Here is a 115343-nt window from a genome sequence, read left to right as displayed (position 1 = left end):
AGGAAATCGTCGACATCGCCTATGAAGCAATGGAAAACCTCGGCATCAACCCTATTGTCAAACCAATCCGCGGCGGCACAGACGGTTCTCAGCTAAGCTATATGGGATTGCCGACACCGAATATTTTTACAGGCGGTGAGAATTTCCACGGCCGATTTGAGTACATCTCTGTGGATAACATGATTAAATCGGTCGAAACAATCGTGGAGATTGCAAAACTATTTGAAGCAAAAGCATAATGAGTAGACACGCAGCCAGATTCTAATAAAAGAATCTGGCTTTTTCTTTGAATGACTAGAACTAAATCAGCCTCAGGTCCTATCCATTTTTAAATCCGTGGTGCATTGGGGGCAGGAATGATTTGCCTTATTCTGAATATAAGAAAGAGTTGGAAGGGGATTTTTAAAAATGCAGCGGGTTTTAATGATTTTTCTCGTGATTACCGGGGCCTATATTGTCTGGAATTACATGTTTGATGGTGATGGACTGAATTTTGCCAGCGTTGAAGACTCTATGAAGGTGACCAGTGATACGGAAATGATCACAGTTGATGTTTCAAGTATCGAGACAAGAATTTTGCCGGATAAACGTCAGGATGTGAGCGCCGAACTGGATGGCAAAGGATTAGTAAAAGTGAAGCGGCACGGTGATGCAATTGAGGTTTCTGCTAAACGGAAAGGCTTCTTAGGGTTCAATTGGATGGAGAGGGATCAGGCTTCCCTCACTGTTTATATTCCAGAAGACTATGAGAAAGATATGAATATCGAACTCGGTTCTGGGAAGGTTGTTTTCAAAGGAGACTCTGGCGATAATCCTGTGAAGCTAAGAAATCTTGCTCTCAATATTGGTTCAGGAAGAGTCACACTGGAAAACTTTGATGTGGAAAAACTCGAAAATCAAAGTTCATCCGGAGAAGTTGAAATGAACTCGATTGCCGCTAAATCCGGTTCGTTTGAAGTCAGCTCAGGAAGCGTCCATGTCAAAAACTATTCTGGCAAGCTTGAGGGTGATGTTTCTTCGGGTGAGCTGGAAATCCAGATGGACCAGTTAATGAATGACGTCAACTTGAACGTCAGCTCCGGCTATATGGAGTTAGATTTGCCTGATAAAGCAGATTTTGTTTTGAATGGGAAGGTAAGCAGCGGAAACATAACAAGCGACTTTCCGCTTGAAGACAAAGAGGAATCAAATAACCGCCTTCACGGTACATATGGAAGCGGGAAATACAAAATCCACGCTGATGTATCAAGCGGGAATATCAAAATATTTTAACCTCTGGCGAACCGGAAAAAGTCACGCATAATTTCCAGTTCGCCAGTATTTTTTTATTTTGGCCAGCAAATAAGAACAATGCATTTTCGGAAATTTAATTGTTAACTTTGCCAATAAAATACCCACTTTCCCAATTCTAGACTGATATTGATCCACCCACCGCGTTTTTGTCATTTAATCCTTTCTAATCCAGAACGATATTTTTCACTTAAAGGGGCAATATAACAAAAAACACCTTTTTACCAAGGAGTATCATGGAAACTATTTTGATTACTATTTTGAGAACCCTTTTAGGCTTTGCTGTATTATTCTTGCTTACCCGTGTACTTGGCAAAAAGCAGCTCAGCCAGATGACCTTTTTTACTTATATCACCGGAATTGCACTCGGGAATATAGCCGGTGATATGGTTGTGCATAGAGATATTAAACTAATAGATGGTGTTACCGGTTTGGCGCTCTGGGCTTTTTTAACCCTGACCATCGAATACATCGCTCTTAAATCTCCTAAAGCAAGAATTTTGCTGGACGGAGAACCGACAATCATTATTAAACAGGGAAAAATAAATGAAAAAGCGATGAAATCCAATAAGCTAAATATGGACGACCTCACCATGCTGTTAAGAATCAAAAATGTTTTTTCAATAAAAGAAGTGGATTACGCAATCCTTGAACCAAATGGACAGATTAGTGTCTTAAAGAAAGTGGAATATGAAAACGTTATAAATAAAGATACTGGTATTCCCCTTACACCAAGAAAGTACTTGCCTTCGGAACTCGTTGTCGATGGCCGTATCGTTAAAAAGAATTTGATCGAGTTGAGCTTAAGTGAAGACTGGCTGGCAAATGAATTAAAAAAGAAAGGGATCAGCAGATTTGAGGAAGTTTTTTATGCTGAGCTCCAGAGTGATGGAACAGTAGTTGCAGAAAAACGCTCTAAGTAACCTTCCCACCTTGTGCTGGAAGGTTATTTCTTTTGTTAGCCACTGGCCAGCGTTAGCTCATACTCTTTTACTTTATTTCTCTTTCTATTAAAATGAGTTCAGATATCATTTTACTTCCAAGGAGAGCGGGTATGTTTGAATTGCTCATTGCCACGCTCGAACGGCTTGGCATCATTGTTACAATTGCCTTCATTTTAACAAGGTTCCGCTTTTTCAGGGGAGTGATTTACCATGACTCGCTCAACCGAAGGCAGCAATATTTCGCCACCATTTTTCTTTGGTTTCTTTGGGATTATCGTTTATATTCAGGCATGAGTTTCTCTGCTGATAATTTGCAGTTCAATCCATGGGCAGCAGACCTGGCATCAGATGAGGTGATCTCCAGTTGAAACAAACTCATTTTTCTGATAGTTTTAAAACAATAGCTGTGCACGCTTAAAACAAGCGTGCACTTTTACGTAGGCGGGAGGTTTAAAAGATGAAGATATTAATTGTTGGTGCCGGTGCCATTGGTGGCTATTTCGGCGGAAGGCTATTGGAAAAAGGAGAAGATGTCACATTTCTGGTCCGGGAAAAACGGCAGAAACAGCTTAAGGAAAACGGTCTGGTTGTTTCCAGCATCCATGGGGATCTGCATTTTCCGAATCCACCGACAGTTGTTTCAGGTTTGGATGCACAACCATATGACGTTATTCTCGTCTCCACCAAGTCTTATCATTTGGATGGCGCGATTGAGAGCATCCGTCCGTTTGTCGGGGACAGGACGATGATTCTCCCTTTACTGAATGGCGTCTCCCATCTCAATACCTTAACAGAAGCATTCGGTATAGAAAAAGTGATCGGTGGGCTATGTTTTATCGAAACGACTTTGGATGGCAGTGGTAAGATAATTCAAACCAGCCCAATTCATGATTTAGTATTTGGAGAACGAAACGGCGAGCGTTCAGAAAGAATCGTTCAGCTCCAAGCTGCTTTTGACGGCACAAAGGCTAACTTCCGTCTTTCTGAAAAAATTGAACAGGAAATGTGGCAGAAATACTTATTCATCACATCATTAAGCGGCATCACCTCCCTTTTCAGGTCCCCCATCGGTCCAATCCGGGAACAGGAGCACGGCTGGGTCACACTTAAATCCTTGGTGCATGAGGCTGCATCTATTATGGAAAGAATGGAAGCTCCCCTTGCAGACGGAGCAATCGAGGCCACCCTCGGCAAGCTAAAGGAAATCGGCTATAATATGAAATCCTCACTGCAGCGTGATATGGAAAAATCACTCCCGACTGAGGGCGACCACCTTTTTGGTTATTTGCTTAAGATAGCGTCAGAATGCGGGATTGAAACACAAACCCTTCCAGCGATCTTTGGTAATGTGAAAATCTATGAAGCTGGGATTCATTCTGGGAAAAACCCGCGATAATTTCCAGTTTGCGAATAAGAGGAGATTTTTTTGCGATTAAAGGTTATTCTTTGCGAATAAAGGTTATTTTTTGCGAATAAACACTTGTATTTGCGTATAACCTTTTGTTTTTTGCGAATAAAGTTTATTTATTAATAAAGAAACTTATCTTTCATGAAAATACCTGTTATTTCTAGTGAATATCTCCTTCTCCATATTCAAATAAGTGCCTGAGCCCTTATGTGTTCTTCAAGACACATGAGGTTTAGGCCTTTTTTTCGTGATTATCCGCCTCGTCCCTCCCTGTCAATACCCTTATTCTCCTTCTGGGAGCACGAAAACACTCCTGTAAACTGAATGACTCTTGGAGCCAGCGTATAATCCCTAGAGAATGGGCGATTTGCCCTGGAAATGCCTTCACATCCATAACCGGATGCGCGGGAGGTCCCCAAAATTCATTAAAAAGGCTGTTTTCGTAAAGATTGTTGTTAACGTGATAAAAGCCATTTTGCAGGTCGGTAATAAGTTTGCAAGCTCTTAATAAGCGTTAATTTTTTGTAAAGAAACTCAGGTATTTCCATCCTATTTTGTAGTCAATAGCAGCAAAGTTTGAGAAAAGAGCCTTAAAAAAAGAACCAAAGCCAAAAGCTTTGATTCTTATAACCCTAAAATACTATTGCACACCCGGGAACCAGCCTGGAGTGTTCACGATTGCCTGCCACAATGGGTCTGGCACGACCAGGCGAGCCTGAGCAGCTGTATCAAGCTTCGTTTCGATATCATTTTCACGTCCATTTTCGACCTTTTCGACCCAGTCAGGATCGATGATCAGTTCACGGCCAAGGGCAAGCAGCGGCACTCCGGTTCCGAAAGCCTTGATCACGTCTTCTGCACTATAAAGAGAGCCTACACCAATGACAGGTACTTTGCCGCCAACACGTTCGTGGATGATTTCTATCCTTGAACGGTTATCTTCTATCCCTCTTCTCGGCTTGGACCAGAAATCATTCAGTGATACGTGCAGGTAGTCGAGTTCTTTTTCTGCAAGAGCATCGATCAGTTCCAGTGTATCAGCCATCGTAATTCCCGGCTCCTCTGGCTCTTCCGGGGAAAATCTGTAACCCACGATAAATGGTTCCCTGGCATGCTCGGCCGTAATTCTTTTCACCTCATCTACAACCGCAAGCGGGAAGGCCATCCTTTTTTCAAGTGACCCTCCCCACTTGTCTTCACGCCTGTTCGAGTGAGGGGAGAAGAATTGCTGGATCAAATAGCCGTTTGCCCCATGGATTTCAACTCCATCGAAGCCTGCCTCGATCGCCCGGCGGGTTGTCTCTCCAAATGCTGCTATAATCTCCTCTACTTCTTGCCCCGTCAATTCACGGGGTGCTTTTGCGCTGTTGCGTTCAGATTGAACGTTGCTAGCGCTGACAATATCACCATCTGGCACTTGCTCAGGAGGACACTCGCGTCCGCCATGGAAAATTTGCAGCACTGCTTTGGCGCCTTCTGCTTTGATCGCAGAAGCAAGCTTTTTCAGGCTTGGAATCAATTCGTCACTATCTGCGCCGAATTCTCCGTGAAACCCTTTCCCGTTCCTGGTCACGAATGTACATGCTGTAACTACCATACTGACTCCCTTTGAGCGGCGGGCATAATATTTAACCTCGGCATCTGTTACGGTTCCATCATCCTTTGATGAAAAATTTGTCATTGGAGCCATGATAAGCCGATTTTTCAAGCTGACTCCATTCGGAAACGAAAAGGAATCAAATAACGGACTGAATTTTTCGTCCATACTAGATCTACCACCCTTCTTTAGTATACGAAAGCTAATAACCTAATCTGTCACCAGCTAAACATCTCCGTTATTATTTGTATGTTGGCCGAAAAAAACAGCGTAAATTATTTTCCGCTGTCAGTTTTTAAAGGTTGTTTAATAGATACCTCCTGCATTTTAATCTAACGATGATAAAATTGAAGAAGAGTTTTCAAAAAGCCGCCATTTTATAAAACAGGCCCGGAACTCATTATACTTTTACAAACGGACATGGCTTGAAAATAAACACGCAGTGGAATATTCTTAAATGTATAATTCAAAAGTTTAAGGATGGGATGAACCTGCGTATCAATAAATTCATCAGCGAAACAGGAAAAACGTCAAGGCGGGGCGCTGACCGTCTTATTGAGGAAGGCCGTGTAACAATCAACGGCAAGGTCGCAAAAATTGGCAGCCAGGTTGAACCTGGTGATGTAGTCAAGCTCAACGGTGAAGAAATAAGGGTTGCACATAATTATGTATACATTGCCTTAAATAAACCGGTCGGCATAACCAGTACAACTGAAAGGCATGTCAAGGGGAATATCATCGATCTCGTGAATCATCCACTGCGTATCTTCAACATCGGGCGTCTTGATAAGGATTCGGAAGGTCTGATCCTGCTTACCAATGACGGGGATATTGTCAATGAAATTCTGCGGGCTGAAAACAAGCATGAAAAAGAGTACATTGTTTCTGTAGACAAGCCAATCACACCTGAATTCGTCAAGGCGATGTCCGAAGGTGTAAGGATTCTCGGAACGAAAACACTTCCTGCAAAGGTCGTTCAGCTCTCAAAATACGAATTCAATATAATCCTTACACAAGGATTGAACAGACAAATCCGCAGAATGTGCGAAACCCTTGGCTACGAAGTCCTCAGGCTGCAGCGCATCCGGATCATGAACATCCATCTTGGCAGCCTGCCCATCGGTCAATGGCGCGACTTGACCAAAAAGGAGAAGAACCAGCTGTTCAGCGACTTGAATTACGAACCGAAGGAATGGTAAAAGGATGAGCATTTTCTGCTCATCCTTTTCATTTAAATAGATGACGCTCTTGGCTGGTCTTCATCCTTCAGGAGCTTTAGGAACATTTTTTCACGGTAAAGATAGACGACCATAGCCAGGAGGCTGAGTCCACAGACAGCCAGCAGCAGCCAAACAGGCAATTTTTCCAATAGAAAACCAAAGAGAATGAAACCTAATGGAGTCATAGCGCTGGCACCAGTTTCGAGAAGAGCCATCACTCTTCCACGGTATTCATCAGGGGTGTTTTTTTGCAGAAGTACACTTACTGGCGTGTTGATGAACATGATGGAAACAGATAGAACCAGGACTATGGTGATCAAGAACCCAAAAACAGCTGCATTTGGCAGGTTAATGAACCCCGGGATGGCGGGCAGACCCGTCAACATCAAGGCCGCTGAAAGCAGAACCATGCCTCCGGTGATCGACAGCTCTTTTTTTCTGATTTCCTTCCTCGCAGACAGGAGCAGTGCCATGATCAGCATGCCTACAGAGAATGCCCCTTCAATCACCCCAAGCTGGATGGATGACATTTTCCTGACTGTCAAAACTAAATAAGGCATAGCGACTGGAAAGACTGCAAACCAAAAGTTTAACCAGACGCTCAGGATCACAAGGTGAAGGATAAACGGCTGTCCTTTGATATATGAAAGACCCTGCCTCAGATTTTCTGACATACGAGAGGTTCTCTTATTATGCGATTTCTTAGAGAATAAATTGTAATCTATGAAGATGCTTGCAAAAGCTGAGATGAGGTAAGTAAGTAAGTTCAACGCCATGAAGAGGTGAATGTGAATCATTCCGAAGAACACTCCGCCAAGCACTGGCCCCAGAATAGTGGAAAGGGAGATGGCAGCCTGGTTCAATGACATGGCTCTTTGCAAATGATCAGGACCGACCATGTTGTAAATCGAAGAGGTAACCGCTATGGAGTAAAAGGTACCGATGATGCCCAAACCAGTCGTAGCGACGTATAAGACCCAGATTTCCTGTGTAAAAAACAGGAAGGATGCCAATATGATGCCCAGCCAGAAAGCACTCGCAAAGTTTGAAAAAATAATGATTTTCTTTCGGTCCAGGCGGTCGCTCAATGTACCTGCCACCGGGGCGAGCAGAATCCGCGGCAGCATGCTGAGCACAAGTGTAACAGCAAAATTGAGGCTCGAACCAGTTTCCGCCAGTATATATAGCCCGATGGCGAATGCATAGATAGATGAACCAAGAACAGATGTCACCTTCCCAACTAAAAACAGGACAAGATTCTTCTTAATTGAGCTGTCCATATTAACTCTCCTCCTCAATTTCTCTTTTTAAGGAGAAATTAATTTCATATGAAACTTTGTCCCCGCCGCTTTTCTCTGCTGATTTTTTTACATATTTTAAAAATAATAAATCGATATCCTTCTGTAATTCCTTCCTGTCTTCTTCCGTCAAAGAAACGTATGTCCCCTGACTCATGACTTTTTCATTGCCAGGCTTCGCATCCCCAGTTTTCAGGTTGAAATGGGTGGCTTTCGATCGGTAGTATTTTTCGATGATTCCCCTGTTCTCTTTCGTCTCCTCCAACTCTATGATTCCGCCATTATAAAGCTGCTGGATATGGTAATGAATGCTTCCAGCTGTTTTCCCCAGTTCATCCGCAACCTGCTTTGCGGTCATCGCTCTTGTTGCAAGCAAATAAATGATTTTTACGCGCAAAGGACTTGAAATCAATTTTTGCTGTTCCAGGCTCACTTCCATTGTTTTCTTTATATAATCCAACTCGATTCACCTTCCAATATATTCATATGTTCTAATTTTATTTTACGTTCTAAATTTTTAGAATACAATGTTTTTTTGGAATGACAATATTCACTTTCATTCCCCATTACTTGAAGGACATCAGGTGTTTTTGATTGATTGATATTCCTCTTTAAGATTCCAAGTTTCTTTTCGCTCAAAAAATAGTTTGTATACAAATTATATTTACACTAATTATTTTACGTGATAAAATAATCTAAGTTAAATAAGGAGGACACAATAATGGATATGTCCATGGATAAAGCAATCGGCTCTGCATCGGTTCGTTTAAGCAAGAAGCTGACCAGAATCATTAACTATTACTTAAAGCCTTATCATATTACGACTGAACAATGGAGTGTGCTGCGGACCTTGAGTGAGTCAGATGAGATATCCCAAAAAGAGTTATCGATTCGTTCAGATAAAGATCAGGCAACATTGACGAAAATCCTGGATCTCCTTGTAAAACAAGAAAATGCAGAAAGAGTCGCCAATCCTTTAGATCGCCGCTCGTTTTTGGTAAAAGTCACTCCAAAGGGTGAAAAAATCGTGTCTGAAGTGACTCCGTTGCTCGAGCAAATCTTCACGAAAATTACCATTGGAATTGACGAGAACAGACTTACGATTTTCAGGGATGTTTCGCTTACATTGGAAGGCAATATTGAAAGGCTTCTGGAGGAAAACAAATAGAAAGAAGGCTAATAATGAACACTACATCCAAGTTGTGGACAGCAAAGTTTACAGCCATTGTCATAATGGCTTTTTTATTTTTCCTATGCCTGCAGCTTTTGACTGCTGGCTTCCCCGCTTTCATCACTGACCTCAAAAATAATCCTGCACAGGGCGGCTTGATGACAACGGTCTTCATGGTTGCCGCAATCGCTACGCGTTTTTTTGTCGCTTCCTTGATGCAAAGGATGGACTATAAGAAATTAAGCCTCATTTCTCTTGGGTTAATAGCCATTTCTGTCGGCTTGAGCTTCGGCCAGGATTCGGTTGCATTATTGCTCTTGCTTCGGGTTTTCCATGGAGCTGGTTTTGGAATCATTACAACCATTTTTTCAACCATGGCTACTAATATAATCCCTGCCCATCGTCTGGGTGAAGGAATTGGCTATTATGGAATGGCTACAAGTGTAGGGACAAGTCTCGGGCCTATGCTGGCATTGGCCTTGCTCCAGGTTTTTTCTTTTAATATACTGATTGCGATCTCAGTTGGAATGACTCTGCTTATCATGATCATCAATATTTTTGTGAAAAGTCCTCGAAAACCTGTTCCTGCCAAGCGGCAAAAAATCAATTTTCGTGAACACGCTTTTGATAAAGACGCCTTTACACCAGCAATTCTGACAGCTTTCTTCTCCATTACGCTTGGCGGAGTAGTAAGCTTCCTGCGTGAATTAGGAAAAGAAGCGAACCTTGGGGCAACCATCTCACTGTTCTTTCTCGTACTGACGATTGTGATGGTCGTGATCAGACCATTTTCAGGAAGGATGTACGATAAATTCGGTCATAAATTCATTATTTATCCTGCCGTAGTCTCGGGAATAATTGGGCTGACACTGCTGGCCGTCACTCAAACTACGCTCACACTGTTAATATCTGCAGTGTTTTACGGCTTGGCCTATGGGACTGTAGCGCCAACGCTGCAAGCACTTGCAGTGAGTGCAGTATCGAAGGAGAAACAAGGAACCGCTAATGCCATGTACTTCTCCTCAATGGATCTGGGAATGGCTCTGGGGTCAGCGGGACTAGGATTGCTGGCCTCTTACACCAGTTACCACTTCATTTACGGATTTTCAGTCGTGTTCCTCGTGGGACTGCTGATTGCCTACACAATCATTTTCGTGGTAAAAAAGAAGACCAGGGAGCGATTTGTTGAAACTTCAGAGGAAATCAGGATTTAAAAAACACGGTGGATGATATTCCACCGTGTTTTACTTTTACATGCTGGCATGAGGCTGGATATTCCTTAATTTTTGGATATAATCCTAAATCACTTCTTCTCACCGCGCCTAACCTCATGCCTGCTGATATAAATCCACATGAAGATATAGGTCAGGAAGAGCAAAATCAGAAATACAGGTGCTGACAATACATTTTGTATCAACAAGTTAAGCCACCTCTTTTACTTTAGGCTTTCCAGGGGAAAGGGAAAAAATAAATAAAAAATGACTGCAATCGGAATTGAAATAATCCAGGCCATAACTGGTTTTCGATAGTGAATCCAAAGAATTGCAAATAGAATCAGGTTGAGCCAAATATTGTGCCAGCTGTTCCAGCCGTTGTCATAGACAAACATACCTTTGTGAGCGAATAACGCTTCAATGATTGTGTAAAAAGTCACCCAGGAGCCTACATAAAGCAGCTGATTTCTTCTATTAGACGGGAAACGCTGCAGGTAAATGATCAATCCTACCGGGCAAATAAAAAAAGTGAACGCTATATTTATGATGGAATGGTTCAGCCAGTCAGCTGTAACACCCCTGAAAGCCCACAAGGTGTGGTTATAGTAAAGCGTGTTATATAAAAGGTTTGCCATCATAAAGAATAAGATTGTAGGGTACTGCTTTTTCCATTGCGACCAATCAACAAATTTATAAGCGAAAACAATCCATACAACAATGACCAATAATAAATACATATGCCTCTCTCCCAGCATTTCCTGATTTTATCAGTTATTACCGGCAGGAGGGTTTTTATACACAACTGTGTTCTTAGAAGTTGTTATGACCTAGTAAGTGATAATATGAAATGTAATGTTCACTCAAAACCTACCTGAAAAGGAAAAGACTTGCAAAGCAAAGATCAGGGTCCACAGCGATTTCCTCAAATATCAATATTCTGTGACAGCACAGGTTTCAACAATTACTTTCAATGCTTTTGCCATTGTTTCCTGGGGAAGTGACGGCAAGGATGGATTCTGTGCTGACATTTCTGTCGATGCTGGAAAATGGATGAAACCAGCTTTGGTTAAAAGCTTTTCCTTCCGGATATAATTCAGCACCGCGTACAAAGTGTTATTGCAAATAAACGTACCTGCACTGTTTGAAATGGCAGCGGGTATTTTCTCCGCTTTCAAATTTTTTTCTAATAATCTGATCGGCAAAGTGGAAAACAATCCATCCGGGCCTTCTGCATCAATCAGTTCATCAGTTGGGATATTGCCTTTATTGTCCGGGTAAGGATCACCCGAACCGGTATCCTTAATATTAATTCCAATCCGCTCAGGAGTGACAGCCGTCCTGCCAGCCGCAAGACCACAAGAAATCACAACATCTGGCTTGATCTCTTCCATCTCTGCAATCAACTTTTCTGCGCATTCATCGTAATTGACTGGCAGTAGGACTGTGGCAATTTCCACATTCTCAATCTCCAATTTTCCAGCTTCTTCAAGCAATTTCTCAGTTGGATTTATGTTCATTTTTCCAAAAGGTTCAAAACCAGAAATTAAAATTTTCATTGAATATCCTACTTTCTAAATATAGAGGTTATACATTATTCTATCAGAATTATTAGAAACTTTTTTTGCAATATTAGACTTTTTCATTAATTGTAAATAATCCTAAGAAAATACTCCTAAATATATTTATCATTCTCTTTACGCTCTTAATACATCTTTTAAACAAGTGCTTAACACTTCACAGGTAAACTAGCATTGTTACATAAATAATGCGGAGGAGATGGAGAAATGAAGAAAACTTTAATCGGAACAGGTTTTGCACTAACCCTAATGATCAGTCCATTCCAGCAGGCACTCGCTGCCGAACCTACTACAGGTGAACTAAGGCAATTCGACACTGTCGCACACCGCGGGGCTGCAGGTTATGCACCAGAGAACACAATTGCCGCATTTGATAAGGGACTAGATATGAAGGCGGATTATATTGAAATCGATGTCCAGCGCAGCAAGGATGGAGAATTGGTCGTGATCCACGATACTACTGTTGACAGGACAACCGATGGTACTGGCAAAGTTGGCGACTTGACCTTGCAAGAACTGCGCAGCCTTGATGCCGGGAGCTTCAAAGGTGAGCAATTTGCCGGTGAAAAGATTCCTACCTTCGAAGAAGTGCTTGACCGCTATCATGGGAAGATCGGCATTTTAATAGAATTGAAAGCACCTGAGCTTTATCCTGGAATAGAAGAAGCTGTGGCAGATGCGCTGAAGGAAAGAAACCTGGATAAGCCGCAGAACGACAAGATTATTATCCAGTCCTTTAACTTTGAATCAATGCAAAAAATGGATTCCCTGCTTCCAAAAGTTCCGATTGGGGTATTAACCTCTTCAAAACTTCATACAACTGATGCTGCCCTTCTGGAATTCGCAAAATACGCTGATCTTTTCAATCCTAGTTATGGACTTGTATCAAAGGAACTTGTCGAAAAGGTGCATAACCTTGGGATGGAAATACAGTCGTGGACAGTAAGAAGCCCTGAAGCTGCACAATTCCTGATTGATATGAAGGTGGATGGCATTATAACGGATTATCCAGATTATGTTGACCCTCGTAACTAAAATACAAGCATATATCGAAATTCCGTTTATAAGCAAAAATGTCTGCTCTAATTTTTAGAGCAGACATTTTTATAATAACTTCTCAAAGCACACATATAACTCATGGCCCTCGGGTTTTCCATTCATCGTAACTAATCCCGTTTTCCTGTAACCTCTTTTTTCATAGAAGCGGACGGCTCCCTTATTTTCTGAATACGTATCGAGCCGGAGCGCGCCATATCCTTGTTCCTTCGCAAAGTCTTCTGCAAACTGAAGCATCTTGCTGCCAAATCCGCCGCCCTGTGCAGAAGGGTCTACGCAAAATGAATGGAGGATTAACGGCTTTTCTTCCGTTCCGGTCCATTTCGTATTTTCCCATTCAGGTGCCTGCCACTCGTCGAGTACCATAACACCAATAATCGCCCTGGATGTTTTCAAAACAAACAACTCTTCCCCTTGCATGGCATTTTCAAAATATTCATGGTTGGGGTATTTTTCATCCCATTGCAAAATGCCTCTTGTTTCAAGATATTCCTTACAGTCTGCAAACATTTTACCGATGATGGGCAAATCATATTCTGTTGCGCGCTCAATCTGTTCAGCCATTACTTTGCTCCTTTGCTAGCTTATTCGCTATTCGGCGTTATGTTAAAGAAGTTGGCACTTTTGTTATTTTTCTTGTCTTCATTCTTCTTTTTTTCCATTTTCCCGTCTGATTCGTAGCTTAGTTTGAACTGATTTCCCTTCATTTTCATTTTGCGCCCTCCTAGATTGAAATACTTACATTTCCGTCCTCACTGATTTCAACTGTTGTGTAACTCTCAAAAGGCTCCATGCTATTGATCTCCATTTTCCTATCTGCAGTTAATGACGCCATATAGCCATCATAAGCTTCTTGGTCTTTAACAATGTGGTAATAGGAGACATGTTTGCCTTCAGAAATATCCTCCATTATTATGTAAAAACTGGCTTCCAAATCGATTGGCAAACCATTCCCTAGCCTCATCATGACTGTCGAACTCTGGCATACTTGAAGCAAGTTCGTTTATATCAAGATACAAGTAAATCGCTCCTTTCCTATCACGTCTGCACCTTACAGCTAGTTTGTGTTTTATCTAGCCTCTAAATGCATAAAAGCACCGGTTTTTCTATAAACCGATGCTTGCTTGAGGTTAGTATGCAAAATGATGATTGCCAATCTGTTTTGTTACAGTTCTGGTGAAAATCCATTCGTCTGTCGCAAGTACAGGATTATAATAATACACAGAACCGTAGGAAGGATCCCATCCGAGCAATGCGTCCTTTACAGCATGATAAGCTGTGGAATCCGGCTGCAGATAATACTGACCATCATTTACCGCAGTAAACGCATTTCTCTGGAAAACAACGTTATACACCGTATCCGGGAAGTCATTTGATTCCACCCTGTTTAAAATCACCGCCGCTACTGCTACCTGACCGGGATAGCCTTCTCCTCTGGCCTCGCCATACACGACATGTGCCATCATATCAATTTCATTGATGAGATTTGTTGTCCTCGGTCCCAGTCCGCCAGTTTGTTCCAGGCTGAAATCCCTCTGAAACGCCTTGACTGCTTCGGTAGTTACGGGTCCAAAATAGCCAGTCGCTTCAGTATTAAAATATCCGAGCTTTTTTAAAATCGATTGAACATATGTAACCTCTGAACCTGTTGATCCAGACTGGATTGCTGCTGCCTTTGTTTCAAGCTGGGCAAAACTCAGGACAGCTAAAATGACTGTTGCCGCTGCCAAACTCTTTGTGTATTTCTTCAAGTTCTCAACTCCCGTTCGTTTTATAGGCAGAATGTCTGCAGAAATGTAAACCCATTCACCTCCTCTTTTTCTTTTCACTATGCAAGTTCCCTAATTTCTGATTGGAAAACTCGTCCAAAAGAATGGAAATCATTAAATTAAGTGGTATAAATTTCTTATTTGCGTCTCTTTTTGGTTCACTCATTCGTTTATTCACGATAGATAAAAAAATATTTAGCTTTACGAAGTTTTAAAGATATCAGATAATTGGTTATATGAAAAAAATTAAAAGAAACCGAGAGGCACTTATTATATGTTGAGAAATAAAAATGTCTGGATTTTATTGACCGGTGAATTCATTGCCGGATTGGGGCTGTGGCTAGGTATTATTGGAAATCTTGAGTTTATGCAGGAAAAAATCCCTTCTGACTTTCTAAAATCGCTGCTGCTTGCTGCAGGACTGCTTGCCGGGATTGCTGTAGGCCCACTGGCCGGCAGGCTGACAGACCAATATAGCAAGAAAGCCGTCATGCTGATATCAGGGTTTGTTCGGGTGATCAGTGTGATTTTTATGCTGATTGCCATTCAAACCGGGTCAGTATGGTGGATGCTGGTCTTTCTCGTATTGCTGCAAATATCCGCAGCATTTTACTTTCCTGCTCTACAGGCTGCCATTCCGCTTGTTGTCGACGATAAAGACTTATTGCAGTTAAATGGAATCCATATGAATGTATCCACACTTTCGCGCATTATCGGTACGGCGGCAGCGGGCATTTTGCTGGTAGCTATTCCATTGAAAGCTGTTTATCTCCTGTCGATGGCTGCCTACCTTATCCTTTTTGGACTGACTTGGTTCTTACAATTTGAAGAAAAACAGAAGACCCCAGTCTCCAAAGCAGGGGGACAAAAACAGGGATTCAAAGATGTATTCCCAGTCATTTTCAAGCTGCCAATCGTCATGATGACCTTGATCCTGACCTTGATCCCGCTCATTTTTCTCGGCGGCTTCAACCTGGTCGTCATCAATATCAGTGAACTTCAGGACAGCTCGGCAATAAAAGGCTGGATTTATACAGCCGAAGGACTCGCATTCATGAGCGGAGCGTTTTTAATCAAACGAATCAGCTATAAGATTTCACCCTATAAAATTTTGTTTTCGAGCTCGATGCTGATTGGTTTATCTCAGCTGATGCTCTATTTTGCTGATAAGCCTGTGCTGACAATAATCGCCTTCCTAATGTTTGGTTTTTCCGTTGGATGCTTCTTCCCGACTGCGGCTACGATCTTCCAAACAAGGGTACCGAGAGACTTCCATGGTCGCTTTTTCTCATTCCGGAACATGATGGACCGGGTTTTCTTCCAGGTCGTCCTGCTGGTTACCGGATTCTTGCTGGACGCGGTCGGCCTCCAGTATATGAGCGTCATGTTCGGCGGTTTGTCGATTGTTTTGACAGCGCTCTTCTTTATCAGGTCTCGCAGTTTGAGGGCTCTTTCTGAAAATGAGCGAAGTGTAAGTTAATATATTTAAAGCATCCGTCTATAATTTGAGCGGATATGGGGTGCCGGAGAATCGGTGCCTCATTTTATATGGGCCAAAGTCTGGTTTCAATTAACTCTATATGTATTTATTTTAGATATTGGGACGGGAAAACAGGACAACATGTTTGACTTATGGACTTTTGGAGAGTAATCTTAATACTGCTTACAAAAAGTAACTACATCTTTGGAGGTTTAGATAATAATGAATACATCTGAAACGAGTCTTTCTGTAGTCATCCGGGAGCGACGTTCTGTCAGAAAGTATGACCCCGACTTCAAGATTTCACAGGAAGAGATTTTAGATATTTTAAAAGAAGCTGCACTTGCTCCTTCTTCAAGCAATCTGCAGCCATGGAAGTTTATCGTCATCCAGGATGAGGCAGCAAAAAAAGAATTGAGAGCCATCGCTAATAATCAGGAACAGGTTGAAACTTCTTCCGCGGTGATTGCCGTCCTTGCTGATAGAGAAATGTATCGCAATGGTGAAAAGGTGTACAGAAGTTCCTTTGAAGCTGGCTATATGGATGAAGCCACGATGGGAAGAATGATTGATAACACAAATAAACTATACCCATCTATTCCCCTGGAAATGAGAGAAAACATTGCATCCTTCGACGCTGGACTTGTGTCAATGCAGCTTATGCTCATTGCTAAGGCACGCGGATATGACACTGTTCCAATGGGCGGTTTCAACAGGCAGCAACTGATTGACAGATTCCAAATTGATGAGCGCTATATGCCAGTATTATTGCTCTCACTTGGCAAGGCAGCTGTGCCCGGACACAAAACAACTCGTATTCCAATCGAAGAGCTTGTGGAATTTATTTAATCATAAAAAAGAACTAGTCTTAGCAAAGACTAGTTCTTTTTGTATTACTTCTTGGGGATTTCACAACCATCATCATCACAAATCATTCCATCTTCGTTGTTTAAAACGGTGATTTGATTCTCGGCAATGACTTTTTTCAATGACTGGACAATAACTTCTGTTGGTTGGGCGCCTGTAATGGCATACTTCTTGTTGATCAGGAAGAAAGGTACACCCGTGATGCCGTACTGCTGGCCAGTTCTCTCATCAGCACGCACTTCATCTGCCATTTCATCACTTGCCAGCATATTTTCTACTGCATCACGATCCAGTCCCACTTCTACTGCCAATTCGGCAAGTGTTTCATGGTCTCCAATATGCTTTGAATCCGTAAAGTAGGCACGCAAAATCCTTTCCGTCATCTCTGCCATTAGTCCATGTTTTTTAGCAAACATCGTCAAACGATGGGCATCAAATGTATTGGTTAAAATCAGCGTATCAATATTATACTCCAGGCCTGATTCCTTTGCCATTTGCACCATATTCTGTGTGCTGGCTTTTGCCTGCGCAATACTCATCCCATATTTCTTTGAAAGAGCTTCATACATATTATAATCTATATCCCGCTCCATGTTCGGGTCTAGCTCGAAGCATCGGTACGTAACTTCAATCGGGTGGTCTATCTGTTTAATAGCGTCATCCAGACGCCTTTTGCCAATATAGCAGAATGGTCAAGCAAAGTCCGTCCACATTTCAATCTGCATAATGAATCCCTCCTATTGATTATTCACAATATAGTATAGGTGTTAATCTTTTAAATTACACGGGATTAGACTCGGGAGAGGGAGGTCTGCTTCATCATACATTCCTTATTCTATTTCATATACTAGCCAATCAGACTGCTTCCCACCCATTTTATTGTAAAGCCCCTGGGCTGCAAAGTTTTCCTTACCCGTTTCCCATGTCATATACGCAAAATTCTTTTCTCTAATATATGATAGACATTTCTTAAAAAGCTGCTCTCCCGCTTTCTCGCCTCGTGCAGACTCTGTGATGAATAGATCGTTCAGGATGGCCGCTCGTTTTACCTGCAAAGTACTGAAGGTAAAATACAAGGTTGCAAACCCGAGCAGCTGTCCCCCTTTTTCAGCAACAAACTGTATACCTGAGTCAGGATGCTCCAATAAATGCTGAATCAGGTTTTTCAGTTCTCCTTCCTCAGGTTTCGGCTTTTTGTAAAAATCCACAATGTATTGAAGCATCAGATTATACAAATCAGGAATGTCTTTTTCTTCCACTGTACGGAATATAATATCAGCCATTTTCTTGCCTCCAGTGTCTTATTTTTTCGTATCAGGTCTGAGATTTCCCATAAATCAAGTCGTTACCTAATTCTCTTTTTAAAATGAAAAATCCTCCTAATTATGTCCAAGAACAAAAAGCGTAAGCGCCTTGGTCAGCCCCGACAAGCGCTGGAGGGCCGACCAGTGAAGTCGTTCTTTGGCTTTTCGGCGGACCACCGAAGCGTCTCGAGGCGCTAGGCGCTGGAGCTGGATTAAGAAACTAAATAAAGTTCTCAACAACCCGGTTAATTATAATTTCCTAAACAGAAAAAAAGCTGCCTCGGCAGCTTTTTAATTATTATGCATTCTGTAAGTTCTGGATTTCCTTAAAAGCCTGGTGAAGGTTCGATTTAACCATGATTCCTTCGAGGTTGAGGCCAAGCGTCACCATCGTATGGGCAACCTCTGGGCGTATACCGGTCATGATGGTCTTTACACCAACGAGGGATAGTGCGCTGATGACTTTAAACAGCTGATCGGCAACCATTGTATCAACGATCATAACTCCGGAAACATCAAATATGAGGTGGGTCAGCTTTAGTTTTACAGCCTGATCGAGAGTCTCTTCCATCAATAGCTGAGCTCTTTCCGTATCCACATTACCGACAAGAGGCAGTACACCGACTCCAGGCATTAGCGGAACGACTGGTACTGAAAGTTCAAGCAATGCGGTTTTGGCATTTTCAAGACTCTTTTGGTGTGCTTCGACAAAGGTTAGGCTGAAGCTATAGATAGCATGATCCATTAACGGATCAATCACATCCAAAACATCAAAGAATACAGCAGCGGGCATATCTTTTGCTTCTTCTCTAATTGCTTTCCACAGTTGTTCACGATAAAATGTTGTATCTTTTAATGCCTCATCGAGAGAAGCACCAAGCTTATAGATATACTCACCGGTTTCTTTTCCCCAGTTTGTAATTTTATCGAATACTTGATTGGTGTCTTCATGCCCAATCAAACCTTCCCCGAACAATTCCACGAAGTTGGCTCTGACTTCAAGGATCTGCTGTTCAATTTTACCAAGATCATATTTCTGGGCTTCCGTCAAAACAGTTCCAGAATATCTGTGCTCATGGACAGCCTTTGCAATTTCATGCTTCCTGCTAATAATTGCTTCGCCTAATGCTTGTAATTCTTTAGTCATTGGTATTCCTCCACGTGTTAAATGCAATCTAATCTATATGTCAAAACGCACTACATTCAAAATTCACTGTTATAAACCATCATAACGCAGAATTGCAATGCAGGACAAGTTTTTGAACTTATGGCTGTCCAAAATCAAGGCTGTTTTCATCCTATATATTTTATGTAATTTTAAAAAAAGGATCGCAACCACTACTAGTTAATAGATGGAAGCAATCCTTTTTTATAGAAAAATGCAATCAAATTCATAGCAGGTTCGGGCAATCTTTTCGGGAAACGATCATGGGTATAAAATTTATAAAATGCTGTTTTTAAATCATCCCATTGAGAGCACTGCTTCGTCTGCCGAAATCTCGCCACATCGATAAGCTTGACATCATCGTCTGGTGTGATGATGATGTTCCTCAAATGAATATCGGAAGGGTTAAGGCCTTTCTCTCTAGCCATCTTAAGAGCATGGTCGACCTCCTCAATATGATCCGGAATAATCGGCATTCCATTTACCAAACATTGATAGAGCGTCAAACCACGGACATAGTCGATAACCAAGTAATTGCTCCCAGATTCATGAAGCTCAGGAAAAAAATCATTTCCTGTAAGCTGCTGGTAAATTTCCGCCTCTTCTTCGGCAATTTTGGAATACTGCGGGAAGAAAACTTTCAAAACCAAATCCGTACCCTCGATTAAGAACGCAAAAGCACTCCTGCCCTCCCCAATCAGCTTTAATGTTCTGTCTTTATGAACCAAAGCCACTTTCGATCCTTGTATTGAATAAACAACACTTTTCGCCAGATGTTCAAATTGGTTCATACTCCCCACTCCTCTCTCTGTAGTTTAAGCCATCCTGAATTCACCGGAGTTCCATTCAGCCTTTCACAACCTTTATCATATCTTCATCCCAACTCTCGATTCCTTGCTTGAAGACAAGCTTTGTTTTAAAGTGATAAGAAATATTTTTGTTAGAAGGGGGAACATTCGATGGGAGCCTGAATGTGAATGGCACCACATCATCCCCATCTGGCTGTATCCTCGTCTCTACATCTATTACTACCTTATCCAGCACATCTTCTCTTTCAGTCTTCATGTCTACCATGACGAGGGCACATTCAATCATTTGCAACTCCTGGGCAACCGTCCCGCCTTTAATTAAAAACTTCCCATGCACAGAATCTCCAGGAGAAATAATATCTTTCTTCAATATCAGGTCAATTTGAGCAGATCCTACCCCAAGCAATGACATATACTTCCTTAATAGCATGTTGTCCTCCATAAATCGCAACTTTTTTGGATACTTAGCATATTTACTCGAATAACCTGCTGTTCAAACTTTTGTGCCAGGGAATTCTCTAAGATATCCATTACTTAAATTTATGTTTAAAAGGGCGAAAATGCCTCTGAGTGAATAATAAATAGGTTGGCGATGGACCCTTTCGTCTGTTTCAGACCAGACGTCCTGTATTAATGTCTTAAACGGACTATGAATATAGCGGTTCTCCTTTGCAGACAAATACGTTCTTTGGTGAGTATAAAAAAACCTTCACCTGCTCCGGTGAAGGTACAAAAACAATAAAAGACCTTCACCAAATTTGGCAAAGGTCTTGCTAACAACGATTGTTGCCAACAAAGCCGGGAGCGAACTCCGTAATGACGACTCTGTTGTAAAAGCTACTCCCCTTTAGGAGGAATATTCAATTGATACTATCATGGTACATGAAAACATGAATACAGTCAATTCCTTAGCTTCTTGATGTTTTCTTCTGCTGCTCCAGACGATTACTTTCCTTCTTTCTTATCATGACCTTTGTCAGAATGACCATTGCTGGTTTCATCGGCCTGTTCTTCATCGTCCGCTTGTTTTTCTTTATTTTCCTTAGCTTCCTCAGCCTTTTTTGATTCTTCTTTTTGCTTCTCTTCAGCTTTTTTGGCTTCTTCTTTTTGCTTCTCGACTACTTTCCTGGCTTCTTCTTTTTGCTTTTCTTCAGCTTTCTTTTCTGCGGCCCGCTTTTGTTCTTCTGCTTTTTTAACAGCTTCGGCCTTCTTTTCAGCTGCCTTCACAGCGGCTTCTTCGGCCTTCTTTTCTGCATTTGCTTTCTTTTCTTGAGCGTTTGCAGCAGCAGATACTGCTGCTGTGCTGGTAGCTGCTGCAATATTTACTTGCTGTTCAGTTGTTTCTTGCTCCTCATTTACATCCTCTATTACAGTTTCTTCTTCCGGTTGGCCTGCCTCTTCAGAAGCTTCTGTCTCCGTATCATCTACGCTTTCAACGGTTTCTCCCTCATCATCACCATCAGACTCTTTTTTGCCCGATGCAAGACCTTTCATCTGTGAAGGATGGACGCCAAGCTTCTTGGCTGCCTGTCCAAATCCAACTTTTTCCTCGGTATATAAAGCAGCGATTTCCTCTACTGTCTTGCCAGCTGCTTCTGCCAGCCAGAAGATTTGTGCAATCTGCCCATATCCAAGGTCCTGTTCGCGCAGCTGAGATACCATTTCTGGATCCAGGTCCTTTACGACATTTGCAACGACCTTCGCCTGTTCAGCTGCTTCTTCAACCTCTTCCTTAAGCTCATCTTCAAGTTCTTCGGAAATCTCTTCCTCTATGTCAGCTGCTTCTTCAAGCTCTTCCACAAGCTGATCTTCAACCTCTGAATCGGTCCCTTCTTCTACAATTACTTCGGTGACCTTCTCTTGCGCTTCCTCAAGTGCTTCTAAATAATCTTCAAAAGCCTGTTGTACGTATTCTGCTTTTTCCTCTGCTGACATAGCTGTAGCTTCGGACAATCTCTCACTAGCAAACTCAAGAAGCAGCTGGGCATCTTTTTCATCATCAAATGTAACTAAAAGTTTCAATTCCTCAAATAATTGGTCAAATGTAAATAAAAATTCATCGGGTGTTGTTCCAGGATCTACGATTTCATTTACCTCGTCAGCGGAAACTCCTGTGCCAAAAGCAAGCACTCCGGTCAATATTGCTGTTGCCAATAGTTTTTTCATTCCAATTCCCCCCATATATATAGTGGAATTAAAATCGACAAAAAAAGTGCTGTCCGAAGAGCAGCACACATACATAGACTATGTGAACCTTCGGCAACTGGCTGGCATGGTCATGACTTTAGCCCCTGTAGCTTTGCGTCCCCAGATTTCCCTGAGTTTGCCATTATCGGATTTTAATTCTACTTTTATCTTACTTTTTCGACAGGGAAAAATAAATAAAAATTTTATATTTCTTGTTAATTTATTTCGCTTCCCCTCCGAATTTCCCTTCCTGGTACTCGCGGTATGCCTGACGTATTTCATCCATCGAATTCATGACAAACGGCCCGTATGCAACGACTTCCTCTTTGATTGGCTGACCGGAGTAGATTAATACTCTTGAGCGCTTATTCGCTTTCAAAAATAGCTTACTTAAGCCTTCACCACCGTCATTGAAGGTCAAGGTCGCTGCGGTGGATTTTTTAAGGTTGATATGGCTCTCACCAGCCTCGAGATCACCGGAAAGTACGTAAAGGAATGCATTATGTCCCTCTGGCAGCTCATATGAAAACTCAGCCCCTTGAGCCAGCAAAACTTCTGATAAAGCAAAAGGCACCAGTGGTTCAAGCGGTCCCTTTACACCGGCGGTTTCTCCTGAGTAAACCTTCAGTGTCCCGCCATTGAATTGGACAACAGGTGCCTCTTCGGATAAAACATTCTGATAGGAAGTAGTTGTATCTTTCAGGTTTTTAGGCAAATTCAGCCACAATTGAAGAGTATGGGCAATATCTTGTTCGACTGCCTCTTCAGCATGCCGTGCTCCGCTCCCTGCATTCATGTACTGCATGTCCCCTGCTTCAAGGATACTGTGGCCGCCATGATTATCGATATGTTCCAGCCTTCCGTCAATAACAAAGGTAACCGTTTGGAAGCCGCGGTGGGGATGGTCAGAAAAAGTGCCCCGTTTGAACCAATCTTCTGCCATTAAAATGAAAGGATCCAATTCCCGCCAGTTTTGCGGGTTCAGCACCAGGCCAGCCTGGACATGAGGCATGCCCCTCTCTTCAAATTGAACTTTCCAATGCTTCTTTATATCTCGTTTAAACATTTCTATAACTCCTTTCCGGAAATTCTTCATTTATAATTCAAACTCTATTTTTAACTTCTGCATTGAATAAATTATATCAACCAAACCATTTATTTTAAAATAAAGATATTTTAGACCGAGATAATCTGCACTTTGAAGATTTCGTTCATCTCAAACTAGCATTCTAAAAATATCCTGTTGTTAGAGGGCCATACATCCTATATAATATTCAATTGGCTATAAAATATCGTGGTTCGTAACCATCCCACGTAAAAAAACTAGGAGCGATAAAAAATGAATACTAAAACAATTGTCCGAAACGGGATCCTGGCTGCTTTATATATCGCCGTTTCTGCTGTCATCCAGCCATTCGGCTTTACCAATGTACAGTTACGTGTATCGGAAATGTTCAATCACCTGATTGTCTTTAACAAAAAGTATTTCTTTGGGATTGTATTGGGAGTGTTTTTAACTAACCTGCTCTTCTCCCCGATGGTCGCTTATGACCTTGTTTTTGGTGTCGGCCAGTCTGTGCTATCCTTATTGATTACGATCTTTACAGCAAAATACATTAAAAACATCATGGGCAGGATGATTGTGAACACCATTGTTTTTACCTTCACAATGTTCCTGATTGCAATTGAACTGAATCTTGCTTTTCAGCTTCCGTTCTGGTTCACCTGGCTCACCACAGCTGCTGGTGAATTCACTGTAATGGCAGTAGGCATACCAGTGATGCTGGCGATTCATAAGCGGGTGAATTTAGAGAAATTGGTATAAACGAACAAACCGCATGGCAATCCATGCGGTTTTTCTATATTATTTGAAGCCCATTTGAAAAATCAATTAAAAATTGGATGTCTTCTTTAAAACCAAATTCCTCTGTTTCCATTTCGTCTACCCTTTTCCAGGCAATTTCATGGATTAACCCATCGGTATCCTGGATCATGGCTTCTCCTCCGGCTATTCTTATCTCATAGTATTGAACCTTTACATTGATTCCAGAATACATGCCAGTTTTTACAAAAAGCGGCCGGATGATTTCTGCTTCGTATCCGGTTTCTTCAAATACTTCCCTGATACAGCATTGCTCAAAAGTCTCTTCGCGTTCTTTCCCGCCTGCAGGGACAGACCATAGCTTTTTCTCATCTGCTTTCCCCTGCAGGACCATCAGCATTTCTCCATGCCGGTTGATGCATACACCGGCTGCTCCTTCCCAAAGCACATTATCCACCCCCAAAACTATTGAATAAACGCTAGAATTCCCAGCGAGATAATTATAAGTCCTGCAATCCTATTGACTGCACCTATTCTATTTTTTAGCAAACTGACGGCGTTGCTGAGCAATATCACCAGGCTGCACCAATAACACACAACTTATGAGAGTCATCGCAGCCTGTCTGGACATAGGTGTTTATCGATATGAATAATTCTTTCTGTGTCTTTTCGCATCATACATCCTTGTATCAGCCAAAGCCATTAACTCTTCCATCCTGCCCATTGACCGGCTGGTATAAGCATGACCTATGGAAAGTCCTATAGGACAATTTGGGTTTTCCTGATTATATAATTCAATTGAAGACTGGATGAATTTTACGAGATTTATGATTTCCTCTTCGCTTTTCCCGCGCAAAAGAAGGGCGAATTCATCTCCGCCAATTCGCGATACCGAAATCTCGTTTGATGTAAAAGCAGCGAGCAGTTTGGCTGTTTCAATCAACAGCAGGTCACCCTGCTTATGGCCGAAAGAATCGTTCGTGGTCTTCAAATTATCCAGGTCGCACAAAATGATCGCAGCAGGAACATTCTTTTTATTATAAAAAGCTGCCTGTTTTTCAAAGTAAGCCCTATTATGGATTCCTGTCAATGCATCATGAGTAATACGGAACTCAAGGTCTTCCTGCAGCTTTACTTTATCATCAATATTTCGGATGATTCCCTGAACAGCCACCAGCTGACCATCCTCATAAACCGGGCTTGCGTACTCCTCAAACCAGAGGTACTCCCCCTCTGGACCAAGCCATCGCTGCAAAATCGGCTTGGAGTAATCAAGATTGCCAGTCACTTTATCATGAAGCTGGGACACATCATCCGGATGAGACCTCTCAAAGCAGTCATATGGATTCCCCATTGCAGCCTCTACAACCCCGAACCCCAAATAAGTATCCAGTGAAGGGCTAATATATTTGAATTTAAACTCGGGCTTAACCTGATAAAAATAAATGACGTCCTTTGAACTCTCAACCAGCATGGCAATTCGCTGTACCTGCTCCAGCCCTTCATCCTGTTTTGGCTTTTTTACCATTGACCGAAGAATGATACTTAACCCAAACCCAGCAGCGGCCCCTAATATAAAATTCATGATTACATCCATCCTCTGTATGTACTAGCTGACACTTCCCATATACTGGATTTTATCATAAAGAGATAGTTAGAAATATATTTAACTATGTAATTCGAACTATTTTTTTCTATTCGCTTCCATCTATTTCATATCAGCATTTTCATATCAGAGCCCTCCTCAGCAAAAGGCAGTGTACTAAGAAAGAATAAAGGCAAAACGACTTCAATCGTTTTGCCTTGTTTTATAGGTTATTAATGAAGAAAATGGCTACTGCAATGTCCCGCCAGCCTGTACGTAGCGGGCGTTGAATTCCTGAAGAAACTGGTTGGTAATTGCTGAATCGTGGATGATCAGCATGTTCTCGTCATTAACATTGTTGCCATTGTTACTCCAGTTAGTTGATCCGACAATGACAGTAGGATCACTGTCCGTATCAGCGTCAATCAGCATTGTCTTGCTGTGGAGCTTGCGTGTTTCTGCATCTGCATAGACCGGTGCGGGATTGTTCCAGCGCGTGTTGGGATTGTTCAGACTGGTCTGTGAAGCAGTGCGACCGGTCATATCGACACTCGCGGACCACCATTGATTCCAGAAGTCTGAGTCAAACAGTCCTTTGACATCAAATCCAGTCAAGGTTCCTTCCATATCATTGTAGGATCCTTCCCACTTATTCTTCAGTTCATCCGCCAGTTTTTGATCGCTCCATGCAAAAATCGAGAAATATGTATTGAAGTCTGCCTCGTTGCGAACCAAATCAGCCATTTTACCAACTGCATTGTCCCCAGCTGAAAAATAGATTTCAACTTTTTTTCCATTGATATCTATTACATGTGTCGTATTATCCGTTTTGCGGGTGCTAAAGTTCGATACCGCAGGATCAGGATTCAATGCGCTGCTGCCCCACATTTCATTGAATTCTGTTTCATATATTCCGGCAAGCTGTGGCCAGTTGATTTCGACAATTTGGTTCTGGTTGCCGTCAAGAATGCCCTGCTGCATGTTCTCATCGGAACCATACAGTCCTGTTACAGTGAAATTCCATGTTCCTGTAAATACCCAGCGGTCATCCACGATGGCAAACTTATTATGCATCTGGTTTCCAGGCCCATAATAGCTCCCAGCGGATTTTGCCTCAGCTTCTACTAAAAGACGGCCCGTCGTTTGGCTATTTCCGACTGTTACGGTAACTTGCTGAATATCTGATACGCTTGCCGGCAATCCTTTTGCGGTTCTTTTCGCACTGTCTTCAACTGCAAACATCGGGGAGTCTGAAAAAATGACAATATCATCAGCAGTGCCTATTTTCGCATCCTGCCCGCGCAGCATTTTTTCCAGATAAAGCCGCATGGTTTCAAAACGTTCTGCGTAATGAGGGTCCGCAGCATCCTTGGAATCGGCAATGACCCGCACGTCCACACCCTGAGCCGCTTTCTGGATTAAAGTTTCAACCACTTTTGGAAGATTGATTTCATATGTGGCAAAATCAATGCTCTTTGTTGCTGAATTAAGCCTTTTTATTAATATATCTTCGAAATTCACATTATAGTTGGCTTCATTTCCGGCTGAAGCATATTCCGGGAAGGCACATTTATTAAAATAAACATTCATGGCTCCCTCAACCTCAGAAACATTATTCAAACGCTGGGTTCTGTCATCACATACACTAGGCACTGCCGGCGGAGCTGTTTCCCCTCCTGCATCGCCACCCGAACCGCTTCCATCATTTCCGGTTGAATTAAAAGCTTTAGGTGTTCCAAGTCCATCTGCATAACTTGCATTTGCGGTTGCCCAGTTTGTCGAGTCAATACCTGAAACCGAGGGATCAATGCGTTCCATTGTTGCTTTTGCAGTGTTATCGCCTGCATACCAGGTATCGACCTCGTCGATGACAGCCCCCGTCGCATTCATTAATTTTAGGTGTTCGGCTGTGTTGCCGAGCGAACCACTGTAAATCAAGTCAGCCTGGATTCCAGTGACAGATTGGTCATCGGTCTTTTCCAGCAAAAAATAACCATTTGCCGGAATCGTTCCGCTCAAAGTGATTGCCGGGGCACCATCTGCTGCATTAAGCTTCCAGCCATCGAGCACTACCTCTGAGCCTGAATTGTTGTAAAGCTCAATCCACTCGTCACTATAGCTCTTGTTCGTGCCCATCCAGGCAATTTCACTAATGACGACATTGCCACTTCCCGCGGCAGCCGCCCTTGGTGCAGTGGCCAAGAATGATGGGAATAGAGTTGAAAACAATAAAATAAATGCTGGTAAAATAGAAAACAATTTCTTCAACTTTGACATCCTCCTCAAATTAAGTAAGTCCAAAGTAATCATAATGTAAGAAAGTTGTCGAAATATCATGAAATTGTAAATTTTGCGAAAAATGATTCCTTATAAGGAGTTTAAAATTGTGCAGAACATCACAACAGAAACAATTGACCCAGAAAGCTGGCAGCACTGTTCCATTTAAATTGAAGACTTTTTACATATTAGTGTTAAAATGTAGATTTCGGCCTCACGGGCATGTCAAAAATCGATGTGGGTGATAAATTGAAAAAAGTGATCGATATATCGTTGAATGTGATCGATAAAATCAAAAATCCGCTGATATATGCTGAGAAGTGGTCGATATATTTTGCTTTTCGCCAATAAATAAAAACCATCCCTTATCAAATACAAAAACGCAGGCCAGTTCGCCTATATTTGTTCTGAAACTGGAGCTGTTTCTTGGCTGATGATCGGTTTCCATTCCGATATAATCAGGATTACTTTTAACCACCCGTTTTCTCTTTAAAAAACACAAAAAAAGCCATGGGATATCCCCATGACTTCGTTTAAATTTATTTCCACCAGGGAAGATTCGGATACTGAGAATCTCCGACTGTAACTGACTCCCCGATTCTAGGAGTTGCAATCTGAACTCCTGCAGCCTCCCCTGCCTGAACCGCCCTCTCAACCGGATCATGCCAGGAATGAAGAGACAGGGTGAATGCTCCCCAGTGCACTGGTATCATCAATCTTCCTTGTACGTCCTGATGTGCCTGGACTGTTTCTTCAGGCAGCATATGGATGGCTGCCCAGCGAGCGTCATATTGGCCACATTCCATGAGGGTTAAATCGAATGGTCCATATTTTTCGCCGATTTCTTTAAAATGTGGCCCGTACCCGCCATCCCCGCTGAAGAATATTTTGGTTTCCTGGCCAATGACTGCCCAGGAACACCAAAGAGTTGAATTACGATTTGTCAGTCCCCGTCCTGAAAAATGACGGGCCGGTGTACAGGCCAATTTGAGTCCTTGGAATGTGAATTCATCCCACCAGTCATGCTCACGGATGTTATTGGGATCAATCCCCCATCGCTCAAGATGAGCTCCAACACCAAGCGGGGTAAAATAATTCTTTACCTTCCCTCTAAGTTTCATGATTGAACCATAATCAAGATGATCATAATGGTCATGCGAAAGAATGACTGCATCAATTTCCGGCAGTTCCTGTATTTTGAAGGGCAGTTCCCCGCTGTACCGCTGGTTTCTGATCGGGAATGGGGTCGGTGCTTTTCCGAACATTGGATCGAACAATATCGTCTTCCCCTCAATCTCCAGTAGGAATGCGGAATGGCCAAACCAGGTGACCTTCGCATCTGACTGACTTTTTACATCAGGCGAGAATGTGACCATCGGCATTCGATTGCGAGGCCTCCTGTCTGGATTGCCTTTTAAAAAGTCCCTCATCATCGACACCATGGAACTGAAACTGGTATCCCATGAGGTTGGAATCTGGTTGACGAACTTTCCCTTATGATATTGCGGTGAATGTGCATATACCGTCTTCTTCTCAGTGGAATACTTCCCTCCAAAAGCTGGATATAAATTCAGGACCAAATAGACAAGTACAATGATTCCAGCTAAAAACAATAATATGTTTATCATGTAAGTTTCACTCCATGGCTGATAGGTCAGCGGCCAATTTCATGTATTTGTTCAGAAGGATAAATAGTTAGGCCACTATTGTTTGTTTGAGCAATCTTGTACATAGCTTTGGCCACTGTTTTTCCTTCAATGGCTTTAAATTTCTTTAACGGACCTTTAAATAGAAATGGGATCTTGGTTACAACAGCGGCAGCCGTCTTTTCACCTAGCCTGAATTCATCCCGGTCCCCAAGTAAAAGTGATGGCCGGAAAATGGCTGTCATTTCGAATGGAATCTGTTTAATCTCTTCTTCAAGCTTCCCTTTCATTTTTGGATAAAAGATAGAAGAATCTGGATCCGCGTTCATCGAGCTGACCAGCAGAAACTTTTCTGCTCCCTGCGAGCTGGCCAGTCTGGCAATCTCCACTGGATATTCAACATCGATTTTCCACATCGCTTCCTTCGTTTTCGCTTTTTTAATGGTGGTACCCAGACAGCAGAACACATCATCTGCTGCAAAGATTTTTTTGGATTGCTTAAGCTGGCTGAAATCGACAATTCTTTCATCCAGCTTGGGATGTTCAATCTCAACTGATCTTCTTACGATCGCAGTTACCTTTTCATATTCTTTTGCATCCAGTAAAATTCGAAGTAATTCCTTCCCAATCAAACCAGTCGCACCAGCAATCAACGCTGTTTTACCCGCCAATCCAGCAGCCCCCTAACAAATCGTTTGATACTTATTATTCCACAATTTTTAAAAGATGAACATTTTAAAAGCCAGTCCGCAATTGGACTGGCTTTCGATTAATCAATTTTCCGTTCTTTTTGCATTTGTGTCCGTCTGGCTGCAATAATCAGGTCTTCTACTGGAGAGATGCGGCCAAGCTCATCTTTATGGACGATATGCTTCCGTTCAAACTTCACAGGGCTGTCCAGGCCAGCAGCAGCGGCCAGATTATACAGGCCTTCACGCAGGGAAATAATATAGTTGGCGACCCGGTACATCTTTTCATCGACGACCAGGCCATCCTGGAGCTTCTTATCAGTAGTCGCTACACCTGCAGGACAAGTATTGGTGTGGCACACCTGGGCCATGATACAGCCTACGCTGATCATCATTCCGCGGGCGATGTTCACGAGATCGGCCCCCATGGCAAGGGCAATAGCAATTTTATCAGGTGTGATCAATTTTCCTGAAGCAATCAGCTTGACCCTGTCTCTAATCCCGTACTGCCGGAGCATTTCATCCACCACTGGCAAAGCTGAATGGATTGGAAGCCCGACCGAATCGGCCAGCTCCTGGTAGGTGGCTCCTGTACCGCCTTCCCCGCCGTCCACCGTGATGAAATCTGGGCCTTTCCCGCTTTCCTTCATAAATGAAATCATCTTTTCAAGCGCATCCAAATCACCCACGACAATCTTGATTCCCACCGGTTTCCCGCCAACTGAACGCAACTCTTCAATCCACTCAAACAAGGTTGGGACATCACTGAATTCATAGAATCTGTTTGGACTGTTAATTGTCTTCCCGACTTCCACAAGACGGATCCTGGCAATTTCCTCGGTGACCTTTTCTCCTTCAACATGGCCTCCTCGGGTCTTCGCGCCTTGTGCCATCTTAATTTCAAATGCTTTCACCTGAGACATTTCACTTTTTTTCTTGAATTCTTCCCAGGAAAATTCTCCGTTTGGCTTTCTGACACCAAATAGATCCGGGCCAATTTGCATGATGATATCCGGATTCCCGACGAGATGATGGTCTGATAATCCTCCTTCACCGGAATTCATCCAAGTGCCTCCTGCGAGTCCGAGCCCTTTTGACAACGCCTGAATCGCTCTTTCGCCAAGCGCCCCATAGCTCATTGCGGACTGCCCAACCTGCCCTTTTACACGGAAAGGAAAGCGGCATGTATGTTCACCCACCACGACCGCATCATCATCCTGAAGGTAATAAGGATCAGCCAGCTTCTCCTCATTATGCTCTTTCCTTGTAAAAAGACCCTCGCCATCAATCTTGTAAACTCTTGTTTTTATTTTTTCGGCATTATCGACCTTCATTTCATCCGTCAGCTTTGGAAAAAGGGTATTCCTGATGTAAAATCCCTCCGCATCGAAATCTCGGAGCGAGCCAAAGCCTATTAATCTCTCCTTATACTTTCCCGCCTTGACAACATCCTGGTATTCTTTTCGCGAAAAAGGTTTCCCCTCATTATCTGCGTTGAATAGATACTGCCTCAGCTCAGGACCGATATGCTCAGTAAAATACCGTACCTTTCCGATAACAGGAAAATTCCTCAAAATGGAATGCTGCTTCTGCTTGTCGTCTTTCATATATAAATAGATAAATAACAGAATCGGCAACAGGATGATTAATGCGATGAAGATAAACAGGCCGAGCAACAGATAGTCCGTCAAATCCATGTAGATCCTCCTTTCCTATAATGAAGATAGTGCCTTTGATATGACTGTATCGCCCTCTGAAACTTCAAATGTCTTATTGAAAGTGGACTCCGATTCAAGCGACATGACAAGAACTTCTGCCAGGTCTTCACCTGATATTTCAGCATCTTTTCCATTAAGCGTCACAGCCGCCGATATTTTTCCATGACCAGGCTTAGCTGTTACATCCCCCGGCTGAACTACCGTATATATCAATTTTGACTGCCTGATTAGCTCGTCTGGCATCTCTTTGGCACCTATTTCCCGAGACTCATCACCTGCCGCTTCATTTGCCATAACCGCACTCATCATTACAAATCGCCGGACACCTTGTTTTTCAGCCTCTTTGACCGTTTCGATGACAGATTGGTGATCAACCATGACTGTTTTACCAGTTTGTCCCTTTGGACTTATTCCCGTCAGATAAATAACTGCGTCATATCCCTTAAATAATGTCGCAAGCAAACCTTCATCATAAATAACCACATCGGTGGCCCCTCGTTTTTTCAAGAGGTCTGTTTGATTAGAATTGCCTGCCACTGCACAGGATGTATAGCCATTCTTTTGCAGTTTACTGACCACATGCTCACCTACACTGCTATGAGCACCGAAGACAACAACTCTCATTTTGACGCCTCCTAATGATATAAATATTGTAAAAAAGGAAACTTTTACAGTAATCAAATAAATAGAATTGTATCTATCCCCATGAGCAACTAGAACATAAGGCACTCTTTTATTGGACATATACCACAAGAAAGGCCCGCTAAACGATTAGTTAGCGGGCCAAGTTTCATATAATTTATCATTCACTTAGTACTTCTTCTTCAAGACATGCATTAGTTTTACAAGAGTGATTTCTTTTTGACATTTACAATCGCCAGAAACTCCTTATTATACTTGCAGACAAACTCTGTTGACCCAACCTTATTGGCATCCAAAAGTATGAAATCTATGCCAACCGGGAATAAATTCTCTGCAACTGGGAATAAAACTCCCCTAACCGGTGATATATTCATCCCAACCGGGAATAAATTGCTTGCAACCGGGAATATATCGACAGGGACAAGCTGAAGTTCTCCTTTACAGCTTGAATACCCCTGCCTTTTTTTATCCGTTTTTCAGCTCAGTTTTTCTCTTCCGCATAAAAAAACAGGATCCCATCCGGAACCCTGTTGCCTTGTTTATTTTCCCTCTGGTGCTGTGAATGAACGCTGTGCGAGTTCATTTTCAAGCATGAAGAATGCGTTGCTGTCCTTGTCAATGCGGCGAAGCTTTTGAATCAGGCTGTCGAACATGGCCTCTTCTTCGACTTGTTCCTCAATGAACCATTTTAGGAATGTCATGGTTGCGTGCTCACGTTCATCAAGTGCGATATCTGCAAGATTGTAGATGCGGCGGGTGACTTCCTTCTCATGTTCCAGCCCTTTTTCAAAAACATCCAGGACAGATTCGAAATCATTTGATGGGGAATTAAATCCATCGAAGGTCACGCGCTCACCCAAATCGTTGATGAAATTGTAAAACTTCATTGCATGGAACCGTTCTTCTTCGGCTTGTACCAAAAAGAAGTTTGCAAAACCATCAAGATTCTCCGCCGAGCAATACGCAGCCATTGCCATGTATGCGTGCGCAGAATAAAATTCATAATTCATTTGTTCAACTAAACCGTTTACCAACTTATCGCTAATCATCTGTTTCCTCCTCAATCCATGCAGCTTTTATCTTTATAGGCTAACATAGTTATTTTGTCTTTATAATTGAATTTTACCCTTTCTTACTTCTTAAAACCATGTTTATCCAAAGAACCGTCAGGAAGTTCAAGTCTATTAAGCAGCAAAAGCGCCATTCCATCTGGATGGCGCCTATACTTACTTTAGGACCAGTCTTGTGACACTCTCAATCTGTGAAGTGTGAGGGAACATGTCCACAGGCTGGATGTATTCTACTTTGTATTTGCCGCATAGCGTCTGGATATCCTTTGCAAGGGTTGAAGGGTTACATGAAACGTACACGAAGGTTTTCGGCTTGATTTTCAGGACGGTTTTCAGGAATTCCTCGTCACAGCCAGTCCGCGGCGGATCGACGACGATAACATCCGGCTGCCATCCTTCCTTTAGCCATTTAGGAAGCAGTTCTTCCGCTTTGCCTGCATAGAACGTTGCGTGATGTACATCATGTTTGATAGAATTCTTTTTCGCATCTTCAATTGATTCCGGAATGACATCCATCCCGCGTACCTCGCCAGCTTGATTTGCCATCCACAATCCGATTGTCCCGACACCACAATAGGCATCAACCACCTTTTCCTGGCCTGTAAGCCTGGCTGCAGTTTTCGCTTCATTGTAGAGTTTCACAGTCTGTTCAGGATTCAACTGGAAGAACGTCCTTGCAGAAAGCTCGAATTGCAGATCACCCAGCGTTTCCTGGATAAAGTCTTTTCCTTCCAGTGTGGCTGTTTCACTGCCGAAGATAACCGACGTCCTTTCGCCATTGACATTCTGGACAATCGAGTTGACCTCGGGAAGCCGTCTTTTGATTTCTTGGATTATCATGTCTTTTTTCGGGAGCTCTTTTTTCGTCGTGATCAAGACAATCTGCAGCTCTCCGGTTTGGACTCCTGTCCTGGCAACAATTGTCCGGACGAGGCCTTTATGCTTTTTCTCATTGTAAATCGAGATGTTTAAGTCATCAAGAATACCTTTTACAACTTCGGTAGCCTTCGTTGTAGCAGGATGCTGGACCGCACATTGTTCAATATTGATCAGATTATGGGAATTCAGTCCGTACAGGCCGGCAAGCACCTTTCCGTCCTTAAGGCCAACCTGGAACTGGCTTTTGTTCCGGTAACCCCATGGATTTTCCATACCAATCGTCGGACGGATATCGAGTTCATCTATCTTAAGCTTTGTATGGCGCTCTAATGCCTGGATGACAATGTCACGCTTTTCATTAAGCTGCTGATCATAACGCAAATGCTGAAGCTGACAGCCTCCGCACTGGTCATATACCGGACAAAGCGGCCTGACTCTGTGCTGGGAGGGTTTGCGGATTTTCTTAATTTTTGCCTCAGCAAATTTCGGGTGGACTTTTGTCGCCTCCGCAACGATTTCTTCGCCTGGCAATGCACCTGGCACAAAAACGACCTGCCGCTTGAAATAACCGACACCCTCACCATTGATTCCCAGACGCTTGATTGTCAGCGGGAATGTCTGCTTAAGCTCAAGTTTGGCCGTTTGCTGATCATGCCCTTTCATTTGCGACGACTTTTTCGCCTGCTGCCCGTTGCTCTTATACGGGGATTTGTTGTATGGTTTCCCTTTGTTTTCTTGCTGCTTATTTGCTTGCTGTTCTTTTTTCATCAAACTTCACTCCAATTATTCAATGCTTCTCCATAAATAGAGCGAAGCATAGCTTAAATAAGGATTCCATGGCTCCTTGTACCTTTCCATATCAGCCAGGCTGGGCTTCTCATCCAGTCCAAAGTATTTCTTCAGCGCATTCTGGATGCCGATGTCTCCCATCGGGAACAAGTTTGGCCTGCCGAGTGCGAACATAAGGAAATTTTCCACCGTCCATGGTCCGACACCCCTGATTTTGATCAATTCCTTTGATACGTCGGCATCTGGCATTTGGTTCATTTTTTCAAAATCAAGCTGTCCAGAAGCAGCCAGCTCTCCGATTCCAATCACATACTCCGCTTTCCGCCCGCTGAACTGCAGCTCACGCAGCTGCTCTACTTTAAGCTGGGCTACTTTTTCAGGACAGGGGTAGTACCAGACACCATCCACTTCATCTCCAAAAGACTTTACGAACCGTTCTGTCAGCGTAAAAGCAAATTTTAGATTTACCTGCTGATGGATAATGCTCTTGATCAAACTCGAAAAAGGATCGAATTCCAGTACAAGCGGAGTCCCATAATGCGCATTGAACAAATCTTTTAGCTGGGTCGTCTGAAAATGCTCGTGGACCTGGAGCAATTCAACATTCCACTGAAAAATTTCCGTCAGCCGCTTTAGCGCCTTATCTTTTTCATCACTGGCAGTGACGATGAATTCAGGTTTTTCAAGTGTACCAGTCGCCATTACATTTGCGACAACCTTTTTATTTTCAAAAGCCAGCGGTACTTTAACAAGACGCTGCTCTGTATCGATTTCGTTCAACGGATCAAGCGCCAGCCGGCTCAAGGCCAGGTCAAAATTGTATGGCCCGGTAATGGACACCTTTTCTTCCCACATAAACAAACCGCCCTCAAGTATTTTCCCCGTATTATAGCATTTCCTCACTGTTTTTACGAAAATAGTGCTGATATTACGGGAACTATAGACTATTTTGAGTCGATTCTTTTTTTCTTGATGGAGTTGCTATTGCATTTGGGAGCCAAGGCTTCTATATTGGCGGGGTTCACTCTTCTTTTTAAGCCAGTTACTGCTTTATTGGCGAAAACCAATGCTTTACTGGCGATTTTGAAATTTTATTGGCGACATTTTCATTTTATTGGCGATTCCCGCTTGTTTATTGGCCATAATTTTATTTTATTGACGAACTGGAAAAAGTTTATTTTCCAATTTTAAATCCCGGCACCTGAGAGATGCCGGGATCAAAACATTAATACAGCATCGGGTTCTTCATGCCGCCTTTGCTGAGCATGAGGTCATCAAGGCTTTTGAATTGGTAGCCCTGTTCTTTCAAATCCCTGATTACCTTTCCAAGCGCGTCTGCATTGTCTTTCGAGACAGTATGCAAAAGCAGGACGGCGCCCGGATGAATTTGTGTCATGATTTTATCGTACGCATATTGCGCGCCTTTTTGCTGGTCGGTGTTCCAGTCGACGAATGCAAGTGACCAGAACACATGAGTATAGCCAGCTTCCTTCGCTACAGCCATTGTCCTTTCGCTGAAGACCCCCCTTGGAGGGCGCAGGTAGCTCATTTGCTTTTTCCCAGTGATTCTTTCAGTTTCGGCACGAACCATTTCCAATTCCTTCTTAATTTTTTCATCGCTGATTTTGGTCATGTCTGGATGGTGCCAGGAATGGTTCCCGATGATATGGCCTTCATTCGCCATTCTGACGACAAGCTCCGGGGCACTCTCAAGATAATGTCCTGTCACAAAAAAAGCGGCAGGTACTTTTTCCTCTTTTAGAACATCGAGAATTTTCTCGGTATAGCCATTTTCATACCCATTGTCAAACGTCAGATACAAAATCTTAGAATTCTTGTCCCCTTTATAAACGGCTCCATGGTCTTCAAGAATGATTTCAAACATTCTTCCAGCATCAGCCTGTCTTTCATTCCGGCCCTTTTTGAAACCCCAGTGCAAGGCAGAGTTCGAATTCTCCTCCGCACTCGTCACAGCTGGCATGGCAATTAACAGCAGCAGTGCTGACGTAAGCAGTATCTTAACTAACGTTTTCATGTTGTTCCTCCATAGATGTTTTTCTTTATTGTTTGTTAGCAGATAAAAAAAATTCTTGAAAGTAAATATCATTTTGGCAAAAGAGAAAGGTATCTCGAAAAAATCATAAAACTGCGGAAAAGAAATAATTTGAAAAATAGCGATCAATGGTTAGGAGAGGTCAGTTAATGTGGAGTAAAAACAGTTGAAAACAGAAAGGAGACTTGCCGATAATAGCAAGCCTCCCAATGCATTATTTATACACTCGATCAGCGAATTGCGCCAATTTTTCAAGTGATGATTTTTCTACGTCCTCGTGCAGGCTGTTGCCATGAGAATCCATTGTAACGACTGCTGTGAAACCTTCGACATTGAGATGCCACATTGCTTCAGGAATTCCGAAATTCATCAGGTCTACACCTTCAACGGATTTGATACGGTCAGCATAGTACTGCGCAGCCCCGCCGATGGCATTCAGGTAAACGCCGCCATGATCCTTCAAGGCAGCAAGCGTCTTCTTGCCCATTCCGCCTTTTCCAATGACAGCACGGATTCCGAACTTCTTCATGATGTCTCCCTGATAAGGCTCCTCGCGAATGCTTGTTGTCGGCCCGGCTGCCTTTACATGCCAGTTTCCTTCTTCGTCCTTCAGCATGACAGGACCGCAGTGATAAATGACCTGGCCATTCAAATCGACAGGTGCGTCATGGTCTGTAAGATACTTATGGATTGCGTCGCGGCCTGTGTACATCCTGCCATTGATCTGGACAACATCTCCGACTTTAAGCTCTCGGATTTGTTCCTCTGTGATAGGAGCGGTTAATGTTATAACGTTCTGTTCAGCAGTCGCTTCAACAGCTGCGGCAATTTCCTGTGCAGCAGGCTGGGAGAAGTCAATTTTCTCGCCTTCCTGGTACATCCATTCCTTGATTTCCCCTGTTTCAGGATTCACAGCAACGCCAAGGCGGCGGTATGCCCAGCAGTTATATGCAACTGATACATAAAAGCTGGCAGGAATACGGTTCATGACACCGATTTTGCAGCCAAGAAGCGTTGTTTCGCCGCCAAAGCCCATGGTTCCAATCCCAAGCTTATTCGCATTTTCCATTACGTATTCTTCAAGGTTTCTAAGGTCCGGATGCGGGTTGACATCGTCCACGGTACGGAATAATTGCTCTTTTGCAAGGTCATATCCTGAAGAACGATCTCCGCCAATCCCAACGCCGATGAAGCCTGCGCTGCAACCTTGTCCCTGTGCCTGGTAGACTGAGTGCATGATGCACTTGCGGATACCGTCCAAATCTCGTCCGGCACGTCCCAGCCCTTCCAGTTCAGCCGGAAGACTGTACTGGATATTTTTATTTTCACAGCCGCCGCCCTTTAAAATCAGACGTGCATCAATATAGTCTTTTTCCCATTGCTCAAACTTTATAACAGGCGTTCCGCCGCCAAGATTGTCGCCGCTGTTGTCACCTGTCAATGAATCCACAGAGTTAGGGCGCAGTTTGCCATCCTTAGTTGCCTGTGCAATCGCGTTATAGATTGCCGTTTTGATCTCGAGCTGGTTTACACCAACCGGAGTCTTGATTTTAAAAGTTGGAAGACCAGTATCCTGGCAGATTGGCGAAACTTTGTCATCCGCCATTTTTATGTTATTCGTGATCGTATCAAGGCTCATCGCTGAACGGGTTCCTGCGTTTTCACGCTCCGCTGCCGCTTTGATCGCTCTGCGAACATCCTTGGGCAGGTTGGTGGAAGTTTCAACAACCAGCTGGTACATGCTTTCCTGGAACTTTTCAATATTCATCTTTTTACCCCTCTCCCCTTGTATGGCTGTATCTATATGTGAAAATTTTATAACAATTTCTCCGATACCATTATACTCCTATAATCTCTCTATTTAAAGATGAAAAGTGGAATCGTTTACACACAGAATAGCGCAAGCGCCTTGGTCAGCCCCGACAAGCGCTGGAGGGCCTGACAGTGAGGTCGCTCTTTGACTTCATTGGCAGGACCGAAGCGTCTCGAGGGGCTAGGCGCTGGAGCTGGAAAAAGAATAGCGCAAGCGCTTCGGACAGCTCCAGACAGATGCATGCACAAAAAAGAGACCTCATATAAAGGTCCCTTACAAATCACGATTTTTAAATTCTCGGCATTTAGCATCCATTTCTTCGACAATCTGGATCATGCGGTCGATATCATCTAGATCGGCTTCTTCCGGATCAATTGCTTCTAGCAATTCGGCAAACATATCCAAACGCTGTTTCAGGAATACAACCTGTGTATTCTTATCATTAATCGGGTTTCCCAACATACTCGCTCCTTTCACTATCGTTAACATCCTACCTAAAAATGGGCGGGTGTGCAATGATTTTCAAAAAGCCTTACTGATTGCAGTTCGTGCAAAATTCATTGGTTATTGGATAGTATTCCCCCTAACCAATGGGTTTGCACAGGCTATTTCAGGAAAAAACATATTTAAAAACAGGCTGAACTATTTCAGCCTGCTTTACGATCTTATTCATCCAGCCCTGTTGCTTTGCCTTCCCGGCTGGAATCTGCGGCACCATAGAGGATGCCTTTCTCTCGATCAATTTTGATAGCCTGGACATTACCAATCGGGAATGGTCCGTCGGCGAATTCAAAGCCCCTGGATTCCATTTCACCTTTCGCTTCCATGCTGATTCCTGACTCCCAGCCAATCAGCGGGCCTGTACTATTGAAAATTCTCGGCTCCTCGATTGCTTCTTTAAGATCCATTCCGAAATCAAGCACATTGACCAATGTCTGGAAAACTGAGCCAACGATCGTAGGCCCTCCCGGGGAACCGAGTGTCAAAACCGGCTCATCATCCTTGAACACGATTGTAGGCGTCTTGCAGCTGACAGGACGCTTGCCTGGCTGGATTTCATTCAATCCGCCTGGAACAGCATCAAAATCTGTCAGCTCATTATTTAAAACAAACCCATAATCCTTAACCATGATCCCTGACCCAAAGGGATGTTCAACGGTGGAAGTACAAGCAACGATATTGCCCCACTTGTCCATTACCGTAAAGTGGGTTGTTTCACTTCTTTCCCTATCAGGCTCAAAAGGCTGACGCACAATATTAATTTCATTACCACCTGAATAAGCCCAAGGATTTCCAAAATCGATTGCATCATTTCTTCGTTCCCAATTAATCAATTTCCTTCGTTCAGAAAGGTACTCCTCATTCAGCAATCCTTTTAGCGGTATGTCCCCAAATTCAGGGTCACCTGAAAAGGCAATTTTATCGGTAAAAGCAATCCTCATCGCTTCAGTAAATAAGAAATACTTCTCCCATGATTTCACATCATACTTGCTAAGATCAAAACCTTCGAGGATTTTCAAAATCTGCAGCATCGTAATCCCGCCGGCACTTGGCATGTTGGAAGAAGCAATTTTGTATCCTCTGTAGCTCCCCCATACTGGCTCATCGATAGAGATTTCATATTCCTTCAGATCAGACATCTCCATGATTCCGCCAAGCTCTTTTAGTGTAGAAATAATAGCTTCCCCAATTTCCCCTTCATAGAACGCTTCTATGCCATCACGCTGAAGGACCCGGAACGTTTTCGCCAGGTGTTCCTTCTGGTAGACATCCCCTTCCTTAAGCGACTTCCCGCCCGGCATGAATAATTCCTTTGCATGATCACCGAGTCGGTGGTCGAATGTATTTAGGATTTCTTCCATGACCCAATTGACCTCTACACCTTTCTCTGCAGCCTGCGCAGCAGGTTCGATCAATTCAGCAAGCGGCTTGGTCCCATATTCCTTCCTTGCCGCCTCCATTGCTTTCAATATTCCTGGTACACCCACGCCGATTCCATGCGTGGATCGTTTTTGGAATGGGATGACTTCCCCTTTTTCATCTAAAAACAGTTTTGGATGCGCAGCTTTTGGTGCTCTAGTATGTCCATCAAAGATTTTCGTCGTCTTGCTTTCCGCATGATAGACCATGAAAAATCCACTGCCTCCAATACCAGTCATCATCGGTTCCCCGACATTTAACCCGAATTGAATGGCAATCGCGGCATCGATGGCATTCCCGCCTTCACGCAGTATTTTTTCCGCTGCATTGGTAGCGATGGGATGCGCCGAAGCAGCCATTGCTATTTTACCTGTTGCAGTTTCTCTATCATAATCACACCTGTCTGAGCGCGGTTTAAATTGCTTATCCATTGACATTTCCTCCTAAATTAACTCGTACTAATTAATACCCGCCAAACAAAATTAAGAAACAACCAAATATATGGGAGACCTGACAGCAAAAAACCAGCCCTGTAGACCAGGACTGGTTTTAATTTCGCCCATATTAGCGATTGTTATCATTTCTTTGGTTTTCCGGTGATACCGTGAAGGTGTTTGAGGTATTTCCAAGTCCTGTTGTATCAGTCGGTTGGCTCTTCATCCCAGTTGCATACGTGTCAGAACCCTGACTTGACCCAGAGTATGAAGATCCAGAATCAGTTGCAGAATTGACAACCGGGTTGTCCATCGCTACAGAACCTGCTTCCTTCACTTTTGATCCAACCTCCTTGAGCTCTTCCTTGGCATTCATTACGGTTTGCACAGCATCAGAGGAATTGGACTTTGCCTCATTCATCTTGCTGAACACATCCTCATTCAGGCGCTGGTAAAGGTTTTGAGCATCACTGATTGCTTCTTTTAAAATGCTGGAAGCTTCCCTGAAGCTGCTCATCATTTGCTCCTTTACATCAGAAGGGTTGTTCTTTACTTCACTGATGACATTCATTGACGTATCTTTTGCATTTACTGCCTTATCCTTAACTTTTGTGCGAGTGTTTGAGTCAAGCATTGCCATCGCACCGCCGATTGCAGCTCCGATAAGCACACCTTTCATCAGCTTGCTGTTTGAAGAGCTTGAGCTGCTTGAGCTTCCAACAGCATAGCTGCTGGAGTATCCGCCCATCGAAGAATTGTTGGAATAAGAATCTCCGGAATTTGTGCTTGCATAGGTTGTTGTTCCAGTTGTTGTATCATATGATGCATTCTCCGTTGAAGAAGTGTACATATTGTTGTTCAAGTTGTAAGAGTTTGAATTGGTGCCCATTGAATTTTGGTTGTTAGAAAGAATATTGTCAGACATAATTTATTTCCTCCTTAATTTTTGGTGAGTTATTTTGTTATGCCTATCTAATTCCCGGTACGGACAAGCGTTAAACAGGATATATCTACCTTTTGTCAAGAGGAAAAAATTACTAACAACTAATAAAAAAAGCCTGGTTCCTTTAAAAGATACCAGGCTAGCTTCGTTCCTATCTAATTCATTTTACCTCGGACGCTCACTGGAAACGAAACCGAAGCTTATATGGTCTTGAACCGGGATCCAGGCCCCGATTCCCTGGGAAACGACATTTTTGACGACGATGAATTTCTTGCTGCCTTTAAGCATCAGGTAAACCTCGCCGTATGTCACCTTCCCCTTTTCATTGATCGCTGGTGCATATGCATAAAGGTAGCCGAGGCGCTTAGGCTGGATATTATAGATATGATCCTTTTTTGTACCAGCACCGACAATCGTTTCAAACGCAAGCGGCAATCCAGTTTTCTTGGCTGCTTTTAACAGCATCATTTTTTGAACATCTTCCGCGTTTTTGATTTTCGCAGTCAGGCCGCCTTTCACTACCTTCTGCTGCTCCTGTACATAATGGATTTGATAAATAGCATTTCCACCACGGTTATCAAAATAGTTCGTATTGATTTTCTGGAATTCCCAGTTAGGTGAGGTTTCAGCTGATTCGTAACTCAACGGCCATTCTCCAAGATAAACAATCGCGCGGTATCCGATGGCAAATGGAGTGCTGTTAATTGAAGTTTCATTCAGCATCCGAATCAAGTCAGGATTCTCAATTTTCACTTTTGACGTTTTGATTAAATTCTTTGTCAGCTCACTTGGCTGTAGGAACGGCAGATCTTCAGTCGGATTCGGATAAGTATTATCCTTTGTGATGTTCATGACTGAACCCGGAATCACATACTTCGATTTCTCCTCCTGCTTTTGCTGCGGAGTTCCTTTCTTCCCTTCCTCGGCAAAACCAACTGCTAGAATGGACATAATGAAAACCATCGACAATACAAGGATAGCTGATGCTTTTTTCATCGGTGTAATACTCCTTTCACTACAGGAAACTTTTAAGTTTGTTCATAGTGTTTTCGGAGTTCCGTCAGTTTATCCATAGTTTTTGCGTAAAAAAAGAGGCACTGCTGATTGAGCAAGTCCTCTTGGTTTTTTATATAAGATTTATCTGGCAGAGGTGAGCAGCTTATTATACAATTTCTCACAATAAGGATAGAACAATTGAATTAGCGGCCCGATTGCGAAGGTCACTATCAATGTCCCAATTCCAATCGGTCCTTTGAAAATGAAGGCTGCTGACAGAGCGATCACTTCTCCCAGCGTTTTCGCTGCCATTAAATTCAAATTGAACCGTTCCCTTAGCGCCATCATGAAATTGTCGATTGGAATCAATGGAAATTTCGGCTGCAAATAGACTGCGAGACCAAAACTCAGTGCAGTCATTCCAATCAGGAATACCCCAAATTGCTTTCCATACCCTGAAACCGCCAAATCATCCAGGACACGCAACAGCCAGAAATCAATCAGCAAACCTGTAATGAGCAAAGTGATGACCGCGGCAATATCCGGTCGTCTTTTTACCAGAGACGCATTAATGAATATCATGATAATTCCTACAATGACAACCCAGCTGCCAGGTGTCAGGCCTACAGTTTTCGAAAGGCCAACATTGAGAGCATCCCACGCGCCTGTCCCCAGCCCAGCTTTAATAGTCATCGAAATTCCGAAAGAAAGAATCGTTAACCCGATGATGAAAAATAGAGTGCGATAAACAAAAGCCATAGTCCTTATTCTCCTTCTTCAAAACCTTCTTTTGGACATTGTCATCGTTTTTCAATCCTGACATGTCCATAATCAGCCCATGACTGTTAAATCATAGCTGTTCCAATTAAACTGCCTTTTTACAGCGAAAAAAGAACCCTGTCCTCCCGGAACAGAGTTCATATTTTCTATTATATTAAAGCAAGTAAAATCCAATACCCATTATAACATAGGCACCCAACAGTGTAAGCCCCTCAAACCAATTTGTTTCTCCGTCGTTGGCAATACTGATGGACAGAAGCACGGCAACTGCCATCGACACCATTTCTGGCATTGAGAACACTAGCGGCATACTCGTTTCAAACATCAAAGAAATCAAAACTAGTACTGGTGCAACAAACATTGCGACCTGTAAAGTTGACCCTACGGCAATTTCTACAGCGATGTCCATTTTGTTTTTATAGGCCATGATGATGGCTGATGCGTGTTCTGCTGCATTCCCTACAATCGCCACGATAATGACCCCGATAAATAATTCAGACCAGCCGAAAGATTCACCGACAGTCTCAAAAGTGTGAACCAGATTCTCGGCAACGTACGCAACAGCAACGGTTGCAGCTAGCAGAATGCCAATTGCTTTGCCTTTGCTCCATTCCGGTTCTTCCTCATGATGCACGGTTCCTTCCTCAGTTTTTGGCTGGTAAACGCCTCTGTGGGTGACAAGCTTAAAAAATAATGCGGCCAGATACAACGCAATCAAGATAATGGAGATCCCCACACTCAAGCTGATGGTCTTGCTTTCGTTCATATCCATCGCAAACACTTCAGGAATGACGAATGCGACAATGACTGCAAACATTAAAAGTGCTGAGTTATGCCGAGCGTCATAGACGTTGAAATGCTGGCGTTTAAACTTCAGTCCTCCTATAAAAAAGGAAAGCCCAGCCACCAGCAGCAGGTTGCCAAGAACAGAACCTGTCAGTGATGCAAGGACTACGCCGATTAACCCGGCTTTTAATGCGAAAATCGAAATGATCAATTCCACCGCGTTCCCGAAGGTCGCATTAAGCAGACCGCCAATCCTTGGCCCTGCCACAACTGCCAGACTTTCGGTCGCCCTGCCCATATAGCTGGCAAGTGCGATGATTGTCAAACAGTAAATAATAAATAACAAAACACTCGACCAATGCAGCAGAGTTCCGATAACAGATAACGGAACACCAACGAACGTTAAAATCATAAAAATCTTGTTTGCCATAGTCTAATCCTTTCTAAGTTGTTATTGTTTTCAATATCTGTACCCCTTATAGTCCATTGTTAGTCACTTTATGCAAAAGTCCCTAAAGGAATGAAGGTGATCGATAAAAAACAAAATCTTTGAAGGGGGCAGAAGCATTATACGATTTCAAACGTTTCCTCGATTTCAATGCTTCCCTGAACTGATTGGACCATTGAACAGTTTTTCCTTGTCAGCACCATTGCCTTCTCGATTTTCTTTTCATCAAGATTGTTTCCGGAAATGCGGAAATGTACGGTAATTTTGCTCACTCTATTGGCTTCTTCCTCAACTCGTTCTGCATCAGCCTTAATATGGATATCCTCGATTTCCATCCTCATTTTTTCCAAAACCTTACGGAGGACTCCGCCGCTGCAGATTGCCACTGATGAAACTAATAGTTGATATGGCCTGAATCCATATTCTTCATCACCTGCAATATCCAGTCTCCCAAAACCTGTTTCTGTATAGAAACCAACATCAGGTTTCATTTTAAATTCCATTAGACTCTCTCCTTAAACACAATTTTTTAAATAGCAATATTTCCCTGATAATAAAGAGGTTACACTATTTTACCTGCTATTTGAAAGAAAAAAACCGTTGCACATAAAATTTTATATCGTTAACATCAAAAGAGTACTAACTACTCAGGGAGACTTTAAATCATGAATATAAGCACTAAACTTCGTTTCTGGATCCTGGTCAGCATCGTGGCCATCTCGGGGTTTTCCCAGGGAATGCTGCTGCCATTGGTTGCAATTATCTTTGAACAGGATGGTGTGTCATCATCCATGAATGGCTTACATGCAACAGGATTGTATATCGGGATCTTGATTGCATCCCCATTGATGGAAGCGCCGCTTCGCAGATTTGGCTACAAGCCCATCATTCTCATCGGCGGCTTTCTAGTAGCGGTTTCGCTGGCGTTCTTTCCCTTATGGAAGTCCTTCTGGTTCTGGTTTGTTCTAAGACTGGCCATCGGGATTGGCGACCATATGCTTCATTTTGCCACTCAGACATGGATCACATCCTTTTCGGCAAGAGATCGACTCGGAAGGAATATCTCCATCTATGGTTTATTTTTCGGGTTGGGATTTGCTGCTGGTCCATTAATGATTGGTTTTGTAAAAATAAATACCGCGCTGCCATTCATCATTTCATCTGCTATCAGCCTGATTGCCTGGCTGACTGTATGGCTGCTCCATAACGAGCGTCCTGAAAATGATACGGACAGTGTTTCTTTCTTCGGTACAATGAAGAGATTTAGAAAGGTTTTCAAGTATGCCTGGGTCGCCTTCCTGCCTCCCTTTGGCTACGGTTTTTTGGAAGCCAGTCTAAACGGAAATTTCCCAGTGTACGCAATGAGATCGGGAATTGGCGTCGATACTGTTGCACTCCTGCTGCCTGCTTTTGCTATTGGGGGAATCCTCTCACAGCTTCCGCTTGGGATCCTAAGTGATAAGCTCGGCCGGCGAAATGTATTGATCACCGTAACCCTGTCCGGCTTCCTCTCGTTCACGGCAGCCGGATTGCTCGAGAACTCGACCACTGGCCTGCTCATCTGTTTCTTTTTAGCCGGGATGGTTGTAGGATCGACTTTTTCCCTCGGAATCAGTTATATGGCCGACTTGCTGCCAAAACAGCTTCTTCCGGCTGGCAATCTGATGTGCGGCATCTTCTTTAGCTTTGGGAGCATCAGCGGTCCGTTTATTGGGGGGCTGGCCATTCAATGGCTAAAAGGGATCAGTTTCTTCTACATCATCAGTACGATGCTGCTGTTGATATTCATCGCCCTGGTTGCTTTTCGCCAGGAATCACCTGAACAACAGATAAAATCCGCATGATGAAAACAGCCTCCCCTATTTCGCAGGGAGGCTGTTTTTTTTCCGTGCAGGCCGGTTCACAAGAACGATTCCGGCCACAACCAGTATCAGGCCAGCTATGACAAAATAATGGAGCGCTTCATCAAGGAGCATGGAGGATAATAACACCCCGAATACCGGCACCAGGAACAGGTAGAGCGATACCTTGCCAACCTGATTGTATTTCATGACATTATTCCATAATATGAAACCAGTAGCGGACAGGAAAGCCAGGTAGAGAAGTATCAAACCGGACTTGAGGTCAAAATCAAACGGTACCAGTCCGACTGTGAAAGCACCGATTGCAATCAGCCCCAGGGCACCTAAAATCATCTGATAAGCAGTCAGATAAATGACCTCCATTTTACCGCTTCCCTGTTTAGCTAGGATATTGCCGTATGCACCGGCCAACATTGCGCCCATCAACAAAATTTCGCCAATCCCAAAGTGAATTTCGTATTCCCCGTTCGGCCAGTTCGCAAAAACAACTCCGGTAAAGCCGATCATCAATCCTGCAACCTTCAAACGGCTCATTCTGTCATCCGGGTACAGGAAATGCGCCAGGAGGATCTGGAAGAATGAAGTCGTACCAGCAATGATCGATCCCTGTATTCCCGTTGAGTAGCTTAGCCCGATATAGAAAAGGACATATTGGAGGAACGTCTGGAACAGACCTATTTTTAAAAGAGGCTTGATTGTTTCTGGCCTGAATTTCATATTCCGCTTTAAGAGCAAGAACAAAATCAGGATCAGCAGCCCGGCAAGCAGGAAGCGGTAGCCTGCAAACAGCATTTGCTCGCCGATTTCATTCGGCTTGATGTCAAGGCTTCCATAACTCAATTTTATAAATGGGAACGCACTCCCCCACAGGAAAGTCGCCCCTGCTGCCGATACAACGATACCAAGCGGGTGGGTAAAAAATTCTTTAGTTGTCATCCATCTTTCTCCTTAGACAATCGCATTATTCTTTCAAAAAGCATATATTGTATGGTAACATAATAGTTAACTCAATATGTATCATTTGCTCTGGCTTTTCGCTGTCACCGTTATGGTGGCAGCTTTCGTGTTTTTTAGGGGTATTGATTGTGATTATTACTATCAATTGGAGGAGGAGAAAGGGATGGCACATGGAGCTAATGCATTAGCAAAGCCAAACTCGGTTCCAGAAGGGAATTTTTTTGAAAAAGTCAAACCTCACGCAGAATTGATTGCCGCCGCCATCAGTGGGATCCTGATAGCGGCTGGATGGATTCTGGGTAAAGCAGACTCACAAACAGTGTCGGTCATTGCTTTTATCCTCGCATATGTTATTGGCGGTTTTGCTAAAGCGAAGGAAGGCATCGAAGCGACTATCGAGGAAAAAGAATTGAATGTTGAGATGCTGATGATTTTTGCAGCGATCGGCTCAGCAATCATTGGTTATTGGACGGAAGGCTCCATTTTGATTTTCATTTTTGCGATGAGCGGCGCACTTGAAACGTATACGATGAACAAAAGTCATAAGGAAATCTCCTCATTGATGGAGCTGCAGCCTGAGGAAGCTTTAAGAATCACAAATGGAGTCGAACAAAGAGTCCATGTTTCGGAACTGAAAATCGGCGACTTGATTTTAGTTAAACCGGGTGAAAGAATTCCGTCAGACGGAAAAATTGCCAGAGGCCAGACAACGATTGACCAGGCTGCGATTACCGGGGAGTCCATCCCTGTTTCTAAGGATGCCGGGGATGACGTTTTTGCAGGCACTGTAAACCTGACTGGTTCACTCACTGTCGAAATCACCAAATCAAATGAGGAAACATTGTTTCAGAAAATCATTCAGCTGGTCCAGAATGCGCAGAGTGAGAAATCTCCTTCACAGCTATTCATAGAACGTTTTGAAGGGACTTATGTAAAAGTCGTTCTCGCCGTAGTTGTGCTGATGATGTTTGTTCCTCATTTCCTCCTGGGCTGGAGCTGGACTGAAACCTTTTACCGGGCAATGATTTTACTCGTCGTCGCATCACCATGTGCCCTCGTTGCGTCCATCATGCCCGCAACTTTGTCAGCCATATCAAACGGAGCAAAGCATGGAATTCTATTCAAAGGCGGCGTCCATTTGGAAAATCTCAGCCATCTTAAAGCAATTGCCTTCGATAAAACAGGGACACTGACAAAGGGCAAACCGGAAGTGACAGATGTGATTGTTGCTGATGGTTTGAATTCAGATGAAGTACTGCTTAAGGCAGCGTCGATTGAGAGCCACTCCAATCACCCACTGGCAAATGCGATTGTAAAGCACGCCAGGGAACAGCTTGGAAAGGAATTGCTGCATCCAGAAAGCATTGAGGATGTTTCCGGGTGGGGCGTAAAAGCCCATTTTGAAAAGGAAGACTGGAAAATAGGCAAAGCTGACTTTGTCGGCAGGTCTGCAGCAGAAGCCTTCAATGGCGGAGCAGCAGTGCAGCTTGCTTCGCACGGAAAGACAATCGTTTTTATCGAGCGGAACGGCCAGCTTGCCGGACTGATCGCCCTTAAGGATGTGGTCCGCGAAGAAACGAAACAGGCAATCGACCTGCTGAAATCGGAAGGCATTTACACAGTCATGCTGACAGGGGATAGCCAGAATACCGCAAAAGCCATTGCTTCCGAGAGCCATGTCGAAGGATATATAGCCGAATGCCTTCCGGAAACAAAGGTCGAGGAATTAAAAAGGCTGAGAGAGGACCACGGCCAGGTTGCCATGGTCGGTGACGGCATTAACGACGCTCCGGCCCTCGCTACCGCCAACGTAGGGATCGCCATGGGTGAAGGTTCAGATGTCGCCCTCGAAACAGCCGACGTCGTCCTCATGAAAAACGATTTGCCTAAGATTGCCGAGGCCATCAACTTATCACGCCGAATGAACCGGATTGTCAAACAGAATATTGTCTTCTCGATATTGGTGATCATGGTTCTGATTGCATCAAACTTCCTGCAGCTGCTCGACCTGCCATACGGCGTCATCGGCCACGAAGGAAGCACCATTCTTGTCATATTGAATAGCTTGAGATTACTAAAATAAAGAAAACCCCCGCTTGAACTTCATTCATGCGGGGGGTTTTCTTTCAAATGCCTGGAGATATGAGTTCGATGATGGACTCCTTTTGCTAGAATTGTCTCATTTTTTTTCCGTCATCGACCTGATGACAGACACTTATTCACTGTGTTCACTCAATTTTGTCCATCATCGACCTGTTGACGGACACTTCTTTCCTGGGTTCACTCAGTTTTGTCCATCATCGGCCTGATGACGGACACTTCTTCTCCCGTTTTAACGATTTTTGTCTGTCATTGGCTTCTTCCGTTTTTTTTCATAAAACAAAAGCGCCCTCCGAGTGTGGGCGCATGTACGTTAGTGATATCCGTTTGAACCGTTTGCTGAGCCTGATGTTTTTTGGCTGTGGTTGCTCTTGCCTTTTTGCTTGGTGCTTCCGTCTTTCTTCGTCTTCTTTGCCATCCTGAATTCCCCCTTGGATAAGAAAATGAGGAACATTCCTCTTCTGTATCATTTGCTAAAAGAGCATATGATAACTGAGGTAATTTAAGGATGGAAACCCAACCATATTAGCAGCCCGCTTTCTTTTCACTGTAATAGGCATTGATTTCTCCGCCAATGATAATGATGTACGCGGACAAATAAAGCCAGATCATGAGCACAATAATGGCGCCGATACTGCCATACGTGGCGGTATACGAAGCAAAGTTGCTGACATAATAGGAGAAGCCGAGTGATACGAGCACCCAACCCCCTGTTGCAAAAATGGATCCGGGCACGCCACTGATGCAGGTCAATTTTTTATTTGGTGCAATCCAATATAACCCTAGAAAGACGATAAAAAGGATCAAGATACTAATCAGCCACCGAAGCATATTCCAAACGTAAATGAACTCTTCCTTCAGCCCGAAATTCGCGAACAGCCAGCCGCCGATCTCTTTCCCAAATACAGGTAGGAGCAAAGCGACCAGGAATACAAAAATCATCCCAAACGTCAAAACAATCGCCATCAATCTGCTAACGATAAAAGACCTTGTCTCTTCTACCCGGTAAGCGCGGTTGAACGCCCTCACGATGGCATTGATTCCATTAGAAGCGGACCAAATTGTCGCCAGCAATCCGAATGACAACAGCTTTCCATCTTTTTTCATGATATCCTCCAGGCTGGTCTTGATCAGATCCATTGATTGACCAGGAGCATAATCATCAAAAAAGCCTAGGATGTCCATTTCCGTAATTGGCAAATAAGGAACCAATGTGACCAAAAAGATCAGCATGGGAAACAAGGAAAGCAAAAAGAAATATGCAAGCTGGGCAGCAAGGGCGGGAACATCGTCCTCCTGTATCCTGTGCCACATAAGCCGGAAAAATGAAATATCAATCATTGATTCACCTCTTTATATCGCTTCCCTTGCTGGAGACCATAATTAGTCACTCACTCTTGTCCATCTATATTCCGCTTTGTCTCTCCCGAGGCTGCTATTTTCTTCAGTGATTCTTTCGTCCCCTTCACCAATTCTGTAATCTGGGGCGGGACATCCTTTATTTCTTCAACTTTTTCGGTTATAAAAGCAACATCCTCTGTTACTTGTTCCACTGTTGTCCGCACTTTATTCGCTGTCTCTTTCACGTCTTCGATGAACTCATTTGGATTTTTAACGACATATGCAACTCCGCTAGATATCTTGCTGAAATCTTTTCTTACCGCCTGGCGGGTTGACTTTTCCAAAAGCGTTACCGCTCCCCCAGCCATTGCACCCAAAAACATACCAATCCAAAATTTTTTCGAACTCCCCATATTTCTCCTCCTAATAACTAGCTTTTCATTTTGCAGATATTACATCTCTGCTTCCTACCTAACATTTTCCACGATTGCCATCACTTCATGCAAGCAAGCAGGAAATTTTTTTTGTTCACTTATTACATATCGCTTTAAGAAATCTTAAAAATGAATAACTTTTATTGACGCATGAATCCCTTTGGCTTAAGGAATGAACACATTATTTAATGATTTCCCTAAAGGATATCGCTTGACTTATCACCAATTATCAGAATATTCTTGTTAGTGAACATTTTTCGACGATAATTTTATAAGGGGGTACAACATGTCATTTGTAGATTGGATAGGAAAATTAAGCGGCTGGGTTTGGGGTCCCCCTCTGTTGTTATTACTTGTCGGGACTGGAATTTACCTGACCTTCCGCATTGGATTTCTCCAAGTAAGGCTTCTGCCATACTCACTCAGAATTGCTTTTACCAAAAAACAGGATAAACGGTCTGAGGGGGATATTTCTCATTTCCAGGCTCTGATGACGGCACTTGCAGCAACTGTCGGAACTGGCAATATTGCCGGTGTTGCGACAGCGGTATTCATTGGCGGACCTGGCGCTGTGTTCTGGATGTGGATTACGGCATTTTTCGGGATGGCCACTAAATACGCAGAAGCTGTCCTTGCTGTTAAATACCGCGTTGAAGACAAGGACGGCGAGATGTCCGGGGGTCCGATGTATTATCTTGAACGCGGGCTTGGCCAGAAATGGCTTGGGGTTTTATTCGCATTTTTTGGTGCGATAGCGGCTTTCGGGATCGGCAACATGGTACAGTCAAATTCAGTTGCCAGCGTTGTTCAGTCTACTTTCTCGGTTCCGGGGTGGATTACAGGAATTGTATTGACTCTCTTTACAGCTCTTGCTCTTATTGGCGGAATCAAGAGCATTGGAAAGGTGACTTCCCTATTTGTACCGGTTATGGCGGCATTCTATCTTTTGGCAGGTCTGGCGGTAATGATCATGAATTTTGATCTTGTACCAGCAGCTATTGCACTTATTTTTACTGATGCCTTCACTGGAGAAGCTGTCGCTGGCGGTGCACTCGGAACTGTCATCAGGATGGGTGTAGCCCGCGGCGTTTTCTCCAATGAAGCGGGTCTGGGATCCGCACCAATTGCTGCAGCTGCAGCAAAGACGGACTTGCCTGGACGTCAGGCACTTGTGTCGATGACACAAGTTTTCATTGATACAATCATTATTTGTTCGATTACGGGAATTACAATTGTCATGGGCGGTTTATATACAGGCGATACTACAGCTGCAGACCTGACCTCGGCGACCTTTGAAAAGTTCCTTGGGCAGTCTGGTTCTGTAATTGTAGCGGTTGGACTGTTATTCTTCGCCTCATCGACCATTATTGGCTGGTCTTATTATGGGGAAAAATGCTTCTCCTATCTGTTCAGCAAAAAAGTCGTGCTTTATTATCGAATCGCATATGTCATTGCAGTCTTCATCGGCGCGGTTTCCCAGCTTGAGATTGTTTGGGCTGTTTCCGACGTGATGAACGGCCTAATGGCCTTCCCCAACCTGGTTGGATTACTTGGGTTGTCAGGTGTTGTGGTAGTTGAAACAAGGAAAATTCTGAACGCGATCAAGGAAGAAAAAGAGGAGTCAAAAAGACTTAGTGCGTAATCAAAATTCAGCGTCGCTGGGCGCCGGATTTATAATTGACTTTTTATAACGAACGTGGAAAGATGGTTGTACAACCATTGAAAGGATGAACGGTGTGGACTTAACGAAAAATTCCCCTGAAAACGTTGACTTCATGATAGAGAAAATCAAGGAAAAGTTGAATGTCATGAACCTTGGCGCAATTAAATCGTCGCATTTTGACGGCGATATGTATGAAGAACTGAAAGAAATCTATGAGATGATCATGCGAAAAAATAATTTCAGCCCGAATGAGATGCAAGCAATCGCTGAGGAGCTTGGGAATTTAAGAAAGCAATGATTGGAACAGGCACTGATAAGGTGCCTGTTTTTTTATGGCGAGAAAAATGTCAAAACTTTTTAGTTTCCACTGTGCATATATTGTTATACGATAGTGTTATTAATTTTAAGGGAGGGAGCAACCGTGAAGAAGCTGACTATGTCCGTGTTCAGCCTGTTTATCCTAATCTTACTTGCTCACGGTGCCTTTCCTGCCGAAAAAGTAATAGCTAATGACGCTAAATCAAAAGTCATACTACCCATAGAACAAATCCATGAAGGAATCCCGGGTCCCGATCTGGATGATAAGAAGACCCCCTTCATTCCAAGCACATTCGTCCTTTTATATTTAACAATATCTTACATACTGGTTGGTTCCAGTGTCATTAGGCATGAAAACTCACTCTCTTTCTTGATAGCAGTCTTTTTCCAATCCAATTATGTGATCAAAGCTCCTTGATATAAAAATAAAAATCAAGGAGGAATGATAATATGTGGTTTCGATTCCTGATGATTGGTTTCTTTTCACTGACTGCTGTAAGCTTTATGTTTTATCAGGGCGTAGAGTTTTATCAAGCGTTCATTGATATTTTTAAACAAAATAAGTAAGAAAGAATAGATTCGTAAAGACCAGACGTTTGGTCGATATATTTTTAAATGTGATCGATAAATTTGAGAAAGTGGTCGATATATTCGAATAAGTGGTTGATATGTTCGAATAAGTGGTTGATATGTTCGAATATGTGGTCAATAATCTCAATTATAAAAGGAAACGGTCCTCAAATTTGAGGACCGTTTCTTCTTTTATGCTGCTTCCACCCAGTCTTCACTCATCATTTCTGCATAAAAGCTTAGGAACTCTTTAAAAAATGGATGCTTTATCTTTGTGTCGGCATTGTCGAGCATTGGTTTGAGGACGGGCTTGATGAATCTTTTAAGCACTTCGGCTTCGATTTCTTCAAGCTGCTTAACGTATTCACGGTCGCCATCCTGTTCAGCTTCGATTTCTCCCTGTAAAATAGAACTCAGGAACGCGGTCATACTTCCGAAATGATCTGGGAGCCGATCTTGTTCTAGCGGGAAATAAAAGGCTGTTTTTTCATAAAGGCCGATCAGGCAGAGAAGTTCATGCCTGCGCTCTTCTTCATCTTCACTATTCTTCCTATAAGATGAAAAGTAAGGGGAGACAAAGTGATCTCCTGGTATGAAAAAGTGATTGTCATACCAGAGCTGCACTTCATCCCGATTGTATAAGGAATGGAATGAAAGCTCCTTTCGCATTCCTTCAGGGATTTCCTTCATGAATGTTTCATAGGTATCCCAGTCCCCCAGCCAGATGCTTGTCATGATATTGGCAATCGCCAGCTTTCCATATCGTTCTTCCATCATTGTCTCCACCTTCATTTTCAACAGAAATTTCAGGGGGTGCCCGTCAGGCTTCCCCCCGATGTTTTTTACACTTTTTCTACGTCTACAAATACATCCTGCTGTGCCGGCCCGCCTACAAGGAGGTCGGCCAGATAGCCTTCGAAGTAACTGCCGTCGCGGTCAGACAACGAATTGACTGAGAAACCTTGTCCGCGCGGTTTTGCGTAGCCGGATTCTTCATGGAGCGGTTTGTTAAAATTGTAGCCAGTGTGGCCGTATCTGCCAGCCGGCTCGATTGTTTTGCCATCGACTTTAACTGCCTTTGATCCGTAGGCATCATGGCCGAAGCTGAAGTTCGCGCCGACGACGCCAGGCTTGATTCCTGGGGTGACGAGCGCCCGTCCTTTTACTTTTGCGTTATTGGATGAAATGAAAATCTCATCATCTGTCTTGATGCCTTTTTTCTTGGCATCAATTGGATTGATCCACACATAGTTTTCGGGCTTGATTTCGCGCAGCCAGGCATTGCCTTCAGTACGGTGCGTTGCCATGTTCCTTGATTTCCAGTTGATGAATTGAAGCGGCTTGTTTGGCTTGTAGACTTCTCCGTCGTATGTCTTGATTTCCTCAGCTACCGGGACACCTTCAAAGAACTTGCCTGTGTAGGCACTCTTGAAGCCTGCTGCTTTTTCATCGTAAAAATAAACCTGTTTTGCCCATTGATACTTGAGCTTGTTACCGATATATTCATCACCTGCAGCTTCAAAACGGCCGCCGCGATTCAATACATAGACAACTTTTTTCCATTCTTCCGGTTTGACGGCACTTTTCAGTTTATGGATGTCGAAATATTTACCGAGCGCCTTCTGCCTTGCTTTTTCAAAAATGGCAAGCTCCTCAGCGTTCGCATCGTTAACTGGTTTTTTGCCATCGTACGCAATGTTTGCGACACGCTTCAAGTAGTAGTCCTCAGGTATATTGAGCGCAGATCCATCAACGAATGCTTTTTCTCCTACACCCGGGAGGTCCATAGCCTTCAATAAATCAATGTACACCTGTTCAGTTGGACGTGCGTCAGGAACAATCCTGGTCACCGGCTGGATGAGCCCCGCGAATTTATGCTTCAGTATCGGGAAGATTTCATCGGCGTTCCAGCTTTCTAGATAAGCGAGATCTGGCAGGATAAAGTCAGCGAATTTAGATGTCTCTCCAATCACCGTGTCAGAAGCTACTACCAATTCAACAACTTTTGGATCCCTTATAAACTTTGCCTGCATATCAGAGCGTGGCCCAGCCATGACAGGAGAAGTCCTGTTGATCAGCAAGGCTCTGATTTTGTATGGGTATCCCTCAGCCGCGCTTGGCAATACGTCGTTGATAAGTTTGTTTCCTAATGGATACCACGGGCGTTTAGCTGGATAGCCGTCCTTTGCGAAGAGAGATGTTTTTTCATACGGAACCTTATGGCGCGTAATCGGGATGCCCCAGGCTTCATTCGCATTTGGAATGGAGGCCAGATCATATCGCCCTTCAGTTGCTTTGAACTTTGCTCCGAAAGCAGTGTCCCCGCCCTTCCAGTCATGGTTACCAACCAAATGGTTAAGCATATTGATCGCACGGACACTGTAGTAGCCATTCGCGTGCATGGCCGGGCCGCGGTAGGAATGGATTCCTACTTTCTTTCCATGTGAGGTAAATTCTCGAGCAATCTGGATGACCTGCTCAACAGGTACATCTGCAATCCTCGCATACTCTTCTATCGTTTTTTCCATAACTTTGTCTTTATAAATGCTGAACACGGACTTCACTTTAATGCCATTGAGTGTTGCAGAGACATCAAGTTCTCCATCTGTCGCTTTCGTATGTGGGACCGGTTTGCCATTTTGAATGACGACAAATTCTTCACCGCCAATTCCAAGATCCTGTGCACGTACGAATGGACGCTTTTTATCTCCTACATTGACAAGGAAGGATGCATCACTCCAGGTCGTTTCATCATCCATGTTTGCTGCTTCCTGATTTGGATTTCGAAGATAAGTTTCATCGTATCTGCTGTTTTCGATGATCCACCGCCCCATTGCCATCGCCAATGCACCATCTCCACCTGGCTTAACAGGAACCCAGACATGTGCCTTTTCAGCTGTTTTGCTGAAACGCGGATCGATTACGACAACTTTCATCCCGCGTTCAATCCCATTGGTGATTTGCGGAGCAAAGGTAGTCGGCCCGCGGTTGGCAACCATTGGGTTGGTGCCCCAGATGATGACCATTTCAGCATTTTCGTAGTCTGGTATCAATCTTTGCTTAGGCTTTTCTGAATCGTGTGAGCGGGCATTCCCGACTACACTATTGATTCCACAGTATCCCCCATGGTCGTAATAGTTGGCTGTTCCAAGGCTTCCTCCTGCCAGGCGCTCGATAAATTCCCGTCTGTGACCTGCCATGACAGCAATCTGGTTGGCTTTTGGCCCAAAGTCAGGATGATTTGTATCAATAAGGACATCCTTGTACTTTTTATCAAAATCAGCCTTTGTCATTTCGCCGGCCTTCAGCTTTTCCCAATCGGCCATGACCGCTGCTTCTGGAGCGTATTTCCACATTTCTTTCAACCCTGGAGTACGAAGATCCTTGCTGCCCTCGAGGATTTCCTTGTAAGCCTGATCCCAGCTCACTGTTTTCCAGACACCGCTTCCCCGTTCTCCGACACGCTTAAGCGGCTTCTGAATCCTGAACGCATCATAGTTAGCCTGGATACCGGCTTGCCCTTTCAAACAGGTACGTCCTCCGCGGAGACCGCGTCCCATTTTGGCGACATTACCAGTTCCTTTTACCGCCTGTGATACTGGAGTATCGTAGTTGATATGACCGATTTGCACCATATTGATCGGGCTGTACTGGTTACCGGCAATCTTGCGGACGATGGAGGAATAGGCTCCACCTGCTGCCCCCGCTGTGATATAAGTCTTGATCGTGCATGTGGCATTACATTGCTGGCATGACGTGAAGATGACATTTTCAGCTGTATAGTCCTGATAATCGGTACCGGTGCCGTGCGGCTCATCTGTCCAGACATCGCCCATCACCTGCTTGATTGGCCCAACGAATGCCGGACCGACAAATGCGACAGCCCCAAGTGTCCCTAGCGCTTTTAAAAATCCACGCCGTTTCATTGGTTTATTTTCCATTATGGCTCACCTCGTCAGAAGTTTCTTCGATTGGCAGCAGCAGCTCGCCGAATGAATAGATTAATAGACCCATCGCCACAACGCCGACACTTACCATCCATTCCTTGATGGTTGGTGCGTAGTTGCCCCATGGCAGTTCGTGGAATACTGGCACGACAAGCGGCGGGACAACGATATTAAAGCGTACGCCGATAATCCCGATGACGATCAGGATAGCTGCTGCAAGCAGTGCATTGACGTTATGGCTAGTTTTTTTCCAAAAAACAATCGTGATTGGAATGACTGCCCCAAGGAACATTTGCACAATCCAGAACGACCAGGCTTTCTCACTGGCCATCATTGTTGCCAGCGTATCAAGGTGCTCTGCCTCAAGACCATACCAGCCAATCAGATATTCATAGAATTGAAGGCCAAGGTCGATGATCAGGAAGCCGACCATCAGTTTTGCCAGCGATACAACCATTCCCTGATCAACCGGCTGCTTCTGCACCTTCTTCTTAATGATGTACATTGCCAAAAGGAGGGCAGTTCCCGAAACCATTGCTGATACGACGAAGATGATTGGGAATAAAGCTGTATGCCAGGCCGGGCGTGCTTTTACAACCGCGAAGATGGTACCTGTTCCACCATGCACCCCTAATATTGCCAGCGGAATCCCGATTGTGCCGAGAATTTTCATCCACATATGGTCACGCTTTTTGGTGGCTGCATTGATGGTTGCATTTTTGAACGTGATCAATTTTGCGACAAAGCCTTTCAATGAGTTCGTTTTCGCTGCCCTGACAAGGTCTTCCCTCATCGCGATGTAAAGCTCGACTGCTAAGAGACCGATATAGACGAGATAAAAGTGGACTTCCCAGGCAAGCGGTGAAGTGACATTCCAATAGATGATTGCGTTCAGCATACGCTCAGGACGGCCAAGGTCCATCAAGACGAATGTCAGCGCGACAATCATACAAACAATCGCTGTGAAAAGCGCAGCCTTTCCGACTCTCTCGTATTCTTCCATCCCGAAAACGTAGATCAAGGTTGAAAGCAGAAAGGAACCCGCGCTCAAACCGACGAAGAAAATATAGAAAGCGATCCATGCTCCCCATGGAGTAATACTGGAAAGATTCGTTGCTGCCAGACCTGTGATGAAACGTTCTACGATAAAATACCCGCCTATTAAGAAAGCGATTGTCAGAGCCGATATCCATATTTTAAAAGCTTTTGATACTTGCACATTTATTTTTGTTTTTGATGTACTCTTCTCTTTTAAATCAACAGCAAGATTGGCCATCGCCAGTCCCTCCTATCTTAGGTAAATTACATTCGGATGTGTTCCAAGCTCTTCCTTCAGGCGGAATGCTCTCGGACTTGCAGCAAGCTTCGATACCACACTGTTCGGGTCACTGAGATCACCGAAGAAGCGAGCATCGCCAATGCAGGTTTCCACACATGCCGGCTCTTCGCCTCTTTGCAGCCGGTGGAAGCAGAAGCTGCATTTACGGACCGTGCCAATTGGGGTCTTGCCTTTTTCACGTTTCCCGCGTTCGACCCCGTATTCAGGGCTTGTTACATCATTTGCACCTTGCATTTCCTGTTCATAGCTTTCACCAAAATCAAAGGACCTTGCGCCATAAGGACATGCAACGATGCAATAACGGCAGCCGATGCAGCGGTCATTGTCGATCGCGACAATTCCGTTTTCCATTTTGTAAGTCGCCCTTGTCGGACAGACCTGGGCACAAGCAGGCTTATCACACTGCATACATGGTCTTGGAAGGTTGACTGCCTTGATGTTCGGGAACTCACCTTCCAGCGATTCCATGACGACGTTGTAGGAAATTCCGGGCGGCGTCCTATTCTCCGCCTTACAGCTGACCGTACAAGTATCGCAGCCAACACATTTTTTCAGGTCGATGACCATCGCCCATTTCGGTCCGTCCCCCTTCCTGATGTCTGGACCATCGCCAGAAGCGTAATAGTTGCCGAATTCCTTCGTCAGCGAAGATGAATAGACCTTATGGAAGTCCTCGATTTTCAGTTTGCCGCTGATGACCTTCCTGGCATCGCGTGCCATGTTCAGGCCAAGATCTGTGTCATACTGTGATTCATCCATTTCCTTCTTTGCATCTGGCAGCATTTTGTCGACGATCTTATCGTAATCCACCTTTTTCTCATTTGAAAAAAGACCCATTTTCACTCACCTCTTTTTATGCGTTTAGATTTCTTTTTTGATTTCCTTGATGTCATCCGCGATATCATCGGTAATATCACTTGTCAGCTCACGAGTCGATTTCTTGAATTCCTTCAGCGTCTGGCCGAACGCCCTGCCGATTTCAGGCAGCTTCTTCGGGCCAAAGATGATCAACGCTAGGGTGAGGATTAAAATCAAACCTGGAATACCGATATTGGATAGCATAATGCCACATCCTTTGTTTTTATTTGCTTTATTTATAATGCAAGCTGCGTGCCAACTTTTTTGGCATGTAGTGTTTTTGGGTGATTGTGTGCTGCGAACCCTTATGGGAGTAAGGCGGCGAGGTTCGTGACACTTCTGTGAACGCGAAAAAGCGGCTGAAATCGAATTTTTGATTCGGGTTCAGCCGCCGGTATTGTGTCATTTTGTCATGGTGCTGCAATTTTGGCACGTGACATTTTGGCATAGTGTGCAGCAATGGCAAGGAGCACAGGAATGGCATGGTGCGAATGATTGGCATGGCGTGCGGGTATGACATGGCGTGCAATATGCGCAATTTTGCGTTTGATGGAATTTTGTTTGCAGGAGGATTTCATAGAATGTTTTTAATAGGTAATATGTTTAATCCCATAAAGAAAAGGTTTTACCTGGGGTGTAGGTTCTTCCTTTCAACTCACCGGAAGTGTTTAAATCCAGCTTTGAGAGCATTCTGCGGGTCTGGTGAATTGAGGAGATTCCGAGGAAATCTCTCAATTGGCTGTTAGTAGCAGAATGTCCATAAAGGAGAAAGTAATCTTTTAATGCAGCAACATGGGCATCTTTTGAAGTAAAGCCGCATTTCCTGCATCCCCACTGGCTATGCAGCCTTTCCATGCCAATTGCATGGCAGGCTGGGCACTCAACCCCTTTCTGGAGTTCACTATAAGGAAGTTCTTTTAGATTCGGAAGGTAAGGCGTATGTTTTCTTAATAGAAGCTTGACAATTTTCTTTAAATCGGGATCTGTAAGTATCTCTTTTTGATATTTTTCTAGATATGGGACGATTTTATAAAAGATGCCTGGTGACTTGAATACCCTTTGGCTAACTTCATTACTTTGAGTAGGGTTTTTGATCAGGGCTTGGGAATTGGTGATGGCAACTAGCGGTTCAAAAGGAGGAGAAGAAAATTGATGGCTTTTTAGAAAAGCTTTGAGTTGGCGTGCTTGTATTTTCGTCTGGAGAATAGGATCAGGGTATACTTTTTCATTTCCATTTAGATATTGAATCATTTGATTGAATTCAGGGTAAAATTCCAGTGTTCCGGCATAATACTTGGAATCAACAGGTATGATTAAGGAATTGGAGATTAATAGGGTGTCAATCTGGAAGTGAGTATCATTATAGGGAATTCTTAAGTCATGCAGAATGGTCAGTTTTGAGTGGTCGATTTGTGATATATGGTAATCTAATTCTTTTTCACCTTTATATCCTGCTCGTTTCAGCGATAGTTTGTTCTCGAATTCTGCTTTTCGCGGATGATTAAGTGGTAATCGTTTTAAAATGGCCTCATAAATTATAATTTCTCTTGGTATCAATCTATTTTTCGCTATCAAAAGCTTCCCTCCTACTATGTAATTCTCTAAATCATTCGATATCTATGCTTAAATTACCTTCTAATTTATTTGTGAACTTTATAATGGCGGAGTTCACAATTTTATTGGCGATAATTTAATTTTATTGGCGAAAATAATTTTTTATTGGCGATTTCACCTCATTTATTGGCGAAAATCAAAGTTTATTGGCGAACTGGAAATTCCCCGTGATTTTTTCCAGTTCGCCGCCCATATCGAAACTACTCTTTCAACCCAAATTGATCGATTTTACGATAAAGGTTCCGGACACTGATGCCTAACACATCTGCTGCTTTTGTTTTGTTCCAGTTCATCTGCTTCAAGGCGTTTTCGATGTGTACTTTTTCGACTTCTTCCAGAGAGCATAACGGAGAAGTCGGCACTTCTGCGTAAGAATTTGTTTTAACAGCCTGAGGCAAAAGCAGATCATCCGCTTCGATCATACTTCCTTTCGATAACAGCACGCCTCGTTCGATCAAGTGGCTGAGCTCCCGGACATTTCCCGGAAAATCATACCCTTCCAACGCGGAAACTGCTCCAGCAGACAGCTGCTTCGATGGCGCTTTTGTCCTACCAATAAAATAATCTATTAACGCAGGAAGGTCACCCTTCCGTTCGCGCAGCGGCGGGATTGTCAGCTTTACGACATTCAGCCTGTAATAAAGGTCCTCGCGGAAGCGTCCTTCGGCGACTTCTTTTTCCATGTCGCGGTTTGTGGCAGCGACGACGCGGACACGGACATGGCGCTCACGGACATCGCCGACGCGGCGGAATTCGCCTGTTTCCAGGAAGCGCAGCAATTTCACCTGAAGCGGGAGCGGCATTTCTCCGAGCTCATCCAAGAATAGTGTGCCGCCTTTCGCTGCTTCAACCAGGCCCTTCTTGTCCTGACTCGCTCCGGTAAAAGCACCGCGGGCGTGTCCGAACAGTTCGCTTTCCAGCAGGTGTTCAGGCAATGCGCCAGAGTTGACCGGGACAAAAGGTTCCTCGGCACGGCAGCTCCAATAATGGAGGGCCTTCGCGAATAGCTCCTTGCCTGTGCCGCTTTCACCCTCGATCAGGACAGGGACATCACTGTCGGCAATGCGCCGGGTCATCGCCAGCACCTCCTTAAAATTGGCACTGTCACCAATAATACTGAATTCATTATGCTGGGCGATGATTTTTTTCATCGAGTCATTCTTCTCTTTAAGCGTTTTATTTTCAGCAGCCTTGCCAATCGTCAGTTCCAACTCTGATAGATTATAAGGCTTGGTGATGTAATCAAAAGCGCCAACCTTCATCGCTTCGATTGCCGTATCAATCGTCCCATGGCCAGTCAGGATCAGCACTTCGATATCGGGCTGGATTTTCTTTGTTTCTTTTAACAACTCGATGCCATCCATCCTCGGCAGCCTGATATCATAGACGCCAATGTCGTATTCATTCTTTTTCACAAGTTCAAGGGCGTCCTCTGCCGTACCTGCACTGTCTACGTCAAACCCCTTTCGCTTCAGCCTCCTCACCAAAAGTTCAAGCAAATCCAGTTCATCGTCAACGACCAACAATCTTGTTGCAGACATTGTATTCCACCTCCACTTTTTCTAATGCTGTATTCCTCACCCATTTGTATTTTCCGGTTTCGCCAAACGTTCTGCGGGCAGCTGTATTTCGACTGTCGTTCCTTCCAATGGCTTGCTGTCTATCATGATATTGCCGCCGAATTGCTGGATGATGCCGTAGCATACGGATAATCCCAGGCCGGTGCCTTTGCCGATTGGCTTTGTCGTGAAGAATGGATCGAAAAGTTTATCCATAGCTTCCGCGGGAATTCCATGGCCGCGGTCGGTCACTTGGATTGAAACAGTTTCACTGTCAGTAACGGTTGCTGAAATGACCAGTTTTCCTTCACTTTCCATCGCATCGACTGCGTTATTGATCAGATTGACGATTACCTGCATCAGCTTAAGGCCATCTCCGGTCACCATCGGCAGCTCCTCAGCAACTCGCAGTTCAAGCTGAATCCGTTGTTTTTTCAGCTGATGTTCGACCAGGCTGATGCTGTTTTCGATAATTTCCCTGATACGAATATGCTCATTTGTCCAATCATTTTTCCTTGAAAAATTGAGCAGATTCCCGGTGATCCGTTTGCAGCGCTCGGTATTTTCCTTGATTTTACGGAGATAATGTTCCATCTCTTCTTCATCGAGATCCTCATCCCCGGCCTGTATCCTGTCAATCAAATCTTCAGCGTATACATTAATGGTCGCCAGGGGATTGTTGACTTCATGGGCGAAGCTTGACGCCATGATTCCGAGAGCGCTCAATTTATCGGTCTGGATCATCGTTTCTTCCATTTGCTTTTGCTCGGTGATATCCTCAAGCACAACGAGGAATTCGCCCTCTTCCTCAATCGCGTGGTTAAGCGGGAACACTCTGTGCCTGAAAATCCGCTCGCCAGTGGCACCGTCCTTGAATTTCATGACTTCATCGGCTATTTTATCAAGGCCGGGACATGTAATCGGGCAGTTCAGGCATGGCGTGTTTTCACCGCCAATCACGGCGTAACAAGGCAGCGTAAGCCGGTCCTCTTTAAGCCACCCTTTTAAAATCGGGTTCATCCAGGTAATCTGATATTCTTTCGTCACAAGAGCCAGCCCTGCACCAATCCCGTTAACAACCACATCAAGCCTTTCCTTCTCCTGCTCAAGCAGCCTTGATTTTTCAAGCAGTTCCTTGCTCATCTCGTTGAAGGAACCTGCCAGTTTTCCGAGCTCATCTGTTCGCTTCATTTTCACAGGGATGATTTTTTGTCCCTGCTTCAATTTGTTCATTTCACGGTCAATCGTGACAATTGGCTTTGTAAAATAAAGCCCTGCCCAGACGCTGATTAAACTGACCGTAAGAATCATCAATGCAACCGCTCCTATGCCGCTTTGGAGCATTCTATTGATTGGGGCAAAAGCTGTTGTTTTCGGCTGCTCCATTACGAGCACCCAGTTCAAATAGTCAATTTGTGCCTTAACCCCAATCTCATCCTGGCCTGCGGACGTTTGCTTTTGCCAGAGCTTGCTGTAATCCTGGTGGGCAATGATCCGTTCTTTATCATCAAGTAAATATATATAGGAAGAATGGTCCTGACGCATCGAAGAAATTTTCCCGATGATTTTCTGGAGCTGAATCACGACCCCAATCGCTTTCTTACTATCTTTTTCATAAAAAGGGATCGCCAGCTTCATGACAGGCTGGCCGTACTGGTTGAATTCCACCTGGCCATAGACTCTGTCGCGGGATTGCAGCTGAAACCACATATCATCGGTAAACCACCGTTCCATATCTCCGGCAATGTTAAGTTCGTAACGGGATATCCTTTTTTCAACAAAGCCCTTATCATCCGCGATGATTACTTCCTCAATCGATTCGCTTTGCTGCAGGAGCTCATACAAGGCGCTTTGTTCTTTATTCAACAGATTAAGAGAAGCGAGGACCTGGATTCGCTGGAATGTCTGGCTGAATTCGTATTGGATTTCCCGCGATAGGTTCTCCAGCACCAGATGCTGTTTTTCCAGGATCCTCGTTTCCAGATCTGATTTTACAAAAGAGTAGTAATACAGGCTGAGCAGCAGCAGGGGAATGGTTGACATCACCACTCCGAATACCAGGACCTTATTCCGGATTGTCTGGGAATGGATCATATCCAATAAAGTTTTCATCGCTGCCGCCCCCCTTGCACTTCTGGGTGGATCAGGTCCGCGATATGAAGCAAATCCTGGTTATAAGTGAGTCCGAGTGAATCCTTTGTCTGCTGATTGACTACAAATCGAATGCCATCAGGCAGTTCAACTGGCAAATCGCCCGGTTTATTTCCCTGAAGAATCAGTGAGACAAACCTGGAAGCCTGGTAACCCTGTGAATAAAAACTTGAGCCGTAACTGGCAAGCAGGCCTTTTTCAGCTTCAAAATCATAGAGTCCCATAGCCGGGATTTTCTTCTCCGTTGTCAGCCTGACTATTTCATCGGTAAGCGATTCAATCCTGAAGCTGGAAAGGATGAGGATGCCCTCCTTCTCAGCATCTAATGCCCATAATGTTTTCAAGCATTCCTTCGAGCTTGCATCACATGGGGAAATATCCACACCTAATTCCCCGGCTGCCTTCCTGGTTTCTTCCAGGCTCAATTTGCTGACCACAATTTTGCTGTCATAAATTACATGCACCCTTTCAATAGCCGGTACAAGTGTTGTAAGCATCTCGAGGCGTTTGCCTGAGATACTCGCATGATAATTATTTATCCCGGTAAACATTCCCCCGGGAGACTTGTAATCTTTAATCAAACCCAGTTCCTTTGGCGCTGCAAGACCGGCAAAAACAACCGGAATCTCAATGTTTTTCTTATCCATTTTTTCTTTTAGACGAAGGGATTCGATTCCGCCAAGCGTCACAATCAGGTCTGGTTCAACTTTTAGCAGCTGATCGATCTGCTGATCCATCAGTTCTTCATCATCATGTGAGTTCTTTACTATAAAATGTATGTTCTTGGGGCTGTAACCCAGATCCTTTAACCCGGCTTCCAGGCCAGTGAACTTCTCATAGCGGTTCTCGCCAATCATCAGAACGCCAACTTGAACCGACTCTTCCCCTTTCACACCAAGGAAAGCGTATATTATTGCCGAAACGGCAACCGTCGTCAGGAAAAAGAAATACCACTTAGTTTTCACGTTTCGAGCCCCCATCCTCCGTCTTTATTACCACTATAACGGAAAAAGCAACGTAGCCATCTTGCCAAAAAGGATAATTTTATGAACATAAAAAAGGCTCTCCTCATCTCGAGGAGAGCCTAAACTTTAGTCTTATTTTCTTTCGACCGCATGGCCGCCAAATTCATTCCTTAATGCTGCGACTACTTTTCCGGTAAAAGTATCGTCTTCCAGTGAGCGGTAACGCATCATTAGTGACAGTGCGATGACTGGTGCTGCTGTTTGCAGATCCAGTGCTGTTTCGACTGTCCATTTCCCTTCTCCAGATGAATGCATGACGCCTTTGATGCTCTCAAGCTTCGGCTCCTTGGAGAAGGCGTTTTCCATCAATTCCATCAGCCAGCTGCGGATGACAGAACCGTGATTCCATACGCGTGAAACTTCTTTGTAGTCATAATCGAATGGGCTTTTTTCAAGAATCTCAAAGCCTTCAGCGATTGCCTGCATCATACCATACTCAATACCATTATGGACCATTTTCAAAAAGTGGCCGCTGCCAACTTTGCCTGTGTACAGGTATCCTTTTTCAATGGAAATGTCCTTGAAGATTGGTTCCACATGAGCAAAAATCTCTGCGTCGCCGCCAATCATCGTGCATGCACCATTGCGTGCGCCTTCCATTCCGCCGCTTGTCCCAACGTCCATGAAGTGGATTCCTGCGGCTGATAGTTTTTCTGCGCGCCTTAACGTATCCTTGTAGTTTGAATTCCCGCCATCAATCAGGATGTCGCCTTCTTCCAGCACTGGGGCGAATTTTTCGATCACCTGGTCAATCAATTCACCAGCAGGAATCATCAGCCAGATAACACGCGGCTTTGGCAGCATATTTACCATTGCCTGATAATCAGCTGCGATTTCAGCGCCTTCTGATTTGATTTTCTGCATTGCTTCCTCGTTTATATCGTTCGCTACAACCTCATGGCCGTTTTCCATCAGATTCAATACCAAGTTATAACCCATCTTGCCAAGGCCAACCATTCCTAGTTTCACTTAGATGCACTCCTTCTTATAAGTAGAATTAAACCTCTATTGTGATTACGATTTTATAAACCAATAGTATCAAATATTTTTTCATATGTATATGAATATCATGAAAATTATTTTCACCACTACACTCTTTTGATTGAAATTGCTTCCCTGATCTTTTGCAGATTACCAAGTGTTTGTTCTTGCGTGCGGACGGATACAGCGACGTGAAGCACGTCAATCAGGCTTAACTGGACCAGTCTTGATGACAATGCCTCCGACCGGAAAAGCGTTTCGCGTGAAGTTGTATAAAGAACGTAATCCGCTTCCTTTGATAAAGGTGACTTATAATGGCCAGTGATTGCAATAGTCGCGGCTCCGTTAGTTTTGGCAATTTTCAATGCCTCTATAACGTCTTTATTGCTGCCGCTATGCGAAATGCCAACAGCTGCCTGCCCTGGACCGAGCAGTGCTGCGGAAATGATTTGCTGGTGTCCGTCACTATGGGCATTGCAATGGACGCCTGTCCGCAAAAATTTATGATAGGCATCAAGCGCGATTGCCGATGAACCGCCAGATCCATAGAAATCAATTCGGCTGGCATTGCCAAGTACCTCGATGATACTCTCAAGCACTGTGGCATCCAGCAGATTAAGTGTTTCTTTCATCGCTTCAATATGCCCGGCGAATACTTTTTCCGCAAGTGTAACGGTTTCATCTTCCTCTTTTATTTCTTCATGGATATTCTTGATTGGTTCAACTAATTCACTTGCGAGGGCGATTTTAAAAGCCTGATATCCCCTGAAGCCAAGTCGCTTGCAAAACCGGAAAATGGTTGCTTCTGCCACAGAGGCGTATTCGGCAAACTCGGTGATCGAAAGATGGATGATTTCCTGAGTGTTCTTCAATATGTAATCGGCGACCGCCTTCTCTTTTGATGAAAGCGATGAGTAGATAGCTTTTATTTTAACGATGACATTTTGTCCATTCAGTTCACTGGCCATTTTTTTGCCCCCTTTTTGACCATTTTATTTTACCAAAAGATTTTCAAAGTTATTGAGGGAAGATGAAAATTTTTTTCATAATCGATAAAAATATCGAGCCAAACTTCCGTTTAGCCCGATGCGTTTAATTTACTCCTGATCCGTCAGAATAATTGGACCGTCCTTGGTGATCGCGATAGTGTGCTCATACTGGGCAGAAAGTGTGCCGTCAACCGTTCTTGCTGTCCACTTGTTTGAATCCATTTTGGTAGGCCATTCTCCGATATTGACCATCGGTTCGATGGTGAATACCATGCCTTCTTTTAGCCTAGGCCCTTTGCCTGGCAGGCCGTAGTGCGGGATATCCGGCTTTTCATGAATCACTGAGCCGATGCCGTGGCCGATGAATTCGCGCACAACCGAAAACCCTTCAGCTTCCACATAGGACTGGATTGCATGGCCAATGTCACCAACCCGGTTGCCTGGAACGGATACAGCAATTCCCCGGTATAAGGCCTCTTTCGTCACATCCAGCAGCTTCTGCGACTCTTCGCTTATATTCCCAACGGCATAGCTCCAGGCCGAATCAGCGAGGGCACCATTCAGGTTGACAACCATATCGATAGTAACAATATCACCGTCATTCAGCGCCTCTTTGCGCGGAAATCCGTGGCATACTTCATCATTGATGCTGGCACAGGTTGCATATTGATAGTCCCGGTAGCCCTTCTGCTGCGGTGTGGCCCCATGTTTTTTCAGGTAGTCTTCTACAAACTCATCAATTTCCCAGGTCGTCACTCCAGGCTTAATAATTTTGCGGATCTCTTTATGCACAGAAGCAAGCAATTTTCCTGCTTCCTTCATATTTTCAATTTCTCGTTTTGATTTTAAAACAATCATTCCGTCATCTCCCTGATTCTTTTCATCCTCCATATTATCTTATACGTAAAATTCCGCAAAATGAACCAGTTCAATACAAGGTAAAAGGAAAATAGCCTGGGAATGCCACCTTTCTTGGTCTTACATCCCAAAACCAATCTCATCTTACCATCTTTATAGCCACTGTTTTACTTTTATAGAGACTTTTTTATTTTTATAGCGAATTTTTCTTTTTTATAGCGAGTTTCAACTTTTTATAGCGAAATTCAACTTTTTATAGCGAATTTCACCTTTTTATAGCGAGTTTATCGTTTTTATAGCGAATTGGAAATTAAGCGTGTTTTTTTCCAGTTCTACACACAGTAAAAAACCCTCCCGCTCTTAAGCAGGAGGGGTTCAGTCTTTATTTTAACAAGTTCAGTGCTTCGCGGTTGAATGCAGGAATATCTTTTGGCTCCCGGCTAGTCACCAGCTGGTTGCTGCAAACGACGACTTCCTTGTCCGCGTATTTTGCCCCGGCGTATTCCATGTCCACACGGATTGATTTATAGCCTGTTGCATCTCTTCCTTCTAGTGTCTTGGCGGTCAACAGAAGCTGTGGGCCATGGCAAATCGCAAACACGGGCTTCTTCTCATCCATGAACGACTTGGCGAATTTTACGAATTGTTCATCCCCGCGAAGCTGGTCCGGAGAAAAACCGCCAGGAATGAACAATGCATCGAAATCTTCCGGTCTTACTTGATCGATGCTTTCATCAATTTTTACCTCGGCTTTGCCCTGCTTGCCTTTTACTGTCTTCCCCTTTTCTTTTTCGATGGTCATAACCTCATGTCCTGCTTCTGCAAAAGCACGGGCAGGCTCGAGGTATTCTGAGTCTTCAAATAGGTCCGTTATTAAACAAGCAATTTTTTTAGCCATTGATATAACATCTCCCTTTTATAAATTCTCCACTATTAAATCTTCCCTGTCTGCAGCCTGTAAAACATTGAATCACACTTCCACTTTTTAGAATAAAAAAGTGAAAAAAGACCTATCTTAAGCCAATGGAGAAAAAATCATTTTATATTTTCGCCATTACTCTATAATTTAATTTAGGACATCAATAGGGAGAGAAGGAGCATCATGAAATTTGGTTATGTCAATGTAATGGAAGAAGTGGTTTCCACTCTTGTCAATGTGCTGATGATGAGCCCGGATTATCAGACATTCTGCAATTGCCAGAAGTGCCGGGATGATATCATCGCGATTAGCCTGAACACTCTTCCAAGTCACTATGTCACTACTGAAGATGGCCGCAAAATGGTCTTTGAACAGCTTAACACCCAGGAAAACAGGACCTGGATCAATAAAAGGATCATCAGTGCCATCCATCTAGTTGGTAAATATCCAAAGCATTAATAAAGCTGCCTATTGAATGGCCTCGTAATCCAGGCCCATTTAATGGCAGCTTCTTTTTTAAATCGACTGTGTATCCATACGTCTCGCAAAATCCACAAACCGGAACTTGTCGGGACGGTGCCTTGATTCCGTATACTGAAACAGGGTCGCATCATCAAAGTAAATATAGTTTTTAACGATGACAATGGCATGGAAACCTTCCATATCCAGCAGTTCCAAATCTTCTGCACTTGGTTTTTCAACTGTGAATTCCTTTTTTGCAAAACTGATTTTTTTCTCCAGTTCCTTCTCGATATACTCGAAAATGGAATTCTCACATTTCTGGCGTGACAGCCCTGGCACATGCCTTTCGACGATAAAGTCTTTATCGAGAATGACTCGCTCTTCATCAATATGCCTTACTCTCTTCACCTTCCAGACCATCTCATTATTCTCAACATTTAATTCTCTGCCGATATCCCGTCCTGCCTGCTCGAGAGTGAACTCTTCCACCGTTGTCCGCGCGGTGCCGCCCATATTTTCCGCAAGCTCTTTAAAACTGATCAATCCGGAAATCGGAAACTGGTGCCTTTTTAAATCCAGCACGAGAGAGCCTTTGCCGCGAATCTTTTGGATGAAGCCATTTTGCGCAAGCATGTTCAGCGCTTTGCGAATGGTTTCCCGTGATGTTCTATACATATCGGCGAATTCATTCTCTGATGGTAAGATCGTTTTAGCCGGATAATGCCCATCCTGGATTTGTTTAGCGATTTCTTCATAAATCAATAAATACTTCTTCTGCATATCATCACCCGTAACTTGTCTGATTGCTATCATTTTACCTTTTTTTCAATTAAAAGAATATAGCAGACTATCGTGTTTGAATACAATAAAGATTTCACACTAAATTGCCGATAATTATAGTGACTATTTTTTTCCCAACCTGCCGGGGATAGTTTTTTTAAAAAAATACCGTAAAAATCGAAAAGATTGATTATAATTGTTCTGTAAGCTGTTCTCAATATGGAACTATTTTATCAGATTTGTTATGATATAACTATAAATTGATAAGGTGTGTGGATAACAGTGATTGGTGAACGCGTCAAAAAACTTCGACAAGAAAAAAGAATGTCCCTATCCGAATTGGCAGAACAGGCTGGCGTAGCTAAGTCCTATTTAAGCTCGCTGGAACGGAATCTGCAAACAAATCCTTCTATTCAATTTTTAGAAAAGATTGCTGGAGTCCTGAATGTGCCAGTTGATCAATTAATTCATGAACAAGTCGACAAGGAAAATATGGATTCCGAATGGGTTAATCTTGTTAAAGAAGCAATGGATTCCGGAATCAGCAAAGACCAGTTCCGCGAATTTCTAGAGTTTAATAAATGGAGAATCAGCAATAAATAACTTCAAGGACAGCATATTGCCTGTCCTTTTTTTACGCAAATAAAAAGCACCTCCCTAAGAGCTGCTCAATATTATTATTTCTATGTAGAAAACTTATAATTGCCCGCTAGACTGCATTAAAAACTCTCTGATTTCCTCTTTATTAATTCCCATTTCCAATGCTTCCAATATAAGCTGCATCCATTCTGTATCCAATTCTTCGAAAATTACCTGCTCTTTAATCAAGTTCTTCCCCCCAAAATACAGTTAGTATCCCAGGCGGCCCGGCCATCATAGTACGTTTGTACCTTAGATCCGTGACTTTGCGTCCTGATTTTTCAATCAGTTTGCCTTTATCTGTATCTTTTTGCTTAATCTTTTACTCCTAAAGTCATTGTACATTGTTCTATATATTTAACATGTAATTATTTGTCGGCTGTATCACATCGATTTCCTAGCTTATATTCCAAATAATTACAAAATCACAATCTCACGCTTTACTTTTCTGAAAATTCCAACCAATCAGCGGAGGTTTTTTGTCATATTATCTCCCTTATTGTTGAACTCTTTTTTAGGATTCACCCCCATAAATCTGAAGATAGTGCTTTGGACTGCGAAGATGGTGAAAAGGTCAGCCTTTTCCTACGGGAAGTTATGACTGCTTTTTCTAGGCTGATGGCATCGAAAAATGGATACCTTGTCAGATCTTGACCACAGATCGGACATATCCATTCCCCTTGTTCACTGCTGCTAAACGATGGACGGTTGCATCTATCACAGTTTTTCCTGTACATCACCATCCGCCTCCTTTATATTATTTGTTCCACATCTTTATTCGAGTATAGTTCATAGGAATCATTTCTGAAAAATTCGATAATAAGGCAAATTTTCTTAAAAAAGAACATTTTTCGTTCTTTTTTAAGAAAATACTGCCGTTTTCTCACTTTCTTGTGTTTTTTAAAGAATACTAATGTTCGTTATAATGAATTAAAACAACCATATGATGATTGGAAAAGGAATCCAAAGACTAAGGCTCGAAAGAAACTTATCGAACTTTCTCTAAAAGCAGAGGTTTCCAAGTCATGCCTCAGCTATATCGAGAGAGGAGAAGACTTGATGGGACAGCAGACAACCAAATCAGAGAAGATTCTGGTTGATGAGGCAATTAAAAATGGAATCAGTAAAGACTACCTTCTCCTACTACCTTGATTTCACGAAATTTTAAAAATGAATATTACTATAAAGTACAATCCGAAAGGGCTCATTAGACCTAATATAAGTATCCTAAACAAAAAAAATCAGCCTTAAAGGCTGATTTCCTGCTAGGAAAGGCTGGCGGCAATCTTTGCTCCCGCACTTCCATTGTTTTTGACAAGCGCGATATTGGCGACTAGGCTTTTCCCTTTCGCTAGTCCTGGTATAAATGCTGGCAGTGAATCGGTCCCAAAGCCTGCAAGAGGTATGCCCGGGTTTCCAGATACTCGAGCGAGAGTATTCAATCCTGTTTTCCAGCATGCTGTACCTCGCCTTATTTAAAGTTTTGTTTAAATGTTTCTAGCAATTGTTGATTATTCAAAATCGGATTGACTGTTTCGATTGACTGCAATGTAAGTATGGAACAGGCCATTCCAATCTTGCAGGCATCCTCAGTCTGGATGCGGTTCAGATGGGCATAAATGATACCGGCCACCAGCGAATCACCGGCTCCCGTTACATCGATGATAGAAATCGCCGGAGGAATCAGTACGCCTGCTTCTCCTTTTTCAGTAAAGTAAATCAGTCCTTTATCACCGCGGCTGATGACAACCTTTTCAACGCCTTTATGTATGATTGTTTCGGCCGCTCTGAAAAAGTCCCCTTCTGTTTCAATCTTGATCCCTGAAATGGCTTCAGCTTCATCCTTATTTGCAATCAGCCATGTAACCCCCAGCAGGTCATGAGGCAACTTCTTCGCTTTTGGAGATGACACTGGCGTGATACAAAGCTGGATGTTTTCCTTACGGCATCGCTCGATGATCCGATTGAGCACATCAGCAGGAAAGTTGGTATCCAGCATGATGAAATCCGAGGAAGCAAAGTAACTCCATTTGCGATCGATGAATTCAGGAGTAATAGAATCATAGAGTGACATTTCCGCTAAAGCGACAGTCATCTCACCCTCCTGATCCAGCACAGCCGTATATGTTCCAGTAGAATGTCCCTTTAGGATTTCTGACGGAGCGACATCGGCGAAAGCCCTAGTGTATTCCATCAGCCAGTGTCCTTCGTGGTCTTCACCTACGGCCGTCAGCACACTGACACCGCTTCCAAGCCTGCCCAGGTTCTCGGCTATATTCCTGGCAACCCCTCCACAGGACTTTGAACTCTCAGCCGGGTTAGAAGTACCCAGTTCCAGCACCCCTTTTGACCATATTTTGCGGTCGATATTAGCGCCACCTACACATAATACCTGCCGTTGCTCTGGTAAAACATATGCTCTCCCCACGATCTTTCCCTGCTTCATTAAGGAGGAAATATAGCCAGCAACTCTGTCACCCGGTAAATCTGCCTTTGCGGCAAGATCAAAATGTGAAATGAACGGATCCTCTTTGATCAGCTTTAAAATAAGGGCCTCTTTTTCGTTCATGCAGCGCACCTCGCTATTTCCAGAATATAGCTTACCAATTAAATCTTATACCTTTGTCCGAATATACACAATACTATTAAAATTTAGTTCCAATTATTAAATGAGGCAGCCATTGATAATAGTAAAACTGTTAAAATTCCTTACTTTTTCCCCACGCATGTGTGGAAATCTTGGAATCTATGTTGAGAACTTTGAAGTTAATACATATCGTGCAATGAGAGCGGAAAATATTCAGAATAGTCAAATTTAATTGTGTCTATTTTGTGACAAATACAATATAATGTAAGTAATATGTAAACCTTATAATTCAGAGGGGGTTATGGACATGACTATTGTTCATATACTGAACTTCTCCATTCCAATCATTATGATGTTAGTCATCGGCGCTGCGATCGATAAAATGTGCCAGCCAGACATGCCGGGTAAGGAAACCGAGTAAAATTTAATCGGTTTCCTTTTTTATGCTTCGATTCTTCCTGGGATTTTTTTAAGTTCGCTATTTTATCTAATAAAGTGCCTATAAACACAAAAGAGAGCAAGATTCTCCATGGAATCTTGCTCTCTTTTGTTAACTTTTCATTACTGATGGTGCTGTTTTTACAAAAATTCTGTTACCCTGGATGAAAAAAAGGATACTTCCAAGCACTGCGAAAGAAACAAAAGTAAATAAGATCGTCCCTCCTGCTTCTTTCAGTAAAAAACCACCGACAATCGGTCCCAGAAAATGGCCGATCCTCCGGAACTGCGCCGCTCCAAAGTACGTTCCCCTTAGTTCATCTGTTGCAAGCTGGTCAACAAGATAACTGCTTGATGGAAAGATAAGTATTTCTCCTATGGTTATGAAGATAATCGCTATTATGCAAGTGTACCAGCCAGTCACAAATCCAAATGTCAGCATTCCCAATGAGAGGAAAACCGCACCGGCCATCATCACCTGCATCGTCTTGAACTTTTCTGCGATGTGGCTGATTGGCATTTGCAGCAAGACAACCATCACTGCATTGATCGAAAGCATCACGGAATAGACAAGCACCCCATTTGCAATAGATGATTCTAGATATTGCGGTACATTGGATTCCATTTGTGAATAGCCAAAATTAATGATGATTGTTCCCAGTATCAAATATCTTAAGGCTTTATCTTTGCTGATGATTTTTAATGAACTGGCGAATGTTACTTTTGAACCTTCACCCACCGGGTTGCCCAGATTGTATTTCTTCATCATCAATGACAGTATGAGGACATAAATGAAATACATGATTCCTGTTACCATGAAAGCTGATTTAGCTGAAACGACAGCCAGATAGGCACCGAGTAACGGGCCGACAGAAGCTCCGATATTGATAGCCGTATATCTTAGTGAAAATGCCCTCATACGCTTGCTTTTTTCTGTTAAATCGGCAATCAGCGCCTGGCCGGTCGGTTCAAAAAATGAGCCGCTCAAGCCATTCAGTGCATTCAGGACAATGAACCATCCCGGGGTCTCAGCAATCATGAAGCCAAAATAGACAAGCGACATCGCAAACAACGAACCAATCATCACCGGCTTGCGGCCGTATTTGTCTGATAAATGGCCGCCAAGGAAGCCGCCAATCACTCCAGACAATGGACTGATTCCAATCGTGATCCCGATCAATACTGGATGCAGATCCAGATTCCTAGAAAGATAGATGGCCAGAAATGGCAATGTTGCAAAAGCGGATCCCCTTGCAAGAACAGTACCGCCCAGGAGCACCCAGACAATCGGGTGGAATTGCTTATAATAGCCTTTTAGTTTATTCATTTCTTTTTACCTCGGAAATTAAGATTCCTAAATCATAGCAAATAACCAAAATTATGAAAATACCCAAAATATTTTTTCAACAAAAAACTGCTGCCATTTTGCCTGGCAGCAGTTTGTTTATTGTCCCGGATTATTGCTTGTCCGCGGAAGAATTAAAATTTCTACCCGGCGGTTCCTTGCCTTGCCTTCTGTGGTGTCATTGGTAGCTACTGGCTGAAACTCCCCAAATCCTTTGGCACTGAACCAGCGAGGATCAAGCTGTTCATTTTTCAAAATGATCTTCATGAATTCAACGGCTCTCATGACACTCAGTTCCCAATTCGATTCATATCTCGCGGTCCTGATCGGCACATTATCTGTATGCCCGCTGATGATAATATTCCGGGGAGGCTCCATAACCAGCAAGTCCGCAATTTCATTTGCGATATTGGTATCTGTAGCCCGGACCTCTGCCCTGCCTGATTCAAAGAGGACATTGTCCCGAATTGTCAGCAGCAGTCCCTCATCGGTAAGTTTTGTATTGAGTTTATCTGTCAGTTTTTTTTCTTCTATATAGGAATTGACCTTCTGCTGGATGGCCAGAAGCTCCATCTGATCTTTGGCAGTATCAGTCGTTTCCTTATCATTCTTTTCAACGTCTTCTTTACGTTCATCAGGCGATTCCATCTGGCCTTCGGGCATCGGGCTCTGGAAGTCGAACACCCCTGTCCCTCCTGTGAAAACATCATTGAATGCCTTTGACATCTGCTGAAACTTAACGGCATCTACTGAACTCATTGCGAACAGGACGATAAACAATGCCAGCAGGAGAGTGAGCAGATCCGCATATGGAATCAGCCAGGATTCGTCCATATGATCCTCATGATGCTTCTTTTTCCTTTTCTTACTCATCCTGGGCCACGACGCTTTCTTCAAGTATCAGCTTCCGTTCCCCAGCTGGCAGATAGGAAGCGAGCTTTTGTTCAATCACCCGCGGTGCTTCCCCCTCAAGGATGGAAAGAATACCTTCAATCATCATGTATTTCACTTGCGCTTCCTGTTTGGATTTGCGCTTCAATTTATTGGCGAATGGGTGCCATAAAACATAACCAGTGAAGATCCCCAATAATGTTGCAACGAAGGCAGCACTGATTGCTCTGCCAAGCTCGTCTGTATTGTCCATATGACTCAACGCCGCAATCAGGCCAACTACTGCACCCAGAACCCCTAAAGTTGGTGCATAAGTGCCAGCCTGGGTGAAAATCGCGGCACCTGATAAGTGGCGTTCCTCCATCGCTTCAACCTCTTCAGTTAAAACATCCCTGATATAATCAGCACTCTGGCCATCAACAGCAAGCGATAAGCCATTTTTCAAAAACTCATCATCCACTTCACTCGTTTTCGCCTCAAGCGCAAGCAACCCTTCTTTACGGGCAAGCTGGGCCCATTCAGAAAACAAACGAATTAATGAAGGTAAATCTGCACTTTCTTGTTCTTTAAATAAAATTTTAAACAGCTTGGGTACTTTCTTCAGTTCATTTGCGGGAAAGGCGATTGTCACCGCCGCAACAGTACCCACCACTATGATTAAGATCGCTGCGGGGTTGGCAAGGGCACTCGGGCTGACACCTTTGAACACCATCCCGACTCCTACCGCAATGATTGCTAATATGACACCAATAATTGACGACTTATCCATGTACGACTCCCCTGTCTGCTTTGCTTTAACTTCTATCTCTAATTCGTGACTGTCATAATATCTCTTTTTATTTCGACATATTTTTATAAATCTTAAGTAATTTAACTGAAATGAGGACCAAAAAATAATTTTTCGCCTGCCATTAAGTTTGTGATTTTTTATGCCGATATAACATATGTAAAGACATTTACCATCTAAGGGGGATTAACGTGGAGGCTATTGAAAATCTCCGCAGACAGGATACGAAAAAGAAGAACATCTTAATGCTCAGTACTTATTCGGTATCCCTGATCGCGACATCTGTTTATACCATTATTGAAAAGGAAACAATGCTCAAAACAATGGTATATGTAAGTGAATTATCATTTTTTGTTCTGTTCTTTCTAATCTTCCAGCTATGGCTTAAGAAGGAAGCCTTATTCCCTTATGCCGCTTTTGCTGCTATCTTCATCCACCATTTCTTTTATATCGGAATGTTTGGAGGGAACGGGGCGTTTTTGCTGGTTCTGTTATTTCTGGCCGTCTTCTCCGCCATCCATTTCAACCTGAAGGTCTTTATTACCGGCTACAGTCTTGGGTTGGCGGCAGTGGTCATGAATACCTTGCTTGCCACAGAGAATCAGGATTTTTTAAGCAGCACCTTCGCGGCAATCCTGCTCTGTTATATTTTGCTTGGCGCAGTGCTATTCGTGTTGATTCGCTTAAACAGCAATGCGTTTAAATCACTGGAAGCTTTTCTAGCAGAATCGGAAAATGAAAAAGCCCGTAAGGAACAGCATAGCGCCCTGCTCCATAGCGAGCTGCTTGTCGTAACAGAGAGTCTTGGCAAAATCAATGAACAAATCCAGACCCATCTGTCTTCACAAACAGAAATGAAAATCGCTGTAAATGAAATTTCTGCCGGAAGCCAGGTGCAGACTGAACAGATCAACCAAATTTCCGAGAATGCCGAGATGACTAAGCAAAGAATGGACGAAATGTCTGATATGTCAGTCTTGCTCTCTGAAAATACCTTACAGGCTGCCAAAGCTTCCGAAAGCGGTTCTGTTAAGATTGGCGAGCTTCAGGGCGATATGAAGGAGCTGGCGGCTTCGATATCCGAACTGAGCCAGACCTTCTCCATGCTGACAAAAAAAATCGAAGAAACGAATGGATTCATCGTCAACATCCGCAATATCACCGAGCAAACGAATCTGCTTGCCCTTAACGCATCAATTGAAGCCGCACGCGCCGGCGAAGCTGGAAAGGGCTTCTCGGTAGTAGCCAATGAGATTCGCAAGCTTGCCGAAATGACAAAGGAAACCGCCATTCAGATTACTGAGAACCTTACTTCTGTAAATGAAACAAACTCAGCTGCACTGGAAAAAATGAACGACAGCAGTGAAAAGCTCGAAGAAAGCCGTTCTGCGGTTGAGGAAGTTTCCGGATTCTTCGGAGAAGTCAGCAGTACTCTTCGCGAACTGACCACTCAATTCGGCCAATTCGAATTAACGGTCAGTGATGTCATGAATCAGACAGGTGATGTCGAAGCATCCACACGTGAGCTGGCTGCGATTATCGAGCAGGCCACCGCGGGCCTCGAGGAAATGAACGCAACAATTGAAACATTGAATGATGATAATCAGACAATAGCAGCTTACGTCAGCCAGACAGCGGGTGCTGCTGAAAAAATCAAGACACTAGGGGCGTAACCAAAAAAAACGCATAGCCCCTGGTAAGATCGATAAGCTGAACAGGACTTTTCACATGAACTTCTAAACATTTAAGGGCCAGGCGGGAATTCCCGCCTGGCCCTTTATTTATAATAGTTTCTTTTCAATCTTCCGCTCGTAATTTTTAAATATAGAAGAATTTGTCCTGGCACCCCTGCTGGACATGATTTTATTGTACTTTAGCAATTTTGCACTGAGTTCCTGGTTCAGCCTGGTTTTCTCTTCCGGGTTTTCACAAGTTCGGATCAGGTCTTCGATTGACATAACTTCCTGCCTTAGCCTTTGTTCTTCTGGAGAAAAACCAGCATTTTTCAGCATCTTGTAAGCCATTCTTAATTCTTCCGGAACTGCTGATAAATCTTCCAGATTCAACGGTTTTCCGTAGCCAGGCAAGTTTTCAAACTCACCGTCTTTATAGGCACGCTTGATACGGTCTTCCGATATTATCATTGAAAAATCCATCTGAACCACTCCCGTCCATTAAATTCAACATTGCTACTATCAGTATATAACTTTCATCCATTTTTTTCTAATTAAAATATTTGGAAATAATATTTTATTGCGTTAAAGGTTTAGAGAGGCAGCAAGGAGGTTATTAAATAGGGAAAAAATTACACATCAAGGGGTGTCAAAAAATGAATTTTGGGGGAATTGGATTCACGCTCGTATCGGCTGCCTTTTTCATGGGTCTGGTAGCCTGGTATTCTTATGTAAAAACGAAAGGCGAAGTCAGTGATTCAGCTGGCTATTTCCTGGCTGGCAGGGGTCTGACAGGAGGTTTTATCGCTGGTTCACTGCTGCTTACCAATCTTTCCGCAGAACAACTGGTCGGTTTGAATGGACAAGCCTACAGAACAAACTTATCCAACATGGCCTGGGAGGTCACTGCCGCTTTCTCAATCATAATCATGGCTACATACTTGCTTCCAAAATACCTTGGTGGAAATTTCACCACCCTTCCCGAGTTTTTAAGCAAACGGTTTGATGAAGGGGTAAGACAATACACTGTATTTCTGTTCATGCTGGGGTACATATTCGTTACTGCACCGTCCATGCTTTATTCAGGAGCTCTTGCGGTCCTGCAGCTTTTCAATGTCCCTGAGCTATTTGGCATTTCTTATGAAGCATCGGTATGGATCGTCATCTGGATCATCGGGATCATAGGAGCCATCTATGCTATTTTCGGAGGTCTGAAAGCAGTGGCTATTTCAGATACCTTGAATGGTGTTGGCTTGATCATCATCGGACTGCTTGTTCCGGTACTCGGCCTGATTGCCCTTGGTGACGGCAATATCGGTGATGGAATGAAACAAATCGCGACAACCAATACCGAAAAAATGAACTCTATAGGGACGAAGCAGGACTCCGTGCCATTTGGGACTATTTTTACTGGGATGATTTTTGCCAATCTTTTCTATTGGGCGTCAAATCAGTATGTGATCCAGAGAACTCTCGGCGCAAAGAGTCTCGCAGAAGGCCAAAAGGGTGTATTAATCACTGGTTTTTACAAGCTGCTTGTACCGCTGACGATGATGATTCCAGGTGTCATTGCCTTCCATATGTATGGAGACGGCTTAAAGTCCGTTGATCTAGCCTATCCGGCGTTGATTTCCGATGTCCTTCCGACATGGATGTCAGGCTTCTTCCTGGCAGTCCTGCTGGGCGCTGTATTGAGCTCTTTCAATTCTTTATTGAACAGCGCGGCTACTATGTTCGCACTCGATATCTATAAAGCCCGCTACAACCCAGAAGCAGATGACGCGAAGTTGATTTCCGTAAGCAAAATCTCCGGAACGCTGCTGGCGGTCATTTCATTATGTATAGCACCGCTTTTGATGAACGCGCCTGAAGGATTATGGGATCTGATCAGAAGATTCACAGGCTTTTTCAATATTCCGATCATCGCCATCCTGCTTGTCGGCATCTTCTCGAAACGCGTACCGTCACTTGCAGCAAAAGTCGTGATAATCTTCCACGTTATTGCATATTATATGATGGTCTGGGGTACACAGCATCTTTTCGACTATACTGTTCCCATCCACTTCATCCATATATACGCAATCCTATTCGTGGTAGAAGTCGCGATTATGCTCGCATTCGGGATCTGGAAACCAAGAGCGACACCATATACCTTCCGTTCAGAAGCAGCCGTTAATATGGTGCCATGGAAATACACATTACCTGTATCAGTGATCCTGCTTGCACTCGTTGCTATTATCTATGTTGTATTCTCACCGATTGGGTTAGCTTACTCAGGAGGTTATGTCTCCGCAGCCTTTTGGCCAACCATCGCAGCTATACTTGCGGTCACGATTATTTTGTCCATTGTCACCATAAAAAAATGGAACAGATCGTATGCCAGCTACCTGAAAAAAGAAAATACAGTTTTTGAAAAAAACGTTGGCACTAAGGCAAAAATAAAAATTACCCTTACCGACCTATCATAGAAATGAGACCTATTAGAGTGAATCTAATAGGTCTTTTATTTGGCTGTTGTTAGTTTATGACCTTTAGTTAAGTCTTCTCAGGAGGGAGGATTTATTCCCGCCAAAGGTTATCTTTATATGGTGGATTTTCTTGCTATAAGGGTACCGTTCCCGCCTAATGTGATCCTTATGTGAAGAGATTCCTCGCCATAAGGGTGTCGTTCTCTCCTAATGACACCCTTATGCGGCGGGTTTTCTCGCTATAAGGGTGCCGTTTTCCCCTAATGACACCCTTATCTGACGACATTTTTCACCATAAGGGTGCCGTTCTCCCCTAATGACACCCTTATGTGACAACATTCCTCGACATAAGGGTACCGTTCTCCCCTAATGACACCCTTATCTGACGACATTCCTCACCATAAGGGTGCCGTTCTCCCCTAATAACACCCTTATGTGACGACATTCCTCGCCATAAGGGTGTCGTTCTCTCCTAATGTGATCCTTATGTGACGTGATTCCTCACCATAAGGGTGCCGTTTTCCCCTAATGACACCCTTATGCGACGACATTCCTCACCATAAGGGTGCCGTTCTCCCTTAATAACACCCTTATCTGACGACATTCCTCGCCATAAGGGTGCCGTCTCTCCTAATACGACCCTTATCTGACGACATTCCTCGCCATAAGGGTGTCGTTCTCTCCTAATGTGATCCTTATGTGACGTGATTCCTCACCATAAGGGTGCCGTTTTCCCCTAATGACACCCTTATGTGACGACATTCCTCGCCATAAGGGTGTCGTTCTCTCCTAATGACACCCTTATGCGACGACATTCCTCACCATAAGGGTGCCGTTCTCCCTTAATAACACCCTTATCTGACGACATTCCTCGCCATAAGGGTGCCGTTCTCCCCTATTGACACCCTTATGTGACAATATTCCTCGCCATAAGGGTGCCGTTCTCCCCTATTGACACCCTTATGTGACGACATTCCTCGCCACAAGGGTGCCGTTCTCTCCTAATGACACCCTTATGCGACGACATTCCTCGCCATAAGGGTGCCGTCTCTCCTAATACGACCCTTATGTCATGAAATTCCTCGCTATAAGAATTCCGTTCTCCCCTAACTCTCTTATTGGTATCCTTTTGCGCTTTCTTTTAGGATTTTGTCCTTGAATAGTGTGTAGCTCCATATTTGATAGGCAATGATGATTGGCACGAAGATGAGCGCGACGATGAACATGATGGTCAGGTTCAGCTTGCTTCCTGCGGCGTCATATAGGCTGACACTATAGGCGCTGTCTATTCTTGATGGCAGCATGTTCGGGAACATGCCAATGAACCCGAATGCCATTTTGGTGAAAATGGTCACACATACTGCAGTAAAGGCATAGCCAATTTTCTTTTTAAAAATAAAGTACGCGGAGGAAAGCATGGCTGTCAATGCCAGAGCAGGTACCATCCAGAGAATTGGATTATGTGAGTAGTTATCGAGCAATGGTGTGCGGTTCACAGTTGCCAGGAAGAATAGGGACAGCATCGCAGGCGCCACTCCTGCCAAAAAGCGTGAAAGCCTATGGGCTCTTACTGCCGTTTGTCCTGCAGTCTTTATCTGAATCCATAATGAACCGGATAGCAGGAATAAAGAGACAAATAATAATCCTCCTAAAATTCCGTAGCCATTGAGAAGGCTAAACAGATTTCCCTCATAGCCATCGGCTCCAATCAACAGGCCTCTGTACAGATTTGCGAATGTCACACCAAACAAGAAGGCGATCAGGAAGCTTCCCGCAAAAAAAGCCCATTTACACGCTGCCTGCCAGATTGGATTGTCATCCTTATGCATGAATTCAAGACCAATGGCCCTTATGAACAGGGCAATCAATACGAGAAATAACGGCGTGTATAAAAAGCTGAACATGTCCGCATAGACGGCCGGAAATGCTGCGAATGTTGCTCCTCCCGCTGTAATAAGCCATACCTCGTTCCCGCCCCAGAACGGGCCGACTGCTTCCTGCAGCTGATTTCGTTCCTGCCGGTTTTTTGTAATGAACGGGAATAGCATCCCTGTTCCAAGCGCATATCCATCAAGGATAAAGTAAACCGTCCAGATCAAGCCCCAGAGCCCGAACCAAATAATCGCCAGTGTATCATGAGACATGCTTCACGCCCCCTCCAAGACCATATTTAACCTCTGATTCCGGCCCTTTTTTCGCATACTTAATGATCAAATAAACATCCGCAATCAGCAGGACAGTATAGAAAATGACAAGTGCTGCAAGCGAGAAAACCACCTGGGATACAGCTAATGGAGATACCCCTTCGGAAGTCTTCATTAGCCCGTAGACAACCCATGGCTGTCTGCCCGCTTCTGCTACCATCCAGCCTGCATTGATGGCAATGTATGGGAGGAGTACAGAGTAAAGGACGAGCTTCAAATATCTTGGGGAGTTCTCGAGTTTATTTTTTCGATATAGATAAAGGCCATACCATGAGACAGCAAGAAAAAAGACACCAAGCGCAACCATGACCCTGAATGCATAAAATACCAGTTCCACGTTAGGCCGTTCATCCGCGGGTATATCCCTCAGGCCAGTTACTTCGCCTTTGAAGGAGTTAGTATAAAAGAAGCTTCCGAGCTTTGGTATGCTGATTGCCTCAAAAGCATTGCGCTCATTTTCCTGATCGGGTATCTGAATAAGATGAAAAGGCATCTCTTTCTGTGTCTCCCATACTGCTTCCATTGCCGCACCTTTTGCCGGCTGCATTTTTGCCGCAAACACCCCGGATTGGTGTCCGATGAATGGAGTTAAAGTGGCAGAGAACAATGCCATAGCCAGTCCATATTTAAACGATTTTTTATAAAAAGCCGTTTCATTTTTGCGCAGCAAGTGGTACGCGCTGATGGCCATCATGAAAAAAGCCCCGACAATATAAGCACTTATGACAGTATGTACGAACATGTACCATGCATATGGATTCGTGACGAGCTCTGAAAAGCTGTTCAACTCCACACGGCCATTCTTCAGGACGTAGCCTACCGGATTTTGCATGAATCCATTTGCAGTGATAATCCAGAGAGCAGAAATATTGGTCCCGAGGGCGACCATCCAGATGGAAATTGCCCGCATCTTGGGTGAGAACTTATCCTTGCCGAACAGCCAGATGCCCATGAAGGTGGATTCAAGAAAAAAAGCGGCCAGAGCTTCAATCGCAAGCGGCGAGCCAAAGATATCTCCCATATACTTCGAATACTCAGACCAGTTCGTCCCAAATTGAAACTCCATCGTAATGCCAGTGATGACACCAAGAACAAAATTGATCGCAAACAGCTTTCCCCAGTAATCCGCCATCATTTTATAAGTCTGGTCTAGTGTCCGTGCATACTTGGTCTCCATGATGGCGACAAGGATGACCAATCCAAGCGTCAACGGAACAAACAAAAAATGATAAAACACAGTTACAGCAAACTGGATCCGGCTTAAAATCAAGACCTCATCCATTTTTGGTTCCTCCCAAATTTTTAGTTTGTGAAACAATTAACATAGTCCTGATTCTATTTTAAAAAAACTTTGTGAGTGATATCGAAGATTTTTGTAGATTTTCTGTGACATTTTTTCTTGATTTTGTGATGCGTATCACAGACAAAAAATAGGCCCTGTAATCAGGACCTGCAGCAATTAAATATTCCCTATATTTGATGGATTCGTACTGACACCTGGCTGACCGGGTACCCAGTTTGCCGGTACACTCTTACCAGTTTGTTTTGCATAATCAAGGGCCTGGAGGATTCTCAGATGTTCGGGGAGATTTCGGCCAACATTACCAGGATAAGTAAGCTTTACCCTGATGATCCCTTCCGGATCGATGAACACGGATGTCCTGAAGCAAGCACCACTTGCAGCATCAAGAACCCTGTATGCCCGGCTGATGACCTGTGTTCTGTCACTGACCATTGGGTACGTCACATTTTTCAAGGAAGGCGATGTTTGTTTAAACACCCTGTGGCTGTATACACTGTCCGTGCTAATCGACATCAAATCTGCACCCAGAGCCTTAATATAAGGGTAAATAGCGGCGACCGCCGCCAGTTCTGTAGGTCAAACGAAAGTGAAATTGCTTGGGTAGAAAAATAAAATCACCCACTTTCCCCGATAATCCTCCAGATTAATCTTTTTGATATCCCCATTTATCAAGGCATCTGCCGTAAATAACGGAGCCTGATCGTCTCGGTTTGCACAAAAAACAGTCGGGCACTCCACTAAATCTTCAGCATAAAGTTTTTCATCCATAACAGCGCCCTCCTTTCTTAAAATTTGTATCTATATAATCATATGCTGTTCATTTTTTATATTTCAGGTTCCATCAGGAAAAACTACTTTTGACAGGAAAGGAGGGTTCATGAATGAGCAGAGGAAAAGATTTTAACCATAAGAAAAAAGGCCATCCCGGAGACTTGCCATCAGGTGCGCTAAAAGCAAAACGGCCTGAAACCGAAGCACAGGAAGACGAGGAATTCCTGGTCGTACAGGAAGCATTTAAAAACCGGATTGAGGAAGAAGACGTTTAATATTCATTCCCGGACCCAGCTATTCTGGCCGGGTTCTTTTTTTTGAAACTTTTTCCACCGGTCTTCGTATATGTACTCATACACAGTATTTTACACGCTTCACTTGAAAATTGAGGAGGAATAAACATGATTGTTACAACTACATCGGCATTGCAAGGCAAAGAAGTGGACTCATATTTGGGGATTGTCTCTGGAGAAGCGATTATGGGGGCAAATGTGGTGCGTGACTTTTTGGCAAGCGTCACCGATGTAATCGGGGGCAGGAGTTCTGCTTATGAAAATAAGCTAGCGGAAGGGCGTGAAATCGCGATTCGCGAAATGGAGGACAAAGCGCGCCGGATGGGCGCCAATGCCATAATCGGTGTTGACCTTGACTTCGAGACACTGCGCGAAGGTATGATGATGTGCATCGCCACAGGAACGGCAGTCAAAATAAAGGAATAATGCTTAAAGGACCTGGCATGCTGCCCGGTCCTTTTGCATGAAGCCATCAATTTCGCCGCTTTTTAAAATTGGCGATCACCAGCCCGCCACCTACTGCTGAGTTATTTTGCCTCACGAAGCCAAGTTTCTCATAGAGCTTTATCGCTGGTGTATTTGCAGCACCGGTTGAGACAATCATTTCGGAGAAGTTTTGATGTTCCAAATATGCAATCAGCTTCCTGGCAATTCCTCTGCGGAAAAAGTCTGGATCAACCATCATACGATGAATATCCATCACTTCCCTGTCTATTTTAAAAGAAACCGCACCAGCAAGACGGCCATCAAGATAATAGCCAAGGAAGGTTTCACCGCAATTTTGCAGCTGCTCGAATGTTTCCTTTAAAGGAGGGATTTCATCCGTTCCAATCAAATCTGCTTCTATTCTGTATGACTTTCTCTGTAGATCGAGGATTTCGGCCGCTGCCAGCACATCAAACAGCTCAATTTCCCTGATGACAGGCAGGATTCCATAATCATTTATTTTGCTTAAGATCAACTCAGGCCTGCCTTGAAGAGCAGGGAGATTGTCCAATGCAAAAAAGCGCAGCTCCTTGCTTTCGCCGTCGAGTATTTGCAGCACGCCTTCCCAATCGGTGCAAGCGTACAATGCAATCGCGTTATAGATTTCGTCGCCGTTCGGATATTGAAAGTAGTATTCCTCACCAGCGATCACATCCAAAAACTTCAATGTATTCAGATGCAGTCCCGTTTCCTCATATAATTCTCTGCGGGCTGTCTCTTCAAAACTCTCGCCAGGTTCCATCGCACCGCCTGGAATCCCCCAACTGCCAGTATCAGTCCGAAGCTGCAGCAGCACTTCATATTCCTTATTAAAAACAAGGACAGCAGACCCAGCCAGGATGAACGGACGGCTGCTAATCAAGGCGCGGATTTCTTTAATATAATCGCTCATACTCTCCCCCATTACAAAAATTCGGTTTTTTCTATTATACTAAGTAAAGCATATGTAAACTGTTGTTTTTTGAAAGGAGCAATTATGAAATCATTAGTCCTTGCAGAAAAACCAAGTGTTGCCCGTGAGCTTGCGCGTGTGCTTGGCTGTAATAAAACAAATAAAAGCTATTTTGAAGGAAATCAATATATCGTGACCTGGGCACTTGGCCACTTGATCGAACTAAAGATGCCGGAGAACTATGATCCTAAGTATAAGGTTTGGAAACTTGAGGAGCTCCCAATCATCCCTGATAAAATGGGGCTGAAGGTCATCAAGCAGACGAGCCATCAATTTAAGGCGATTGAGCATCTCGCCGAACGCAAGGATGTCAGCGAATTCATCATCGCTACTGACGCCGGGCGTGAAGGGGAACTTGTCGCCAGATGGATTCTTCAACGCATCAACTGGCGGAAGCCAATCAAACGCTTGTGGATTTCTTCCCAGACCGACCGGGCCATCAAAGATGGGTTCAAAAATCTGAAGCCTGGCAAGCAGTTTGAAGATCTTTACGAATCAGCTGTATGCAGAGCTGAGGCTGACTGGCTGATTGGCTTGAATGTCTCCAGGGCTTTGACAACCAAATATAAGGATCCATTATCTGCCGGCCGGGTTCAGACACCGACTTTGGCCATGATACTCGAGCGTGAGGATGAAATTAACAAATTCGTCCCTAAGGATTACTGGACCATCCAGGCAAAGGTTGGCTCCCTGAATGCAGAATGGGAGCATAAAGGCGAAAAACGAATTTTTTCCAAGGAAAAAGCAGAACAGATCAAACAGAAGCTTTCCAATAAAAAAGCAATCCTGAAATCACTTGACCGCAAGCAGAAGTCTGATCCGCAGCCGATGCCGTATGATCTTACAGAATTGCAGCGTGACGCCAATAAACGCTTCGGCTTCTCGGCAAAGAAAACATCCAATGTGCTTCAGGGCTTGTATGAACAGCACAAGCTTGTCACCTATCCGCGGACAGACTCACGCTATTTGACGACTGATATGGAAGCGACGATGGCGGACCGGCTTCAGGGAATCATGTCCGGCTACAGGGATGAAGCGAGGCCGGCACTTGCAAACAAGGGCAAGGTCCAGGCACGCCGTGTGTTCAATAATGAAAAAGTCACTGACCACCATGCCATCATCCCGACAGAGGAACGGCTTCATCTCGCTGATTTGTCACCTGATGAACGAAAGCTCTATGACTTAATTGTCCGAAGGTTCCTTGCTTTATTTTACCCGGCCTATCAATATGAAGTTGTCCATGCAAGCTTCGAGGTCGAGGGCGAAACATTGTCCGCTCGCGAAACGAACATCCTTGAACTCGGCTTTAAAAAGGTTCTTGGAAAAGATGAGGATGATTCGAGCACTCAATCTCTTGGCCATCTAGAAAAAGGCAAAAGCTACTCTGTAGGCCAGGTAACAATGAACAAAAAGATGACCGAGCCACCGCTGCGCATGTCTGAATCGGATATCCTTTCAAAAATGGAGAAATTCGGCCTGGGTACTCCGGCAACAAGGGCAGAAATCATCGAACGCCTGATTTCGTCGGAGGTCGTCGAACGCCAGAATGGCCGTCTCTTTTCTACGAAAAAAGGCAAGCAGCTCATCGACCTTGTGAACGATGAACTGACTTCCCCGGAGCTGACCGCAAAATGGGAAAAAGAACTAGAGGAAATTGCCCGCGGCAAAGGCGATGCAAAGGCATTCAAAAAAAGGATTCGTGAACAGACCTCCCTTCTGGTATCTGAAATCAAGAAGAGTGACAAAACATACCGTGCCCATAACCTTACAGGTTCCAAGTGCCCTGAGTGCGGGGAGTTCATGAAGGAACGCAAGACAAAAGAAGGACGCATCCTTGTCTGCTCTAGTCCTGAATGCAGCTTCCGCAAGCATAAAGACCCTAAGCTGTCACACCGACGCTGCCCGCAATGCCACAAGCGGATGGAAATACACGACGGCAAAGCAGGCGCCTACTTCCAATGCCGACGCTGCAATGTTGTCGAAAAGGCTGAGGACAAAAAGAAAAAAGGCGTTTCCAAGCGTGAGGAACGTAAACTCAAGGAAAAATATGCGCCATCCCAGGAGAATTTTGGCACCAGCCTCGGTGACTTACTGAAAGCAGCACTTGAGGATAAAGAATAATAGACTTAAACAGCACCTCATTTATGGAGGTGCTGTTTTTTTGAAAAAACTTGTAGAAGGATTTACCTTGTAAAAAATTCCTTAGGAGTAGTATGATATTCGTTGGTTGTCATTTAAATCGAATAGAGAAAATGCACTTTTTTAGCTATGAAAAGAGTTGGATTGCCTGCGTATGAAGTTGCTTTTTAACTTCAGTACAGGACTGATAAGGCTCGAGCTGCTCGTTTCGCAAACTGCGGAAGATCATTCAGAATCAAGAACTGGTAAGGTGCTGATGCTGGGCACTATCCATATATAAGTTAATACTTAAAGGAAACAAAGGAGAAGCATCATGAGGATAAGGGATTGGGACCGGAACCTGAAAATTCGCCTGTTTGGCGAAGCATTAATGAATATAACATTTTGGATGTTTTTCCCGTTTTTAACGATCTATTTTGCCGAAAGCTTTGGAAAGGACAAGGCAGGATTCCTGCTCATCTTTTCCCAGGTGTTCTCGGTATTCGCCAATCTGCTCGGAGGCTATACAGCAGACAGGTTCGGCCGCAAGCGGATGATGGTTATATCAGCATTCGGGCAAGGCATTGCTTTCCTTGTTTTTGCCTACGCGGTTTCTCCATGGTACACATCACCGATGCTTGGATTTATCTGCTTCGCCCTGGTCGGAGTGTTCGGCTCGATTTACTGGCCGGCCAGCCAGGCGATGGTTGCAGACGTCGTCCCGGAAAAAGACCGCAGCAGTGTATTCGCGATTTTTTATACACAGATCAATATTGCAGTCGTTGTCGGCCCAATATTAGGTGCGATTTTTTATGTGAAATATCGGTTTGAATTGATGATTGCAGTTGCGATTATCTCTATCCTGCTAGCGCTTGTCCTCTCAAAATGGACCCGTGAAACCGTCCCTGCTTCGGCAAAGCAGGCACGCGCTGAAAATGGAAAATGGTATGACTTCCTGAAAGAACAGATTGCCGATTATAAGGTCATCATTCAGGATAAAGTTTTTCTCATGTTCATCATCGCCGGGATTCTGGCAGCGCAAACTTTCATGCAGCTGGATTTGTTATTCCCTGTTTATACAAAAGATATGGTACAAAATCAAACCGTTCTAGAGCTTGGCAGCAAAGTCTTCACCGTCAATGGAGAGCAGGCTTTTGGATTGATTCTTTCCGAGAACGGATTGCTGGTCGCCCTGTTCACTGTTGCTGTAACGAAATGGGTCACACGATTCCGCGAACTGAATGTCTTTGTATTGTCGTCCTTAACTTATGCAGTCGCAATCCTGATGTTCGGTGCAACGAACTGGATTTGGGGATTAATTCTGGCCATGGCAGTCTTTACACTGGCTGAACTGATGACAGCAGGCTTGCAGCAAACCTTCATTTCCAACCTTGCACCAGAGAAGATGCGCGGTCAGTATTTCGCAGCAGCCTCATTGCGCTATACACTAGGCCGTACAATCGCACCAATCAGCATTCCGCTAACCGTGTGGATCGGCTATAGCTGGACCTTCACGATCTTGAGCATCCTCGCTGTTTTGAGTGCGGTGTTGTTCTGGGTGATGTTCAGGATGTATGAGAATAGAAAGGAAGCTGGAATTTAGGGAATGAATGGCTAGTTGACCGATATATATGTTTTTCCGCTGATATATTAGAAGATGTGGTCGATATTTTTAATTTTCCGCTGATATATAATTACAGCTTATGTATCGCAAAAAGTGGTCGATATGTCTCGCTATTAAAACTCCCGGCATTCTATAATCCATGCAACATTATCAATGTTGCATGGATTTTTGCTATGTTGCACAGCGACTCTGTTTCATGAAGGGATCCCAGACACCATTGTCTCCTATAGTCGAATGTATTAAGTTTCTTTTTTTCCATGAAATCGGTACAATATAAAAGAAGATTCAGAAAAGGGGCGAAATAAATGAGTGAATTCCAAAAGAATTTAGAGAAATATGCGGACCTTGCTGTCAAGGTTGGTGTTAACATTCAGAAAGACCAGACGCTTGTCATCAATACGACAATCGACTCAGCAGAGTTTGTTCGTCTTGTTGCGAAAAAAGCATATGAAGCAGGCGCCAAGAACGTCGTGGTGAACTGGAATGATGATGTTGTAAACAGGACGAAATACGACCTTGCACCTGATGAGGCATTCACTGAGTATCCTGAATGGCGTGCTCGTGAAATGGAGGAGCTTGCTGAGAATGGAGCTGCCTTCATGTCAATTGTGTCATCAAGCCCTGACCTATTAAAAGGGGTTAAGTCTGAGCGTATTGCAAACTTCCAGAAAGCAGCCGGAACAGCACTTTCAAAATACCGCAAATACATACAATCCGATAAAGTCAGCTGGACGGTTGTTGCTGCTCCTTCTGAAGGCTGGGCGAAAATGGTTTTCCCTGAGGAAACAGCTGAAACAGCTGTTCAAAAGCTTTGGGACGCAATTTTCAAGGCAGTCCGCGTTGATACCCAGGATCCTGTTGCTGCATGGAAAGAGCATGACGCTTCCCTGCATGAAAAGGTTGACTACCTGAACAGCAAACGCTACAAAAAGCTTCACTATAAAGCACCTGGCACAGACCTGACTGTTGAGCTTCCGGAAAAACATATCTGGGTTGGCGCAGGCAGTGTTAACGAGCAAGGGAACGAGTTCATGGCCAACATGCCTACTGAAGAAGTTTTCTCTGTACCTTTGAAAACTGGCGTAAACGGCTATGTATCAAGCACAAAGCCGCTTAGCTACGGCGGAAACATCATTGACAACTTCAAACTTACTTTTGAAAATGGAAAAATCGTCGGTGTCGAAGCAAAAGAAGGCGAAGAAATCCTTAAGCAGCTGGTGGCGACAGACGAAGGCTCGCACTATCTTGGCGAGGTTGCACTGGTTCCTTTCAATTCACCGATTTCTCAATCAAATGTGCTGTTCTTCAACACATTGTTTGACGAGAATGCTTCGAACCATTTCGCAATCGGAAGCGCATATGCATTCTGCGTGGAAGGCGGCAAAACAATGTCATCCGAAGAGCTGGCTGAAAACGGCCTGAACGAAAGTATTACTCACGTCGACTTCATGATCGGTTCCGATAAAATGGACATCGACGGAATCACAGCAGACGGAACAGCTGAACCAGTATTCCGCAATGGGGACTGGGCTCTGTAAGATTCTATATATGAGAGGAAACAGCCGGATATTTCGTTCGGCTGTTTTTTTGATGGTTAGACGCGGGGTATTTTCTGGGGAATTCTCTGAGCATGTTCCTGCCTCTAAAAGCTGTCCGAGGCCCCATCTGAATCTGACAGCTTTTACTCTAATCCGAACTTGGTTCAACTTCTGACAGCTTTTCCACCTATCCCCTCAAACCTGTGCAAACATCGTCCTACTTTGGACAGCTTCTAATCACTTCTCCTTAAACTTGTCTGAATACGCGCTCTTCCTAATCCTGCTTTCAGGAACACCTGCCCATTTAGCGTGTAATTACCAGCAGTCAGCAAGAATAAACTTCCTTTTCCCTTATGCGCCCCATTTCTGTATGCTATAATGAAGTTACCAAGGAATCTTTACATATAATATTAGATATATTGTTAACCTAATTGTTTATCTGGGGGCGACGTCTTGATTCAATTACAAATTATTGTGTCAGGAGAGGTTCAGGGTGTGGGATACCGTTACTATACACAGATGAAGGCTATTCAATTTGGGATTACGGGATGGGTTAGGAATCTTCAGGAAGGCGGGGTTGAGATTCTTGCTTCTGGCCCTAAAGCCGAACTTGAAAAATTCATCGATGAGGTACGAAGAGGCAATCCTTTTTCAACGGTTGATCACATTGAAGTGAATGAAATCAAAAACATTGAATCCTATAAATCTTTCGCAATAAAATACTAAAAGGCAGAGGAATTTTCCTCTGCCTTTTCTGTTAGTCAAAATTGATGATTGATCCGTCTGGCTCTTTTAAAATCGCCTCTCTCATCTTTTTCAGCTGATCTTCCTCGTTTGGCTTTAACCCTAGCAGATTCAGCAGGCCGAGTGAATCGAGCAGGCCTTCTGTCCAGCTTTCAAGTTGTTCTGTGAATGTCGCATCTGAAGGGCAGAGTTCATCCAGCATTTTTTTCTCCGACAGTGCCTTGTCGATCAATTCAAGAGCCAGTTCTTTGGTGATCTCGCCATTCGCAGCCTTAACCTTTTCACACGCAGTTTTGGCAGTGACGTCAACGGTTTTTTTCACCGGCTCTGTGACTGGCGCTGTCACTTTCTTTGCTGTGTCAGTCGTGTCTTTGACTACCTCTCTTACAGGATCTGTCACTTTTCCGATTGTCTCTTCCACGGGTGTAACCACCTTGTCGGCCGTATCCTTTACCGGGTCAGTTATTTTATCAACTGTGTCCTTCAGTGGATCCGTCACCTCTTTGAGCGGGTCCGTCACTTTTCCGATTGTGTCATTGAGCGGGTCCTTCACTTTTCCAACCGTATCATCCAGTGGATCAGTCACTTTTTCGATTGTACCATCTAACGGGTCTGTAACGTCTTCTAGCAGGTCGTCAGCTGGTTCGGTAATTGAGCCTACCGTATCTTCAACTTGATCCTCCATCGGCTCATCCCCAGCTCCTTCGCATGTTAGCGGAAGCTGGCCGGAGGTAATTTTCGCAATTTCTTTCTTCATCTGCTCTAAGGGCATCGATCCAAGGTCCTGTAAGATTTTTAAGGTCCCTGGCTTCTTGACTCCCCCATTGCCGCTGACTGTTTGCAGCTGAAGCTGGTCGAGACTGCTGTTTGCTGCGTTCATTGAATGGGCGACCATGGTCACTCCTTCAAGAGCCGCATTCGGAATGATTTTTGCCGCGTGGACACATGCTCCCATAAATGAAATTGCGCTGGCGTCAACCTGCATCCCTTTTATATGGACTGGTCCGTTAGCTTTCATCGTGATGCTCACGGTTCCTCCAGGCGACTTAAACTGCTTTGTCAGTTTCATTCCATAAATCTTCGCAGAATCATAGGTGATCCGCAGCATTGGCCTGGCGCTTGAACCGGACGTTTCGCCAGCGACAACCATTGCCTTCATATTTTCACCGACCACTCTGTCAGCTTGAATGATGAATCCCTCGACATCGCTGGTGGAAGCATTCACTTTTTCGATATAAGGGAGAAAGGATAATGCAGCCAGTTGAATGCACATTCCTATTAAAATTAATCGTTGTTTTACAATTTTCATTTTTTCTCCCCTTTACCCCGTTTTAGCTGGCTGCGAAGTGACGTTCGATTCAGGTGATCCTGCTGATTCTTCCGCCGGCAACACCCGCCATGCTGTCAACAATGCCCCGCCGATAATGCCGAATATCGTTCCGAACAGAAAACCTCCTAAAGCTCCGATGACAGATAGAATGGATAAAAAAATCACAATAATTCCGAGTGCTTTAGAGGCACCTGGCAAAAAGAAAGCCATCAGCCCCATCAGCGTGATCAGGCCGCCAAACAGCAAGCCGATGACTGCTACCGATCCTGGCAGAAAAGTACTGAGATACAAGTTCAACGGTACCCATAAAATCATCAGCCCGCTCAAGACTGTTAAAATCGCCCCGAAAAAAGGCCGAGTATGCCTCCATTTTTTAAAAACCATTGCATATCACCTCGATTATTTCTTATCGATTTTTTCCACTGTCAATTTCATGCCGGCCATATTGATGGTTTCCTGGAATAAGTAATGAGTTTTTAACTTAGCATTTTCAAGGATGATGGTGCTCGATGTCTGCTGGAACTGCTTTGTCCAGTCTGTGCTGTTGTTTTCGGCAAGCGCAAGGTTTTGGAACTTGGCGTTCGCCTCGATCAAACCGGCATCATGCTGCAGACCAGAAATTTGTACAGGTTTTGAAGCCTGAATTTTTACGCGGATCCATTCCCCGCCTACCTGGAAATCCTTGTATAATTGAAGATTGTCGATTGTCAATTTTTCAATGATATTAGTACCCTGTGGTGCAGCATCTGAACTGCTCGTTTCCCCAAGCTTTGGATAAAACTTATAGCCCTCTCCTTCAAGCTTATCGAACTCAACATAAAAGTCTCCTACTCCCGCAATCGGGACTGCATAAGCGACACCCGACACTCCGAAGGACATCAGCAAGATTCCCAGCGCAAGAAGTCCAGCTGCCAGAGCACCCCAAAAAACCTTCTTATTCGTTTTGCTTTCCATTACAACAGCTCCGTTCAAGGAAGCCACCCCCGCATAAATATTTTTAAAATTCAAAATTAATTCTTGCCCATACTATATCCCCAAAAAATCGTGCCTACAACCGCGAAAAAAATCGTTAACATTGTGTTAACCCCGTTAAATGTCGGGTATTAGAAACCGACGGACAAAAATCTGAATTTTTAAACGAACATTATCTTACCAGATTTTGAGAGTGAGGTTGCCTGATGGAACATAAGATTGAGGAATTAGCCATTAGAGGTTTATTTCTTTTAAAAGAATACGAGAAACCTTTTCTTAAAGAATGGACTAGCTTAAAGAAGGATTTGAGGGGTTGGGAAAATAACCTTATTTCAGAGTTTGAAAGCATGATTGTTTTTGGCTTCACTAATCTTTCAAAAACCACTTTCGTTTCTTCAAACGATTTCATCCAGTTACTGGTTCTTAAATGGCAAAAACATCATCCTGAATTTGTTGATGATTTTGAAGCCATCTTTCTGATCAGTGCCGTGGAAAACTCATTTCATAAAGTGCTAAAGAGAAGGAATGCTGGATTTCTTGACCATCAAGCAGTCCAGGTCTTTTTTACGAGAATTATTGATAAGGTCCTTCGCACACAACTGCTGGAATACCAGGATGACAAATGGCTGAAGACACTAGTAAACCTTCGGACTGTGCCAAGCAATTGGCTTGCGGTCATCCGAAATGAAAAATCCCTCTATAAAGTTAGCAAAGTTGTCGGTGCTGAAACCCTGCCAGCAAATGAGCAGCTTATCACCATGTGTGAGGGACTCCAGGCCAATGAACTGGAGGACTTGTCGACGGCTCTTAGCAGATTACTGACACCAGGCCAGGAACTGTCTCAAATCATAACGATTCCCTGTCTGACTGAAACTCTGATGATTTGTATAAAGGACAGCACGGATACCGTCACAGTTGAGCAAATAGAGACACTGAGAAAAATGTATCTGAAACAGATGAAGCTCAACCACCTGGAAAGCGAGCTTGAGTGGAAGGACGCGACGCTCCTATTCCAGCAGCGGCTGATTCAATCACAGAGCGCTTCCGAGGCTGTAAAAATGATCACCCAGGGACTAGTTGATTATCTTCCTTTTTCCCGTTGTGCGCTTTTCATCTACTCACCAGGCGAACACAGCGGTGTTGGAGTCCATGCGCATAATGTCAATACAGGTTCGGTCCAGCATATTAAGGAAAGCATCGCTGAATTTCCGCTGCTGAGAAAATACTTAAAACATTTCAGCCATTCCAAGCCGATTTTCATTGAGGATGCAGCAGATATTCTGCCGGCCAAGTATGTCCGTGATTACAGTTTGAAATCCCTGGTCGTCCTGCCGATTTATGTACCTGCTGAGAATAAACTGATTGGCCTGGCCATCCTTGACCGAGGGGAAAACAAATCATTCACCGTTAACAATCAGACTCTGACGGCTCTCATTAAGTTCGGGCAATATGGAGGCGAATTACTGAACCAATATTATGAGGATGCCGTCCAGCTGTTTGGCGTCCAGCATGCCCTCCTGACCATACGTGAACGGGAAGTCCTGAAACTCATTGCCGAAGGCGCGTCCATCAATGAAGCAGCCGATACACTTCATCTTAGTTCCTATACGGTACGTGACTATATTTCAGCCATCATCCATAAACTCGACGCCAAGAATCGTACAGATGCTGCAGTCAAAGCCCTGAAAATGAGATTGATTCAGTAAGCAGGGTTAGCATAGCTATAATTAAGTTAATAGATTCTACTGGGCCAGTCTCTTGTAAAGGGACCTGGCCCTATTGCATTTTGCCTCCCATTCTCGCAAAATAGAAGAGATATAATTTTAGGGGGTACATATAATATGTGGAATGAATTCAAGAAATTCGCTTTTAAAGGGAATGTACTGGATCTTGCCATCGGGGTCATCATCGGCGCGGCGTTCGGGAAAATCGTCTCTTCACTTGTGGATGATATTATAATGCCGGTGGTGGGACTTTTGGCTATTGGCAAGGATTTTTCCGAGCTCTCATACAAAGCGATTAAATATGGGGCTTTTCTCCAGACGATTATTGATTTTTTCATCACTGCATTCGCCATTTTCATCTTTGTGAAAATCATAACCCGTTACCGAAAAAAAGAAGAGGCCAAGCCTGCAACATTGGTGCCTGATGCAAAAGAAGAACTATTAAAAGAAATCCGTGATCTTTTAAGAGAAAAAAAGGAATTATAAAAAGAATTTTTGAAACCTGTGCTGCCTGTCATCCGTATACATAATCAAATAAAATTTATGAGGTGACATATTAGATGTACACTTATACTGATAACTCGATGATGCCATCGGTAATGAGAACCTTCGCGTTTTCACTGGCAATTGCATTTATCGGCACAATGTCCGGAGTGTTCGTTCCGCCAGCGCTGTTCCTCCCGCTCGTTATCATTGAGCTCGTGATGTTGATCGGAGTGTTCTTTTTAAGGAAAAAGAAAGCTATTTCATATGCATTTCTATATGCGTTTACGTTCATCTCCGGAATGACGATGTATCCTGTCATTGCCCATTACATCGCAGTTTCCGGGGCGAATGTCGTCATTAATGCGCTCGGGGCAACTACAGTTGTTTTCACCGGTCTTGCGATTTATGCGTCAAAAACAAAACGTGACCTGAGCTTCCTTGGCGGAATGCTGATGGCCGCTTTGCTGGCATTGATTGCTGTAGCTATCTTTAACTTGATTTGGCCGCTTAGCAGCACTGGAATGATGGCTTATTCCTTCATTGGGATCCTAGTCTTCAGTGGGTATGTTTTATTCGATTTCAATAGGATGAAGCATTATGGAGTGAGTCCGGAAGAAGTACCGCTTATGGCGCTTAATCTGTATCTGGATTTCATCAATCTTTTCCTATATATCCTGCGCTTCTTCGGGATCCTATCAAGCAATGACTAATAATGATTAAAAGGCAGTCCAGAGCGGCTGTCTTTTTGCTTGTACCATTATTTGGATTAATCACCAGATTTTTATTAAGTTTATTAAGTTTTCTGAGTTTTTCTTCGGGTATATATATAGTGCAAGGCCAATACAAAACTTAGAAGGGACTGGTTAAAGTGCAATACTTTACGGCGACTTCGGAATATGTCATTGGCTTAGCAAATGGAGGAAGATTTGCGTTACTGTCTCAAGGAACGCTGGTCTTAAATCGATGGACTTAAAATCGATTGATCACAATGTATTTCTTGCATAGTTTCAGCAAAACACTCCTCTAAGTAGTCCGCAGGATTGGAGCAATGCCAATACTAGTAAGGAAGGGACTGGTTAAGTTGAAAGACTTTACGGCGACTTCGGAATACGTCATTGGCTATGCAAGCGGAGGAAGATTCGCGCTGCTGTCTCAAGGCACGCTGGTCTTAAATCGATATATTTAATATCGATTTACCCCAGATGGGCAATTGAATAGCAAAATTTAATTCTCCTCCCATCGTCCGTATGTCGGACTTAAAAAAGGTGCAGGCCAGGCGGCCCGCACCTTTTTTAATGAAGCTATTTTCGTCCATTCTAAGCAAGGGAAATTCGCCTGCTGGTGCGTTAAAGATAACTTTTAGGCTCCAACCTGGATGTGCTGCCAGAGGTTTACTAGATTCCAGCTACAGGGTATTTAATAAATATCTTATTGAAGGAGGTTTTTTACATGGAAAAAGATCATATGATTCATAAAGATGGAGAAGTAGATACTAGCAAGGTGGATGAGACGCTTGAACGGATGGATTCCCAGAAAGCGGATGAGATCCTTGGTGATTTCAATGAGTTCAGGACTTATTTAAGCAAACGAATCAATCTGGGCAAAAAAGCTGGTTTAGATGAAGAGCAGCTGGCAAAGACGGCAGAAAAGGTAGCTGATTATCTAGCCGAGAACGTTGCACCGCGTAATAAAGAGGAGCAGCTATTGCAGGAGCTTTGGAAGGTGGGTAATAAAGAACAGCAGCATTCTCTTGCCCATATGCTGGTTAAATTGGCTGAATAAAAAAAATCGCCCTCGGGCGATTTTTTCATTCCCAGTTTGTTTATCGCATGGATTGCAAGCTCTACAATGGTCCTAGCCAAAAAACCTGTTCTTCTTATTCACCTTGAGGATATCCCCCATCCAGCCTTTTCTCTTCAGATAATAATAGAGCCCTGCTGTCGAGACTACGATTAATACTCCAGCAAAAAAATAGCCAAACTTCCATTCCAGCTCTGGCATGAGCTTGAAGTTCATCCCCCAGATCGCTCCTAAGGCGGTCACAGGTGTAAATAGAGTCGTCAGGACCGTCAATGTTTTCATGATTTCATTTCCCCGATGGGTTGAAACTACTTCTTCCAGATTGATCATCGTATCGATTGCCTGCTGGTATTCATCCAGCAGCATACGGACACGCTGAACCCGGGTTTCAACCCGGTTAAATTCCGGTTTTTCATGGATTTCTTTTCCATATGCTTCCTCCGCTGCCAGTTTAAGCTCTATAATTGGGATGACAAGATTGATCCAAACAAGTAGTTCGTGTCGGTTCTCATAAATTCTTTCCAGGATTCCTAAATTGTTCTGCTCCTTCATTTCCCATAACAACTTATGAAGGCGCTCCTCATAGCCATCAATCTTCTGTAAGTAGCTCGATAGAATTTGTCCCAAAAGGATAAAAAAGCCTTCAACCGCATTTTCAGCCTGGTCCATCTGTTTATGGACTCTAACCGGATTTGCTTTAAGAATGGAAAAATCGAAATCAACCGTTATAAAGAAGTCTTTTCCGATATAAAAATGGAAGATATTTTTTTCAGACTTATCCTCAATATCCTGCTGATAGATTAATGAGCCCCAAATGTATTCCTCGCCCCTTGTCTCTGTGTTGATTCCGAGAAGATTCCCTTCCTTATCTTTAATATTTTCCAGCCATTCTCCAGAAAAAATATCTTTTGAAATCAATTCCCTTGCCTTCTCCTCTTCCCCTTTATCGAAGTCATACCACACCCATCTTTTTTCATTAAATGTATATTTCAATGGTCTCAGACCTTTCATTTGTTAATCAACTATTACTCTTCCCTTTTTGTGCGAGCTTGAAACGAAATCGCTAATTCTTGGAAGGCTTTCCATTTTAAAAATGTTTCTGTTTTTAATAGAGCGGGTAAAAACAGTATAGACAACAGCATAGGTGAAAATAATTTAGGAGGGATACAATATGCAAACAAAAGCCAAAAATGCTGTCATGCTAGGTGTTGGAGCTGCAGCACTGTGGATGGCGATGAAACCGGAAAATAAAACGAAATTGACAGAGATGGCCACACAGGTAAAAGAAAAAATCATGCCACCCAAAACGGATGTGCTCCCTGTACAAAAAGCAGGCAACCCTGACCCAATGGATGTTGAGGACAACAAAATGGTCAGCGAAGGCGCTATGTACGGAGTCAACTATTACAATGAGAATCTTCAAGAACAGCGATAAAAAATGTCCGGGGAACAAGTTCCCCGGTCTATTTTTGTTTAATTCACACCTCGGCAATCTATACTAGATAGTACGAGGGGAGAGGAGGAAATGGGTATTCTTTTCATTTTCATATACTTGTTCATAGTTTTTACCGTGATTGAGATTAATACATCTATCTTTATAGCAACTGGATTAGACAGAACTGTAGCCCGATTCCAGGTGATCTCCATGTTAACCGGCACTGGTTTTACAACGGGTGAATCGGAATTGATCATTGATCATCCTGTCAGAAGAAAATTGGGAGCTTTTTTGATTCTTTTTGGAGCCTTCTCACTTGCCGTTATTATTTCGGCCATAAGCAAACTTTTAGAAGATACTTTTTATACCATGGAAATCGCCTATGCTGCTGGCGGATTATTAGTTCTAGTGTTTATTTTGAGAGCGCCCAAAGTGCAAGCCCTGATGACAGGGAAATTGAAAAGTGAAATGAAAGAAAACTATGAGCTTGCTGATTTGCCAATCAGCGATGTCCTTTTAATGGACGAAGATGATGAGGTCCGGGAAATTGCCATCAAAGAGGACTCTCAATATGCTGATATGACCTTCGATGAAATAGTGGATGCAGACGATGATATCATGCTCCTATTCATTAAACGAGGCGAAATCAATATAAGGAACAAAGCATATAATACAAAATTAGAGCCGGGTGACAAATTAATTTTGTATGGCAATAACCCTAAAATTGAAGAAAAATTTGAAGATGCCTGACCCGCTGGTTTTAGGTTCTACCATGAGTCAGGCATCTTTAGTAAAAAAGATTGCGCTGCAGACTTTAACCCTGGACGCTAGCACTCTTCTTATCGCGCAGTTCCGCAATCCCTTCCTTGCACACTCCATATTGCAGCCAGGAACAGTTTTTACAAAGCTCATCAAGGTCAGCAGGTTCAACCTTTTCTGCAGTCCAATTTACCAGCTCTGACTTTAGATAATGTTTATTAGGTACGAGACCTAAGTGACGGATGACTTTCCCGTCCATTGACAATACATGTTCATTCGAACCCTCGCTTGCCTCGCAAATCTCTAGCCCGCGGTGCGGACATGACATGCAGGCGTCATCGAAGGCTGCAACCACCTTTATGTAAAAATCCTTTTCCGGATCGCGAATATCATTCACGATACTCTCCATTTTCTTCACAAACTCCGGACTGTAACCCATCCCCCTGAAACCATGAACACAGAGGAGATGGTGCCCTCGCAATACTTTTTCCACACCATCACTCCTGAAAAAATTGTTTACTTAATTAATTCTTCAAAAAAGGTCTAAATTCCTTTCAAGTTCTGGAATCGGTGATTGTGCTCCTGGCCAGCCAGGTGATGCCAATTTTCTTGCAAATCGTCAGGTAATGGAGAAGCAAGATAACCATACTTCCAGCATTCATGCCTATGATAACCCCCTCCATTCCCCATTCCGGCCTTGAGCCAAGCAGGTAAATCAGTGCAAAAGTGACAGCGGTAGCGTATACAGAATGGATAAAAGTGTCCTTTACCAGACCAAGACCGATTAAATAGGCCTGCATCGGAATGGTGAAGTAGTGGAACAGGAAGTATGGAGCCAACAGCTGCAAGTAAACAGCGGCTTGTTGAGAGTGAAAAAATGTCATCGTCAATGGCTCAGCCAGAAAATAAAATGCGGTGACAGACGGTAAGCCATACAGTAAAGTCAGCAGCATCACGTGCTGAAGCAATTTTTGCAGCTTTCGGAAATCTTTTTCCGCATAAGCCTTTGATACAGTTGGAATAAGGATAATCAGGAATGAATGCGCAATGAATGCCGGAAAAAAACCAATTGTCATCGCAATCCCCGCCATCATCCCAAATTGTTCAGTCGCCATATCTGCAGAAAGTCCTGTGCTTACGATGGCATATTTAATCAAAAACGGCTGTACGGCATGGGTCAGCGAGTGAAAAATCCTCAGGCCCGTCGTCGGGACGGAAACTTCAACGAGACTCTTTCGCACCTCCCTTCCGCTTACAGGATTTCCTGGAACCCTCCTGATTTTTTGATAGGACATGATAAAATGATGCAATAAATATAGGAATACAACCAATTCGCTTCCAGCAAGCGTACAAAAGGCTACAAGAAGTGCCGTATCACTGCCGAATTCGAAATACTGGAAAAGGGCAGATAACAGGATTAACTGAACTGCCCTGCGCAGGAAATGAGAAACAGCGATTCTTCCCATCTCCTGCTTTCCCATGAAAAATCCCCTGGCAATGGCCGTAATCGTCATCACCGGGATGAGCGACAGCACCACCCATTTCAGCAGCGGATGGTATTCAGTGAAAACCGGTATGATTGGAATCACTATGGCAGCCGCGATCAGCAGAACGGTTGTGAACACCAGCGCCAGCCTGATGGCGTGCCTGATCATGCTCCGGTGGTACACCTCATCCTTCTCAGCAATCATCTTTGATATTGACACTGGCAGTTCAAAACTAGCCAGCATCATGATCAGGAAAATCGTCGGCAAAATGGTCATATAATGCCCCATCCCGCTTTCCCCAAGCTCGCGCGCAAGAATCATATTAACGAGGAACTCCACTATTTCAGCAAGAAAAGTAGCAATTACGAGGATGGACATCCCTTTCAAAAAAGTATTCATAGCTTCTCTCCCAATCCTGTCTCATTTACTCCTTTAAACATATGAGACAAGTCCGGACAATATTAAAGAAAGTGCAAATTGGTTAAGATACCCTGGGCAGATAGTGGATATTACAGCAAAGTTTACAGTTTTTATAAGCGAGGACCTGATTTTATCGCAGTTTTTCTTTTTATATCAAGTTTATGTGATTTTTATAGCGAATTGGAAATTCCACTCGTTATTTTCCAGTTAAAAAAGAACTGCTGGCTCCCAGCAGTTCTTGATATGTCTTTATGAAATTTCCTCCAGCTTTTCATAAAGCAGATTGCATCTGTTTTCCAGTTCTTCTTTTTTGGTGTGAAGCTCCTGCAGTACAGCTAAATCTGAGACAATGGCCATTTGGTCTTCAATTGAAGCGATGGCTGCTTCCTGCGCTTCTATCTTTTCGAGGAGTTCATTTTCGTTTGGAGCAGCCGGAGATTTCATGATAGACTTTTCCCTAATAAACGGAGTTTTTGCTGGATGTATAACCTCTGGGTGCGTATCCTCCAGCTCCTTCCGTTTTTCTTCCATCTTGATCCTCGCCCGATCGTAGTTACCCGTTATTTCAGTCAGCTCACCATTTTCAAGCCAGTATATCTTGTTAAAAAGTTTATTTAGGAAGTAACGGTCATGGGAAACGGCAAGCAATGTTCCTTCGAATCCTTCGAGCGCCTCTTCCAGCACTTCTCTTGAGTCGATATCCAAATGATTTGTCGGTTCATCCAGGATAAGGAAGTTGATGTCCTGGTGCATCAATTGTGCGAGCCGCAGCCTCATCCGTTCTCCTCCGCTAAGCTGGGAGACCTTTTTGAAAACAGCCGCGCCATAGAACAAGAATCCTGCAAGCACATTCCTCGCTTCCCCCTCGTTCATGACGACTTCACTCCTGAATGCTTCGAGTACAGATCCATCATCGCTCGACAGCTCCATATGCTGGGAGAGATAGCCAATCTTTACATTGCTGCCAATCCGCATTTCTCCATGATCCGGTGAAATTTCACTTCTGATGAATTTCAGAAGAGTTGTTTTTCCAGAGCCATTCTCGCCAACGATTGCAGCCCGATCCTGATATTTAAGCTGCAGATTTACACCTTCAAAAAGTTCTCGGGTACCGAATGACTTCTTTACTTCCTTGAAAACCAGAACATCTTTTCCGCTGCGGGCAGCTGTATCAAGTTCAAAATTCATTTTCTTTCTGTTTAAAATCGGCCTTTCGAGCTTTTCAATCCTGGCAAGCGCCCTTTCCATATTCGTTGCCCGTTTATGGAGCGCTGAACTTGGAGGATTCGACCTGTTTGCCCAGTCTCTCAGCCTTTTAATTGCTTCCTTCATTTTCTTGATTTTTCGCTGCTGCTCTTCATACGCCTGGAATTCACGCAGCAATTTAGCTTCTTTTTCCTTCACGAACCCGGAGTAATTTGTATGGTATAGGTCAATTTCTCCGTCTTCCATATCTAGGATTTTCGTTGCCGTTTCATCAAGAAAGTAACGGTCATGGGAAATGATGATGACGGTCCCATCATAGTCGTTCAGAAACTCTGCCAGCCATTCGGCAGCCATGATATCGAGATGGTTGGTCGGCTCGTCGAGAAGCAGCAGCTCTGGATTCCGCAACAGGCTCAGTCCCAGGCCAACCTTTGTTTTCTCTCCGCCGCTCAGACTATTGAAATGAGAATCGAGCAAGTTTGTAATCCTCAATCCATTGGCGACCCGGTTAACATTCGCTTCCATTTCATAACCGCCGCCAAGCGCAAACCTCTCTTGTAGCACTCCGTATTTTTTCAGCAGCCTTTCAAGCTTAAGCGAATCCTCGCATGCCGCTGCCATATCCATTTCCATCTTTTTCATCTGGCTCTGAACATCCAGTAAGTCATCAAAAGCTGTCGCCAGAACATCTCTCGCAGTCATGCTTTCCTGATATTGTGGTATCTGGGCCAGATAGCCAATCTTCAGGCCTTTCTTCCAGTGAATCTGCCCATTGTCCGGTTCTTCCATGCCTGCAACAAGCCGCAGCAATGTCGTCTTGCCGCATCCATTTGGTCCAACCAGGCCAACTCGATCTTTCTCATTTATTTCAAACGACATATCCTCAAAAATCAGATTTCCGCCGTACATTTTGCTTATATGGTTAACACTGCATGTTATCATAATGTTTTCCTCCTAAATTGATCCCCCTTTTCTCCTGAACCCCGGCTTGCTAATAAAACGCAAAAAAGCCAGGGGCAGATAGCTCTGCACCTGGCTTCGGATTCCATGAATACAAAGAGAGGACTAGTGTGCCCTCTCAATTCACTGAAACTTATTCCTAAGCGGGAAAAGAGATGATCGTACCGTTTGTTTTTGATATTGAGCTGTTAAAAAAGGGCATACGTATCCCGTTGGCAGCTGCAACAGCAAATTTTGCACGACAAAAATAAAGGAATTCATTCCAAAATCCGCGTACAAAAACAGTCTTGATCATCTCTCCTCACCTCCGTTCAATAATAATTAGTTTTATTCTACAATCTCTATATTATTTTAGCAAGTTTTTCCTTAAACGTTACTGTTGAGCAGTACTTTTTTAGGGGCTTTGTAACGGCTTTTGATTTTGGACAGTTTTTTCGATTACCTTCGCCATATCTGTCACTCATAACTCTGTTAACGGACAATTTACTCGATCGCTTCTCTATTTCTGTCCATCATAGACCGGTTGATGGACACTTCTTCTTATTTCTCCATCATTTTTGTCGGTCATATACCCGGTGGCGGACAATGTTTCTGGTTTCCCCGCTATTTCTGTCTGTGGTAGTCTTTGCTATTAGGGATTCATTAGAAGAGAGATTTCTAGATTGGAGTTTAATGCGGGTTTTTAATAAGGTTTACGAAAAGAGAGACTTATTAATCAATCGTTTAATTAAATCTTCCCATTGCTGTAGGCATGGGGTTTTCTCAATTTTTCCCAAACTGATAATCTTGTGGATATAGTGTTTAAGCATGCTTGGACCGCGGGTAAGGATAATTAACGAAGGAGTGGGTGACAATGCTAAGACAACTGGAACTTTCCGATTACCAGCTCTGGATGTGTAAAAAAATTAAAGAAAAGTTAGCTGAAAAGCATAACTATATAAATTGCGCTTCCCATTATCCAAATGAATTTGAAGAACGGGAAGTCATATCCATTGCGTTAAGCGAAATGCTTATGAAGTTAGATGTAATCGAAGAAAAAGCCAATTAGTTTTATCTGGGGCCATCGCTTGGCCTCTTTTTGTTTTTTTAGAGAGAGCCGCTCGTTTAATTGTCCATTGATAGTCTTATTGGTCTAAATAACTTTTATCAGAATGGTTCTTCCTTAATTCTGCAAGAATTTCCTTCATCAATGCTTCCTGTCTTTTTGTGCTTGTCACAAGGATGACGAATAAGGTGGCCAGGACAGCGGAAGGACTATTGAAACCCAAATCCCCATCAGGCTGAATATACCCGCAAGCGGTTCCATCCGCTCCACCTCCTTTTTTTATGTTACAAGAGAATGCCTGAATGCATAGATGACTGCCTGGGTGCGGTCCTGTACCTGCAGTTTGCTTAAGATATTGCTGACATGCGTTTTTACGGTCTTCAAGGCGATAAAGAGCTCATCTGCAATTTCCTGGTTTGTCTTTCCTTCCGCGATCAGCTTCAGCACTTCCATCTCGCGTTCGGTCAGCTCTTCATGCAATTCGACGCTGTGCTTCTGGCGCATTTTCATCATCATCTTTCCGGTCACCTCAGGTTCAAGGACAGGCTGGCCAGAATAGGTAACCCGTACTGCATTTGCTATTTCGCTGGCCTTTGAGGTCTTCAGCATATAGCTTGTTGCCCCTGCTTCTAGCGCTGGATATACCTTTTCATCATCGAGGAAACTGGTCACAATGATGATTTTCGCTTCTGCCCATTGTTCAATGATTTGCTTTGTCGCTTCTATTCCGTCCATTTCCTTCATGACCAGATCCATCAGGATGATATCAGGCCGCAATTCAAGTGCCATATCGACTCCAGCCTTGCCGTTGTCGGCTTCACCGATTACCTCGATGTCCGGCTGTGCTGATAAGTAAGATGAAACTCCAATCCGCACCATTTCATGATCGTCCACAAACACTACTTTAATCATTCTTCTCACCTGCCATCACTAAAATAGGAACCTTAACCTCAAGCCTGGTCCCTTTATTTTCAACGCTTACAATCTTCATTGTCCCTCCGATTTCACCGGCACGTTCATGCATATTCTGAAGGCCGTACGAGCCTGCTTTCGCTTCTTCGACGTTAAAACCTATCCCGTCATCAACCACCCGCAATATGACTATGTCATCGCGGTGGATCAACAGGACCTCAAGCTGGTCCGCTTTTGCATGGCGCAGTGTGTTGGAAATCGATTCCTGCAGAATCCTAAAAAGGTGGTCCTCGACTCCCTTATCCAGCGGAAATTGCTCGACCTTCCAATTTATATCCATCGTGACTTTTTGTCTTAATTCTAGCAGGAGCTCTTCAATTCCTTCCTGCAGGCTCTTCCCTTTTAACGCTACCGGTCGGAGATGGAGAAGCAGTGCCCTCATTTCCAGCTGTGATTGATGGATCATCTCCTCTACCATCTTCAGCTGTTTTGCTTCACGTTCCTCGGAAGGACCCTTTGTTTCATTGATGGCTGACATCAGCATGGATGCCGCAAATAACTGCTGGCTAACCGAATCATGCAGCTCTCTCGCAAGCCGGTTGCGCTCCTGAGAAATGATATCCTGTATCCGCGATTCCTGCTCCTCCGCTTTTTCAGTAGCCAGCCTCTGTGACAGCATCGCTTTTTCAGATATTTGCTTATGCAGTTTGGTGACTCGTTGTGAGATTGTGGAAAGCTCTGTATATCCCTGGATTACATCGATTTCTGGCTGTTGCCCTTCTTCAAGCTGAAAGAGCCAGTTGTTGACCGCTTTAAACTGCTTGCGCCAGTATATGCCAGAAGTCATCCCGAATGCGATGCCCGCTACTACACTTATACTGAAGGTAAAGATGACAAACGGGATATCCATCAGTTCACGGTTCCACAGATCAGAAAAACGCGGAGCCGGGAAAACTAGCCAATAGGACAGTGTCAGTGCTATAAACAGAATGATTCCAAGGGCCAGACCCCATAGAATTTGGCGCATGGCAGTTGTCATATACGTTTCACCTCGATATTCCCCGCGACCATCGAGGTAAAGATTTTCACCTTTTGCGATGCCTGTTCGTAGCCAGGTGTCTGTATGAATAGGCTCTGATTCAGTACCCTCGCTTCTTGATGCTCAAAAATCTCCGCAGAACCGACTACCGATGAATGACGGAGGGTCACTTCTAAATCATATGGTACGTACACCTTAACATTCCCGATGAGATTCCGGATAAAGATTACCGTCTCACCCTTTGGCAGTACTGTCAGGCTTAAGTCAATAACGCTGTCGCCAATCCCTGCCTGGATGTTGACATCATCCCAATCATATACATAAGATGGCGTTTCCTGATGGCCAAAGAAACGGTTTTTGAAAAGAGGCGGTTTTTCAATCAGCATTTCCTTACCGTTTGCTTTTTCAGGCTCCTGTAAAACTGGCGTGATGATTTCGGGTTTCTTTTTTGACTGAATGTATTGATAAGCCAGATAGACCAGAACCGCTAACAGGAAAAACCTGAAGGTCATCATGCTGAAAACGCTGCTGAGCAAAAAGAACAATCCGGCCCAAAAAAGCAGTTTCCCTGATTTTCTCGGCATCAACGAACGCCCAAAGTAGATCATCGCTCCACTGGCCAGAAGGGAGAAAATCAGCCCTTCGTTGAAAAAAGAAACTTCCAGTAAAAGCAAGATGAGTCCGGTAATCACAATCCAGCTAATATAATCATTTTTCATATTCAACATGCTGTTTTCCCCCTTTCTTCTAAAATATTGGACTAATTTTTGAGAGGATTATAACTTGAAGTTCATTCGAGGTGATATCCAAAAGGCGCAGCTGCCTGCGCCTTTATAGGATACCATGTTTTGCCTATTAAATAGTATGGGTTTCTTTATTTTTGTACTCTTTTTCAAGCTTGGCAATCCTGCCTCAATGGTGTTCCGGTGATAATCGCTGTTGACCTTTTCTTCTAGCTGGCCAAGATAGGTTTCCATTTCCGCAAACCTTGAATATGGCTTGTCGGAGTAGGAACTATTATCGAGCACCTGATCCATCCTGTAATGGGCCCGGGTTACATTTTCACGGCCCATCAGCTCAAGTCGGCGGATATTCATATCCTTTAGTTTGTGCTTCATTTCTTCGTATTTCCGTTCCAGTTCCAGCTGCTGCTTGCCCGCATTTTCTTTCGCTTCCTTCAGCCTGGCTGCACGTTCTTCGTATTGGATCTGTTCCTGATTTGCAAACTCCTGAAGTTCGGATTCTCCTGCGCTCAGCGCGATATCTGCCTGATACTTCCTTTTTTCTGCCATTTCAAGCGCTTGATGGTATTCACGAGCAAACTGTTCCTTTAGCTGACTCTGGCGCTCAAGCAGCTTTCTCACCTTTTCCGTTTCTGCTTCACACTCACGAAGGTACTGGTTCAAAAGTGCAATTGGGTTCTTTCTCTCCTTCTGGTCAAGTGCCTCATGAAGGTCTGCCATTACGGTGTTTTTAATTCTTGTTAATAGATTAGCCATTTAATATCTCTCCTTTGGATTCTAATGATTTCTGCTTTTTAAAAGCTTAGTTGTTTTTCAATTGTGCCCATTGCTTTTCAAAATTGATGAAAGGATCGTTCTCTTGTTGCATGACGTTTTCTTTCTTGTCCCAATTCTTATACACAAGGTAGAGCACGTAAGCTGCTGCTATTCCCAGGATGGCTGGCACGTTTGAAGCAGTGGCCATCAGGATGATGAATCCTGCAATTCCCCAGCCGACTTTGCCTCCTGTCGAGTTAGCCTTTAAGAACTTCTTGATGACAAAGTAAAGCACTAACACGCTTATGCCCAATCCCACGAGCGGGCCAAGGTTGGAGATCAGCACCATGGCAGCAATGAAACCGGCAGCAAGCAAACCAATTTTTTTCATGTTCAATTCCTCCTTATCTCTTATGTACTCATCTTACCTTTTACGGAAAATATCTATAACGTGCCTGAGCTTGATTTTCATGTAGGTCCTGAGGCTTACTGATATGCCGGACCATTCAATATAAATACCCCAGCGACAGCTTCACTGGGGTATTTCTTTATTTAGCGATAAACATTTGGGTCCAATAGTGGCCATAATTTCCTCCTGATGCATGCCCGACACCAATATGGGTATAGGCAGGGTTCAGGATATTCTTCCGATGTCCCGGACTGTTCATCCATGACTGCACTACATCATTTGGAGTCCTCTGGCCGGCGGCTATATTTTCGCCGGCATTTCGATAATTGATTCCAAAGCTTCTCATCATGGAGAATGGACTGCCATATACAGGGCTTGTATGAGAAAAATAGTTTTTATCTCTCATTTCAACAGATTTGTAGCGAGCAACCCTGGAAAGCTGCCAGTCCTCTGCAAACGGCTTGAGTCCATTCTTTGAGCGTTCCTGGTTTGTCAGCTCGATTACCTCGCTTTCAATACTCTTTGTTGCCCTTAAGTTAGGAATATTGATCCTCTGGCCAGGATAAATCAAGTTAGGATTCTTTAAATGCAGGTTAGCTGAAATGATCTCTGAAAGGCCAACCCTGTATCTAATCGAAATCTTCCAGAGGGTATCTCCTGACTGAACCGTATAGACCTGCTGAGCGAACGACGAGGTCGGAACAGCCAGATACATTAAAACCATTGCCAATATGATTTTTTTAAACATTTTCATGCCTCCTCACCTGATAGGATGAGATTATTCGATTGAAATATACCGATTTAACTTTAGATTAGAAGAAAACATCACTTTCACATTGCATATAGTTTATTGAGGGAGGAATGAGGAATATGGGATATCTTTGGGTAATGACCATCGGTTTTGTCATTTGTCTCGGCCTGGTTGCCGGCGTATTAATGTTTTTCATAACCTCTGCTTTTGACTTTGATGACGCAAGTCGGATTGATTTACTGGATACTAGGGAAGAAGAGTAGCAAAAGCTGGCTGCTATGTCGCTGCAGCCAGCTTGTTCACAACACTTTCCTAATCATCAACTACTGCATTGGCATCGGTAACACAACTTAGATCTACTAATGAAATCCAGCCAGTTAGGACAGTTTTTCCACTCCGAAATCCGGTTAAACCAAAGGCGGTTTTGCATCATCGTCCTCTGTGCAGGTGGGTATGCCTGTCTATGAAAGAACCTTGCATGAACGCACTCATTATTTTAACCTATAAAAAAAGCTGCCAGATGGCAGCCTTTTTTATAGGTTAAAAATCACGTGTGTTGTCAAAACGAGTGTTGGCTGGGTTGTCCGACGTAAGCGGAGCATCAACCGGGTTGTGAGATCTTGTTCCGTCCAAGCCAGCAGTTCTAGTTGAATCAACAGTAGTTGTATCATTCAGACCAACTCTGTTTTCATCACGCTCGACTACGACCAGGATTTTACCTTCTTTTACATAGCCTTCGTAGCGTTCGGCTTCATCTTCAGGAATACCCATTCCAATCAATGCTCCAGCCAATCCGCCCGCACCTGCGCCCACTGCGGCGCCTGTAAGCGTAGCAGCAATCGGACCTGCAGCCACGATTGGGCCGATACCAGGAATCGCAAGTGCACCGATGCCTGCAAGTAATCCGGTAAGTCCGCCTAAGATTCCGCCTGTTGCTGCACCCGCAGCAAGACCTTCCTCAGTCTTCGTACCGGTTGCTTCGTTGACGTGATCAACTTCTTCGTCGTTTTTACTAATAACAGAGATATCATCGGTATGATACCCTTGCCTTTTCAGATCCTCAACGGCCTGAATTGCGTCTTGCTCGTTATTATATACTCCTACAAGATGTTTTTCATGTTCAAACATATTAACAGCCTCCTTTAGACGAGTAGTCCTTTTATAGATACCCGCCTCCAGGAGGTGTAAACCTTATGTCGAAGGATTATCAAAGGTTATATGGACATTCAGTACCACTATTTGAAGTCCATTTTGCCATTCAAAACAGAGCTGTAAATGCATTTGATTTATTTTAAAGCATTAGCCAGTGCCGCATCGAATTGTGAAACGATATCCTCGCTGTGTTCGATTCCAACCGAAATCCTGACCAGACGATAGCTTATGCCAAGTTCGGCTTGAGCCTCAGCAGGCAGTGCACGATGGGAGGTTTTCAGAGGATGGGAAACCGTTGTTTCAACTCCGGCCAGTGTCGGAACGATTTTTATCCAGCCAAGGGATTTGAAAAATAAATCTGTATCTACATGCTCTGCAAGCTCAATCGTGACGATAGCTCCGAAGCCTTTTTCAGCTTCTGCAAATGGAAAGTATACCCTTGCGACATTCTTGTTTCCGCGCAGACTTTCAGCAAGCAATTTAGCATTTTCTGATTGGGCTTTCATCCTTAGGGCAAGTGTCTTTAAGCCCCTGCAGGTCAGCCAAGCCTCAAAAGGGCTGAGATTCGCTCCTAAATTCACGATCCTCGCGCGGGCCTCAGCAATTAATTCCTTTCTGCCAACAATGACACCTGAAGTGACATCGCTATGTCCGCCGATGTATTTAGTTGCACTATGGACAACTAGGTCGGCACCAAACTCATACGGACGCACATGGAGTGGC

At 43.8% G+C, this 115343-nt stretch carries 116 protein-coding genes, 1 pseudogene and 3 riboswitches (2 of these 120 only partly in view); of the genes and pseudogenes, 37 read left to right on the top strand and 80 right to left on the bottom strand.

Annotated elements, in window-relative coordinates; genetic code table 11:
- The 5 genes from pepT to B5X77_RS04725 all read left to right on the top strand — a co-directional run.
- Positions 1-239, top strand: the end of a protein-coding gene (pepT, locus tag B5X77_RS04745; RefSeq protein WP_079505586.1) for a peptidase T. Its footprint begins 994 nt before the window's first position; 239 of the gene's 1233 nt are visible here — the last part of the coding sequence; its start codon lies beyond the left edge, outside the window; it ends in the stop codon at positions 237-239.
- Between the two features lie 169 nt (positions 240-408).
- On the top strand, positions 409-1272 hold the full coding sequence (gene liaG / locus B5X77_RS04740) for a LiaG family protein (RefSeq protein WP_079505584.1): 864 nt from the start codon (positions 409-411) through the stop codon (positions 1270-1272).
- Positions 1273-1526: 254 nt separating this feature from the next.
- Entirely contained in the window at positions 1527-2213 is a 687-nt protein-coding gene (locus B5X77_RS04735) for a YetF domain-containing protein (RefSeq protein WP_079505582.1), read from the top strand.
- Between the two features lie 131 nt (positions 2214-2344).
- A complete protein-coding gene (locus tag B5X77_RS04730) occupies positions 2345-2602 on the top strand; it encodes a hypothetical protein (protein WP_079505580.1) in 258 nt (85 codons plus the stop codon).
- A gap of 89 nt (positions 2603-2691) precedes the next feature.
- Complete coding sequence (locus B5X77_RS04725) at positions 2692-3630, top strand: ketopantoate reductase family protein (protein ID WP_079505578.1); 939 nt, start codon at positions 2692-2694, stop codon at positions 3628-3630.
- A 652-nt stretch (positions 3631-4282) separates the two neighbouring features.
- Here the strand turns inward: B5X77_RS04725 and B5X77_RS04720 are convergent.
- Positions 4283-5407: an NADH-dependent flavin oxidoreductase gene (locus B5X77_RS04720; protein WP_079505576.1), complete on the bottom strand. Its 1125-nt coding sequence runs from the start codon at positions 5405-5407 to the stop codon at positions 4283-4285.
- A gap of 317 nt (positions 5408-5724) precedes the next feature.
- Between B5X77_RS04720 and rluF the strand changes: the two genes are divergently transcribed.
- Complete coding sequence (rluF, locus tag B5X77_RS04715; RefSeq protein WP_176167236.1) at positions 5725-6438, top strand: 23S rRNA pseudouridine(2604) synthase RluF; 714 nt, start codon at positions 5725-5727, stop codon at positions 6436-6438.
- A 32-nt stretch (positions 6439-6470) separates the two neighbouring features.
- Here the strand turns inward: rluF and B5X77_RS04710 are convergent, their stop codons facing one another.
- Both B5X77_RS04710 and B5X77_RS04705 read right to left on the bottom strand, forming a co-directional pair.
- A complete protein-coding gene (locus tag B5X77_RS04710; RefSeq protein WP_079505574.1) occupies positions 6471-7739 on the bottom strand; it encodes an MFS transporter in 1269 nt (422 codons plus the stop codon).
- 1 nt (position 7740) lies between these two features.
- The gene (locus tag B5X77_RS04705; RefSeq protein WP_257391726.1) at positions 7741-8217 is read right to left on the bottom strand and encodes an ArsR/SmtB family transcription factor; all 477 of its coding nucleotides are present in this window, start codon (positions 8215-8217) and stop codon (positions 7741-7743) included.
- Between the two features lie 261 nt (positions 8218-8478).
- On the opposite strand from B5X77_RS04705, the gene B5X77_RS04700 reads away from it, so the two are divergent.
- Together B5X77_RS04700 and B5X77_RS04695 are read left to right on the top strand one after the other, a co-directional pair.
- Positions 8479-8925 carry a MarR family winged helix-turn-helix transcriptional regulator gene (locus B5X77_RS04700; RefSeq protein ID WP_257391725.1) on the top strand — a complete coding sequence of 149 codons (447 nt, stop codon included), beginning with the start codon at positions 8479-8481 and terminating at the stop codon, positions 8923-8925.
- 14 nt (positions 8926-8939) lie between these two features.
- Positions 8940-10142: an MFS transporter gene (locus B5X77_RS04695; RefSeq protein ID WP_079505572.1), complete on the top strand. Its 1203-nt coding sequence runs from the start codon at positions 8940-8942 to the stop codon at positions 10140-10142.
- Positions 10143-10363: 221 nt separating this feature from the next.
- Here the strand turns inward: B5X77_RS04695 and B5X77_RS04690 are convergent, their stop codons facing one another.
- A complete protein-coding gene (locus tag B5X77_RS04690; RefSeq protein ID WP_079505570.1) occupies positions 10364-10879 on the bottom strand; it encodes a CBO0543 family protein in 516 nt (171 codons plus the stop codon).
- Positions 10880-11071: 192 nt separating this feature from the next.
- Positions 11072-11698, bottom strand: coding sequence for a pyroglutamyl-peptidase I (locus B5X77_RS04685; RefSeq protein WP_079505568.1), 627 nt, complete (start codon positions 11696-11698; stop codon positions 11072-11074).
- 228 nt (positions 11699-11926) lie between these two features.
- On the opposite strand from B5X77_RS04685, the gene B5X77_RS04680 reads away from it, so the two are divergent.
- Positions 11927-12754, top strand: a complete 828-nt coding sequence (locus B5X77_RS04680; protein ID WP_079505567.1) for a glycerophosphodiester phosphodiesterase — start codon at positions 11927-11929, stop codon at positions 12752-12754.
- Between the two features lie 69 nt (positions 12755-12823).
- Here B5X77_RS04680 and B5X77_RS04675 read toward each other — a convergent pair whose 3' ends face one another.
- From B5X77_RS04675 to B5X77_RS04665, 4 genes are all read right to left on the bottom strand, one after another.
- Entirely contained in the window at positions 12824-13339 is a 516-nt protein-coding gene (locus B5X77_RS04675; RefSeq protein ID WP_079505565.1) for a GNAT family N-acetyltransferase, read from the bottom strand.
- A gap of 20 nt (positions 13340-13359) precedes the next feature.
- Positions 13360-13488 (bottom strand): hypothetical protein, encoded by a 129-nt coding sequence (locus B5X77_RS23660; protein ID WP_257391724.1) that lies wholly within the window; start codon positions 13486-13488, stop codon positions 13360-13362.
- An 11-nt stretch (positions 13489-13499) separates the two neighbouring features.
- Complete coding sequence (locus tag B5X77_RS04670; protein WP_079505563.1) at positions 13500-13742, bottom strand: hypothetical protein; 243 nt, start codon at positions 13740-13742, stop codon at positions 13500-13502.
- A gap of 163 nt (positions 13743-13905) precedes the next feature.
- Positions 13906-14526 (bottom strand): cell wall hydrolase, encoded by a 621-nt coding sequence (locus B5X77_RS04665; protein WP_079505903.1) that lies wholly within the window; start codon positions 14524-14526, stop codon positions 13906-13908.
- A 292-nt stretch (positions 14527-14818) separates the two neighbouring features.
- Between B5X77_RS04665 and B5X77_RS04660 the strand changes: the two genes are divergently transcribed.
- Together B5X77_RS04660 and B5X77_RS04655 are read left to right on the top strand one after the other, a co-directional pair.
- Positions 14819-16024, top strand: a complete 1206-nt coding sequence (locus B5X77_RS04660; RefSeq protein ID WP_079505561.1) for an MFS transporter — start codon at positions 14819-14821, stop codon at positions 16022-16024.
- 222 nt (positions 16025-16246) lie between these two features.
- Positions 16247-16873, top strand: coding sequence for a nitroreductase family protein (locus B5X77_RS04655; RefSeq protein WP_079505559.1), 627 nt, complete (start codon positions 16247-16249; stop codon positions 16871-16873).
- A 44-nt stretch (positions 16874-16917) separates the two neighbouring features.
- Here B5X77_RS04655 and B5X77_RS04650 read toward each other — a convergent pair whose 3' ends face one another.
- The 7 genes from B5X77_RS04650 to B5X77_RS04620 form a co-directional block, all read right to left on the bottom strand.
- Positions 16918-17571 carry a DsbA family oxidoreductase gene (locus B5X77_RS04650; RefSeq protein ID WP_257391739.1) on the bottom strand — a complete coding sequence of 218 codons (654 nt, stop codon included), beginning with the start codon at positions 17569-17571 and terminating at the stop codon, positions 16918-16920.
- A gap of 150 nt (positions 17572-17721) precedes the next feature.
- Entirely contained in the window at positions 17722-18174 is a 453-nt protein-coding gene (locus B5X77_RS04645; protein ID WP_079505557.1) for a GNAT family N-acetyltransferase, read from the bottom strand.
- Between the two features lie 319 nt (positions 18175-18493).
- Complete coding sequence (locus tag B5X77_RS04640; protein WP_079505555.1) at positions 18494-19342, bottom strand: STAS domain-containing protein; 849 nt, start codon at positions 19340-19342, stop codon at positions 18494-18496.
- Positions 19343-19536: 194 nt separating this feature from the next.
- Positions 19537-20151: a serine/threonine protein kinase gene (locus tag B5X77_RS04635; protein WP_079505553.1), complete on the bottom strand. Its 615-nt coding sequence runs from the start codon at positions 20149-20151 to the stop codon at positions 19537-19539.
- Positions 20152-20206: 55 nt separating this feature from the next.
- Complete coding sequence (locus B5X77_RS04630) at positions 20207-20599, bottom strand: sporulation protein (RefSeq protein ID WP_079505551.1); 393 nt, start codon at positions 20597-20599, stop codon at positions 20207-20209.
- A 515-nt stretch (positions 20600-21114) separates the two neighbouring features.
- Positions 21115-22335 (bottom strand): DUF5667 domain-containing protein, encoded by a 1221-nt coding sequence (locus B5X77_RS04625; RefSeq protein WP_079505549.1) that lies wholly within the window; start codon positions 22333-22335, stop codon positions 21115-21117.
- Positions 22336-22424: 89 nt separating this feature from the next.
- Positions 22425-22507, bottom strand: a riboswitch (cyclic di-GMP riboswitch).
- A 69-nt stretch (positions 22508-22576) separates the two neighbouring features.
- Positions 22577-23422 (bottom strand): pirin family protein, encoded by an 846-nt coding sequence (locus B5X77_RS04620; RefSeq protein ID WP_079505547.1) that lies wholly within the window; start codon positions 23420-23422, stop codon positions 22577-22579.
- Between the two features lie 222 nt (positions 23423-23644).
- Positions 23645-23689, top strand: a riboswitch (PreQ1 riboswitch).
- Positions 23690-23695: 6 nt separating this feature from the next.
- Here B5X77_RS04620 and B5X77_RS04615 point away from each other — a divergent pair.
- Positions 23696-24181, top strand: coding sequence for a QueT transporter family protein (locus B5X77_RS04615; RefSeq protein ID WP_079505545.1), 486 nt, complete (start codon positions 23696-23698; stop codon positions 24179-24181).
- Between the two features lie 34 nt (positions 24182-24215).
- Here the strand turns inward: B5X77_RS04615 and B5X77_RS04610 are convergent, their stop codons facing one another.
- The 19 genes from B5X77_RS04610 to B5X77_RS04505 all read right to left on the bottom strand — a co-directional run bounded on the left by B5X77_RS04610 (position 24216) and on the right by B5X77_RS04505 (position 46149).
- Positions 24216-24626: an NUDIX hydrolase gene (locus tag B5X77_RS04610; RefSeq protein WP_257391723.1), complete on the bottom strand. Its 411-nt coding sequence runs from the start codon at positions 24624-24626 to the stop codon at positions 24216-24218.
- 189 nt (positions 24627-24815) lie between these two features.
- The gene (locus B5X77_RS04605; RefSeq protein ID WP_176167234.1) at positions 24816-25763 is read right to left on the bottom strand and encodes a sensor domain-containing diguanylate cyclase; all 948 of its coding nucleotides are present in this window, start codon (positions 25761-25763) and stop codon (positions 24816-24818) included.
- Positions 25764-26012: 249 nt separating this feature from the next.
- On the bottom strand, positions 26013-28040 hold the full coding sequence (locus tag B5X77_RS04600; protein WP_079505541.1) for a phospholipase D-like domain-containing protein: 2028 nt from the start codon (positions 28038-28040) through the stop codon (positions 26013-26015).
- 539 nt (positions 28041-28579) lie between these two features.
- Positions 28580-29482 (bottom strand): MBL fold metallo-hydrolase, encoded by a 903-nt coding sequence (locus B5X77_RS04590; protein WP_257391738.1) that lies wholly within the window; start codon positions 29480-29482, stop codon positions 28580-28582.
- A 212-nt stretch (positions 29483-29694) separates the two neighbouring features.
- Positions 29695-30357 carry an oxidoreductase gene (locus tag B5X77_RS04585; protein ID WP_079505536.1) on the bottom strand — a complete coding sequence of 221 codons (663 nt, stop codon included), beginning with the start codon at positions 30355-30357 and terminating at the stop codon, positions 29695-29697.
- A gap of 98 nt (positions 30358-30455) precedes the next feature.
- Entirely contained in the window at positions 30456-32072 is a 1617-nt protein-coding gene (locus B5X77_RS04580; protein WP_079505534.1) for an FMN-binding glutamate synthase family protein, read from the bottom strand.
- 15 nt (positions 32073-32087) lie between these two features.
- The gene (locus tag B5X77_RS04575; protein ID WP_176167233.1) at positions 32088-32717 is read right to left on the bottom strand and encodes an NAD(P)H-binding protein; all 630 of its coding nucleotides are present in this window, start codon (positions 32715-32717) and stop codon (positions 32088-32090) included.
- Between the two features lie 557 nt (positions 32718-33274).
- Positions 33275-33784 (bottom strand): ferritin, encoded by a 510-nt coding sequence (locus B5X77_RS04565; protein WP_079505528.1) that lies wholly within the window; start codon positions 33782-33784, stop codon positions 33275-33277.
- 177 nt (positions 33785-33961) lie between these two features.
- Positions 33962-35347, bottom strand: a complete 1386-nt coding sequence (gene rlmD, locus B5X77_RS04560) for a 23S rRNA (uracil(1939)-C(5))-methyltransferase RlmD (protein ID WP_079505899.1) — start codon at positions 35345-35347, stop codon at positions 33962-33964.
- A gap of 120 nt (positions 35348-35467) precedes the next feature.
- Positions 35468-36328 carry a DNA-3-methyladenine glycosylase family protein gene (locus B5X77_RS04555; RefSeq protein WP_079505526.1) on the bottom strand — a complete coding sequence of 287 codons (861 nt, stop codon included), beginning with the start codon at positions 36326-36328 and terminating at the stop codon, positions 35468-35470.
- Between the two features lie 370 nt (positions 36329-36698).
- The gene (pdaA, locus tag B5X77_RS04545) at positions 36699-37508 is read right to left on the bottom strand and encodes a delta-lactam-biosynthetic de-N-acetylase (RefSeq protein WP_079505522.1); all 810 of its coding nucleotides are present in this window, start codon (positions 37506-37508) and stop codon (positions 36699-36701) included.
- A 232-nt stretch (positions 37509-37740) separates the two neighbouring features.
- The gene (locus tag B5X77_RS04540; protein WP_079505520.1) at positions 37741-39294 is read right to left on the bottom strand and encodes a fumarate hydratase; all 1554 of its coding nucleotides are present in this window, start codon (positions 39292-39294) and stop codon (positions 37741-37743) included.
- 318 nt (positions 39295-39612) lie between these two features.
- Positions 39613-39816: an SE1561 family protein gene (locus B5X77_RS04535; protein WP_306807287.1), complete on the bottom strand. Its 204-nt coding sequence runs from the start codon at positions 39814-39816 to the stop codon at positions 39613-39615.
- Positions 39817-40004: 188 nt separating this feature from the next.
- On the bottom strand, positions 40005-41690 hold the full coding sequence (gene ggt, locus B5X77_RS04530; protein WP_079505516.1) for a gamma-glutamyltransferase: 1686 nt from the start codon (positions 41688-41690) through the stop codon (positions 40005-40007).
- Positions 41691-41823: 133 nt separating this feature from the next.
- Positions 41824-42618 (bottom strand): YtxH domain-containing protein, encoded by a 795-nt coding sequence (locus B5X77_RS04525; RefSeq protein WP_079505514.1) that lies wholly within the window; start codon positions 42616-42618, stop codon positions 41824-41826.
- A gap of 183 nt (positions 42619-42801) precedes the next feature.
- Complete coding sequence (locus B5X77_RS04520; RefSeq protein WP_079505512.1) at positions 42802-43632, bottom strand: YfkD famly protein; 831 nt, start codon at positions 43630-43632, stop codon at positions 42802-42804.
- A 141-nt stretch (positions 43633-43773) separates the two neighbouring features.
- A complete protein-coding gene (locus tag B5X77_RS04515; RefSeq protein WP_079505510.1) occupies positions 43774-44391 on the bottom strand; it encodes a YczE/YyaS/YitT family protein in 618 nt (205 codons plus the stop codon).
- Positions 44392-44566: 175 nt separating this feature from the next.
- A complete protein-coding gene (gene cax / locus B5X77_RS04510) occupies positions 44567-45628 on the bottom strand; it encodes a calcium/proton exchanger (RefSeq protein WP_079505508.1) in 1062 nt (353 codons plus the stop codon).
- A 137-nt stretch (positions 45629-45765) separates the two neighbouring features.
- Complete coding sequence (locus B5X77_RS04505) at positions 45766-46149, bottom strand: OsmC family protein (RefSeq protein ID WP_079505506.1); 384 nt, start codon at positions 46147-46149, stop codon at positions 45766-45768.
- Positions 46150-46311: 162 nt separating this feature from the next.
- Between B5X77_RS04505 and B5X77_RS04500 the strand changes: the two genes are divergently transcribed.
- The gene (locus tag B5X77_RS04500; protein WP_079505504.1) at positions 46312-47490 is read left to right on the top strand and encodes an MFS transporter; all 1179 of its coding nucleotides are present in this window, start codon (positions 46312-46314) and stop codon (positions 47488-47490) included.
- A gap of 15 nt (positions 47491-47505) precedes the next feature.
- On the opposite strand, the gene B5X77_RS04495 is transcribed toward B5X77_RS04500, so the two are convergent.
- The gene (locus B5X77_RS04495; RefSeq protein ID WP_079505502.1) at positions 47506-48444 is read right to left on the bottom strand and encodes a DMT family transporter; all 939 of its coding nucleotides are present in this window, start codon (positions 48442-48444) and stop codon (positions 47506-47508) included.
- Between the two features lie 184 nt (positions 48445-48628).
- On the opposite strand from B5X77_RS04495, the gene B5X77_RS04490 reads away from it, so the two are divergent.
- The gene (locus B5X77_RS04490) at positions 48629-50548 is read left to right on the top strand and encodes a heavy metal translocating P-type ATPase (RefSeq protein ID WP_079505500.1); all 1920 of its coding nucleotides are present in this window, start codon (positions 48629-48631) and stop codon (positions 50546-50548) included.
- A gap of 542 nt (positions 50549-51090) precedes the next feature.
- Here B5X77_RS04490 and B5X77_RS04485 read toward each other — a convergent pair.
- Together B5X77_RS04485 and B5X77_RS04480 are read right to left on the bottom strand one after the other, a co-directional pair.
- Positions 51091-51906, bottom strand: a complete 816-nt coding sequence (locus B5X77_RS04485; RefSeq protein ID WP_079505498.1) for a YihY/virulence factor BrkB family protein — start codon at positions 51904-51906, stop codon at positions 51091-51093.
- Between the two features lie 50 nt (positions 51907-51956).
- Complete coding sequence (locus B5X77_RS04480; protein ID WP_079505496.1) at positions 51957-52319, bottom strand: hypothetical protein; 363 nt, start codon at positions 52317-52319, stop codon at positions 51957-51959.
- A 307-nt stretch (positions 52320-52626) separates the two neighbouring features.
- Here B5X77_RS04480 and B5X77_RS04475 point away from each other — a divergent pair, with 307 nt between their 5' ends.
- The 3 genes from B5X77_RS04475 to B5X77_RS04465 all read left to right on the top strand — a co-directional run bounded on the left by B5X77_RS04475 (position 52627) and on the right by B5X77_RS04465 (position 54739).
- A complete protein-coding gene (locus B5X77_RS04475; RefSeq protein WP_079505494.1) occupies positions 52627-53982 on the top strand; it encodes an alanine/glycine:cation symporter family protein in 1356 nt (451 codons plus the stop codon).
- Positions 53983-54076: 94 nt separating this feature from the next.
- Positions 54077-54301 carry a DUF1128 domain-containing protein gene (locus B5X77_RS04470; RefSeq protein ID WP_079505492.1) on the top strand — a complete coding sequence of 75 codons (225 nt, stop codon included), beginning with the start codon at positions 54077-54079 and terminating at the stop codon, positions 54299-54301.
- Between the two features lie 123 nt (positions 54302-54424).
- Positions 54425-54739, top strand: a complete 315-nt coding sequence (locus tag B5X77_RS04465) for a hypothetical protein (RefSeq protein ID WP_079505490.1) — start codon at positions 54425-54427, stop codon at positions 54737-54739.
- Between the two features lie 344 nt (positions 54740-55083).
- On the opposite strand, the gene B5X77_RS04460 is transcribed toward B5X77_RS04465, so the two are convergent.
- The 13 genes from B5X77_RS04460 to B5X77_RS04400 all read right to left on the bottom strand — a co-directional run bounded on the left by B5X77_RS04460 (position 55084) and on the right by B5X77_RS04400 (position 71110).
- Positions 55084-55668, bottom strand: coding sequence for a molecular chaperone TorD family protein (locus tag B5X77_RS04460; protein WP_176167232.1), 585 nt, complete (start codon positions 55666-55668; stop codon positions 55084-55086).
- 65 nt (positions 55669-55733) lie between these two features.
- Positions 55734-58832: a molybdopterin-dependent oxidoreductase gene (locus B5X77_RS04455; RefSeq protein ID WP_079505486.1), complete on the bottom strand. Its 3099-nt coding sequence runs from the start codon at positions 58830-58832 to the stop codon at positions 55734-55736.
- On the bottom strand, positions 58822-60114 hold the full coding sequence (gene nrfD, locus B5X77_RS04450; RefSeq protein WP_079505484.1) for an NrfD/PsrC family molybdoenzyme membrane anchor subunit: 1293 nt from the start codon (positions 60112-60114) through the stop codon (positions 58822-58824). Before nrfD ends, B5X77_RS04455 begins: the two co-directional genes overlap by 11 nt.
- Positions 60115-60126: 12 nt before the next feature.
- The gene (locus B5X77_RS04445) at positions 60127-61014 is read right to left on the bottom strand and encodes a 4Fe-4S dicluster domain-containing protein (protein ID WP_079505482.1); all 888 of its coding nucleotides are present in this window, start codon (positions 61012-61014) and stop codon (positions 60127-60129) included.
- A 24-nt stretch (positions 61015-61038) separates the two neighbouring features.
- Entirely contained in the window at positions 61039-61239 is a 201-nt protein-coding gene (gene tatA / locus B5X77_RS04440; RefSeq protein WP_079505480.1) for a twin-arginine translocase TatA/TatE family subunit, read from the bottom strand.
- 399 nt (positions 61240-61638) lie between these two features.
- Positions 61639-62610, bottom strand: coding sequence for a nuclease-related domain-containing protein (locus tag B5X77_RS04435; protein WP_176167231.1), 972 nt, complete (start codon positions 62608-62610; stop codon positions 61639-61641).
- Between the two features lie 239 nt (positions 62611-62849).
- Positions 62850-64190 carry a sigma-54-dependent transcriptional regulator gene (locus tag B5X77_RS04430; protein WP_079505476.1) on the bottom strand — a complete coding sequence of 447 codons (1341 nt, stop codon included), beginning with the start codon at positions 64188-64190 and terminating at the stop codon, positions 62850-62852.
- Positions 64191-64226: 36 nt separating this feature from the next.
- Positions 64227-66320 (bottom strand): ATP-binding protein, encoded by a 2094-nt coding sequence (locus tag B5X77_RS04425; RefSeq protein ID WP_079505474.1) that lies wholly within the window; start codon positions 66318-66320, stop codon positions 64227-64229.
- A complete protein-coding gene (locus B5X77_RS04420) occupies positions 66317-67324 on the bottom strand; it encodes an ABC transporter substrate-binding protein (RefSeq protein WP_079505472.1) in 1008 nt (335 codons plus the stop codon). Before B5X77_RS04420 ends, B5X77_RS04425 begins: the two co-directional genes overlap by 4 nt.
- Before the next feature lie 132 nt (positions 67325-67456).
- The gene (gnd, locus tag B5X77_RS04415) at positions 67457-68353 is read right to left on the bottom strand and encodes a phosphogluconate dehydrogenase (NAD(+)-dependent, decarboxylating) (RefSeq protein ID WP_079505467.1); all 897 of its coding nucleotides are present in this window, start codon (positions 68351-68353) and stop codon (positions 67457-67459) included.
- A 119-nt stretch (positions 68354-68472) separates the two neighbouring features.
- The gene (locus tag B5X77_RS04410) at positions 68473-69333 is read right to left on the bottom strand and encodes a MurR/RpiR family transcriptional regulator (RefSeq protein ID WP_079505465.1); all 861 of its coding nucleotides are present in this window, start codon (positions 69331-69333) and stop codon (positions 68473-68475) included.
- Between the two features lie 129 nt (positions 69334-69462).
- A complete protein-coding gene (gene map / locus B5X77_RS04405; RefSeq protein WP_079505463.1) occupies positions 69463-70212 on the bottom strand; it encodes a type I methionyl aminopeptidase in 750 nt (249 codons plus the stop codon).
- 382 nt (positions 70213-70594) lie between these two features.
- The gene (locus B5X77_RS04400) at positions 70595-71110 is read right to left on the bottom strand and encodes a type 1 glutamine amidotransferase domain-containing protein (RefSeq protein ID WP_079505461.1); all 516 of its coding nucleotides are present in this window, start codon (positions 71108-71110) and stop codon (positions 70595-70597) included.
- Positions 71111-71314: 204 nt separating this feature from the next.
- On the opposite strand from B5X77_RS04400, the gene B5X77_RS04395 reads away from it, so the two are divergent.
- On the top strand, positions 71315-71590 hold the full coding sequence (locus tag B5X77_RS04395) for a late competence development ComFB family protein (RefSeq protein WP_257391721.1): 276 nt from the start codon (positions 71315-71317) through the stop codon (positions 71588-71590).
- 57 nt (positions 71591-71647) lie between these two features.
- Here B5X77_RS04395 and treR read toward each other — a convergent pair whose 3' ends face one another.
- Positions 71648-72406 carry a trehalose operon repressor gene (gene treR / locus B5X77_RS04390; RefSeq protein WP_306807286.1) on the bottom strand — a complete coding sequence of 253 codons (759 nt, stop codon included), beginning with the start codon at positions 72404-72406 and terminating at the stop codon, positions 71648-71650.
- Positions 72407-72655: 249 nt separating this feature from the next.
- Between treR and B5X77_RS04385 the strand changes: the two genes are divergently transcribed.
- The gene (locus tag B5X77_RS04385) at positions 72656-72976 is read left to right on the top strand and encodes a helix-turn-helix domain-containing protein (RefSeq protein WP_079505459.1); all 321 of its coding nucleotides are present in this window, start codon (positions 72656-72658) and stop codon (positions 72974-72976) included.
- 93 nt (positions 72977-73069) lie between these two features.
- Here B5X77_RS04385 and B5X77_RS04380 read toward each other — a convergent pair whose 3' ends face one another.
- The 6 genes from B5X77_RS04380 to motA form a co-directional block, all read right to left on the bottom strand.
- Positions 73070-73201 carry an anti-repressor SinI family protein gene (locus tag B5X77_RS04380; protein WP_079505457.1) on the bottom strand — a complete coding sequence of 44 codons (132 nt, stop codon included), beginning with the start codon at positions 73199-73201 and terminating at the stop codon, positions 73070-73072.
- 29 nt (positions 73202-73230) lie between these two features.
- A riboswitch (cyclic di-GMP riboswitch) is annotated at positions 73231-73317 on the bottom strand.
- Between the two features lie 960 nt (positions 73318-74277).
- Positions 74278-74454, bottom strand: a complete 177-nt coding sequence (locus tag B5X77_RS23550) for a pseudouridine-5'-phosphate glycosidase (RefSeq protein ID WP_218970300.1) — start codon at positions 74452-74454, stop codon at positions 74278-74280.
- Between the two features lie 29 nt (positions 74455-74483).
- Positions 74484-75581, bottom strand: coding sequence for a carbohydrate kinase (locus B5X77_RS04375; RefSeq protein ID WP_079505455.1), 1098 nt, complete (start codon positions 75579-75581; stop codon positions 74484-74486).
- A 568-nt stretch (positions 75582-76149) separates the two neighbouring features.
- Positions 76150-77364 carry an MDR family MFS transporter gene (locus B5X77_RS04370; RefSeq protein WP_079505453.1) on the bottom strand — a complete coding sequence of 405 codons (1215 nt, stop codon included), beginning with the start codon at positions 77362-77364 and terminating at the stop codon, positions 76150-76152.
- Positions 77365-77481: 117 nt separating this feature from the next.
- Entirely contained in the window at positions 77482-78255 is a 774-nt protein-coding gene (gene motB / locus B5X77_RS04365) for a flagellar motor protein MotB (RefSeq protein ID WP_079505451.1), read from the bottom strand.
- Positions 78248-79042, bottom strand: a complete 795-nt coding sequence (gene motA, locus B5X77_RS04360; RefSeq protein ID WP_079505449.1) for a flagellar motor stator protein MotA — start codon at positions 79040-79042, stop codon at positions 78248-78250. Before motA ends, motB begins: the two co-directional genes overlap by 8 nt.
- 209 nt (positions 79043-79251) lie before the next feature.
- On the opposite strand from motA, the gene B5X77_RS04355 reads away from it, so the two are divergent.
- Entirely contained in the window at positions 79252-80733 is a 1482-nt protein-coding gene (locus B5X77_RS04355; RefSeq protein ID WP_079505447.1) for a methyl-accepting chemotaxis protein, read from the top strand.
- A gap of 108 nt (positions 80734-80841) precedes the next feature.
- Here B5X77_RS04355 and B5X77_RS04350 read toward each other — a convergent pair whose 3' ends face one another.
- Entirely contained in the window at positions 80842-81216 is a 375-nt protein-coding gene (locus B5X77_RS04350) for a DnaJ family domain-containing protein (protein ID WP_079505445.1), read from the bottom strand.
- A 173-nt stretch (positions 81217-81389) separates the two neighbouring features.
- On the opposite strand from B5X77_RS04350, the gene B5X77_RS04345 reads away from it, so the two are divergent.
- A complete protein-coding gene (locus B5X77_RS04345; RefSeq protein WP_079505443.1) occupies positions 81390-83201 on the top strand; it encodes a solute:sodium symporter family transporter in 1812 nt (603 codons plus the stop codon).
- 1115 nt (positions 83202-84316) lie between these two features.
- Here the strand turns inward: B5X77_RS04345 and cydB are convergent.
- The 3 genes from cydB to B5X77_RS04330 form a co-directional block, all read right to left on the bottom strand.
- Complete coding sequence (gene cydB, locus B5X77_RS04340; RefSeq protein WP_079505441.1) at positions 84317-85345, bottom strand: cytochrome d ubiquinol oxidase subunit II; 1029 nt, start codon at positions 85343-85345, stop codon at positions 84317-84319.
- Entirely contained in the window at positions 85335-86687 is a 1353-nt protein-coding gene (locus B5X77_RS04335; RefSeq protein ID WP_079505439.1) for a cytochrome ubiquinol oxidase subunit I, read from the bottom strand. The genes cydB and B5X77_RS04335 overlap by 11 nt, the downstream gene beginning before the upstream one ends.
- A 177-nt stretch (positions 86688-86864) precedes the next feature.
- Positions 86865-87476: a peroxiredoxin gene (locus B5X77_RS04330; protein WP_257391720.1), complete on the bottom strand. Its 612-nt coding sequence runs from the start codon at positions 87474-87476 to the stop codon at positions 86865-86867.
- Positions 87477-87589: 113 nt separating this feature from the next.
- Between B5X77_RS04330 and B5X77_RS23215 the strand changes: the two genes are divergently transcribed.
- Both B5X77_RS23215 and B5X77_RS04320 read left to right on the top strand, forming a co-directional pair.
- A complete protein-coding gene (locus tag B5X77_RS23215; RefSeq protein ID WP_176167230.1) occupies positions 87590-87754 on the top strand; it encodes a hypothetical protein in 165 nt (54 codons plus the stop codon).
- Between the two features lie 126 nt (positions 87755-87880).
- Positions 87881-88198, top strand: coding sequence for a YbjQ family protein (locus tag B5X77_RS04320; protein ID WP_079505433.1), 318 nt, complete (start codon positions 87881-87883; stop codon positions 88196-88198).
- A 46-nt stretch (positions 88199-88244) separates the two neighbouring features.
- Here B5X77_RS04320 and B5X77_RS23925 read toward each other — a convergent pair whose 3' ends face one another.
- Both B5X77_RS23925 and B5X77_RS23920 read right to left on the bottom strand, forming a co-directional pair.
- On the bottom strand, positions 88245-88667 hold the full coding sequence (locus B5X77_RS23925; protein ID WP_306807290.1) for a GNAT family N-acetyltransferase: 423 nt from the start codon (positions 88665-88667) through the stop codon (positions 88245-88247).
- Between the two features lie 51 nt (positions 88668-88718).
- Positions 88719-89150: pseudogene (locus B5X77_RS23920) on the bottom strand (NUDIX hydrolase); the annotation flags it as partial.
- An 84-nt stretch (positions 89151-89234) separates the two neighbouring features.
- Here B5X77_RS23920 and B5X77_RS04305 point away from each other — a divergent pair.
- The 5 genes from B5X77_RS04305 (at position 89235) to B5X77_RS04290 (ending at position 95216) form a co-directional block, all read left to right on the top strand.
- On the top strand, positions 89235-91331 hold the full coding sequence (locus B5X77_RS04305; protein ID WP_079505431.1) for a DNA topoisomerase III: 2097 nt from the start codon (positions 89235-89237) through the stop codon (positions 91329-91331).
- 172 nt (positions 91332-91503) lie between these two features.
- Complete coding sequence (locus B5X77_RS23650; protein ID WP_257391718.1) at positions 91504-91629, top strand: hypothetical protein; 126 nt, start codon at positions 91504-91506, stop codon at positions 91627-91629.
- A 33-nt stretch (positions 91630-91662) separates the two neighbouring features.
- Positions 91663-92931, top strand: a complete 1269-nt coding sequence (locus B5X77_RS04300; RefSeq protein ID WP_079505429.1) for an MDR family MFS transporter — start codon at positions 91663-91665, stop codon at positions 92929-92931.
- 326 nt (positions 92932-93257) lie between these two features.
- Complete coding sequence (locus B5X77_RS04295) at positions 93258-94490, top strand: aminopeptidase (protein ID WP_079505427.1); 1233 nt, start codon at positions 93258-93260, stop codon at positions 94488-94490.
- Positions 94491-94943: 453 nt separating this feature from the next.
- On the top strand, positions 94944-95216 hold the full coding sequence (locus B5X77_RS04290) for an acylphosphatase (RefSeq protein ID WP_079505425.1): 273 nt from the start codon (positions 94944-94946) through the stop codon (positions 95214-95216).
- Between the two features lie 31 nt (positions 95217-95247).
- On the opposite strand, the gene B5X77_RS04285 is transcribed toward B5X77_RS04290, so the two are convergent.
- The 3 genes from B5X77_RS04285 to B5X77_RS04275 are packed head-to-tail and all read right to left on the bottom strand — an operon-like array spanning position 95248 to position 97518.
- Positions 95248-96543 carry a hypothetical protein gene (locus B5X77_RS04285; RefSeq protein WP_079505423.1) on the bottom strand — a complete coding sequence of 432 codons (1296 nt, stop codon included), beginning with the start codon at positions 96541-96543 and terminating at the stop codon, positions 95248-95250.
- A gap of 12 nt (positions 96544-96555) precedes the next feature.
- The gene (locus B5X77_RS04280; RefSeq protein WP_079505421.1) at positions 96556-96948 is read right to left on the bottom strand and encodes a DUF6114 domain-containing protein; all 393 of its coding nucleotides are present in this window, start codon (positions 96946-96948) and stop codon (positions 96556-96558) included.
- A 15-nt stretch (positions 96949-96963) separates the two neighbouring features.
- On the bottom strand, positions 96964-97518 hold the full coding sequence (locus B5X77_RS04275) for a DUF6230 family protein (protein ID WP_139378300.1): 555 nt from the start codon (positions 97516-97518) through the stop codon (positions 96964-96966).
- 224 nt (positions 97519-97742) lie between these two features.
- On the opposite strand from B5X77_RS04275, the gene B5X77_RS04270 reads away from it, so the two are divergent.
- The 5 genes from B5X77_RS04270 (at position 97743) to B5X77_RS04255 (ending at position 101528) form a co-directional block, all read left to right on the top strand.
- The gene (locus B5X77_RS04270; protein WP_079505417.1) at positions 97743-99242 is read left to right on the top strand and encodes a LuxR C-terminal-related transcriptional regulator; all 1500 of its coding nucleotides are present in this window, start codon (positions 97743-97745) and stop codon (positions 99240-99242) included.
- Between the two features lie 135 nt (positions 99243-99377).
- Complete coding sequence (gene mscL, locus B5X77_RS04265; RefSeq protein ID WP_079505415.1) at positions 99378-99746, top strand: large-conductance mechanosensitive channel protein MscL; 369 nt, start codon at positions 99378-99380, stop codon at positions 99744-99746.
- 74 nt (positions 99747-99820) lie between these two features.
- Positions 99821-100456, top strand: a complete 636-nt coding sequence (locus tag B5X77_RS04260) for a Bax inhibitor-1/YccA family protein (RefSeq protein WP_079505413.1) — start codon at positions 99821-99823, stop codon at positions 100454-100456.
- Positions 100457-100794: 338 nt separating this feature from the next.
- Positions 100795-100932: a hypothetical protein gene (locus B5X77_RS23210; RefSeq protein WP_176167229.1), complete on the top strand. Its 138-nt coding sequence runs from the start codon at positions 100795-100797 to the stop codon at positions 100930-100932.
- Between the two features lie 263 nt (positions 100933-101195).
- Positions 101196-101528 carry a DUF3243 domain-containing protein gene (locus B5X77_RS04255; RefSeq protein WP_079505411.1) on the top strand — a complete coding sequence of 111 codons (333 nt, stop codon included), beginning with the start codon at positions 101196-101198 and terminating at the stop codon, positions 101526-101528.
- Between the two features lie 72 nt (positions 101529-101600).
- On the opposite strand, the gene B5X77_RS04250 is transcribed toward B5X77_RS04255, so the two are convergent.
- On the bottom strand, positions 101601-102539 hold the full coding sequence (locus B5X77_RS04250; RefSeq protein ID WP_079505891.1) for a magnesium transporter CorA family protein: 939 nt from the start codon (positions 102537-102539) through the stop codon (positions 101601-101603).
- Between the two features lie 178 nt (positions 102540-102717).
- Between B5X77_RS04250 and B5X77_RS04245 the strand changes: the two genes are divergently transcribed.
- Together B5X77_RS04245 and B5X77_RS04240 are read left to right on the top strand one after the other, a co-directional pair.
- Complete coding sequence (locus B5X77_RS04245; protein WP_079505409.1) at positions 102718-102981, top strand: hypothetical protein; 264 nt, start codon at positions 102718-102720, stop codon at positions 102979-102981.
- A 90-nt stretch (positions 102982-103071) separates the two neighbouring features.
- A complete protein-coding gene (locus B5X77_RS04240; protein WP_079505407.1) occupies positions 103072-103731 on the top strand; it encodes a TrkA C-terminal domain-containing protein in 660 nt (219 codons plus the stop codon).
- A 64-nt stretch (positions 103732-103795) separates the two neighbouring features.
- On the opposite strand, the gene B5X77_RS04235 is transcribed toward B5X77_RS04240, so the two are convergent.
- The 4 genes from B5X77_RS04235 to B5X77_RS23915 form a co-directional block, all read right to left on the bottom strand.
- Complete coding sequence (locus B5X77_RS04235; RefSeq protein WP_373887799.1) at positions 103796-104179, bottom strand: DUF1284 domain-containing protein; 384 nt, start codon at positions 104177-104179, stop codon at positions 103796-103798.
- Between the two features lie 115 nt (positions 104180-104294).
- Positions 104295-105626 (bottom strand): polysaccharide biosynthesis protein, encoded by a 1332-nt coding sequence (locus B5X77_RS04230; protein WP_079505403.1) that lies wholly within the window; start codon positions 105624-105626, stop codon positions 104295-104297.
- A gap of 270 nt (positions 105627-105896) precedes the next feature.
- Positions 105897-107795, bottom strand: a complete 1899-nt coding sequence (abc-f, locus tag B5X77_RS04225) for a ribosomal protection-like ABC-F family protein (protein WP_079505401.1) — start codon at positions 107793-107795, stop codon at positions 105897-105899.
- Positions 107796-107952: 157 nt separating this feature from the next.
- Positions 107953-108108: an RAxF-45 family protein gene (locus B5X77_RS23915; RefSeq protein ID WP_306807285.1), complete on the bottom strand. Its 156-nt coding sequence runs from the start codon at positions 108106-108108 to the stop codon at positions 107953-107955.
- A 558-nt stretch (positions 108109-108666) separates the two neighbouring features.
- Here B5X77_RS23915 and B5X77_RS04220 point away from each other — a divergent pair.
- On the top strand, positions 108667-108861 hold the full coding sequence (locus tag B5X77_RS04220) for a hypothetical protein (RefSeq protein ID WP_079505399.1): 195 nt from the start codon (positions 108667-108669) through the stop codon (positions 108859-108861).
- Positions 108862-109137: 276 nt separating this feature from the next.
- On the opposite strand, the gene B5X77_RS04215 is transcribed toward B5X77_RS04220, so the two are convergent.
- The 6 genes from B5X77_RS04215 to safA all read right to left on the bottom strand — a co-directional run bounded on the left by B5X77_RS04215 (position 109138) and on the right by safA (position 113465).
- Positions 109138-109770: a response regulator transcription factor gene (locus B5X77_RS04215; protein WP_079505397.1), complete on the bottom strand. Its 633-nt coding sequence runs from the start codon at positions 109768-109770 to the stop codon at positions 109138-109140.
- Positions 109763-110809 (bottom strand): sensor histidine kinase, encoded by a 1047-nt coding sequence (locus tag B5X77_RS04210; protein WP_079505395.1) that lies wholly within the window; start codon positions 110807-110809, stop codon positions 109763-109765. The genes B5X77_RS04215 and B5X77_RS04210 overlap by 8 nt, the downstream gene beginning before the upstream one ends.
- Entirely contained in the window at positions 110806-111537 is a 732-nt protein-coding gene (liaF, locus tag B5X77_RS04205; protein WP_079505393.1) for a cell wall-active antibiotics response protein LiaF, read from the bottom strand. The genes B5X77_RS04210 and liaF overlap by 4 nt, the downstream gene beginning before the upstream one ends.
- Positions 111538-111585: 48 nt before the next feature.
- Positions 111586-112308, bottom strand: coding sequence for a PspA/IM30 family protein (locus B5X77_RS04200; RefSeq protein WP_079505391.1), 723 nt, complete (start codon positions 112306-112308; stop codon positions 111586-111588).
- A gap of 46 nt (positions 112309-112354) precedes the next feature.
- On the bottom strand, positions 112355-112699 hold the full coding sequence (locus B5X77_RS04195; RefSeq protein WP_079505389.1) for a lmo0954 family membrane protein: 345 nt from the start codon (positions 112697-112699) through the stop codon (positions 112355-112357).
- A gap of 157 nt (positions 112700-112856) precedes the next feature.
- Positions 112857-113465 (bottom strand): SafA/ExsA family spore coat assembly protein, encoded by a 609-nt coding sequence (gene safA, locus B5X77_RS04190; protein WP_079505387.1) that lies wholly within the window; start codon positions 113463-113465, stop codon positions 112857-112859.
- Between the two features lie 122 nt (positions 113466-113587).
- Here safA and B5X77_RS23205 point away from each other — a divergent pair, with 122 nt between their 5' ends.
- On the top strand, positions 113588-113731 hold the full coding sequence (locus tag B5X77_RS23205; RefSeq protein ID WP_176167192.1) for a hypothetical protein: 144 nt from the start codon (positions 113588-113590) through the stop codon (positions 113729-113731).
- Positions 113732-114008: 277 nt separating this feature from the next.
- Here B5X77_RS23205 and B5X77_RS04185 read toward each other — a convergent pair whose 3' ends face one another.
- Both B5X77_RS04185 and B5X77_RS04180 read right to left on the bottom strand, forming a co-directional pair.
- A complete protein-coding gene (locus B5X77_RS04185; RefSeq protein ID WP_079505385.1) occupies positions 114009-114596 on the bottom strand; it encodes a YflT domain-containing protein in 588 nt (195 codons plus the stop codon).
- A gap of 158 nt (positions 114597-114754) precedes the next feature.
- Positions 114755-115343, bottom strand: partial view of a trans-sulfuration enzyme family protein gene (locus tag B5X77_RS04180; RefSeq protein ID WP_079505383.1) — the 3' portion only. The gene runs 554 nt beyond the window's last position; 589 of the gene's 1143 nt are visible here — the last part of the coding sequence; the start codon falls outside the window, past its right edge; its stop codon occupies positions 114755-114757.

The sequence above is a fragment of the Mesobacillus jeotgali genome, assembly GCF_900166585.1.
GTDB lineage: Bacteria > Bacillota > Bacilli > Bacillales > Cytobacillaceae > Mesobacillus > Mesobacillus jeotgali_A.
Note: the sequence above shows the minus strand (reverse complement) of the source record. Positions and strands in the feature narration are given on the sequence as shown.

Coding starts and splice junctions, on each gene's coding strand:
- liaG (WP_079505584.1), top strand. CDS start 409: ATGCAGCGGGTTTTAATGATTTTTCTCGTGATTACCGGGGCCTATATT.
- B5X77_RS04735 (WP_079505582.1), top strand. CDS start 1,527: ATGGAAACTATTTTGATTACTATTTTGAGAACCCTTTTAGGCTTTGCT.
- B5X77_RS04730 (WP_079505580.1), top strand. CDS start 2,345: ATGTTTGAATTGCTCATTGCCACGCTCGAACGGCTTGGCATCATTGTT.
- B5X77_RS04725 (WP_079505578.1), top strand. CDS start 2,692: ATGAAGATATTAATTGTTGGTGCCGGTGCCATTGGTGGCTATTTCGGC.
- B5X77_RS04720 (WP_079505576.1), bottom strand. CDS start 5,407: ATGGACGAAAAATTCAGTCCGTTATTTGATTCCTTTTCGTTTCCGAAT.
- rluF (WP_176167236.1), top strand. CDS start 5,725: ATGAACCTGCGTATCAATAAATTCATCAGCGAAACAGGAAAAACGTCA.
- B5X77_RS04710 (WP_079505574.1), bottom strand. CDS start 7,739: ATGGACAGCTCAATTAAGAAGAATCTTGTCCTGTTTTTAGTTGGGAAG.
- B5X77_RS04700 (WP_257391725.1), top strand. CDS start 8,479: ATGGATATGTCCATGGATAAAGCAATCGGCTCTGCATCGGTTCGTTTA.
- B5X77_RS04695 (WP_079505572.1), top strand. CDS start 8,940: ATGAACACTACATCCAAGTTGTGGACAGCAAAGTTTACAGCCATTGTC.
- B5X77_RS04690 (WP_079505570.1), bottom strand. CDS start 10,879: ATGTATTTATTATTGGTCATTGTTGTATGGATTGTTTTCGCTTATAAA.
- B5X77_RS04685 (WP_079505568.1), bottom strand. CDS start 11,698: ATGAAAATTTTAATTTCTGGTTTTGAACCTTTTGGAAAAATGAACATA.
- B5X77_RS04680 (WP_079505567.1), top strand. CDS start 11,927: ATGAAGAAAACTTTAATCGGAACAGGTTTTGCACTAACCCTAATGATC.
- B5X77_RS04675 (WP_079505565.1), bottom strand. CDS start 13,339: ATGGCTGAACAGATTGAGCGCGCAACAGAATATGATTTGCCCATCATC.
- B5X77_RS23660 (WP_257391724.1), bottom strand. CDS start 13,488: ATGAAAATGAAGGGAAATCAGTTCAAACTAAGCTACGAATCAGACGGG.
- B5X77_RS04670 (WP_079505563.1), bottom strand. CDS start 13,742: ATGATGAGGCTAGGGAATGGTTTGCCAATCGATTTGGAAGCCAGTTTT.
- B5X77_RS04660 (WP_079505561.1), top strand. CDS start 14,819: ATGTTGAGAAATAAAAATGTCTGGATTTTATTGACCGGTGAATTCATT.
- B5X77_RS04655 (WP_079505559.1), top strand. CDS start 16,247: ATGAATACATCTGAAACGAGTCTTTCTGTAGTCATCCGGGAGCGACGT.
- B5X77_RS04645 (WP_079505557.1), bottom strand. CDS start 18,174: ATGGCTGATATTATATTCCGTACAGTGGAAGAAAAAGACATTCCTGAT.
- B5X77_RS04640 (WP_079505555.1), bottom strand. CDS start 19,342: ATGACTAAAGAATTACAAGCATTAGGCGAAGCAATTATTAGCAGGAAG.
- B5X77_RS04635 (WP_079505553.1), bottom strand. CDS start 20,151: ATGAACCAATTTGAACATCTGGCGAAAAGTGTTGTTTATTCAATACAA.
- B5X77_RS04630 (WP_079505551.1), bottom strand. CDS start 20,599: ATGCTATTAAGGAAGTATATGTCATTGCTTGGGGTAGGATCTGCTCAA.
- B5X77_RS04625 (WP_079505549.1), bottom strand. CDS start 22,335: ATGAAAAAACTATTGGCAACAGCAATATTGACCGGAGTGCTTGCTTTT.
- B5X77_RS04620 (WP_079505547.1), bottom strand. CDS start 23,422: ATGTTTAAACGAGATATAAAGAAGCATTGGAAAGTTCAATTTGAAGAG.
- B5X77_RS04615 (WP_079505545.1), top strand. CDS start 23,696: ATGAATACTAAAACAATTGTCCGAAACGGGATCCTGGCTGCTTTATAT.
- B5X77_RS04605 (WP_176167234.1), bottom strand. CDS start 25,763: ATGAATTTTATATTAGGGGCCGCTGCTGGGTTTGGGTTAAGTATCATT.
- B5X77_RS04600 (WP_079505541.1), bottom strand. CDS start 28,040: ATGTCAAAGTTGAAGAAATTGTTTTCTATTTTACCAGCATTTATTTTA.
- B5X77_RS04590 (WP_257391738.1), bottom strand. CDS start 29,482: ATGGTGTCGATGATGAGGGACTTTTTAAAAGGCAATCCAGACAGGAGG.
- B5X77_RS04580 (WP_079505534.1), bottom strand. CDS start 32,072: ATGGATTTGACGGACTATCTGTTGCTCGGCCTGTTTATCTTCATCGCA.
- B5X77_RS04575 (WP_176167233.1), bottom strand. CDS start 32,717: ATGAGAGTTGTTGTCTTCGGTGCTCATAGCAGTGTAGGTGAGCATGTG.
- B5X77_RS04565 (WP_079505528.1), bottom strand. CDS start 33,784: ATGATTAGCGATAAGTTGGTAAACGGTTTAGTTGAACAAATGAATTAT.
- rlmD (WP_079505899.1), bottom strand. CDS start 35,347: ATGAAAGGGCATGATCAGCAAACGGCCAAACTTGAGCTTAAGCAGACA.
- B5X77_RS04555 (WP_079505526.1), bottom strand. CDS start 36,328: ATGTGGGAAGAAAAGGTGTCCATTACCGGGCCATACAATTTTGACCTG.
- pdaA (WP_079505522.1), bottom strand. CDS start 37,508: ATGAAAACGTTAGTTAAGATACTGCTTACGTCAGCACTGCTGCTGTTA.
- B5X77_RS04540 (WP_079505520.1), bottom strand. CDS start 39,294: ATGAATATTGAAAAGTTCCAGGAAAGCATGTACCAGCTGGTTGTTGAA.
- ggt (WP_079505516.1), bottom strand. CDS start 41,690: ATGGATAAGCAATTTAAACCGCGCTCAGACAGGTGTGATTATGATAGA.
- B5X77_RS04525 (WP_079505514.1), bottom strand. CDS start 42,618: ATGTCTGACAATATTCTTTCTAACAACCAAAATTCAATGGGCACCAAT.
- B5X77_RS04520 (WP_079505512.1), bottom strand. CDS start 43,632: ATGAAAAAAGCATCAGCTATCCTTGTATTGTCGATGGTTTTCATTATG.
- B5X77_RS04515 (WP_079505510.1), bottom strand. CDS start 44,391: ATGGCTTTTGTTTATCGCACTCTATTTTTCATCATCGGGTTAACGATT.
- cax (WP_079505508.1), bottom strand. CDS start 45,628: ATGGCAAACAAGATTTTTATGATTTTAACGTTCGTTGGTGTTCCGTTA.
- B5X77_RS04505 (WP_079505506.1), bottom strand. CDS start 46,149: ATGGAATTTAAAATGAAACCTGATGTTGGTTTCTATACAGAAACAGGT.
- B5X77_RS04500 (WP_079505504.1), top strand. CDS start 46,312: ATGAATATAAGCACTAAACTTCGTTTCTGGATCCTGGTCAGCATCGTG.
- B5X77_RS04495 (WP_079505502.1), bottom strand. CDS start 48,444: ATGACAACTAAAGAATTTTTTACCCACCCGCTTGGTATCGTTGTATCG.
- B5X77_RS04490 (WP_079505500.1), top strand. CDS start 48,629: ATGGCACATGGAGCTAATGCATTAGCAAAGCCAAACTCGGTTCCAGAA.
- B5X77_RS04485 (WP_079505498.1), bottom strand. CDS start 51,906: ATGATTGATATTTCATTTTTCCGGCTTATGTGGCACAGGATACAGGAG.
- B5X77_RS04480 (WP_079505496.1), bottom strand. CDS start 52,319: ATGGGGAGTTCGAAAAAATTTTGGATTGGTATGTTTTTGGGTGCAATG.
- B5X77_RS04475 (WP_079505494.1), top strand. CDS start 52,627: ATGTCATTTGTAGATTGGATAGGAAAATTAAGCGGCTGGGTTTGGGGT.
- B5X77_RS04460 (WP_176167232.1), bottom strand. CDS start 55,668: ATGATGGAAGAACGATATGGAAAGCTGGCGATTGCCAATATCATGACA.
- B5X77_RS04455 (WP_079505486.1), bottom strand. CDS start 58,832: ATGGAAAATAAACCAATGAAACGGCGTGGATTTTTAAAAGCGCTAGGG.
- nrfD (WP_079505484.1), bottom strand. CDS start 60,114: ATGGCCAATCTTGCTGTTGATTTAAAAGAGAAGAGTACATCAAAAACA.
- B5X77_RS04445 (WP_079505482.1), bottom strand. CDS start 61,014: ATGGGTCTTTTTTCAAATGAGAAAAAGGTGGATTACGATAAGATCGTC.
- tatA (WP_079505480.1), bottom strand. CDS start 61,239: ATGCTATCCAATATCGGTATTCCAGGTTTGATTTTAATCCTCACCCTA.
- B5X77_RS04430 (WP_079505476.1), bottom strand. CDS start 64,190: ATGTCTGCAACAAGATTGTTGGTCGTTGACGATGAACTGGATTTGCTT.
- B5X77_RS04425 (WP_079505474.1), bottom strand. CDS start 66,320: ATGAAAACTTTATTGGATATGATCCATTCCCAGACAATCCGGAATAAG.
- B5X77_RS04410 (WP_079505465.1), bottom strand. CDS start 69,333: ATGGCCAGTGAACTGAATGGACAAAATGTCATCGTTAAAATAAAAGCT.
- map (WP_079505463.1), bottom strand. CDS start 70,212: ATGATTGTTTTAAAATCAAAACGAGAAATTGAAAATATGAAGGAAGCA.
- B5X77_RS04400 (WP_079505461.1), bottom strand. CDS start 71,110: ATGGCTAAAAAAATTGCTTGTTTAATAACGGACCTATTTGAAGACTCA.
- B5X77_RS04395 (WP_257391721.1), top strand. CDS start 71,315: ATGAAATTTGGTTATGTCAATGTAATGGAAGAAGTGGTTTCCACTCTT.
- treR (WP_306807286.1), bottom strand. CDS start 72,406: ATGATAGCAATCAGACAAGTTACGGGTGATGATATGCAGAAGAAGTAT.
- B5X77_RS04375 (WP_079505455.1), bottom strand. CDS start 75,581: ATGAACGAAAAAGAGGCCCTTATTTTAAAGCTGATCAAAGAGGATCCG.
- B5X77_RS04370 (WP_079505453.1), bottom strand. CDS start 77,364: ATGAATAAACTAAAAGGCTATTATAAGCAATTCCACCCGATTGTCTGG.
- motB (WP_079505451.1), bottom strand. CDS start 78,255: ATGAGTAAGAAAAGGAAAAAGAAGCATCATGAGGATCATATGGACGAA.
- motA (WP_079505449.1), bottom strand. CDS start 79,042: ATGGATAAGTCGTCAATTATTGGTGTCATATTAGCAATCATTGCGGTA.
- B5X77_RS04350 (WP_079505445.1), bottom strand. CDS start 81,216: ATGGATTTTTCAATGATAATATCGGAAGACCGTATCAAGCGTGCCTAT.
- B5X77_RS04345 (WP_079505443.1), top strand. CDS start 81,390: ATGAATTTTGGGGGAATTGGATTCACGCTCGTATCGGCTGCCTTTTTC.
- cydB (WP_079505441.1), bottom strand. CDS start 85,345: ATGTCTCATGATACACTGGCGATTATTTGGTTCGGGCTCTGGGGCTTG.
- B5X77_RS04335 (WP_079505439.1), bottom strand. CDS start 86,687: ATGGATGAGGTCTTGATTTTAAGCCGGATCCAGTTTGCTGTAACTGTG.
- B5X77_RS23215 (WP_176167230.1), top strand. CDS start 87,590: ATGAGCAGAGGAAAAGATTTTAACCATAAGAAAAAAGGCCATCCCGGA.
- B5X77_RS04320 (WP_079505433.1), top strand. CDS start 87,881: ATGATTGTTACAACTACATCGGCATTGCAAGGCAAAGAAGTGGACTCA.
- B5X77_RS04305 (WP_079505431.1), top strand. CDS start 89,235: ATGAAATCATTAGTCCTTGCAGAAAAACCAAGTGTTGCCCGTGAGCTT.
- B5X77_RS23650 (WP_257391718.1), top strand. CDS start 91,504: ATGAAGTTGCTTTTTAACTTCAGTACAGGACTGATAAGGCTCGAGCTG.
- B5X77_RS04300 (WP_079505429.1), top strand. CDS start 91,663: ATGAGGATAAGGGATTGGGACCGGAACCTGAAAATTCGCCTGTTTGGC.
- B5X77_RS04295 (WP_079505427.1), top strand. CDS start 93,258: ATGAGTGAATTCCAAAAGAATTTAGAGAAATATGCGGACCTTGCTGTC.
- B5X77_RS04285 (WP_079505423.1), bottom strand. CDS start 96,543: ATGAAAATTGTAAAACAACGATTAATTTTAATAGGAATGTGCATTCAA.
- B5X77_RS04280 (WP_079505421.1), bottom strand. CDS start 96,948: ATGGTTTTTAAAAAATGGAGGCATACTCGGCCTTTTTTCGGGGCGATT.
- B5X77_RS04275 (WP_139378300.1), bottom strand. CDS start 97,518: ATGGAAAGCAAAACGAATAAGAAGGTTTTTTGGGGTGCTCTGGCAGCT.
- B5X77_RS04270 (WP_079505417.1), top strand. CDS start 97,743: ATGGAACATAAGATTGAGGAATTAGCCATTAGAGGTTTATTTCTTTTA.
- mscL (WP_079505415.1), top strand. CDS start 99,378: ATGTGGAATGAATTCAAGAAATTCGCTTTTAAAGGGAATGTACTGGAT.
- B5X77_RS04260 (WP_079505413.1), top strand. CDS start 99,821: ATGTACACTTATACTGATAACTCGATGATGCCATCGGTAATGAGAACC.
- B5X77_RS23210 (WP_176167229.1), top strand. CDS start 100,795: ATGCCAATACTAGTAAGGAAGGGACTGGTTAAGTTGAAAGACTTTACG.
- B5X77_RS04255 (WP_079505411.1), top strand. CDS start 101,196: ATGGAAAAAGATCATATGATTCATAAAGATGGAGAAGTAGATACTAGC.
- B5X77_RS04245 (WP_079505409.1), top strand. CDS start 102,718: ATGCAAACAAAAGCCAAAAATGCTGTCATGCTAGGTGTTGGAGCTGCA.
- B5X77_RS04240 (WP_079505407.1), top strand. CDS start 103,072: ATGGGTATTCTTTTCATTTTCATATACTTGTTCATAGTTTTTACCGTG.
- B5X77_RS04235 (WP_373887799.1), bottom strand. CDS start 104,179: ATGGGTTACAGTCCGGAGTTTGTGAAGAAAATGGAGAGTATCGTGAAT.
- B5X77_RS04230 (WP_079505403.1), bottom strand. CDS start 105,626: ATGAATACTTTTTTGAAAGGGATGTCCATCCTCGTAATTGCTACTTTT.
- abc-f (WP_079505401.1), bottom strand. CDS start 107,795: ATGATAACATGCAGTGTTAACCATATAAGCAAAATGTACGGCGGAAAT.
- B5X77_RS23915 (WP_306807285.1), bottom strand. CDS start 108,108: ATGATCAAGACTGTTTTTGTACGCGGATTTTGGAATGAATTCCTTTAT.
- B5X77_RS04220 (WP_079505399.1), top strand. CDS start 108,667: ATGCTAAGACAACTGGAACTTTCCGATTACCAGCTCTGGATGTGTAAA.
- B5X77_RS04215 (WP_079505397.1), bottom strand. CDS start 109,770: ATGATTAAAGTAGTGTTTGTGGACGATCATGAAATGGTGCGGATTGGA.
- B5X77_RS04210 (WP_079505395.1), bottom strand. CDS start 110,809: ATGACAACTGCCATGCGCCAAATTCTATGGGGTCTGGCCCTTGGAATC.
- liaF (WP_079505393.1), bottom strand. CDS start 111,537: ATGTTGAATATGAAAAATGATTATATTAGCTGGATTGTGATTACCGGA.
- B5X77_RS04200 (WP_079505391.1), bottom strand. CDS start 112,308: ATGGCTAATCTATTAACAAGAATTAAAAACACCGTAATGGCAGACCTT.
- B5X77_RS04195 (WP_079505389.1), bottom strand. CDS start 112,699: ATGAAAAAAATTGGTTTGCTTGCTGCCGGTTTCATTGCTGCCATGGTG.
- safA (WP_079505387.1), bottom strand. CDS start 113,465: ATGTTTAAAAAAATCATATTGGCAATGGTTTTAATGTATCTGGCTGTT.
- B5X77_RS23205 (WP_176167192.1), top strand. CDS start 113,588: ATGGGATATCTTTGGGTAATGACCATCGGTTTTGTCATTTGTCTCGGC.
- B5X77_RS04185 (WP_079505385.1), bottom strand. CDS start 114,596: ATGTTTGAACATGAAAAACATCTTGTAGGAGTATATAATAACGAGCAA.